This window comes from Iodobacter fluviatilis (assembly GCF_004194535.1).
GTDB classification, from domain to species: Bacteria; Pseudomonadota; Gammaproteobacteria; order Burkholderiales; family Chitinibacteraceae; genus Iodobacter; species Iodobacter fluviatilis_A.
This window is the reverse complement of the sequence record NZ_CP025781.1, coordinates 2764187-2879529: the sequence shown is the minus strand read 5'-3', so window position 1 is coordinate 2879529 and position 115343 is coordinate 2764187. Positions and strand designations below refer to the sequence as shown.

The window sequence follows — 115343 nt, the reverse complement described above, 5'->3', positions numbered from 1 at the left end:
AATGCCGATGCAGGCACACTTTATATTGTAAAAGACGGCGCACTTTATTTTCAGATTGTAATCACCGAATCGCTTGGCATTGCCCTTGGTGGCACCACCGGCCACCCCACTAACTTACCACCAGTCATGCTGCGCCATACCGATGGCTCGCCCAATTTAAATAATGTAGTGGCTTGCGCCGTTAATAAAGATATCACCATTAATATTGAAGACGCCTATACCGCCAAAGGCTATGATTTTTCAGGCACCAAAAACTTTGATTCCAGCACCGGCTACCGCTCTAAATCGTTTTTAACGGTGCCCATGAAAAACCATGAAAGAGAAATCATCGGCGTATTGCAATTAATTAATGCCAAAGATCAGAATGGGGAATTAAGCTATTTTGATGAAGATAGCCAAAGTATGGCCGAATCGCTTGCCTCCCAAGCTGCCATTGCCCTCACTAATCGCCGCTTAATTCATCAACTAGAAGAACTGTTTGAATCTTTTATTAACTTAATCAACTTAGCCATCGATGATAAATCACCCTATACCGGTGGCCATTGCCAGCGTGTCCCTGCTCTCACCATTATGTTAGCCGAGGCAGTAAATCAAGCCAATTACGGCGCTTTAGCTGATTTTAAAATGGATAATAGGGATCGCTACGAATTAAAAATTGCAGGGCTATTACACGACTGCGGAAAAATAACCACCCCCGTACACGTTGTGGATAAAGCCACAAAATTACAAACTATTTTTGATCGCATTCATTTAATAGATACGCGTTTTGAAGTACTAAAACGGGATGCAGAAATTGATTATCTACGCGGAAAATCCACAGAAATAGAATGGAAACAGCGGGTAGAACAAATCGAATCAGATCGATCTTTTTTGCAGCATGCCAATACCGGCGGGGAGTTTATGCCCGATGCTGCTTGCGAGCGGGTAAAAACCATTGGGCAGCAAATTTGGCTAAATCCTGAAGGGGAAACCAGTAATTTTCTTTCCAGCGAAGAAATAGAAAATCTATCCATTGCCCGAGGCACACTCACCGGCGCAGAGCGGCAAATTATTAATCACCATATTGAAGTCACCATCGAAATGCTTGAATCCCTGCCATGGCCCAAGCATTTAAAAAACGTCGCCGAATTTGCCGGAGGCCACCACGAAAGAATGGACGGCAAAGGCTATCCACGCGGGCTGACCAAAAATCAAATGAGTATTCAAGCCCGCATCATGGGCATTGCTGATGTATTTGAAGCGCTTACGGCTCGGGATAGGCCATATAAAGACGGCATGAAAATATCCCAATCCCTCACCATCTTGGCGCGTATGGCGAAGGAGCAGCATATTGATACAGATTTATTTGAGATTTTTGTAAAAGAGAAAGTATGGAAAGGCTACGCCGAGCTATTTTTAGGCCCATCGCAAATTGATAGCGTTGACGAAGAAAAACTATTACGCATTGCAATGGGCTTAGATTAAAAAATCGGCGTCTTACATAATTAAAGAATCAACTCAGTAAAATAAACACGTTCAAAATCACTACCCCGCTCTAGCAAGGTTAGTAGCTTGATTTTAACCATGCTTGTGCCATTCCAAAGCTCGCACTGCCGGCCCATTCTGAACCAGCCGATAGGCAATAATAGAGAAATTGGCGCTTTTAAGGCCAACATTGCCGGTAACAGCACCACATCGGTATACGTTGCATCGCTGCGGGTAGTTTCTGAAGGACGAATCGCAGCAGATTTTGGTAAACCAGGCAGTAACACCATTCCCACATGCAACTGCCCATCACTTTCTTCCAACCAACGAACGGCCCCAGCTAAGTAACGGGACGATGACTTAACCACCATCAATTGATTTAAGCTGATCCTCTCTCCCTGCTGCGCCTTGCGGCTTACTCGTAAACCTTGTGCCGTTTCATTGATTACTTCCCATGACTCAATGGGGGCAAAGCCTGCACCGAGGCAGCTTGCCGCGTAGAAGCCACATCACCAAACAAGTGTATATCCAGCAAATCACGGCTGCCAAAACCCGCCTCCTGAGGTGGCGTCTGATACAGGCTATCCATCACATAACGATGTTGCGCATGTAAACCTAAGATAACCGGCACAGTACGAGCGGTAGCCTCCCTTGGCGCGCGCTCTGTACTGTGATCGCACCAAAATCGGTACAGATCTAGCAAGATATCCGTCGTTACTTGCGGGCTAAAGTCTTTACCAAGGCCAAGCTCTTCTGGCATTTTACCTTGGCGAAGCAGTTTAATGCGCTTAGATAACACTTGCGCCAGCGCCAAGGTATCAATTTCGCGCACGCTAGTTCCGTGCAAAGGTACGCCAATTCGCTGCGGCGGCGCTGGGTGATTCAAATCAATTTGCAAAGCTGTTTTTCCCGGCGCAGCCGGTGCGGCAAGGGCAATACTGCTGCGTAATGCAAGCAACTCCAATCTTAGATCTATCCAGAGCAAGCGTTTTAGCGTGTACTGCCCTGGGTTAGCTGCAGACAATAATAGGCCATGGATAAACACCGCTTGAACAGTCGTCGTTTCACCAACATAAAGGAGGCTATCTTTTACTTTTTGCTCACAAATATTTTGTTTTTCAGCCAAACAATAACAAGCAAAAGTTTTCTCCCAAATTGTGTCAGGTACTTTTTGCCCTACGGTGTAAAACCCACGAATCACAAAGCCTAGGCAACGCAAAGTACGTTGCGCCAATAAAGCTAAAAACTCGTGTACCACAGAGTCTTTAGCAACAGCGGCCTCCCAACAACGTGCATAGGCATCCGCCATGGATCCCCACAAATCGCAAGCGGCGAGCCACTGCGCCTGCTCATGCGTGTTTAAAGGTAAAGGCTTAGCTGCGTATTCTGTGAGTAAAGCAAATTGCACATCGTGTACAGATTCGCGCAATATCTCTAAAGCTTTCAGCGATTCTAATACCGCTAAATCACTACTGGCTAAAGCGCGCATGGCGTGTCTTAGCTCGGCATGCGCCACCGGCGTGTTAATCAATGGAAGTAAAATCAACCAGTCTTTGGCGCTGCGGGCATCGGTAAAGGGCAAGGAGTTCATGCTTGTAGGGCCTGTAAGGCAATTTTAAGGGCTAATAGCTGCTTGCTTGTAATTTGGCTCTCTGCATCTGGGCGAGCAGCCTCGGCCCAAATAGGGGCAGGGAAATGGCGATCTTGTTTAAACCGAGGAATCACATGCCAATGCAAATGTGGCACCATATTACCTAAGCAGGCTAAATTGACTTTATCTGGCTGCAAGGTGCTGCGTACTGCCGATTCAACAGCAAATACCAATTGCATTAAGCGGTTTCGATCAGTCAGGCTTAAATCACTAAACTCTGCCACATGCTGTTTTAATATCACGCGGCAAAATCCTGCATAGCCCGCTTCATCAACTAAAACCACGCGGCAAAAATCATCTTGCCAAAGTGTTTCACCACCACTTTCTTGGCAAAGTACGCATTCAGAACTCATTCACTGACCTCACTGATTTACGCCATTATAGACTGAGCATTCATCCAAATAGCAGCACGCTATTTTACTACTCATAGGCTGTGCCATCCATCGCCAAACTTTACATACAAAAGGTAACAAAGCGCAGAGCGATTCAAACCCAGCTTATCTCTATTCTCAGTACAATGTTTATTTAAGTTAATAAGGTGTCAACAATATGCCGCTGTATCTATACGACAACTGGGAACGCCACTTAAGGCCATTTCAAGCCATCCGCAATGATTGGGTTGGCCTGTACTGCTGCGGCCCTACCGTATATGACTACGCGCATATTGGTAATTTACGCACTTACTTGTTTGAAGATATCTTGCGCCGCACACTGGAGTTTAATGGTTATACGGTACGCCATATTGTTAATATCACCGACGTTGGCCATCTGGTTTCCGATGCCGATGAGGGCGAAGATAAAATGGAGCGCGGTAGCCGTAAATCTGGCAAATCGGCATGGGAGATTGCCGATTATTACAGCGCAGTATTTAAAAATGATTTAACCACGCTCAATATGCTGGAGCCTACACTCTGGTGCAAAGCCACCGAGCATATTGCCGAGCAAATCGCCTTTATCCAGGTTTTAGAAGAAAAAGGCTATACCTACGCCAATAGCGACGGCATATATTTTGATACCAATAAACAAGACGATTACGGCTATTTAGCCCGCTTAAACCGTGAAGGCCTGAACGCCGGTAGCCGCGTAGCGCTGGGCGAAAAGAAATCAATTACTGACTTTGCCCTGTGGAAATTTAGCCCAGCAGATAGCGCTCGGCAAATGGAATGGGAAAGCCCTTGGGGCAGTGGCTTTCCAGGCTGGCATATTGAATGCTCGGCCATGTCGGCTAAATATCTGGAGCCGTGGTTTGATATCCATTGCGGGGGCGAAGACCATATCGCCATCCACCACAGCAATGAAATCGCCCAAAATCAAGCCTGCCACGGCACACGGCTGGCTAATTTCTGGCTGCACGGCTATTTCTTGCAGCTAGACGCCAGCAAAATGAGTAAATCCAGCGGTGATTTCCTGCGCCTGCAAACCCTGATTGATAGGGGAATCGATCCGCTGGCCTATCGTTATCTTTGCCTGACTGCGCACTACCGCAGCCAGCTGCAATTTAGCTGGGATGCACTGAGCGCCGCACAAACTGCGTTAGGCCGCCTGCGCGAAAGCTACTTAGCCCTGCCCAATGGCGGCGAATGTGACGGCACCTACCTAGAGCGGTTTACTCATGAAATTAACCAAGATTTAAACCTTCCGCGTGCGATTGCCCTGATGTGGGAGCTATTAAAATCAGAGCTGAGCGCTCCGAATAAAAAAGCCACACTCAAACGCTTTGACAGCGTATTTGGCTTAGATTTAGCCCGCTGGCAACCCGCAGCTGCAGCTGAGGTTCCCGCAGATATTCAAGCTCTCGCCGCAGAGCGCCAACAATATCGCCAAGATAAAAGCTGGGCGGCGGCCGATGAGGTGCGTAGCCAATTAAAAGCACGCGGCTATGAGGTGGAAGACACCGCTAACGGCTGGCTGATAAAAACGATTTAAGCCTTTTGCAATTAACAGGAGGATGAAATCCCATGCATTTTTGAGGAAAATAGCAAGCTATTTAACGAGAAAATGCATGGAATATAGCCAAATCCGGCATTGTTTGCAGTAGGCTAGCTCTAAGTCCAACAGGCTACTAAGACTAGGGCGGAGAAAAACCGGATAATAGCAACCAACTCAATTTGACTGCTATTTTGGAATTCTCCCATGGAAATTAAGGTTAACTTTCTCGATAAGCTTCGTCTGGAAGCCAAATTCGATGATTTCACGGTGGTAGCCGATCAGCCGATCCGCTATAAGGGCGATGGCTCGGCACCAGGACCATTTGATTATTTCCTCGCTTCATCGGCTTTGTGTGCAGCTTACTTTGTAAAGTTGTACTGCGAAACGCGCAATATTTCAACCGAGCATATTCGCTTATCACAAAACAATATTGTTGACCCAGAAAACCGCTATCAGCAGATATTCAAGATTCAGGTCGAATTACCAGCTGATATTTCGGCCAAAGATCGTCAAGGTATTTTGCGCTCGATTGAGCGCTGCACCGTCAAAAAAGTGGTGCAAACCGGCCCCGAGTTTGTGATTGAAGAAGTTGAAAACATAGAAGCCGACGCGCAGTCTCTATTGATACTTAACCCAGCGTCCGATGCAAACACCTATATCGTTGGCAAGGATTTGCCGCTTGAGCAAACCATCGCCAATATGTCTAGCCTACTGGCGGATTTGGGCATCAAAATCGAAATTGCCTCGTGGCGCAATATTGTGCCAAATGTGTGGTCGCTTCATATTCGCGATGCACACTCGCCGATGTGCTTTACCAATGGCAAGGGCTCAAGTAAAGAAAGCGCATTGGCATCGGCCTTAGGCGAGTATATCGAGCGTATCAATTGCAACCATTTCTACGCGGGGCAGTTTTGGGGGGACGACATTGCCAACGCCGAATTTGTTCACTCACCGGACGAGCGCTGGTTTAAGCCCGGCCCAAATGACGCGCTGCCGACGGAAATTCTGGACAACTACTGTCTAGCCATTTTCAACCCCGATGATGAATTACGTGGCTCGCACCTGTATGACACCAACTCTGGCAATACCGAGCGAGGTATCTGCTCGCTGCCGTTTGTGCGCCAATCCGATGGCGAGACGGTGTATTTCCCTAGCAATCTGATCGAAAACTTGTTTGTAAGCAACGGCATGAGTGCCGGTAACACGGTTGCCGAAGCGCAAGTACAATGTTTATCAGAAATCTTTGAGCGGGCGGTTAAACGCGAAATTCTAGAAGGTGAAATCACGCTACCCGATGTGCCACAAGCCGTGCTGGAAAAATACCCAAGCATTTTAGCGGGCATTGCAGCCTTAGAAGAGCAAGGTTTTCCGGTATTGGTGAAAGATGCGTCGCTGGGAGGGGTTTACCCCGTGATGTGCGTCACCTTGATGAACCCGCGTACTGGCGGCGTGTTTGCCTCGTTCGGCGCACATCCGAATATAGAAGTCGCCATTGAGCGCAGCCTAACCGAATTACTGCAAGGCCGTAGTTTTGAAGGCCTGAACGATTTACCTCGCCCCACATTTGTTAGCCAAGCCTTAACAGAGCCGAATAATTTTATTGAGCATTTCATCGATTCCAGCGGTATTGTTTCTTGGCGTTTTTTCAGTGCCCAATCCAAGTTTACTTTTGTGGAGTGGGATTTCTCGCGCCAAGGTGATAACGCCAATACTGAGGAAGCTGCGGTGCTGTTCGGCATTTTGGCGAACATCGGCAAAGAAGCCTATATGGCGGTGTATGAGGATTTGGGTGCCAAAGCCTGCCGCATTTTGGTGCCAGGCTATTCAGAAATTTATCCGATAGAAGATTTGGTCTGGGATAACACCAATAAAGCGCTATTGTTCCGCGCTGATATTTTAAACCTGCATCGCTTGGACAACACCACTTTAGCAGCCCTGCTTGAGCGTTTAGAAGACAACGAGCTGGGTGATTATTCCGACGTTTCGGACCTCATCGGCATCAAATTTGAAGAAAACACGGCTTGGGGTCAACTCACCATTCTGGAGCTCAAACTACTGATTCATCTGGCATTGCGGCAATTTGATGATGCGCACGACTTGGTCGGTGCTTTTCTGCAATACAACGATAACACCGCCGAACGCGGCCTGTTTTATCAAGCATTAAATGTGGTGCTCGAAATCGAGTTGAACGATGAGCTGGAACTCGCTGATTACGAGCTTAATTTCCGCCGTATGTTTGGCGATGCACGAATAGACGCGGTACTCGGCTCTGTCCACGGCGACATACGCTTCTTCGGCTTAGCGCCAACCAGCATGAAGCTGGAGGGCCTAGATCGACACCATCGCCTACTTGATAGCTACAAAAAACTGCACTCGGCACGCGCAAAAGCCTGCAGAGCTGTTGATTAAAAGCACGCAGCTATCTTAAAGAGGTGGCCTCTGGGATAGGGTGTAAAGACCACCTCATATGTCACCTCCCCTACTTAAGATGTTTTTTGCTGCAAGTGTGGAGCTTGCCGCAAGCTTTCTACGGCGGTGCGTAATATACGTTCGCAATCAGGCAGTGCCGCTTGCGGACGATCAGGGTACAAGTCTTGCAGCATGTCGTAAGTGCCATCAAAGACGGTATGCAGGTAGTGATTACTAAGGCGTAAATCAAGGCTGGCGGGTAATTCCTGATTCTGCACGGCCCGGCGCAAGAGGCGCAGGCTGTAATGCATGGCGAGCTTAGTGATTAAATCTCGGTGCCTAATGAGTGGGGCATTTTCTGCACTACGCTCACACTTAAAATACAAGATGGCAATCACCGTTTGAATCGAACTAGGCTGGCAAAACAGCCTCAGGTAGTACAAGCCCGTTTGCACCAATGCTTCCATTGCACTGTGATGGCTAGAACAATAGTGCATAGACTGACAAGCCAACATACGCTCGCTCATTGCTTTGCACACATCAATTTTATTTGGGTAATGCCCATAAACCGCACCACGGGAAACGCCAGCAGCATCGGCAATATCAGCCATCGTAGATTGGGCCACCCCCTTAGCCAAAAATACCTGTTCTGCACCATCTAAAATGGCATCGCGGGTTTTTTGTGCATCTTCTTTCGTCTTTCTTGCCATGACTGCTCTCTGATAGTTCCTGGGATTATTCCACAAATTTAATTAATCGCTCATGACCGATTAAATGTTAGCATCTTCAAATTATTCCATGACCTGATTCAAATAATCGCAAACGAGCCTTATGAACCGCAAAAATCTGCACGATCTAAACACCTTACCAGTTAAAACCCTATTCTGGCGCTATGTGACTCCATCCATCGCCGGTATGTTGGTGGTCGGCTTATATATTGTTGTGGATGGCATATTTGTTGGCCGCTATGTAGGATCACATGCGCTGGCGGCCATCAATCTGATTTATCCGGTAATTTTATTGCAAATTGGCCTTGGGTCAATGATCAGCATGGGCGCGGCTACGCGTATCTCAATGCTGCAAGGTGCAGGCAAAATCAAACAAGCACGGCAAGCACTGTCCAATACCATTTTAATTATTACGGCGCTCGGCATCGCCCTGCCTGTGATTGGCATTAGCCAGCAGGAAAGCATATTAAGGCTGCTTAATGCAGATCATGATCCAGCGGTGCTGCTAGAAGCCCGCTCCTATTTATCGCTGATGCTTTGGGGCGGCATGGTAACCATTGGGCAAATGGCGGTGATTTACTTACTGCGCAATGATGGCCGCCCTAAACTTGTCACCGCTTTGGTCACCGCTGGTGCATTAAGCAATATCGCGCTCAATTACTTGTTTGTGGTGCAGCTTGGTTGGGGTTTGGCTGGGACAGCAAGCGCCACCTTACTCATTGAAGGCTTAATTACATTGTCTGGCTTAGTTTATTTCTTTAGCCGCTACGCGAACTTACGCATGAGTCTGGCCGATCTGCGCCCGCACTGGCAAAGTATGCCATCAATGCTGGGGCTGGGTTTTTCTAGCTTACTGATGGAGCTCAACCTCGCCTTCCTCTTGTTAGCCCATAACTATCAATTATTAAAATATGGCAAGGGTGCTGATATAGCCGCTTACGCCGTGGCGGGTTATACCGAGGCCGTTTTTATATTACTGGTACACGGCTTAGCACTTGGCATGCAGCCCATATTAAGCCATGCCACCGGCGCTGGGCAGCAGCAAAGGCTGGCGCAAACGCTAAGCTATGGGTTAAAAGTCAGCTTATTACTTAGCTTTGTACTGCTGGCATTGGTGCAGTTTTTCCCGCAAGCGATCGCCACCCTGTACGCAGGACAAGATCAGACGTTGATTAGCTCTGCAAGCCAAGCCTTACAGCTACACCTCTTCGCCCTGCCTTTTGATGGGGTAATTATTGTAGGGGTAATTGGTTTACAAGCCATGGCGCTCACACGTTTATCGTTATTTGGCACCCTAGGTAAAACCTTGGTATTGATTCCAGCGCTATGGCTAATGCCACAATGGTGGGGAGTGAACGGCGTGTACACCGCGCTACCCGTGGTAAATGTTGCCATCGGCATCATGATTAGCTGGGTATTATGGCGTGAGCTAAGGCGGTTAAAAATTATATGTGCCTAGCAGCCTGTCGGACTTAAGCGATCGTAGCGAGGGAAAGACCGGTTTGAGACAGATTTCGCGGGTTTTTGAGGCGAATAGCTGGCTATTCAACGAGAAAATGCGTGAAATATGGCCAAATCCGGCTTTTCCGTAATAGATCAGTCTTAAGCCCGACAGGCTGCTAGCGTCTGTTGACGTTTCATTCGCCATTGCGCTGAGCAGGGAAACGGCCAGGCACAAGGCATGCGACGAAGGTAATAACACGTTATGTCCGAGAAGCATAACGCAGTGAATGGCCGTTTCCCGAATCAGCCCTTCGGGTTGGCTGCCTTTTTGGGGCAGTACGGCGTTAAAAGACCCTCGCAATTAAACCCACCCGCTTAGCACATCGTTAACGCAAATTTTAACCCTAGTAGCCTGTCGGACTTAGACGGTCGAAGCGAAAAATCGCATGATCGAAACCAGATTTTGCCGGATTTGCAGCACCAATAACGAGTTATTGGTCAAAAATCTGGTGAAATATAGGCCGATCAGGTGATTTTGCAGCTGACTGATGCTAAGCCCGACAGGCTGCTAGTACTGATTTATGACGGTAAATGGTACTTGTCGCTATTCTCTCTATAAATCAACGATTAACCCGCATCAAGGCAAACGCAAGAGGTAGAATATCCCCTCTTGCGTTTGCCTTGAGCGATGATGATGACCATTCGAGCCGTTGTCTTTGATTTTGGTGGTGTATTATTTGATTGGAATCCCGATTATCTTTATCGCAAGCTAATCAATAATGAAAAAGAGCGAAAATTCTTCTTCAGTCACGTTTGCAATAGCGAATGGAATATTGAGCAAGACCGTGGCCGCACATGGGCTGATGCAATCGCCATCAAACAGGCCGAGTTTCCCGAGTACAGTGATTTGATCGCGGCATTTTATAGCCGCTGGAATGAAATGCTACGAGGCACTTTACCTGATGGCGTAGCACTGATGGAGCGATTAGAATCAGCTAATATTCCACTCTACGGCCTAACTAATTGGTCAGATGAAACCTTTCCCTATGCTTGGGAGCACTTTCCGCTACTGCACCGCTTTAAAGATATTGTGGTATCTGGGCGCTTAGGCTTAATCAAACCTGATCCGGCCATTTATCAAGCGATGTTTGAGCGCATCCATTTAACAGGCTTGCAGCCTAATGAGCTGGTGTTTATTGACGATGTCGCCAAAAATGCCCACGCAGCAAGCCAACTGGGTTGGCATGGTATTCACCATACCAACGCCAATGAAACCGCAAAGCAACTCCAGCAACTAGGTTTAAAATTTTAATGACGCCAATCACTAAACCCCGAATCAGTATTTTATATTGCACCCGATGCAATTGGTTACTACGCTCAGCGTGGCTTGCTCAAGAGTTGCTATCAAGCTTCGCGGATGAGGTCGGAGAAGTGGCCCTGCAACCAGGCACTGGAGGCCTATTTGTTGTGCAGTGTATGGATATCATTATTTGGGATAGAAGAATCGAGGGGCGTTTTCCGGAGTCTAAAGAATTAAAACAGCGCATCCGAGATTTAATAGCCCCAGAAAAACCCTTGGGCCATAGTGATGCTAGGCGCAATTAGCCTAGCAGCCTGTTGGCGTTTCATTCGCCATTGCGCTGAGCCGGAAAACGGCTAGGCACAAGGCATGTGACGAAGGCAATAACGGGTTATTGTCGAGGAGCATCACGCAGTGAATGGCCCTTTCCCGGCTCAGCCCTTCGGGTTTAGCCCATTTTAGGGGCGGAACAAAAGTTAAAAATCGCTCATGGTACTCGTATCATGTCGCCATTTTCTCCTTGTTCAGCCCCAAAACTGGGCCAAACGCAGCCGTGAATGAAACGTCAACAGACCCTAGCAATCATAATGCATTGTATTTATTCTTAAATTAGATCGTACCTCAACCCAGTTTTGTTATGCACTAGCCAGCCAATGCTAAGCGACTTACTAAACTACTTTAAACCTGTCTGTGTTAAGTTATGCCCATGCTTAAGTACCTACTCATTATCCTTGCCTGCTTTGCCCCACTGGCTCACGCCGATATCTACAAGTATGTGGACGAACACGGCAATGTCACGTTTTCTAATATCCCCATGCGCAATGCACAACGCATCTTGGTCGAGCCAGGAGCCTTGATTCCTGCCCCTCGCTCGCATGGCAACGCAGGCCCTAAGGAGCGCCGCCCACAAACGGCAACTCCAGGTAACTTTCCACGCGTGGATGCTGCCACGCAAAAAAGCCGTGATAGTAACCGCCAGCTTATTCTTAATGAAGAGCTAGCGAGTGAGCAAAAAAGACTCACCGATGCGCGCCGCCAACTCTCAGAAGCTGAAAGCACTAGATCTGCCGAAGAAAAAGCCAGCCCGCAAAAGTATGTAGAAAAAATGGGCCGCATCCGCAATAACATGGTTCTGCATGAGAAAAATATCAGCGCCTTACAATCCGAAATTAGCCGCTTGCGCTAAACCTTACACAAATCTACGCACCATCCACAGCAGCAATGCACCACACTGGTGCATTGCTGCTGTATGCTTATAGGTCTTAGCACCAGTAAAGGGGCCCATACTAGCGAACTCGTATCATCACCTTGCTGGCCCGCAAATTGCTAGAGTCCCATAGATAATCTTCTGCAGAGACAAGCCACCATGTGCCATACCGCCTTCTCTGGTCTTGAGTTTCTGGATGATGCTGTCATTGCCGTTGCTACAGACAGCACGCTGGTTTACGTCAACCCTGCTGCCACTGATCTGTTAGGCCTACGCCAAGATGATATAGGCATGACATTATCAGCATGCTTAGAGCCGCACAGCCCCATTGTCAGTGCGGTGATTACTGCCTGCACAGAAAACATCAGCATCACCGAGCACGAGCTTTTGCTAGCCACCACGCACGGCGATGTGTATGTCACGCTCACCGCCAGCCCTATCGAAAACAGTGCAGCGGCGGCGTTGGTTGAAATTCGGCAAATGGATCAACAGCGAAAAATTGTGAATGAAGCACGCTTGCAAGCGCAACAACAAGCCAATCGCGAGCTGATTCGCAATCTTGCCCATGAAATAAAAAACCCCTTAGGTGGTATTCGTGGAGCTGCGCAATTGCTCTCTGTAGAGCTAACTAGCCCTGCCCTAAAAGAATACACCCAAGTGATTATCGAAGAGTCTCAGCGCTTACAAAGGCTACTGGATCGCTTACTTACTCCACATCGTCTGCCTAAGCTCACCGAGCTAAATATTCATGAGGTATTAGAACGTGTTCGCAGCTTAGTCCTTGCCGAAACGCCCAATGGCCTATCGGTAAAGCGCGATTACGATACCAGCCTACCTAGCCTGATCGCCGATCAAGAGCAACTGATTCAAGCGGTGCTTAATATTGTCCGCAATGCCGTACAAGCGATGGCGGGTGTAGGCGAGATTTTTTTGCGTACGCGGATTGCACGCCAGGTCACGCTCAATCGCCGCCGCTTTCCGCTAGCCTTACAAATTCAAATTATTGATAACGGACCGGGAATTCCTAATTCCCTAAAAGAAACGCTGTTTTATCCATTGGTCTCTGGCCGACCAGGCGGCACCGGTATCGGCCTGCACCTCGCGCACACCTTTGTTATCCAGCACCACGGCACCATTGAATTTGAAAGCCGTCCTGGCCTAACCTGCTTTAGCCTGCTGCTGCCGCTTAATGGCTGGCAAGAAGCGCATTAACTGATGTTACACAGCAATAAATAACAAGCAACAAAAGGAAACCCCATGAGTGCTGTTTGGATTATTGATGATGACCGATCGATTCGTTGGGTATTTGAAAAGGCCTTAGCACGCGAAAATATCTCGCATGCTAGCTTTGCCTCAGCCACCGAAGCGCTAGCAAAACTCACCCAAGAACAGCCACAAGCCATCGTTTGTGATATCCGCATGCCTGGCGAATCTGGATTACAGTTTTTAGATATTGTGAAGCAAGATTGGCCCGATTTACCCGTCATTATCATGACGGCACATTCAGATTTAGATAGCGCCGTATCGGCCTTTCAAGGGGGGGCATTTGAATATATGCCCAAGCCTTTCGATGTAGATCAAGCCATCGACTTAATACGACGTGCCATCCAAGAAAGCGAAAGATTTACCAATCAAGTAGGCAGCCCCACAGAAGCCGCATCACCCGCGCCAGAAATCCTAGGGCAAGCCCCTGCTATGCAAGATGTATTTAGGGCCATTGGCCGCCTCAGCCAATCTGCCGCCACCGTGTTGATTACCGGTGAATCAGGTAGTGGTAAAGAATTAGTAGCGCGCGCCCTACACCGCCATAGTCCACGCTCTGCCAAGCCCTTTGTGGCGATCAATACTGCGGCGATCCCTAAAGACTTACTAGAATCCGAGTTATTTGGCCACGAGCGCGGCGCATTTACTGGTGCAGACGCTCGCCGTCAAGGCCGCTTTGAGCAAGCTGAAAATGGCACCTTATTCTTAGACGAAATCGGCGATATGCCCTCCGAGCTGCAAACCCGCTTACTGCGGGTACTATCCGATGGCTTTTATTACCGCGTAGGCGGGCATCAGCCGATTAAAGCCAATGTGCGGGTGATTGCTGCTACGCATCAACATTTAGAAGAGCGGGTTAAACAAGGGCAGTTTCGAGAAGATTTATTCCACCGTTTAAATGTTATCCGGCTGCGCTTACCTGCACTTCGGGAAAGAAGCCAAGATATCCCTCTGCTAGCGCGTTATTTTTTGAGTAAATCGGCCACAGAGCTAGGGATTGAAGCCAAGCGTCTAACGGATGACGCCATGAATAAACTGGCCGCATTTAGTTTTCCGGGCAATGTGCGCCAGCTAGAAAACCTCTGCCATTGGATTACCGTAATGGCACCGGGTGCTTTAGTGCAAGCGGGTGATCTCCCTCCAGAATTAAGTACTGAAGCCAGTGAAGTCCAATTGCGCAACGGAGATTGGTTAAGTCATTTGGGCGCAGAAATGAGCATGCGTCTCAGCCGGGGTGATAGCCGCATTCTCGATGAGATCACCCCAGCCTTTGAGCGCGTAGTGATTGAACGCGCCTTAGCTCATACCGGCGGAAAACGCATCGAAGCGGCCGAGTTACTCGGCTGGGGGCGCAATACCCTAACACGTAAAATTCAAGAACTAGGCATGGAACACAGCTAATTTAGAGGTGCAGTTTGCTGCTTAAAATATAAAAAAGGGCGCAGCAAGCCGCGCCCTTTTGATCAAATAAAATCTGTTAATTACCTGTAGGCACAATAGTATCGCCGCTTAAGCGCACACGATCGCCTTGGCTAAATTGTGGGCGTTCCTGAAAGCTATAAGTGCGCTGGCTATCATCGTCAAATGACACGCGAACTTCGTATACCGTTACGCTGCGGTATTGTTTTTCAGCCTGATGGCCAGCCACAGCACCACCAATTGCACCCAATACTTCTGCAACGGTACGGCCATTACCCCCACCAATCTGGTGGCCCACTACCCCACCTAGCACACCACCAACCACCGCACCGCCACCCGAACCTTCCCCTTTTTTCTCAATAGTGCGCACTGAAGTCACGCGGCCACAACTTTTACATACTTCTTTGGCTGGCCAAACGATAGGAGCAGGCTTGTCTTCTTCTGTGCTTTTTGCCACCGGCGCAGGGTGCGGCGTTGCTTTAGGACGGGGCTTAACTGCAGGCGTATGTACAACAGGCCTAGGCGCAGCCGTTGGGATTGGTGTTGGAGCAGGTGTTACGATAGGTGCGGCAGTCGGCACAGGAGTGGCCACTAAGGCTAATACAGGCGCGCTGGCTACACTGGGCACCGAGGCCACGACAATGGGCTCTACAGCAGGCTTGCCAACAAAACCTAGCCAATTAGCAACACCTACACCAGAAGCTAAAATCACAGAAACGGCCGCAGCCAGAAACAGTGGATGGGTTTTAGGGGCTGACATCGTACATCTCCAAAATGATAAGTAGATAGGCTTGTGCCCTGCATCAAACAGCAAGGCTTACTACCTTATGCCGCTATCCTGCCGTTTTTTGATAAAAAAAGCAGTGAAAATAAACACTAACACAGAGGTATTTTTCACCTGATCAATACTGTAAGACATTGTTACTGAATGTGCTTTTACTACTGGTAACATACGGTAAAAAAGGCCATGTAATCCATGGCCTTTAAGGATAAATCAGAGCGATTATTACAATCTAAATTGTTTAATCAATACTTCTAGGGTCTGTCGGACTTAGACGGTCGAAGCGAAAAATCGCATGGTCGAGACCAGATATTGCCGGATTTGCAGCGCCAATAACGAGTTATCGGTCAAAAATCTGGTGAAATATAGGCCGATCAGGTGATTTTGCAGCGGACTGATGCTAAGTCCGAAAGGCTGCTAGCTTATGCTAAACGTTGATGTAACGCAGCTTGCTTAGGTTTACTAAGATGATCTGCTGCTAAATCAATCGTAGCCTGTCCCATACTTTGATAACAGCGCAATATCGTTGCATCTTTTATTACAGATAAATGCTTTTCTATTGTAGCCTCATCACCACGAACAATTGGACCAGTTAATGCAGCGGCAGGCCCTAATACTCTAATATTACTTAATGTTTGCTGCATTAAATTCAAAATAAGACTTTGGGCAATATCACTCTCTATTCCGGCCATTTTTGCTGTTTTTAATGATAAATCTGCTAAGGTAACGAGATAATTAGCTGCCATAGTCAAAGCGGCATGATAAGCCGCCTTTCCGCCTTTAACTAACGTAAATGGCTTGCCACCCAGAGCCAATACAAAATCTTGCAAAATATCATAGGCCAATGGATCCCCTTCTAAAGCGCAAGGAATTGCATTAAAAGAGGCTACCGCCAACGCCGGATCAGCAAAAGAAAAAGCGGGATGCACGCTGGCTAAATAAGCACCAGAATCTTGCAAGGGAGCAAGTAACGCGGCCTCTGATACCCCACTGCTATGAAACACCACATTCCCCGCCTTTACGATATGACAAGCCGCCAGCTCAATCGCCACATTTTCAATTGCACCATCTGGCACTGCTAATAGATATAAATCAGCCACCGGTAATTGATCTAGAGCAGAGCAAAACTCACCCGCCCCAATAAAGGTAATCGCGTCTGTAATATGCTCAGCAGATCTGGCGTATACCCCGCCTATTTGGAAACGCCCTGATTGCTGAGCTAAACGCGCTAATGATTTTCCAAGCCGACCTGGCCCGATAATATTTAGAATTTTCATCGATCAAGCCATTTGAGGTTAGCAGGGATAACGGAGGTTGAAATAGCAACAGCGTGTAGGATAAATAAATGTAGAGTGGGCAAAGCCGATTGACCTAGCAGCCTGTCGGACTTAGACAGTCGAAGCGAAAAATCGCATGATCGAGACCAGATTTTGCCGGATTTGCAGCGCCAATAACGAGTTATTGGTCAAAAATCTGGTGAAATATAGGCCGATCAGGTGATTTTGCAGCTGACTGATACTAAGTCCGACAGGCTGCTAGCCCCTCTCTATCAATGCTTAGTTATGACTAAGCAGCGACCATTTAGCCACGCAAACGAAGCGTCAAACCTTTTAAAAAATTTCTGAGTAATTGATCGCCACAGCTGCGATAGTGCTTATGATCTTTTTTACGGAATAAGGCGCTTAATTCTGGTTTGGATACATCAAAGCCTGCTGCATCCAGAATACTATGCATATCTTCTTCTTTTAATTCAAAAGCCACGCGCAGTTTTTTAAGTGCCATATTATTGCTCATAGGCAATTCAATCGGCTGTGCCGGGCGGCTTTCATCTTTACCGCGCTTATGAAATACTAGGCCATCTAAAAAATAAGCCATCGCTTCATCACTGAATTCCAAATAACCTTCTTCATCTTCTTTTTTCAAAAAGGCCGCAACATCTTCTTTCGCCAAATCAAAATCAGCCAATTTAGCAATCGCCACAATATGTGCATCACTTAAATCCAGCATATAGCGAACGCTACGTAAAATATCGTTATTAATCATTTTATTTCCTTAAACCTTACGAATGAACACAACGTCCACTATCTCTTAAATAAAAACAGGCTGCACAAGGCAGCCTGTGAGTTAATGCTATTGCAATTTAGCCAATTGGCTTTGCAATTGCGCCAATTTCTCAGCAAATTCGACCATCAGGCCCTGATCTTTTTCTACCAAATGAGCAGGCGCTTTATTTAGATAACCCGGCTTTTCAAACTTCGCTTTGATTCTTTCCAGATTCTCAGAGAGCTTGCCGATTTCTTTAGTTAAACGCGCCGATTCTGCTGCTTTATCAATTTCTACTTTCAGCATTAAACGCGTGCTGCCTGCCACCGCCACCGGCGCATCATCTTCAGGCAATTGCGCCACGATGGTGACGCTAGCAAGCTTGGCTAATGGCACTAAGTAAGCCGCGTACTGCTGCAGCTCGTCTCCGCCTTCCAGCAGCAGCGGTGTTTTTTGCGATGGTGGCAAACCCATTTCACCGCGCAAATTACGCACAGCAAAGGCCAGCGCTTTTAAGCTTTCAACTTGTGCATTAGCCGCCTCATTCACCTTGCTTAAATCCGCCACCGGCCAGTCGGCCACCATGATGGATTCGGTCTTTTTAGCGTTCGCCAGTGGTGCAACAACCTGCCACAGCTCTTCGGTAATAAACGGAATAATCGGGTGAGCCATACGCAATGTGGTTTCTAATACGCGAACCAAGGTGCGGCGGGTGGCACGTTGCTGCGCTTCGTTGCCTAATTGCAATTGCACCTTAGCCAGCTCGATATACCAGTCGCAGTAATCGTTCCAAACAAATTCGTAAATACCCTGAGCCGCCAGATCGAAGCGGAAGGTATCCAGCGCGGTAGTGACATCGTGCTCTGCCTGCTGCAAGCGCCCTATCATCCACTGATCAGCAAAGCTGTATTCCAGCGGCAAGGATTCATCCTGCCCTACATCTTTGCCTTCCACATTCATCAATACATAGCGGGTGGCATTCCACAGCTTATTGCAGAAGTTGCGATAGCCTTCGCAGCGATGCTGATCAAAATTAATACTGCGGCCCAAAGTTGCTAGCGATGCAAAGGTGAAGCGCAGTGCATCGGTACCAAAAGCTGGAATGCCTTCTGGGAATTCTTTCTTGGTTTTAGCCGCCACCTTAGGCGCGGTTTCTGGGCGACGCAGGCCGGAAGTGCGTTTTTCCAGCAGTGATTCCAGATCAATCCCGTCGATCAGATCAACCGGATCAAGCACATTGCCCTCCGATTTAGACATCTTCTGGCCTTCGCCATCCCGCACCAAGCCGTGGATATACACATGCTTAAACGGCACTTTGCCGGTGAAGTGCTTGGTCATCATAATCATCCGGGCTACCCAGAAGAAAATAATGTCAAAGCCTGTGACCAGTACCGATGAAGGCAAAAATGCTTCCAGCTCAGGGGTGCTCTGGCCCGGCTTCCAACCCAAGGTAGAGAACGGCACCAGTGCCGAGCTAAACCAAGTATCGAGCACGTCCACATCACGGCGCAGTGTTTTACCCGGCGCTTGTGATTCTGCTTCGGCCTGATTGCGTGCTACATAAACTTTGCCGTCTTCATCGTACCAAGCCGGAATCTGATGGCCCCACCATAGCTGACGGCTGATACACCAGTCTTGAATATTATTCAGCCACTGGTTGTAAGTGTTCACCCAGTTTTCAGGCACAAATTTAACTTCACCATCTGCCACGGCTTGCAGGGCTTTCTCGGTAATGCTTTGGCCGGTTTCATCGGCCTTACTCATGGCCATAAACCACTGATCGGTCAGCAAAGGCTCAATCACCGAGCCAGTACGATCGCCACGTGGCACCATCAATTTATGTTTCTTCGTTTCGAGCAATAAGCCCTGCGCATCTAGATCGGCCAGCATCGCTTTACGCGCGGCCAGAGCCGTTAAACCAGCGTAAGCAGCTGGTAAATCAATACTGCCCAGTGCATCGCCATCAAAGCTAAATACCTGTGCCTTAGCCAGAATCGTGGCTTCCAAGCTCATCACATTGATCAGCTGGGTGTTATGGCGCTTACCTACTTGGTAATCGTTAAAATCATGAGCTGGCGTGATTTTCACCAAGCCAGTACCGAAAGCCGCATCCACGTAATCGTCGGCGATCACGGGAATTTCACGGTTAGTCAGTGGCAGTGAAAGTGTTTTACCAAGCAAATGCGTAAAACGCTCGTCTTCTGGATTGACCGCTACGGCTACGTCGCCCAGCAAGGTTTCAGGGCGGGTCGTGGCCACCACGATAAATTCATCGCTGCCCACTACCGGATATTTGATATGCCACATATGGCCGTCTTCTTCCTCGGAAACCACTTCGAGGTCGGAGATCGCGGTGCCCAGCTTTGGGTCCCAGTTAGACAGACGCTTGCCACGGTAAATCAGGCCTTGTTCAAACAGGCTGACAAAGACTTCGCTAACCGTGGCCGAGCATTGCTCGTCCATAGTGAAGTATTCGCGCTTCCAATCTACCGATGCACCCATGCGGCGCATTTGCTCGGTAATGGTTGCACCCGATTCTTTTTTCCATTCCCAGATTTTTTCTACGAACTTCTCGCGGCCCAATTCATGGCGGCTGATGCCTTGCGCATCCAGCTGGCGCTCAACTACGATTTGCGTGGCAATACCGGCGTGATCGGTGCCGGGCTGCCAAAGCGTGTTTTCACCTTTCATACGATGGTAGCGAGTGAGGCCATCCATAATCGTTTGATTAAAGGCATGACCCATATGCAAGGTACCCGTCACATTCGGTGGCGGCAGCTGAATGCAGAATGATTCAGTGCTTTGCATATTTGGCTGAAAGTAACCGGCTTTCTCCCACTCTGGGTAGTAGCGGCTTTCGATCTCTGCGGGTTCAAAACTTTTTGCGAGTTCTTTAGGCGTGGTGCTCATGGGAAAAGGGCTCAGTCGTTCATAGATTAACCTGTGATTATAGCCTTAAGCGCCAGATTTCATGAAGCATTAGGCAGCGGGAATAAAACAAAGCTTGGGCAATTGCTCAGCTAAAACATTCTCAAGCCAATTCTCAAAGGCCTGCACCCGCTGCAAGCTCATGGGGCGGGTAAGGATACAACACAGCCTAAACCAGCGCTAAGGCTTGATATTGCAGCAAAATTTCGACCAACTCACCCGTGGTAAGACTTACCTCTAAAAAGCTCACAGCTAACCGCCTACACCGCCTATTACTCTACTTATACGGGCACCAAGGACGCTGTTGAGCACTTTCCCCGCACTGCAACCAAAGGATTTGGTGCTCTTAGTATTTCCGTCACCGCCATCGGCCATAGCAGCCTGTCGGACTTAAGCGATCGTAGCGAGGAAAAGACCGGTTTGAGACTGATTTCGCGGGTTTTTGAGGCGAATAGCTGGCTATTCAACGAGAAAATGCGTGAAATATGGCCAAATCCGGCTTTTCCGTAGTAGATCAGCCTTAAGTCCGACAGGCTGCTAGCGCCGCACCAAAAAAGCTCGCACTATGCTTTTTAGTCACCACAATGGTGCATAAGTTGTTTACTTAAAGCTTGCTAGTCCGTGCGTCTGGGTTTATGGCACAATGGAGTTAAGCACACCTTATGTTGGCATGGTTATTGCTGAATCAATTTCATAATTCCGCAGAGCCGGATGCTTTATCCTTTCACCCTCATGCAACTAAATTTGGAGAATTCAAGATGGCGGTAGCCGACGTTCTCAACCTTATCCAAGAAAACGGCCTTAAGTTCGTTGACTTGCGTTTCACCGACACTATGGGCAAAGAGCAGCACGTTACAGTGCCTTCGCACGTGGTAGACGAAGATTGGTTCACAACGGGCCATGCTTTCGACGGCTCTTCTATTGCTGGCTGGAAAGGCATTCAAGCATCTGACATGCTGTTGATGCCAGATGCATCGACTGCCAACATCGATCCTTTCTACGACGAACCAACACTGTTTATGACATGTGACGTTGTAGAGCCTGATACAGGCAAGGGCTACGATCGTGATCCACGCTCGGTTGCTAAGCGCGCTGAGCAATACCTAAAAGCAACCGGCTTGGGTGACACGGCTTACTTTGGCCCAGAACCAGAATTCTTTATTTTTGACGGCATCCGTTTTGGCTCCGATTTATCCGGCTGCTTCTACAAAATTGAATCCGACGAAGGCGCTTGGGCGACAGCCAATAAAGTAGAAGGTGGTAATAAAGGCCACCGTCCACGTCTCAAAGGCGGCTACTTTCCAGTGCCCCCAGTCGATAGCCACCAAGATATCCGTGCCACCATGGTACTAATTCTGGAAGAGCTAGGCGTACCGGTTGAAGTGTTCCACCACGAAGTGGCGAACGCAGGCCAGAACGAAATTGGTACTAAATTCAGCACACTGGTACAACGCGCAGACTGGACTCAAATCCTGAAATACGTGGTGCACAACGTAGCAGACCAATACGGCAAGACCGCAACCTTTATGCCTAAGCCTATCGTTGGCGATAACGGCAGCGGTATGCACGTTCACCAATCGGTTTGGAAAGACGGCAAAAACCTGTTTGCAGGTAATGCCTACGCAGGTTTGAGCGAATTCGCCCTGTTCTACATCGGCGGGATCATCAAGCACGCTAAAGCTTTGAATGCGATTACTAATCCGGGCACCAACAGCTACAAACGTTTGGTTCCGCATTATGAAGCGCCGGTTAAATTGGCGTATTCAGCACGCAACCGCTCTGCTTCGATCCGTATTCCACACGTATCGTCAGATAAAGGCCGTCGTATTGAAGCGCGTTTCCCAGATCCATTGGCTAACCCATACCTTTGCTTCTCTGCACTGTTGATGGCGGGCCTCGATGGCGTGCAAAACAAGATTCACCCAGGCGATCCTGCAGACAAAAATCTGTATGACTTGCCACCAGAAGAAGACAAGTTGATCCCAACAGTTTGCTCATCTTTGGATGAAGCATTGGATGCGCTGGATAAAGACCGTGAGTTCCTGACTCGTGGCGGCGTATTTAGCAATGACTGGATCGACAGCTATATCGAATTGAAGATGCAAGAAGTAAACCGCATCCGTATGAGCACTCACCCAGTTGAGTTCGATATGTACTACAGCTTGTAATAAAGGTACTCGTTCCGCACCGTTCGGAACAGTTCACAAACCCGCATTTCCATTGGGATTGCGGGTTTTTTTATTCCGCCACGGTTCGTCATAGAACCAGCAAAACCGCGAATAAGTCCCCCTGTTTACGATAGAAAACAGGGGGAGAAAATGCCGCTAACTAATTTACAGTACCGCAATGCCAAGGTGGCTGGAAAGGATTACACCAAAGCCGATGGTGACGGCCTGTTCTTAATTATCAGAAGCAAAGGGGCAAAATCTTGGGCCTGTGACTTCATCCGCAAGGGTGAGCGGATCAAGTACAACTATGGCCAATACCCTAATCTTTCACTCGCAGTGGCAAGGCTCCTCCACTGGGTAGAAAGCAGCTGGCAGAACAATGCCGCAAGCCTGGTCTATTCAATTATTTAAAAAATGGGTTTATGAACAAGCGAGACTTGACAGTTATTGATTCGTACTAATTAACTAGACTGGAACTTAATAAATGGAATTTTGCCATTTGAATCTGGCAAGATATCTTCAACCTTTTCGATGAAGAAATTAACCGTCTGATCAACCCCATTGCTTCGTAGTAATTTTTCCATATTAATTTCACACTTAGCAATGCATTCATTCGTCCCCACAATCAATGCCTTTATTGAATTTTCTCCGATAAGCATTTGTGATTTATATATTCCGGAAGAAAATAAAAACAACGAGTACAGAGCAATATAAAATAGCTCTACCTGCTCGCCTTTATTTCCTTTGAAAAAGATAGGTTTATTATTTCTTCCAGAAACACCATCAAACGTCATTTCTCCATGCTTATTCATTGTACTGACAGCAAAATCGCCAATATCATATCGGATAATAGGCTGGCTATAATTAACAAAATTAGTAATAACAATCCGCCCTAACTCGCCCTCTTTGGCAGGTTTGTTATCCTTATCCAAAATTTCAACATTACAAATATTATGATATAAACGATAGGGATTTTTATTTTTTTTCACGCCCATAATTAAACATTCAGAAGCACCATAAGAATTACTAATTTCACAATTAAATGCTTTGTTAATTCTTTCAGCATTTTCCTCGGTTAATATCTCACCCGACAACACTATTTTTTTAGGAGAAATAGTAAGCGCACCTGATTCTTTATATGGAATCAAGGAACAAAACACACCAGGATATGAAACAAGTTGTTCAGGACTAAATTCATTTAATTCATTGATTATTTTATCTATTGGTAATAAAAGAGAAATCTCTTTAGTTTCAAAAATTGATTTAGGCAGATTTTTAATAAATGCAATACCTGCACTACGCCCTTCCACCGCCCCCAGCATTGCTACTTTTGTCTTTTTCCCTAAAAGTATTTTAAATGGTTTAGAATTATATAAAAAAGTATTAAATACAAACGTCTTAAAATCATTAATAGCCAGTAAAACAGGCATTTTTAAACCCAATGTTCCTGATGTTGTAAAGCAAATATATTTATTCTGGTACGCTTTTTCTGTACTGCCATTATAAATATAATCAAACACATCATCTTTATTCAGTGTCTTGTCCGTAAAAACATCCTGAATATTTTCTACAATATCACTTTTTTTAACCACAGGAAGTTGCTCAAAGGTCAAACTTCGAAGATCTTTTTCTAAAATACCATGAGCAAAGAATGATTCTCTATAAAATAACGAGTTGTGAAAAGCATGAGCACATATTGCTCTCATTTTTCTTATTTTTATTTTGTTTATTAGATATATTTTTAATTTATTATTAAAAAAACCAAGTAAATATATGGATTCAATAAGCATAAACTCAAATACATGTTTAATGATATTCATTACTTTTTCCTTTGCTAAAGTTAAATCGCCTCCGATAAAGCCGGATGTTTATTGCTGGGACGCCTCGAAAGCAATTATATTTACTTAAAAAAAATACAAAAACATCATGTTTTTCATAAACGCAGCTTGAGCCGCACAGATTTTACAACTGGCTCTTTAGCGGCAGCTGCTCCCACGATGTAGATACGTACATAAATAGAATCATCTGAAACCCGACTATCGAGTTACATCGGTTAATCAAGGCATGAGCAGAGAGCAAGGAAGCATGCATTTCAGTACGAACACGTGGGGTTGTGCGGGCTTGAGAGTGAGTCTTGCTCATGGGGATGCCAAGGTAAACATGACAAAATCCGATCATGCATGATGTCTCTTGCAAGAACAAAGCGCACGCCACAAACAGGGACACATGACCCAAAACCCGTCAAATGACGAATTTTACAGCCCCATATCGCTGCATCAACAGCACAATAATACCATCAAAAACTTACAAAAATCTTTCTAAAAAAGAAAGAGATAAATTAACATTAAGCACAACTGAAATCAATAAATTATTGATTCAACGATTTATTTCCAACACTTTTGTATATTTATATCGATCCAAATTAAGCTACCAAAAATATATTTACCCGACGGTTACCCTATTTTGGACAAGCGTTTGCCACGATTGAATTCAATTTGGCGTTAATTGCCACCTTTTTCAGCGCTTAGGCCCAAGTGAGCTGCTCATTGCTCATCTTTCTGCAACAGCATCGATCCTAGCAGCCTGTCTGACTTAGACGGTCGAAGCGAAAAATCGCATGGTCGAGACCAGATTTTGCTGGATTTGCAGCGCCAAAACTTGAAATGCCATCAGATAGCCTATTCAGCGAAAGAAGCTTGCAGGCAAACTCATATTAATAACTTGATTAAGAATTATTTTTGTGGGCGGGGTACAGATATTTAAATGAAGCGGATGCAGAGGATTTGTGAGCTCAGGCAGGTCAAGTTTTTACAATAAAAAAGGCGGTTTGCTGCTGTTTAAATGCTTACGTAAATATTGGCTGAAATATAGCTGTATCGAAATGTATTGCTTACGTAAGATTAAACAAGAGATGGGTCAGTGCAAATCACGCTATCCGCATCGGGGCCGTGTTTTGTTCTCCATATGCAATTGAGCTTAGGAACGCCAGAATGTCACAGAAAAAACCATCGCCAGCAGGCGGCTGGGGCGCGCTTAAAGCGACGCTTGCCACCATCGAGCCAAGTCATGTAGGTAAATCCGTGATTGCCTTAGCCAACGCCAATCAGCCCGATGGCTTTGATTGCCCTGGCTGTGCCTGGCCGGACAAGCCCAATACCCGTGTGCAATTTTGTGAGAACGGTGCCAAAGCCATTGGCCATGAGATTACATCTAAGCGGGTTGAGGCTGATTTTTTTGCAGAGCATAGCGTTAGCGATTTGCAGCTATGGGATGATTATTCGCTGGAGCAGCAGGGCAGGCTGACCGCACCAATGCGCTTTGATGCGGCCAGCGATCACTATTTGCCGATTAGCTGGGATGATGCGTTTCAACTGATTGCAAGACATTTGAAAGAGATCAAGCCGGACGAAGCGCATTTTTATACCTCGGGGCGTACCGGTAATGAAACGGCATTTTTATATCAGTTATTTGTGCGTCTTTATGGCACGAATAATATGCCCGATTGCTCAAATATGTGCCACGAGCCCAGCGGCTTTGCGCTGAACGCCAGTATTGGCGTGGGCAAGGGCACGGTGACGCTGGAAGACTTTGATCATGCCGAGGCGATTTTTATTTTTGGACAAAACCCAGGCACCAATCACCCACGCATGTTGGGCACTTTACAAGAAGCGGCGCAGCGGGGCTGCCAGATTGTGGTGATTAATCCACTGAAAGAGCGTGGTTTAGTCTCGTTTCAAGACCCACAAAATCCGCTGCAAATGTTGAGTAATTCGGCTTCGCCTATTGCTTCGCTGTATGTGCAGCCGCAGCTGGGGGGCGATCTGGCGATTGCTAAGGCGCTGCTTAAATCGGTGCTGGAGGCAGGCGCTGCAGATCAGGCTTTTATAGCTGAGCATACCGAAGGCTTTGCCGAGCTGGCGGCCGATATTGCCGCTACTTCTTGGGAAGATCTGGTCAGCCATAGCGGCTTAACGCTGGCCGAATTAAAGCAACTTGGTGATGTGTATATCCAGAGCAAAGCCACAATTATTACTTGGGGCATGGGCATTACCCAGCATCAGCATGCGGTGGCCACCATCCAAATGCTTTGCAATGTGCTGCTGGTGAAAGGCAATATCGGCAAAACAGGTGCAGGTGTTTGCCCGGTGCGCGGGCATTCCAATGTGCAGGGTGATCGCACCATGGGGATTAATGAGCGTCCCAGTGCGGCCTTTTTGCAGCAGCTGGGCAAGGCCTGTGGCTTTTCGCCGCCATCCCAGCAAGGGCGAAACGTGGTGGAAAGTATTGCCGCGATGGAGTCAGGTGCTGGCAAAGTGTTTATCGCCATGGGCGGCAACTTTGCGGCCGCTACACCAGACACCGAACGCACCCACGCCGCTTTGCGTAAGCAAAACCTAACCGTGCATATCACCACTACGCTTAATCGTTCGCACCTTGTACCAGGGCTGGATGCGCTGATTTTGCCCTGCCTTGGCCGCACCGAAATCGATCTAAAAAATGATCAGTCACAAAGCATTACGGTTGAAGATTCGATGAGTATGGTGCATCTAACTCACGGTATTAAAACGCCAGCATCACCGCATTTATTGTCCGAGCCAGAAATAGTGGCGCGTATGGCAGCAGCCACACTGAGCGATAGCCCGATTGATTTTATGGCCTTGATTCAGGATTACGATTTGATCCGCGATTTAATCGCCATTGCGATTCCAGACTTTGCCGATTTTAATCAGCGCGTGCGCGTGCCTGGCGGTTTTTATCTTGGCAATACGGCAAGGGAGCGGCGTTGGGTGGTGGGCAAGGCGCGTTTTAAAGTTCACGCTTTGCAAGCGGCTATTCGTGATCAGCTACAAGGCTTGACCACGCATCCGCTGCTGACCCTTTCAACTATCCGCAGCCATGATCAGTACAACACCACGGTTTACCGCAGAAATGATCGCTATCGTGGTATTCAAAATGAGCGAAAAGTATTGTTTATCAATGCGGAGGATATGGCCGAGCTGGGTTTGCAAGCCGATCAATATGTGAACATCGTTTCAGTATGGTTTGATCGTGAGCGGCAGGTGAATGATTTCCGCCTACAGCCTTTTGATACGCCGCGTGGCTGCCTAGCTGCATATTTCCCGGAAACCAATCCGCTGGTGCCCTTGGATTACTACGCTGTTGACGCAATGACACCCGCCAGCAAAGCTTTAGTGGTGTATCTGCAAGCATGAACGATGGCATTCAAACCGTAACAGCACATTTTTATGTCGATGATGGCTTACAAGCGCTGGAGCAGCAGGTGGCAGAAGAAGTGCCGCTGCTTCTGGTCTACAACGGCGTGGCCTATTTGGTGATGCTGTGCAGCCCGCTGCATCTGGAACAACTGGCGATTGGCTTTAGCCTGAGCGAGGGCATCGTAGATGCCTATTACCAAATACTGGCCGTAGAAATCAGAGCTAGCCACGATGGCTATGAAGCGCATTTACAAATCCCCAATGAATTTGCCGCCAAGCTACGTAGCCGTCGCCGCAATCTGCAAAGCCGCACCGCATGTGGCTTGTGCGGCAGTGAGCAGCTGGCCGAGGTAATGCGTGCGCCACCCGCGCTTGATTCTGATTTTAAAATTGAGCCGCAAGCTATTTGGGCCGGTATGCAAGCCTTAAGTCAGCTGCAAACCATGAATCAGCAAACGGGCGGTGTGCATGCCGCTGGCTGGTGGGCAGCAGGGCAGTTAACCGTGTTTGAAGACTTAGGCCGCCACAATGCCTTAGATAAATTGATTGGCCATTTAGCCAGCCAGCGGCAAAGGACGGATGGTGTATTGCTGATGACTTCGCGCCTCTCTTACGATCTGATCCAAAAAGCCGCCCGCGCCCAAATGCCCGTCATCGCCGCGATATCGGCCCCCAGCCATCTGGCTATTGAACAGGCTAGGCTGGCTAATATCACCTTGCTCGGCTTTGTTCGAGAGCCGCGCCTTACTATTTATACGCATCCGGAAAGGGTGTTAACTTGAGCTCTGCAAGTTAATTCAGCCAGGTATTTGCTCTATTTTTTACGGCGAAGCCCCATGACGATGTTGCCAGCCCTAAGCCCATCAGAAAAGCAATGAGTAGCTGATCAAATCGTGCATGCGATTTTCTCGCACACGGCTTTCCCTCGCTACGATTGCTTAAGTCCGACAGGCTGCTAGGCATGCGCTATTTTCCAGCCCGCTTTTATCGGTATTTTATATAGCACATAGCGTCCACACTCAGGAATCGGCCTTCGCCAATGCCTCTGTCTTTCACTTTGTGCCGCTTTATCAAGCGAGTGCGCACACGTTGCTCCACGTGAGATTTGACCTTCTACAACGCCTGATTTAAGTTCCGATAGTGGAAGTAATTCGCCCAGCCAGAGAGACTGCGGTTCACACTCCCAACTATTTTACCTAAAGAAATGAGAGTCATCTTGTCCTAATACGAATCTTAAATTAAACACAGATTTACAACACAGCAAATTACTTATTAATATCAATCATATGGCATTAAATAAACAATAAAAAATTTCATATTAAATCCTTAGAGTTTAACGTCAGACGCCATACAGCTTGGATAAAATTCAATATATCTCAACCAATTCCAATGATAATTAGATGATCCGGCTTCTTCATGCGGAAAATAATTAGGTGATGTATTTATATCAGAGAATTTTTCATTGATCTCAACATTATAAAAAACATCACTTTTAATCGTTTGCGTCATATAACTTGTTGCAGAATGGATATTTACCGATGTAATATATTTATATGCAAAAAATTCATCTGATTTATTAATAGAATTAAACTCAGTAGAATCAATTGGTACTTCTTTGTTTTTTTACAAATTTTTGAGTGAACTTTCAGTATTGAAAATATTATCGTCCGCCCTTACTTCATAAATATATATTTTCTTTAGTGGATTTAGCGCTGCCATTCTTTTTACTACCGATTCGATCCAGTCCTTTTTTGCTGATAGCGCAATAAATGCAGTGTCTTTGGTCCCCACTTTAATTTCTGACGTCTCACTGCTTTGAAAACAGCTTAATCCGGAAATAAAATCTCTGATACTATTGTTATTACCTAGGCTTCTGAGACCAGAAGCAAATATTTCCTAGGGTGCCTCAACATCAATATGCCACAAAGAATAAGCCCCGCCCCGATACATAATTCTTGCCCCTGCAATATCAGAAGTGGATGGCCTTATATCATCGATCGTAATCCCCCTCCCCAATACTCCGGCTTGCACGCCAAAATAAGACTGCCCTTGAGTCGCGCCATCGAGCATAATAGTCGGGGATTTTTGCGTTATGCTGGCAGGGACAATAGTTCGGCAGTAATTATTATTACTATCAAATTGTCCATTAAGTAATGGGTGAGTTAATCCCAGCCCATGTCCTACTTCATGCAAAATAGTATTAAAAAAAAGCATTTCAATATAACTTCTGAGCGATATACCAGCATCTATTGAATGATTATACAGAGCCATACGATAGGCACTTTCTCCATGCTGTTCAATAAAAGAGCGGTTTACTCTTATTCTGGTTTGACCGGTTGTTCCCATATTATTAAATATTGTCCATGCCAAACTTTCGTCGGTAGGGATATCAACCAGCTCAATTAATATCCCTCGCCGCCCTCTTTCCGGATATCCTGCTATAGAATTAAATGTAAACTCGGCTGGGGTCCACATCGCCAGTGCTCTTTGCACCAATTCTTGTGTGTTTATTTGAATGGATGTGGGCGCAGCATCAGGAGTGACAATATTAAAGGTAGTCGCGGTACTTCCCAAGTTGGATATGTAATGATTAATCACATTAAGTTCCGCACCGTACACCTCCCTTACTCCAATCGGGTTTCTGCTGGTTTCAGAATCAAAGATTCCAACCACTCTTGTTTGTGAATCATCCAGTGCAAATGCCCCGCCCGGATAAAGACAGACAATTAACAAAAGAAAAAAGCATTTAATTGGCATATTTATTCTCTCGTAGGAATACACACCGGATCAGCCCGTCACTAAAATAGATTTTATATAACCGGAAATTAATTTAATTAAACAATAGTGACGTACAAAATAAACAGGCGATATTCAGCAGCTTAAAAATAGTTTAAGCATATTCAATAAGTGCATAAGGAAAGTTGGATTTTAAACATGATTACAGAAAAATACATTACTCACGCAAAATATGAAAAAAAAACAACACCTATGAATTCAGCCTATTGTTGTACACAACCATCCAAGCAATGTCAGTACAGATGAGCATACGACTACAATATAATGAGGATGGGCCGGTGTAAATTTCGCCACAAGAAACATTGCATACAATGCACCTCCGGACAAAATCAGACTGCCAACAGGAATCAAATGATAAGACCATGTCATTCCCCTCGAAAATGGAATGAGCAACAATACCGTATTTATTATTGCAACAGCTAAAGCTCCGCCTGCAATTGCCCGCATCAATGCCAAAATAAGAATTTTCAGATCATGCGATAAATCATTCCAATTCATCCCTAATGCTTCACTATGATACGGCATAAACTGTCTTTTTAACAAATAGGTCAGACCAAAACAAAAAACAACAGCCACACAAACAAAATGACAAACAAATGAAAAATATATAATTGATGACATAAAAATATCTTGTATTTTTTGAAAAATATTTCAATTTATACAAAAATTAACCCGTCTATAATCAATAGAATACATCCAGACGAACCGCTACATTTAAACTGCAAATTAAACAATTAATCATTGATGGCAATTATTCAATATCTCTTTTATCTCATCCTGCTGGCCGACACTAAAAATACTACCCACTGCAGCCAGAGGAATTTCAATCTCTTTACCCGGCGCCACTAATATTGTTTTTCCCATCTTATCGCCACAATTCAAATCTTCCATAAACAATAAAGAGCCATTACCACTATTCAGTAGTTTATTCCCATGCATTGAAAAATTCAGAACAGAAAAAACCGGCCGAACTAATACTACCGATCTGACTTCCTTATCGTATCCATCCACACTTTTATTAATTATATTTTTTTCCGTAACCACCACTTCAAAATAACGCTCTGTTTTAGTCTCACCTTTTTTTATATTGATCAGTATTTTACGCTGTGATTTTGCTGGCAATCTGACCATGCCCACATCAGGAGTTACAATAGCACTTCCCCCTCTAATGACCTTTTTATCTTCATCAGGAAACGTGGTTTCATCAATACGCAGAAGATAATCATGGGCAACAGCATCCTCATTCTGAATAATAAATTCAGCCGGGCCGGTCTTATCGCTTAATTCAATAAATAAAGGCACAGAAAAACCAAATGAAAACGCAGGCAAGCAGGCTAAAAATAAAATACGCAAGATCAACATGGCAAATCCCTCACAGAGACTTTATATAACCCAACAGGGATATCAAAACATGGCTGCCGGCATCACGGGGCAGCGATGGCTGCCGCCCCTTTTTTTGCCGTCAATTCACTATAAAAACTAAAGTGTCAGGGCCCGGTGTTCAAAGACAAAACCAACTTCCCTTTGCTTCTGGCAATCCCATACCAATAACCACCGGTACTGGTTTTTTGGGACACCGGATCCCCCATCGTAAATTTCATCCCGACACGGGCAATATACGTGGTGGCATCCTGAGCACTCCAGTCCCCTGTCACGCCTGGGTAACCTAAACTAATGCCATTCGCCCCATTACAATCAAGGGGTGTATCTGCTGCGTTGTAAATCATGCTGACGGGCAAAGGAATTAACTTATTCCCCCGATCACTGGTAAATGTACAATACTGAGCCCCACCGACATTGGCCGTTCCCATGCTGTCCAGCTTGATACTCGCAGCGAAGGCACGCTGTATACGCTGTTTCAGATACGCCGCCACTTTCGATGCAGGTATATCTTTATTCTTGCGAATGATTACAACATTTCTGATTTTTACCCCGTAGCTCATGTCAACGGCTGGGGCTCCTACTTTAAACACCCCTGCTTGCTCCGTTGCAACAGACGAAAACTCAATCGTAGGTGAAACAGGGGCAGGCTCAATCGTGACGCTATCTTTAGCCTGCGTCAATCCAACTTCTGATGTGCCAATATTGGCCCGAATTTCAAACTGCTCATCAAACAGCTCTGCGTCAGCCTTAGTTTGCACGTCAAATGTAAATACCTTCCCGCCGGTTGGTACTGCAACCGCCGCCCCAACACTCAAATCACTCACCGGCCCCGAGGCCCCCTGCAGATTAAGCATGCTCGGAGTAACAAGATCATCTATCCCAGCTGGGGATCCGCCCACCCCGGCAAACCGCACAAACACGGCCTGATTAGCACGGCTTCTGGCAATGGGCTTATTAAGCGTAACGGTAAATCTGACTTTCCCACCCGCCAACACTGTTTTGGGGCTGGCAACCACACTTTCCACCTTGAGAGCTTCAACCTTGGGAGTGATCTCAATGATCACCTTCGGTGCAGTACTTACATCTGTATTGCCTTCCTTCCCCCGCACCTCAAAACTCTGCGTCCCTTCATCGGCATCGTTGGCTGTACTGATATCAAAAGTGAATTCGGTAGCGCCTGTAGTCACCGTCACCGCACCACCCGTGTCAAGATTCGACACAGCACCCGTTGCACCGACTAAATTCAGCATGCCCTGATTTGCTAAATCAGTGATATCTGCAGTGCCAGCCGCGAACTTGACGTAGACCTGTTGGCCGGCTAATGCGGCTCTGTCCAACTTCACTTTCACCTTAGTCGTACTTCCCTCAACCACAGGGTTGGGCGTTGCCTCTAAAGTACTGACCACGGCAGGCGTTGCAATGGCCTCGATATCAATTTTTACCTTCGGCGCGGTGGCTACATCAGCTTGGCCTTCCTTCGCCCGCACCTCAAAACTCTGCGTCCCTTCATCGGCATCGTTGGCTGTACTGATATCAAAAGTGAATTCGGTAGCGCCTGTAGTCACCGTCACCGCCCCACCCGTACCAAGATTCGACACAGCACCCGTTGCACCGACTAAATTCAGCATGCCCTGATTTGCTAAATCAGTGATATCTGCAGTGCCTGCCGCAAACTTGACGTAGACCTTTTGGCCGGCTAATGCGGCTTTATCCAGCTTCACAGTCACCTTGGTTGTGCTTCCTTCAACAACAGGATTCGGGGTTGCCGTTAAAGAGGCAACCTTAGCTGGGGTTGGTGGGAATGGATACCCCTGATCACGATCAGGATAAAAACCCGGATGGACATTAGGTTGATTCTCGTTAGGGCCAACAAAGTCAAAAACACCCGCATCAGTAGGATCAACTCTCGGGATAATCGTCGGGTATGTGATCATGGTTTGATCCCCCGAACTGCCAACACGCTCAATCATGATTTGAAACCGCCCCGCAGAAAAATAAAACATCGCGGTTTGCCCATCAGACTGTGCTGTAAAAAAAGGCCTGCTCCCATTGCATGGAATAAAATTCCCAGAAGAATAAAATTTAAATACAAAATCTTTATTTCCAGATGGAATCGTCCCATCGGAATTAGGGGCCAATGGCTTTGATGTGCCACATGTAAAAGGTGATCCTTGAGGTGCCCAGACAGATGGCTGTCCAGATTTCTCAAACCCACTCTTCCAGCCGGTTTCAGGATAGGTTTTCAAATTGAATCGTTGCCCGACAGGAAGTGCCCCTAAACTTAAAGTCTCAGGAGCTGGATATATCCCACCTCCGTTATAATCAATGATGTGAGGTGCATAATCTGTTCTGCCGCCTTTTGGTCTAATTGGCAATTTAGTAGAATTCTTAAATTTTTTTACACTCATTCCAATAACAAAACGATCATGGCTGCGCCCCGGCGCGTAAAACTCCCCATTGATCGTATTGAATGTTGCTTTGTTATCACCCGCCTCTGTATCCGGAATAAACAACTCAATCGCTTTCGATTGCCCGAATTCAGTCAGCCCCACCGGCTCACCCAGCTTATGCCAAACATGACTGACCCTGTATCGTGACTGCGCCTGCTCCGCTGCACGCAAATGCGCACTAACGCGAAAACGCACCTCGCCTGCCGTATTGGCTTTGCTCTCTCCGCCCACCCGGCGCAAGACACACACTTGGCCCGCTACACCCTCCACCGCTTCTGCACGGCAGGTGCCGTCTGCACTCAGTATTAACTGCGCGGCCTTCGACAGATTCAATTGAAAGCGCGATTTATCACCCCCACTGCGTTGCCCGTCAAAGCTCAATAGCTGCTGTTTACCTACCGGCATCCCCACAAAATCAGCAAAAGCTTGTTCATTAAACGCAGGATTAACATACCCAGGCAATGCACCCATCCGGCCCACAGAAATCTGCCCCTGCTCATTGGCCACCCCGGCAAAATACTGTGGGGGTTGCAAATTAACGATACTGAGCAAAGGAAATAAAGATTTAAACCGGCTGTTTTCGGCATACCAGATCACTGGCCGTGTGCCGCCCTGAGCGCGGCGCTCACCAAAGACCGCCTGACTGGCCGTGCCCGACAAAGTAGTAATATATTGGCGGCCTGATGGCTGATCGTCGATCAGCAACAAACCCAGCCGCGACATCACGCTGTGTGTCCCGTCCGTTATCGGGCGGTTACTAATTTGCAGATTAAAACGATCCCCCCGGGATAATCGGGAAGAAGAATAAAACCCCGCCTCAACAACGCGGTCCAGATTAAGCAGCGGCATGGCTACCGCACCTTCAACGGGTGCAGGAGGGACAAAAAACACCTCAATTTGCTTGCTGTTGGCAAATTCAGCCAAAGGCACACTTTCACCAAGACGATGCCAATTTGCACCCACGCGGAACCGTGCATTGGGTGTTGCGATGCGCGAGCGGATGGTGAACTTAATATCTCCGCCGGTTGTGGCCTGATGTTGCCCCTGAATGGTGCGCAGCACACATAATTTACCCGCTACCCCATCGAGCACTTCATTGCGGCATGATTGCGCTGGAGCAGCCCCCAGCGTTAACTGCCCGCGCTTATAGACGGTATTAATCCGTTCACGCTCACGGCCATCGGCCAGGATTTCAGTCAGAGAAAGCTGACGGGAAGCACCGGCAGACATTTTGGCTAAGCCATCAAAGGCCGCTGGGCTTAAAACAGGGTTTAGCTGACGACCGTTTTGCACCTCAAAGCGATCACTGCTCAGCGCAACGGCATTGCCATATTCATCGGCCATGCCTTGAAATGCCTCACGCGGCTTTAAAAGATGGATTTGCTTCACTTGCGGATCAGTTTTATGCGTATACCAAACCGCTGGCTTTTTCGCACCTTGCCGAGGAATACGCGCACCAAAAATAGCCGCAGCAGGGGAACCCAGCTCCATACTTCCACGGCTGTCCAGCGTGGTGATGTATTGTGTATTGGCCACCTGATCTTCTATCAGCAGCACACCTTGCTCCATACGGAACACCTGCTTGATAGGCAAAGGCCGGGTGTGGGGTTTATTTGGCTGCAATGGCACCGCCAAATCCGGCAAGGCAGGGCGCAGCGGGTGGCTTAAATCAGGTACGGCTGGGCGGGTTTGCATCAACGGCCCAGCAAAGGCGGGTTCCATAAATAAAACAGCCGCAATCATCGTGATTGCGGAGGTTAAATATAAACAAATATTTTTCTTATTCTTATTCATTAATTTCACCTGTACAGGAATTCAATAGATTCGGCATATCAATATTAAAGCGGAGGCGAAACATTATAATTTTTCACCTCTTTACCACGCCAAACCACTTCCCCTAGCCAAACCACGGATTTATCTGCATTCAATTTCATTTTTACATCAAACAAACCCGTTTCCTCAGATTCCGCTTTTACTTCCGGATATTTAATATCAACGTCAATAGCAAAATTTCCGGTTTCATTTGTCACTGTTTCACCAATGTGATTTTTGATACTGACACCACGCAATGGTTTACCGTTTTCAGTGGTTAAACGCCCAAAAACGGTGACCATTTGTTTAACGCCGGGGGTAATTTCAACAATATTACCTGGGTAAAGATTGTAATTCAGTGACTCGCCCTGAATCTGATAGGAGCTATTTGCATCATCAGTACTATTAACTTGAATTGAATAATCATCATAGGCCGGCAGAGTGATTAAATTTTTTCCGGATGACAATGGATAACGCTGACCATTGATATTAGCTTCCAGATCATCTGCGCCAATTTCAGGCATATTCACTACCACCGCGGCCGAACCCGCTCCGGTATCCCCACGGCCTGCCACAATCCCGCCATCACCCATAACAAAACTGCCATTATTGGTAAGAGAGATACTTTGCGTATCATCGCTGCCGGAAAATGACACAGAGCCCTCGGCATAACGCCCGCGGTAATTGGCATAGGCACCATAATTAGTTTGTGAGTTTTCGCCGCCCAAGCTGGTGCTGATATCCGCACCAACGCGATTAATCACACCATCTAGGGATGCTGCAGCACTCAGATCCAGTGTTTTGTCATTACCCTGTGTAGAAACCCCAATTCTAAAATCAGAATCCATTGGAAATGACAGATTTACATTGGCAAAATATTGAGTGTCCCGCTCATTAAAATGATCACTATTATTAATATAATGATTAACGCCCACTTGCATAGAAGCAGTGGCATATTTCATATTAATATTGTGGCTGTAATCCGCTCGGATATATTTTTGCTGCTCATCCAAATCACTTTCAAAGCTTAATGAAACGGACCCCAGTGATTGGTGCAGATTTGCCAGCGCTAAAGAGGCACCAAATGTATTACGATTAGCGATATACATTGGCAAGGTTTTTCCTTCATGCCCCCGCTCTGTACCCGCCCACAAACTGCCCCACCCACCCGGAATATTTAGATTCAAATTGGCCATATTTCTTAATAAACCATCACTGCCATACAATGTCTGTAAATCAAGGCGGATATCTTCATTGATTTGCAGCGTCGGGCTTGCCTCAACCACCAATGTATTTTGATTATGATATACCGACCCACTCCAACTCAGCATGCCCTCTTGTGCAGCGAGTGAAATACCATAAAGCGGCTCAAAATCATTATCCCGTTCTGCATTGTTGCTATAGTCGTAGTTCTGATTCTTCTTAGCTGCCCCGCCCCATACCTGCCAAGCAAGCTCATTTCCATTGGCATTGGTGTTATAAGATTTATTAATTTGCTGACGGCGGCTGGAAACCACTTTCCCCCCCACCACCACCTCAAGCTCAACATCATAAATACCACCAGGCAAGCGGGAAGCATCCAGCTCATGGCTACCCAAAGGAAAGCGCTGGCTGCTTAATAATTTACCATCCCGCAAGACACGCACCTCGCCTGAAGAAGGTAGGTAAACCGTAATCGGTGTTAAAGACTGCGATGAATCGTGCTTAGCCGATTTAGCAACATTGCCGTATGAAAATCCATACATCTGCTCGCCAGATAAAGTAGAAACATTCCCCAGAGATTGCAATGACCAGCCGCTCAGCATCCCTAATGCCAGCCTTCTTCCGGCAAAATCTCGCTCATACACTAATTCATCCAGATTAAATGCACTGTCATCACTATTACTGGTCAGATCGCCATTAATAAACAGATGCTGCTCACCAAGGGACGTAACATTATTAAAATTCAAATAGGCAGAATGACTGCTTATGTCATTACTATTGCTGGCATAAGCATTTAATCCATAATTAAAAATATTACCGAGGGCTTTAACAGACGAATCGCCCAGATAAGTGGTGCGCGTAATATCTTTGAGCCCGAAATTTTGTTGCGAAACTTCTAAAAATGCCTTCATCGTTTCGATATCAATCTGCATCCGCATACCAGAACCAAAATTAAACCCTCCATTTTGATCTAGTGATTTACCTATAGCGCCCATTAATTGAGTACGCGAAGCTGCAGTTAATCGTACTTTACGCTCTGGCTTTAATGATATATTTTTAATCAAAAACAACTGATCCTGATAAACAAGAGACAGCGATGCAAAAGGCACTAATTCTTCAGTTTCATCATCAATATTTTTCAGATACAAATCCAGCGTCACGCCATCGCTGAGAAATTCACGTATTTCTTCCGGAATTAATAACTGATTTAATGCAGAAGGAGTAACAGGAATAACACCAGCAACAGCAAGATCCCTCGCTGGCCCAGCATCAGAGATAATATTTTCTATTAATACAAAATAAGAATTTCCTTGAGAAACATTCTCTGAAAGCGTTTCAGGTAATTCAATATTCAGGCCAGCATCTGAGCTTTCTTCAATATCATCCAATAACTCAAGGTCAGCCATTGCTGGGGTATACAACGACAATGTCATCATAAAAAAGAATAGATATTGCGATAAGCTCACTTTAAGCACCTGATAACAATGTACAACTGAATCCCTGATTAACCGCCTTGGTTAACCTTGTGAGTTGCCACATCAGTTAAACAAGCCATACGCTTACCGCCATAAAAAAATTAAAATACAACACTGTTTTATTTATTATTCTTTAACTTCATCACTGCGTACAGCATCAATCACTCTGCTTCCACGCCAAATACCAACAACAGGCGGCTGAACAAAGTCATACTTGTCAAATGAATAGCTTCTGCCTGGCAATAATGGCCCGGCATCAGAGCAAGGCACAACGGCACCTTCTTTATTGCATTTCCCATCAAAGAAAAATTTAAACATACTATTGCCGGTGTTTTTCATTGCTTTTTTATCCAGCAAATAAGCAAATTTTTCATTACGTGGAAGTACAATCAATGCTGTAGCCAGTGTGACACGCTGAGCTGCACTGGCCGCTTTTTCAGTATCCGCTTTATTGGTGCGATCAATCCGTAGATCGGTCCATTTAATGGCGAAATATCTTTCTTTATCGTCTTTTGGCCCGTTATAAACAAATTTTATTTTAACGGCACCATTAGCTGGAACAATCGTTTTTTCTGGAGTAAATAACACATCGCTGGCACTCAGATCATCCGCAACTATTTTATCCATTTTATAGGGTGATTCCACCGGATAAACTTCTACTTTAAACAAATGTGCAGCAGTAGGATCCGGATTTTTTACTTCAATAGAAATACTGCTTTTGTCTGATGGCAAATAGGAATAAAAATTATCCAGTGAAACTGCAAATGAATTTTCATACCCGGCGAAACACATAAGTATAAATATAAATTTTTTCATAGATCCTCGTAAAAAAAACTGGCCTGAAAAACAGGCCAGCTTGAATTAGATTAAGCGCCCCAAGTCCATTCGGCCTTAAGATCAACCAGAATATTACCCTGATAAATACCATCCGCTAATTTCGACATATCTGTAAGCGTTGCACCTGTAGCCGTTGAAACTTTAGTAATTTCTGCGCCCATCTTAACGACAGAATTACCACTGACACCATCAAAGCTTTCAAGACCAGCAATATCCACACTCATCAAATCAACCTCTGTGGATCCAAGCTGATAACCTCCGATAATAGGCTGAATAGTGAAATTGCTGGTGCCTTTGCTAATTACCCCGTCTTTAGACTTTGCCAACAGTTTAAACGACCTAGTAGTCTCAGCATCAAAACCTGCAGGTGCTGCAACTTTAATATCTAATGGAATAGTGCCTTGAGCATTGGTAATTTCAAATACTTTAGTCGTTGCATTATATGCATAGTTAAGTGTGTCACGTGGTGTCACACTAATACTGTAATCCGAGCCATCTTTCTGACCACGCACCAAGACACTGGCCTCAAGGGTGCTGGTAGCCTTCTCTTCAGCAAATGCTACTGGGGAAACAGAAGCTGCTACGATAAATGCAGAAATAATTTTAGTACGCATTGGTAATCCTTTTAAAGAAATAAAAATAAAATATACAACTAGAGAATAACTATCAATAAATTAAATTTAGAGATAGTCTTTACAAAACACCTTCTTGTTTTTCTGAAACAATCAACCATTTATTATTATAAAATTCAAATAAAATAGTTTTCTTCACTACATCACTCAAATAATCCGATGTGTATTTTTGTATAAAACTGACTTTTGCAGTTTTATTATTCAGTATACTTACAACTGGTGAGTCAATATTTACAGCAATATTGCCGCCAGTTCTCAACCTATTTGTTCTTTGTTTTTTCCATACAGATAAACTAAGACCATTTTCAGGCTTCATATTTTGACTATACGCAGACAAGTAAAGATCAATATTTTTATCTGACCAGGCTTTACGCCATTTTTCCAGATCACCCAACAGAACAGCCTTTGCAAGAGATTCATTTTCCAGCAAAACTTTTTTATCCGGATGCCGATTAATTTTTTCCGCTGTGTTTTCGTTATTAATCCAAGCCAGCTTTTCTTTATTGCCGCCCAATTTAATCGCGTTGCTATATTCTTTTTTTGCCATCGCCAAGTACAGTTCAGCCAAGTTTTCATGCGCAGCCAATACTTTTGGATTCAGCGTATTTGCCTTTTCCAGAGCATCACGAGCCAATTCATCAGCACCCTGGCCGGCTAACAAAACGCCCAAATTAATATACGGCTCGGCCTGATTAGGAAAATTTTCTGTCATAACCTTAAAATGATCAATTGCCTGGGAATTGCGCTTTAATTTAGCCAGCGCAACACCTCTGATAAACATAACCCGCAAAGTATTTTTTTGTGGATAATCATCTTGGTCGGTGAGTTTCAGTATTTTCTCGTACTCTTGTTTTCCCGCCAAAGCATGTAAATCTTCCACTTCTCCGGCAAAAGAGCAAAAAGCAATAAACATTAATGCGGCAGCAAATAAGCGATAGTTACTCACACTTGAAACACCCTCATTATTAATTCACAAATTTGCAAAAGCATATAACTGCTGTCGAGAACTGCATCATAAGCGTTATAAAAAAATGCAACTACGGGAACGTTCTTGAAGAAGCAGGGGAAATTTCTCCACTGCGACTTAACCCTAGATTAATAGAAAGACCCAGGCGCTGCGCCGACCTCTGAATCATCCTAATGGGTACTTACCTGAGATATAAATCTAAAACATCATGAATTCAAATAGTAAGTGCTACGCTGGGTAGATTCGTCAATTCAGAGACTTACCTGTCGGGTTTCGGATAATCTTGCACCATCCGCGCTATGGTAGCGTAGTCAGTAAGTACCTATTACACCGGCTAAAATCAGAGTAAATGATTAAAATCACAAGAATATTATTGAAAAATCACATCCTGAATTTCCAGATATTTTTTCAATGAACTGATACTTCTTGGCTTAGAAAAGTAATATCCCTGCCCCTCCGTCACGCCCAAGCATTTAACAATATTACATTCTGCTTCCGTTTCTATGCCCTCAGCCACTATTTTTAAAGCTAATTTTTCAGACAAATCAACCACAGATTCTAATACTTTTAGCTTTTGCTTATTTTTGTGCACACCCTGAATGAGGCTTTTATCTATTTTCAATTGATTAACGGGCAAGCTGCTGATGACTTCCATATTAGAATATCCACTTCCAAAGTCATCCAAAGCCAGTTTAAATCCATACAGTCTCAATCTGATCATTGTATCCAGTGCAATAGTCATGTCGGTCGATTCTTCAGATTCAGTAATTTCAATTATCACCCTTTCAGGGTTTATTTTATAAGTGCCCACCTGGCTAATTAAATAATCAGCAATATCATTTTTTTTAAACATACTCCATGCTAAATTTATTGCAAGGCTTATTTTTTCCCCATTCAAATCTGCCAAATCTTCAAAAGATTTAACAATAAGGCGTTTAGTTAAAATAGAACAACATTCATCATCAATAAAAATATCAGAGAAAACATCAGGAGTCAGAACGCCATACACCGGATGTGCCCATCTAGCGAGCATTTCCACACCAATACACTCACCAGAAACCAGATTGATTTTTGGCTGATAAAAGGGAATAAATTGATTTAATTTTAATCCGGCTCGAATTTGTTGCAAGCTGAATTTATTTAATGACACCTTAGATGTATTTTCTGCAATGAGCGGTCTTTTCTGCTCAAGCAGTGCTTTCAACTGCGGCAATAAAATAGGCTTTTGAATAGAACCCAAAACTGGAATTTTATAGGCCAACGCAATTCTTTCAGCCGCTTGCAGCACTTTTTGATCAAATGAGCTCATAAAGATTAATGCTGGAGCCGCCTCACTACATTTTCCAAGCGCCCTGACAAACTCCACCCCATCCATATAGGGCATCTGTAAATCACAAATCACAATGTCAAAAGGCAGGGATTTGCTAGACTGATGAATGTCCGACAATGCAATTGTTGCACTATTTACAGACACGACATCCTTAAGCCCCATTTCCTTTAGCATATTACAGACAATAAATCTCTGTCCATCATGGTCATCTACCACCAGGACTTTATACATTTAGCCACCTCACTAGTTATGCTGAAATTCTAACCAATGCCCGCCTTGTGCCGTAACGAGATATTTCTTGCATTACTGGTGAAATTTCTTATTATTTACATATATTCTGCTCGTTTATGAGACTTACAACACACCCAAGAGCTTACCCAGCAAGATTAATTACTAGGCTCTTGCTCATGCCCTTTAAATGATAAACAATGCCTCTTTTGAGTATAAAAAATTTGACTCCGCTCGTGAGGTTAAAGAGAAAAAAATTAAAGAAAAATATAAAAAGTATGTTATTAATCACACCATAAAAAAATAAATTATATAAGGCATCCATTCCTAATTTAATTATTTAAAATTTTTTATCATTAATAGCAGGGTTAGTAGGAATACTTTAATGAGATCTATTGTAATTATTGACGATCACCCAGCCATTTGCCTAGCTATTCGTTCAGCACTGGAAGAATCAGGCGAGTTTAAAGTTGTTTTAGAGTCAGGCAATGGCATTGATGCGCTGGAGTATTTAAGAAAAAATGATGCTGATCTGGTTATTTTAGATCTTGAACTGCCCCGGCTTGATGGTTTTGAAATCATGAAGCGAATTCGAAGCGCTGAGCTAAGTACTAAAGTTCTTTTTCTTTCTGCTAAAAATGAAAATATTTACGCCATTAGGGCGCTTAATGCTGGCGCACAAGGATTTATCAGTAAAGGTAAAAATATAAATGATATTTTTCAGGCCGTAAAAATGGTGATTGCTGGTTATTCATTTTTCCCTGAATCAATCATACAGGGATTAACAAATGGAAAAAGAACAGAAATTGCAAGAGAATCCAAATCTTTATCTAATCGGGAATTAATGATTGCTCGCTTACTTGCGGAGGGACAATCCAATTTAGAAATCGGGGTCGCTCTTTCTATCAGTAATAAAACTGTCAGTAATTATAAAGTTCGTATTTTACAGAAATTAAATATCAACTCTGTGGTTGAGCTCGCTAGTTATGTTAATGAAAATGACCTCAATTAAAATAAAAACTCTGTTTATTTTGTGCAGTATTATAAGCTTGTTCTTTGCAAACCCCACTATAGCCGTTGAGCCAGAGGTTCAGACATCTGCAATTCATCGCACTAATACTTCCGATTATTCCAAGCTAAAAGTGGGCATGGTATTGAATGAGTGCATTCCATTTCATATAAAAAATGGAAACACTACCAGACAAGGAATTACAACAGATTATTTATTATTCTTAGAGAAAGCTTTAAATAAAAAATTTATGATTATCAACTTCAGTAGCAAAGAAAGTGCTTTTCTTGCTTTAAAAAAAGAAGAAATTGATTTTGTAGCTGGAAAATCAAGCGACAAAAATAACGACACCGTAAGCTCTGACCCTTATATTCAAAATAACTTTGTAGAAGTTAGACGCAAAGGAGATTCGAGCAAATACCTGCCAGTCATTGCAACCAGCAACCATTCGCCCCTTAAAAAAAAAATTAGCCTGCAGTATAAAAACAAAGAAATAATATCATTTGAAAACTCTTTATTAGCGCTTCAGTCTGTTTCATTTAAAAAATCAGATATTTATATTGGAAATGCGACCGAAACAAATTATTTACTAAATCAGTTGTCGCTCAATAATTTGGAAATATCCAATTTATCCCCCATTACTGACGACCCGTTTGTTTTTCTAGTAAGAAAAAAAAATACAGATTTACTTAAAAGACTGAACACAGCGATTGATGATATTCCTATCAACAGCCAGCTTGAAATCCAGCATCGGTGGCAAGGTGGACCAGATCATTCTAATATAATAAAAAAAATAAGACTTACAGCTGAAGAAGAAAACTGGCTAAAAACAAATCCAAAGGTTAGATACGCCGCCCCTTCTAACTTTTATCCATTCCTGTTTAAAATTACTCCGTCATCCAAGCCCACTGGCATTGCGATTGATATTTTAGAAAAAATAGAGCAACGGACTGGCCTTCAATTTATTGAAGTCAATCAAAGCGGCGTCCATGAGCTATTAAGTTTTTCTGATGATACAACAGATATAATTCCTATTCTTTCAATATCTGAAAGCAGAAAAAAAACCATGTTTTTTTCGCCGCCTTATATGCAGTCCCTCTGGGGGCTTATTACCCGTACCGATAATACAGAAATACACTCCACTAATGATCTGGCGGGTAAAAAGGTTGGTGTGATCAGAAATTCCATCGCTAAAGAAACCATACTTGACCCTGAACTATTTAAGAAAATTACCTTTATTGACGCACCAGATCTGCTGTCTACTTTTCAGTTACTGGAGCAAGGTAAAGTAGATGCCATCATTAATAATTTGCGCTCTTCAACAGCGATTATTTCTACTGAGAAAACCGAAAAATTTCAGATTATTGGCGTAACTGACCCAACACCGTCAAATATCGCTATTGCCACCACCCTTAAAAAACCGATACTGGCTGAAATAATTAACAAAGCTGTTTTGAGCATTTCGCAAGAAGAATTGAATGGGATCAGCACCAACTGGCTGAATAATAAATCAACCACCGTGCACAAGGGTTTGAGCCTAAATCAGCAATCTAATTACCGGGCAATATTTTTATTGCTTATGTTTATAACTTTTATTCTGCTTGTTTATATATTTATTCGCAACTATAAATCGCGCAAATATAGTAAAATGCTTAAAGAGCAGCTTAATACACTATCCAGACTGATCGACCAGCTCCCTTTTGCATTATTTATTAATCTTCCAAGCCAAGAAATTCATATTTCTAATCAGAGATATAATAATCTGATTAATAATGCAATTGAAAAAGAAGCACTGCACGCACGTTTAACACAGCTCATGGTAAGCGCATCAACAAGCAACGATACAATTTATGAAGAAATGGACGTTCAAACTAACGGCAATAAGCATGATCTGATGCTTTGGTCTAAACCCTTTGTTTCGATCACCCTTGATCAAAATGCCGTGCTGGGTGGCTGGTTTGACATTTCACAACAAAAAGAAAATGGGCGTCAGCTGCTTAAGGCTAAAAACGAAGCAGAAACAGCGAACCGGGCTAAATCCACATTTCTGGCTATTATCAGCCATGAAATTCGTACCCCAATGAATGCGATTTTAGGTTTAATTGAGCTGGAACTGAAAAAATCAAGCAATCGTAATCTTTCTGCTATTTTTCAATCGGCAAACAGCCTGTTGAATTTATTAGATGGGATATTAGATCAGGCCAAAATAGAAGCTGGAAAACTGAGTATCTCACCTCACCCCTGCGCTTTGTATCACCTGTTTGATGGCATTGATGCTGTTTATCGCCCGATTATTAAAGAAAACGGGCTGCAATTTAAGATTCATCTTGATCCTGATCTGCCAAAATTAGTATTACTCGATGAAAAACGACTGGCTCAGGTTATAGGTAACCTAATTGGCAATTCTATTAAATTCACACATAGCGGCTCTGTTAGCATTAAAGTCAACTGGCTGGTCAGACAAAATGAGCCGCCCCTTTTAGCGATTGAAGTCACCGATACGGGCAGCGGGATTTCTGAGGAATCACAGGCACAAATATTTGAGGCCTATGCACAGGGCGAGCTTTCGAGCAAAACAGGCACTGGGCTGGGATTATGGATCTGCGCTAATTTAGTCAAACAAATGCAAGGGGAAATATCTCTGCGCAGCGCACCTGATGCCGGCACAACGGTGCTGCTAAAGATACCCAGCCAAATCGTTGACAGCGCCGGCGCGGATCAGGAACTAAGCACCCAGCCACACACAGACCCTGCACTGAAGCTGCTGGTGGTCGATGACCACCCTGCCAACCGCTTACTGCTCGAACAGCAGCTGCATTTTCTGGGCCTGAGCAAGGTGTGTTGTCTTAGCACCGCTTATGAGGCTTTAGAGCTGCTGAAACACAGTCATTTTGATGCCATTATCAGTGATTGCTTTATGCCTGAAATTGATGGCTTTACCTTTGCTAAACATGTGCGCGAACAATTAGGTGATAGTATTTTTATTATCGGCTATACCGCCGATGCCAGAGAAAGCACAGCGATTCGGGCGCAAGAAGCAGGAATGAATCGCTGCCTGATCAAACCAGTGAATATCAATCAGCTGGCTGAGGTTTTATCTAATGTGCGTGTCCAAGAGACAAATAATCAATTTGATATTGCACGCTTTAACACGATTAATGACACGATCCGGCAATTTTCTTTTGATAATAAAGAGGTGCTAAGGGAGTTTATTAGCATCATGCAAGCCACCAATATCAACGATCTGGCGGCATTAAAACAAGCTATTCATTCGCAAAACTATCACTTAATAAACGAATTAACACATAAGCTAAAAGGAGCAGCACGCATTGTGCAAGATGAGGAAACGCTATTTATTTGTGAATTACTTGAAGATGGCGTGCATTCTTCTGAAATATTGTATTGTCAGCAGGTATTTATTGATTTAGAGCAATCAATTCTAGAGTGCAATGGCATATTTGATCAAATTATCCTAGCGTCGTAATATGAATACATTATCTACTATCATTAGTAGCATAAGTGTCAAGTCTCGACATATTATAAATCTCGTTTTCTAAATCATTCAGATTTGTTTTCTTGCCATTTTTTCATTGGTTGAATAGGGGGTTCGTGATCAAGTGCTTTTTGTGGAATGTGGTAACTGTAGGTCTTTAAATAATTCTCCATAGTCACTTTTAGCTCAGCCAATAAGGCAAAGCGCGTTTACTCAATGACCTCGCTAATTCGCTCATTGAAACGCTCCACCATTCCGTTTGTTTGCGGGGGGCGTGAGGGAATAAGGCAGTGCTCAATTTTCAGTACGGCACCTCACGATCAAACACATGCTGCCCGCTCGGCGCCTTCGCTTTACGGGTAAAATGGTCGGTTTGTGAGTGCCATTGTCGGTCAAAATAGTCTTGATTTTTACGGGACAAATACGATGCACCGCACGTAAAAAAACGGCGCTACTTACCTCAGTTTGATCGGGGTAGATGGCTATATCCAAATGCAATGTAAATGATCTGGCAATAAAACTCATGCATCAATGATAAATGGGCGAGAGGCTCGCACCTCTTCAATTGCAACGTACACTAGACGCATAAAGGCATCACATATAGCTCGGCGCTGATAGGTAACTACCGTAAAAAAATAGCCGCCTCCCATCACTACTGCACGCCGATGGCGAGGCATGTTTAAGCCCCTATCTCAGGTTTGCGAAAACGCGTGGGACGGGTGGCCACCCTATATCACCCACCACACTTTAATATGATGGCGATCCCCATACCCACGCTTTATCAACCTTACAACAGCACCCGCTCAATCCCACCATTGCGTGCTTTTGCTACGTATTCCGGCATCCAGTTTTCACCGAGTATCGTTTTAGCAATTTCAACCACGATGTAGTCAGCGGTGGTGCCTGCATCGTCGTTATAGCGGCTTAAGCCTTGCAGGCAGGATGGGCATGATGTGAGGATTTTTACTGGCGCGGGCTTGCCAGCTTTATCCACCAGTACGCCAGATTCGGCGCGTAATTTATCTGCGCCTTTTTTCATTTCCTCTTCTTTTCTGAAGCGTACTTGCGTGGCGATTTGCGGTTTGGATACGCCAAAAGTACCTGATTCACCACAGCAGCGATCGTTCAGCTCCACTTTTTCGCCCATCAGCTGGTTGGCCACATCGATGCCTTTATAAGTTTTCATCGGGGTGTGACATGGCTCGTGGTACATATAACGCTCACCGCTTACGCCCTGCAATTTCACGCCTTTTTCCAGCAGATATTCGTGAATATCTAAAAGACGGCAGCCGGGGAAGATCAGCTCAAACTGATACCTTTGCAGCTGATCCATACAGGTGCCGCAAGACACAATCACCGTTTTGATATCAAGGTAATTGAGCGTGGTGGCAAGGCGGTGAAATAACACGCGATTATCCATAGTGATCTTATCGCCCTTGTCTTTCTCACCACCCGATGTTTGTGGATAGCCGCAGCATAGATAGCCCGGTGGCAGTACGGTAGTGGTGCCCACATGCCAAAGCATGGCTTGCGTGGCGAGCCCCACCTGGCTAAATAAGCGCTCCGAGCCACATCCAGGAAAATAAAACACGGATTCCTGCTCTTCATTCATCCTTTGCGGATCACGAATCACCGGCACGGTCGTTGCGTCTTCTACATCCAAGAGGGCACGGGCGGTTTTCTTAGGCAGGCCACCTGGCATTGGCTTATTAATAAAATGAATCACCTGCGTTTTGATCGAAGCCTTGCCCAGCGTGGCAGGCGGCGCTTTCAAGGCAGGCTTCAGTAAGCCCATACGTTTGGCGATGGCATGCGCCAGCCGCTGCCCTTTATAGCCCCACTCAATAGTCACTTTGCGGATCAACTTGATGGTGGCGGGGTCTTTAATAGTTAAGAAACCCATACCCAGTGCGGTGATCGGGTTAAATTTCTTTTTGCCCTCTTTGCGCAAGAAATTACGCATGGCCACCGAAACATCACCAAAATCGATATTCACTGGGCAAGGATTTAAGCAGCGATGGCATACCGTGCAATGGTCAGCCACGTCCCCTAGCTCATCAAAATGCTTGAGTGACACGCCACGGCGCGTTTGCTCTTCGTATAAAAACGCTTCGGTGAGTAAGCCCGTTGCCAGAATTTTATTACGCGGGCTGTACAGCAAATTAGCCCGAGGCACGTGCGTGCTACACACCGGCTTACATTTGCCGCAGCGCAGGCAGTCTTTTACGCTATTGCTGATCTCGCCGATGTCGGACGCTTCTAAGATCAGCGATTCGGCCCCGAGCAGGCTAAATGATGGCGTGTAGGCATTCGCCAGATCCGCCCCTGGCATCAGCTTGCCCTTATTAAAGTGGCCGTTTGGGTCTACCCGCTGCTTATAGGCTTCAAACGGCAGCAACTCTTCGCGGCTTAAAAATTCGTACTTGGTAATGCCAATACCGTGTTCACCAGAGATCACCCCGTTCAGGTTTCTAGCCACGCCCATAATCCGCGCCACGGCTTTGTGCGCGCGTTGCAGCATTTCATAGTCATCAGAGTTCACGGGGATATTGGTATGCACATTGCCGTCGCCAGCGTGCATATGCAGCGCAACCCAAGTGCGGCCTTTCAGCACTTTCTGCTGAATGGCAAACACCAGCTCCATAATGGATTTATCGGTACGGCCAGAGAACAATGTTTCCAGCTCGCCCATCAACTCGCGCTTCCAGCTTACCCGCAGCACAAAATCACGCAGCGCAAGGAACACACTTTGCGGAATATCATCGCCAATCAGCTCTTTTTCTAAAGGCATGGTTGGGAAGGCGGCGCGGTATAGCTCGAAGGAATCATCGAGGTGATCAAAAATCCACTGCCAGTGAAAGCGTGATTTCTCAATCAGCGCCAACGCGCTTTCACGCCGATCGCCAATAAATTCTTCTGCGCTAACCGGCGCGTCCCCAGCATCCACCGGCAGGCGGCCATGAGCAAAGAAATCTTGCAGCTTATCCAGCAGATCCAGCTTGCTGTTTAAAGACAGCTCGATATTAATCCGCTCAATGGCGTCGGAATACTCACCCAAGCGGGGCAGCGGAATGACCACGTCTTCATTTACTTTAAATGCATTGGTGTGGCGCGCAATCGCTGCAGTGCGGGCGCGATCAAGCCAGAATTTCTTTCTTGCCTCTGGTGTTACCGCTACAAAGCCTTCACCGCCACGTACATTAGCCAACTTCACCACGTGGCTGGCTGCCTCACCAACCGCATTTTCATCGTCCGAGACTAAATCAGCCACCAGCACCATTTTAGGCCGGCCATGGCCCTTGGCCTTGGTGGCGTAGCCTACGGCACGCACATAGCGCCAATCTAAATGCTCCAGCCCAGCTAGCTGCACACTGGAATGCGCATCCAGATAATCTTTGATTTCTACAATCGATGGCACAGCGCGGCTCACTTCACCAAAAAACTCTAGGCAAACGGTGCGCACATGCGCGGGCATGCGGTGCAGCACAAAGCGGGCGCTGGTAATCAGCCCGTCGGTGCCTTCTTTCTGAATACCCGGCAGGCCGGAAAGGAATTTATCAGTTACGTCTTTACCTAGGCCTTCCTTGCGAAATTTATTGCCAGGGATCACCAAGTTTTCATCGCTGATCAGTGTTTTGCCATCGGGCTTAAATTTGCGAATACGGAATGTGGCTTGTTTGGCATCATGGATCTTGCCCATATTGTGATCCATGCGCTCGATAAACATCCAGTTGCCGTCTGGATCAACCATCTTCCAGCTCACCAGATTATCCAGTGCAGTGCCCCATAGCACCGCCTTTTTACCACCCGCATTCATCGCCACATTGCCGCCAATACAGGAGGCATCTGCCGAGGTTGGATCAACCGCAAAAGCCAGCCCCGCAGCTTCGGCGGTTTCCATCACGCGGCGTGTTACTACCCCTGCGCCGCACTGAATCGTTGCTACTTTGCCCTCAACGCCAGGCAGCTCACGATATTCAACCCCATTATGTTGGTCGAGTTTTTCTGTGTTAATCACGGCAGAGAGCGCCGTCAGCGGCACGGCACCACCGGTGTAACCCGTACCACCGCCACGCGGGATAATGGTTAAACCCAACTCAATACAGGCGGCCACCAAGGGGGCCATTTCTTCTTCGGTATCGGGGCCAGCACCACAAAGGGGTATTCAACACGCCAGTCGGTGGCGTCCGTTACATGGCTGACCCGCGCCAAGCCATCAAAACAAATATTGTCATTGCGAGTAATGCGGCCCATTTTTTTGAGCACTTTACGGCGCAGCAGAGCCACATCGATAAACTCACGCTCAAAGCGCTCTACCGCCTCGCGGGTGCGATCAATCAGCAACGCAACCTGGGTGTTTTCTTGACGACGTTTTTCGATCTCATGCACACGGTGATGCATAGCTTCAGCCAGCATATTCAGGCGCTTAGGATTATCGAGTAAATCATCTTGCAGATAGGGATTACGCTTCACAACCCAGATATCGCCCAGCACTTCAAACAACATCCGCGCAGACCGGCCGGTTTTACGTTGCTGGCGCAGATCATCCAGCACTTGCCAGGCATCATCCCCAAGCAAGCGAATCACAATCTCACGATCGGAAAACGAGGTGTAATTGTAAGGAATTTCGCGCAGGCGATCATGCGCAGCATGCTGCTGAAGTGGAATGGGAGTATTAATAGGCTCGGCCATGGAGGGACTCTTAGGGCTTGCGGGTCATGGGAGCCTCGATTTTATCGGAAAACCCCCATTGTTATAGCCCCATTTTTTGTGGGGGCATCACCACCCTAGCTTTAAACGCCCATTTTTAATGGCTTAAGCACAATATAGGCTAATGAAAAAAATAGCCGTAATGCAACAAAACGAACTATTTCTATAGCCATTATCTATATAAGACCTAGATTTCTATAGCCATTATCTATATAAGACCTAGATTTAAGAATCTTGAGGAAAAACGAAGCGTAGATAAACGGCTTAAAACCAGCCCCAAAACAGCTAGAACAATGCTTAAACCACCACCCGATTGCGCCCCTGCTGCTTAGCTTGATACAGGCACTGATCAGAGCGACTAAGCAAGGCTTCTAATGAAGTATCATCCACAATACTTGCAATGCCTACGCTGATGGTGATGCTTAGTTCTGGATGGATTCTTGACCAAATCCAAGCATCGACTAGGCTACGCAGCCGCTCCCCTACTTCTGTTGCTGCCACGCCTTCATGGTTTGGCAAAAGCACCACAAACTCCTCACCCCCATAGCGCCCGACTAAATCATCTTGACGACAACCCGATTTAAGTAACGCAGCAATCTGCCGCAATACTTTATCGCCCACTGGATGGCCACAACGATCATTCACCCGCTTAAAATGATCCACATCAATCATTAACACTGACAACGATTTCTGGCTTTGGCATTGGCGTAAAAACAGCTCACACCCCTGCTCCTCTAAGCCACGACGATTTAAAATGCCGGTTAACCCATCGTAACTAGCCAGCCGCTCTACCCGCTGAATTTCCCTATGCTGGCTTGCCCGCTGACGGCGTAAATCATCGTTTTCTAAGCGCGCGTTTTCCATTTCTAATTGCATTTTCATTGCATGCAATTTATGAGGGGAAAGTTGGTTATTAAATGTTTGTAGACCTAAGCTAAAACGCTTTAAATGTTCAAATGCCAATTTATAATCGCCACGCCGCTCAGCCAATTCTGCCAATAACTGCTCAAATTGCAATACTAAATTTACAGAACTTCTTTGCATCGCATTAGACAAACCTAGGGTTAAATATTTCAAGGATAATTTATCATCTCCTTTTTCTAAACTCATTCTACCTAAAGCTAATAAATTGACTGCAATACCCCATTGATTATTTAATTTTTTATTAAGCTTAAGTGCTTGTTGCAGATTTTTATGTGCAGAATTTTTTATCCCCAATGCCCATTCAACTTGGCCAATCAAGCATAAAGACTCAGAAATACATTCATGATTATTTATTTTTTTAGCCTGAAGCAAGCCATCTTTCAAAGCCAACAAAGCTTTATCGTATTGCATTAGAGACAAATAAACAGCACCTAAATTAATTAACAAAGAAGCCGTTAATTTATCATTATTAATTCTTGGTAAATACTCAGCAGCCTGTTGATAGTGTTCTAATGCGCTAGGGAAATCATCATGAGCAAAATAAATTTGGCCTATGCCAATGTGCGCTTGAATATAAGCTTCATTATTAGTAATATTTAAAGAAAGATCCAAGCAATAAGACCAATACTGTAAGGATAAATCATATTGGCATTGTGCGTAATAAGCACCGGCAATTTCTTGCAAGCAATCTACTACATGCTCACGTAAAGAATGCTCTTCGCCTAGCAACAAGCTATGCCGCATTAAAGCCATGCTTTCATCAAAGGTGGGACTTTGCGCCAAGGCTAAGGCTTGATTGAGTAGCCCCTGGGCATAGCCCAAATTATATTTAGACTGGGTGGCAAGCTGACACGCAGATTCTGCAAGCTGAAACGCCTCAGGCTTATTTACCAAGCTGATCTGGCGGGCACGGATATTTATTTCATCAATGGAATCATGAATAGACATACTGGCGCTTTCGCTCGTAACATTAATCTACCATCAAATTAGGACATACTAATCCATTAGATCAAGGTAAATCGTATTAAATAAAACCACGGCTATCATTTTTATTGAATGCCTTCTTGCTGTTTCTAAGAAATGGGCGCTTTTGCATCTAATGCTTAGCTAGGCACTAACAATGCCAGCTCCATTGAGCGCAGCTGTGCAGATGCAGATTGCTCTAGTAGTAATATACGTAGTTTTTTATGCGCTAACTCATGTTGCTCTTTTTTTTCTGGCAAATTCATTTTTTGATACACATGCGAAAATATTTCATGAATATCCGCTAATAATTTCTGTGATTCCATCACATCTGCTACGGCAAATGCACGATGCAATTCATCCAGCGCTGCTTCATACTCACCCCCAGCTAAAGAACAACGCCCTAAGGCCAGCAAATTAGCTGCTTCATTCCAAGTATTAATATGTAGACGATTAATTTTTAAAGCCACCAGAAAATTCATCCTAGCGCGTTCTACATCCCCACGCTCTAACCGAATTAAACCGAAAACGCTATACACCTCCGCCTCTAGCTCGTAATTGCCTTCGGCGCGTACCAAAGGGAGCGCTTGCCTTGCAATTGACATTGCGTCATCTAGACGATTTAAACGATAAAGATCAATGGCGATATTAATAAGGCAGATACTTTGGTAATTGGCATTATGTTCTTTTTTTGCTAAATCTTGCGCCATTTTATGATGAATAAGCGCTACTTCAAATTGCTCATGAGCATAATAAAGTTGCCCTAAGCCAATATGGGCACATAAACGCTGTGTGGTTTCTATGGCCTGTGCTGAGAGCTCTAAGCAGCAGAACCAATATTTCTCAGCGCTTTCATACTCACCCAATATGTAAGTATTAACCCCCATAAGCTGTAAGGCTTCCCCTCGCCACACACCCAGCTCATCGGTTTCTGCGATATCTAAGACCTTATCTAAGATCTTGATTGCCTCACGATGCTGGCCAAGTAGCTGTAAGACGCTGGAATAAACCGTTAAAGCTGCTGCCTCACTTAAACGGCAGCCAAGCTGCACAGCCAAGTCACACGCCTGCGTCGCAAACCCCAGCGAATCAACGCTGCGGGAAGAAATTAATTGCTTAGCTCGCTGCAGGAGCTGATCGACAGGGGACGCAAGCATTATGACACCAAATTGACATTTAGTTTACGCTTCCAATCTTAACACTTGTAGTTATGACAATCTATGCGCAGTGCAGCATTTCCACAGAATCCTTTTTAAAAGTCAGTAACTTACCTATTTTTTGTAAGCAATCGCCTTGGCTGGATATCTCGCATCGCACACAAGCGGCTTGATAGTTTCCATAGGCACTTTCTGCATTTTCCTTATCCCCAGCGCGCTGGTATGCCATCGAAAGAAAGTGATAAGCCTTGAGTATGTACTTACTCGCTCCCATCTCATTGGCGTTTTTCAGGCCCTGTTTAAAATAACAAATAGCCTCATCCAAGCGACCAGTGGCAAGAAAAATACGCCCATGTAGTAACTGCTGCTGCATTTCTCCCCAAACCCAAACCTTACAACAGCGCTTAGCCTGCGCTAACTTTTTCCTTGCGACATCTAAGTTATTCGTTTCTAAGGCAATCTGTGCCATGCAGAGATAAATCTCAGCAACAAATTCTTGATGATCCGCCCCTTGGGCAAAGGGGTAGGCCATCAACAAAGCATGTTGACTTTCATGCCATTGCTTTAATTGAAAATAACTGGATGCCAGATTAATCCAAGCCCGTGCATGGCTTATGGCTGGCATTTGATGATTGAGCAAGGAAACTGCCATTTTATGCTGAGCTAAAGCCTGCTCAATCTGGCCGTAGGCAAAATAAATCATGCCAATACCTATATGCCCATTAAGCTTTGCTGCTGCAGAAAAATCTGCACTATTAATGCAATCCGCCCAATACTCTGCGGCCTCTTCGTATTGCCCCATGCTGTAATAGCTTACGGCTAGCTCTTGGAGTAAATCTTCTTGCACCGCGCGCTGATTCTCCACCTCTGTCTGCGTCAGTGCTTTAAGCAGGCAAGCAAGGGACTCCTCAATTCGGCCAAATGCCATCAGTGAGCGTGAGTAAGCCAGCGTGACGCGCACAAGCATCGGGATGTCGCAGCCCGCCAACAAGGCGTAAGCCTCTTCTGCATATTTCAAGCTTAGATTGGGATCAAGATAAACAAGGCGATCACATTCAGCAATTAAGCGATTAATTTCAGCATGTTGTGCCATTAGGATAAGGCCGTTAGGGAGAATTACTGCAGAATATTCTGTTTAATTCACTTACTCAAGATATTTGACTGTGAACTGACTAACAATTGCATATATACGTCAGCTAAACACACTGCAAAATAATAACAAAACAAATATACGTAAGTAAAATATCAGATCTATTTTATTTCTTATAAAAAACAGCCTTCAACGCAAAGTAAATTTCCTAATATTCAATTTACAAAAAGCGAATAAACCGCTATCGGTCCTTGATTTACAGCGGCAAATCAAGAACAGGTAAAAATTAAGGAATATCTGCATAAGGCATGCGGCGTAAAACAATACTACTTTTACGCAGCAGCTTGCGATCACTGCGGTTTTTATCGTAATAGCGTGGATTAGTCACCATCGAAGCTAATTTAGCGCTTTGGCTTGCGCCTAAACGGGCCGCACTGGTTTTGTAGTAGTAACGCGCCGCGGCCTCCGCGCCAAAAACACCATTGCCCCACTCGATCACATTTAAATAGATTTCAAAAATGCGCCGCTTATCTAAGATGGCTTCCAGCATCACGGTGATAATAGCTTCCTCTACTTTGCGCAGCGGATTGCGGGCGCTCGATAAAAATAGGTTTTTTGCGAGCTGTTGGCTAATGGTCGAGCCTCCCGCCACAATACGGCCCTTCTTTAGGTTTTTCTCCCAAGCCACCTGAATCCCCTCCCAATCAAAACCCTCATGATCTAGAAACTTTGCGTCTTCACTCGCCACTAGGGCGCGTTTTAGATTTGGGGAGATCTGCGCATACGGTACCCATGTATGCCGTAGCTCGGCGTCTGGATTATTTTGCTGCAATTGCCCCAGTTGCTCGCTCATAAAAGAAGTGGCGGACGGATTAATCCATTTCCACATCAACACATGCCCAACAATCCATAGATTCCAGAGCAAAAATAGCGCCAGCACACCCAAGAATATACGGCCTAACCAGCCGGCGACTGATCGCTTTGCCATTACAAAGCTGCCCGCATTGCCGCTAATACGGGTTGCACATCCGCACGCAAACCGGTCCATACATAAAAAGCCTCAGCCGCCTGCCCTAGCAACATACCTAAACCATCGCTGCATTGTGAGGCACCCGCTAAGCGGGCTTGCTTCATAAACGGCGTTTCACCCTTGCCATACATCATGTCGTAAGCCAAACAATCACGAGCAAAAATAGTAGTGGCTAAGGGCAGCGTATCCCCCGCCAAGCTCGCTGAAGTGGCATTGATAATCACATCAAACTCACCAGCTAAAGTATCAAAAGCCTGCGCCGTAATTTTTATATTGCCGCTAAATTTTTCGGCTAGACTAATCGCCCGCGCTACAGAGCGATTGGCAATGGTTAAACTCAGCGGTTTTTCTGCCAATAAAGGCAGCAGCACGCCACAAGCCGCCCCCCCAGCCCCTAGTAGCAAAATGCGCTTGCCTGCTAAGCCGGTATGCCGTAATAGATCTGCTACCAAGCCTGCGCCATCGGTATTGTCGCCAAGCAGCACGCCATCTGCACACTTAATGGTATTCACAGCCCCTGCAGCAGCGGCACGCTCGGTTAGCGCTGTACACAACCGAAAGGCTTCTTCTTTAAATGGTACTGTGACATTTACCCCACCACCACCTGCCTCTGCAAACTCCGCCAGCAGCGCAGCAAAGCCATCTAAAGGAGCCAAGCAGCGCTCGTAGGTAAAATCCAGCAAATTAAATTGTTCAGCAAAAGCCTGATGAATTTGGGGAGATTTGCTATGCGCAATGGGATGACCAATGACCAGATATTTCATTTACTGATAAGTCCGAAAAAGAGTGCTTAGATACAAAAATAAAATGGGTTGCAGATCAAAAAGGAGGTCAAAAACCCGCCACTTTTATGCTAAGGCAAAAAATGACGGGCGTGCCCTTACTCACATCACTTACTTACCATACATGGGCGAGTAATTCACTGGTAGCCAGCTATAGCCCTTGTCTACCTTACGTAAATGCCCAAGCCCAGGGAAGGATAAATGAGCGGAGCCAATCAAATAGCCTTGTTTTGCAGCTTCGGCATAAGCTTGCTGACGCTGCTTGGCAGCGGATTTACTATCAGTATCAAACTGAATCGTCACCTCAGGCGTAGCAAATTGCACCGCGGCAACGTGCATTAAATCACCCCAAAGCGCCAGCTTTTGCCCACGGCTTTCTACCATATAAATGCTATGCCCTGGGGTATGCCCATAGGTAGAAACCGACTTCACACCAGGGATTAAATCCGTATTGCCATCAAAAGTCTTTAACTTCCCTGCCTTAACCCAAGGGCCAATTGAAGCCACTGCGCCTTTAAAAAAGCCTTTCATCGCTTCTGGGGCCGCGTCCATATTGGCTTGGCTTAGCCAGAAATCAATATCACGCTGATCCACTCGCAGCACGGCATTAGGAAACGCCAGCTGCTCGCCCACCATTAACCCACCCATATGATCGCCGTGCAAATGGGTGATATAAACTTCATCGATCTGCTCTGGCTGATAGCCTGCGGCTTTTAAGTTTTCCATAAAATGCCCCAAGGTCGGGCCAAATAAACCTGCTGCGCCGGTATCCACCAGTACCAGCTTATCGCCAGTATTAATCAGATAGGCATTCACCGATGTTTCTAGCGGGCTGCTTAAATAAGACTTTGCCAACGCCTTATCGATCTTCCCCTTGCTGATATTGGTGAGCAGCGTATTCACCGGCAAGGCCACCGTACCATCTGAAAGCGCAGTGATTTCAAAATCTCCCAGCATTACCCTATAAAACCCCGGAGCCGAAGTTTTAACCATGGGTGCAGCAGCTTCTGCCTGCAAAGTGCCCAAAACACAGATACCGAGCAGCATTTTTTGCAACTGATTCATTGTATTCTCCCGTGAGCTAAAGCCACCGCCCATGCAAGTGGCGCCGCTCTATACTACAGGCTGTCTAATAAATTACGCCAGATAGCGCGATAGGCTGAGTGCAAAAGCGACATGCTTGACTTTAAGCATTAAAAACCACATCACCGCTTCAGCCTTGTTGAGACCAAAGCCCCCTGTCAGCGCAAGAGGCAACATATAGCTTCAAGACCACCGCTCAAAAATATATATGATGCCGAGCGCACATTTACAAAATCATCAACCGCGCCGCCAGCCCAACAAACACAAGCGATAACAAATACTGCGGCCATGCATTCGGACGATCAGATTGCAACGTGCTTAATTTACCCGCAGCAAAAATCACCACACCATTTACTAGTAATCCAATCAGGTTTAATACTGTCGCCAGCAGCATGATCTGCATCGCCACGGCCCCTGCTTCAGGCCTTACAAACTGCGGAAACAGAGCCAGCACAAACAACATCATTTTTAGGTTAAACAGATTGGTCAACAGCCCACGCAAAAAAGCCTGCCTAGCCGATATTTTTGGCATAGAGACATTTGGGCAGAAAACAGCGGCCTTAGAACGAAAGGTTTTCCATGCTAAATAAAATAGATAAGCCACACCGGCAAAGCGCAACAGATTAAAAGCAAAGGGAAGGCGTAATAAGAGTTGTGATAAGCCCAAAGCAGCCGCAAGGGCATGGCAATACGTGCCCGCTATAATGCCTGACAGCGTGGCAAAGCCCGCTCTTTTGCCTTGGCTCACGCTAGAGGAAGCGATTAGCAACATATCTGGACCAGGTGTAACGGTTAACGCCAGAGCAGCAGCTGAAAAAATAAGCATTGTAGAAAAACTAAGCATGCAGCCCCTTTTGCCATATAAATAGCGAAAGGAATAGCAGAGTAAGCACCAGTAATATGGCTGTCAACTCCTGCATTGTTTCTACATCAAAACCATAGCTGAGCTGATTACGCATAAAGCCAGTCAAGTTCCGCTAGCAGCCTGTCGGATTTAGACGGTCGAAGCGAAAAATCGCATGGTCGAAACCAGATTTTGCCGGATTTGCAGCGCCAATAACGAGTTATTGGTCAAAAATCTGGTGAAATATAGGCCGATCAGGTGATTTTGCAGCTGACTGATGCTAAGTCCGACAGGCTGCTAGATTATTGAATTAGCTAAACAGCGGCTCCAACAAAAAACTCTCTATTCAATGATGCCGATTTTTTGCCTGCCAGAGCGCTTTACCATTGCCCAACTCAAATCGGTGACCGAAGCGATTATTGAAAAGCCAGTGCAGCGCAAAAGCCTGATGCACCGGATCGAGGTATCCAGCATCTTTAATATCAGCGATGAAAAAATTTCCTCGGGCGGCAGGCTGGCACAGCTTTATTCATTAAAACCTGGCGCAGATTTGATGAACTTCGAACGAAACTTAAGCTCGTAATTTAGCCAAAACATGCCAAATGAATTACAAAAAAACAGATGGTTACACATCGCAACCAAAGCCTTATCGAACTCTGAATCCGGAGAGTAGATACTGAATTTGTCCGCTCCACCACCGACCTAAAATTAGGAAGCCAAGCCATGAACAAACTACTCATCACTATCGCTGCTACAGTATTTGTTGCAACTACCGCTTTCGGTGTAGCAGCAGAATCTGCATCCACTCCGATTAAAATTGAATCACACGCAACTAAAGTAGCACCAGCAAAACACTCAAAACACCACGCATCTGCAGCATCCACAGTGCAAAAAGCCCAAGCTAAAAAACACGCAGCATCTGCGGCGTCCACAGTGCAAAAAGCCCAAGCTAAAAAACACGCAGCATCTGCGGCGTCCACAGTGCAGAAAGCCCAAGCTAAAAAACACGCAGCATCTGCGGCGTCCACAGTGCAGAAAGCCCAAGCTAAAAAACACGCAGCATCTGCCGCGTCCACTGTGCAAAAAGCCCAAGCTAAAAAACACGCAGCATCTGCGGCGTCCACTGTGCAAAAAGCCCAAGCTAAAAAACACGCAGCATCTGCAGCGTCAACAGTGCAAAAAGCCCAAGCTAAAAAACACGCAGCATCTGCGGCCTCAGCCGTTCACAAAAAACCAGGTAACGCTTCTGCCTCATCGGTAATCTAAAACAGCCCTGCTCATCACACCGTTGATGATAAAGCCCCTGCTTGGCAATCAAGCAGGGGCTTTTGTTTTAAGGCGGGCGATATCGCATATTTTAGAGGCTACTTTTCTGCGTTATTAATTTGCCGTTTGCTGTGCCCATTACTATTTTACTCAGCGCATTGAACCATTACTTGATCAGCCATCACGACACAATCTGTATTGCAAAAAACCAGTGCCGTTTTATTACTCATTGTGGCTCTGATGCTCATTGTCAGTACTATTGCATAAAAACCAATACGGTGACTCCTCTTCTACAACTTGATTAAGGTATTCTGCATAACTAATATTTAAAGTGGATATAAGTCATAGTTTGGTGATGAGCATGCAAAGCCCAATATTTTTTATAGTCTTGTTGAGCTACGTTTTAATCAGCACCAGACTATATTTATTCATCTTTAATACCTTTTACATAAATTCAAATACTCCCAAACTACATGCCATATTTTCACTAATCTTAGCCAGTGCTCCGCATTTTTCTAAACGAGTAATTGCAGTATTTAAAGCCTGAATATATTCTGAGGTAACACTATTTTTGCTTAGCATAAAACTCACTTGATCATTACTAATATCCATAGCAAGGGCTGAATTCAATATTCATTTTCTTAGCCTCATCAATTAAAGCCGCCGTACCCTCTAAAACCAACTCTGCACGATGAGAAGCAAGCATTTTGACGGCTTGAGTAAATATTTCTTCCAATGGAGAGACTAAATACGCTTCATGCAGCCGCAAAGAATGCGCCTTAAAACTCTCACCATACCAACCCACATTGGGCGCTAATAGGCTGACTGATTCTTTTCTATAGGGGTAGTAACTGATGTTACGCACCCATTATGAAAAATCAATGGGTTAGGATTTTCTCAATCAGCTGCAGAGCGCATTCCACCTAAAGACCTGCGTAACATCAGATAGTAAGCCAACTAAAGCTTCGCTGCTCTGGCGTATCAGATCTAGATGGCCATTCATAAACATATTTAAGCGGCGCTTTCAAGGTAGTTCCGCCAAAATAATCAATGGGCAGCCCGCTTCTTTAAATATGGCTTGAGCTAATTCAATATCTAGCCCAGCTAGCTTGACCTTTAGCATCCACAAACATATAAGGCGGCCATTTCTCAAGGGCCATTCTCATCACTTTGCTACATGCCTCAATCGGTGTGCTGAGTATAATGGCTAACCGCACACTTCCTATGAAGCAAAATTTAAACATCCTACTTACCAATATTTCACAATAAAAATAAGCTATATTTTATTTAAACTACCAATACAAGCTTACAAGACATCAAGCCTTCACCACCATATAGCTTCCAAAGTAATTATAGCGCTACCATCTCTTGATAATGCCTTGTGCTAGTGCAGTAAAGAATGAATCTTACTGCTTCTATACCGCCTATTCCAAGGACAGCTTGAATTCAAGCGATCACTTTTCTAATTCATCTTAATATTAACTGCATCTTGCAGGCTTTTTTGAAAACGCCAATACACGATACCCAACAAACGCCTAATTAAAAAAGGATATGAATTGTGCAAACGCAGCAGTGGTATTGGACCCCCACACTAGGGTGGGGTGAAATTGGGCAAAACCTTAGCGATGCAGATCTAGTGTTTATTGCTGCAGACACGCCTTACTTTTATGGTGCCGATTGTTATTCTGAACTACGCCAGCGCTTCCCCAAGGCATGTATTTTAGGCTGCTCCTCTGCGGGTAATGTGCTGGGGGCTAGATTAAGCGATCAGGACATGGCCATCACCGCAGTGAAGTTCACGCATAGCCGAGTACGTTTAGTGGCTATGGATACGGAGCAAAGCAGTGATTTGCTTGCCTTAAGCAAAAACTTGCTCGCCACGCTACAAGAACAAGGTCTACGCCATATTTTTATTTTGTCTGATGGTCAAAAAGTAAATGGCAGCGATCTAGCCAAGGGCTTTTGGGAACAAGAAATTGCCGTAAGTGGCGGTTTGGCTGGTGATGGCACTCGTTTTGGTGCCACATGGGTGATGGCCAACGCCCCTGCCCGCAATGGCTGTATTGCGGCTTTAGGGATCTACGGCGACATTCAAGTACGCAGTACTTGTTTTGCAGGTTGGCATGAGTTTGGTACCGAGCGCATCGTAACCCGCTCCACAGGCAATATTGTTATGGAAATTGATGGCCAACCGGCGCTAACTCTGTACAAAAAGTACCTAGGGAATATGGCAATTGATTTACCCGGCAGCGGCTTACGCTTTCCCTTAAGTGTGAAGCTCCCCAACGATGACAGCAAACTGGTTCGCACCTTGCTAGGTATAGACGAAGCCACCCAAAGTTTGCGATTTGCCGGTGATGTACCTGAGGGAGCGATTTGTCGCCTTATGCGCACACAGCTTGACGATTTAGTGGATAGCGCAGCGGATGCCGCAAAAGCCAGTTTAGATGGCTCAGATAATCCTGGCCTATGCCTCTTAGTAAGCTGCGTAGGAAGACGCTTGGTTTTAGGCCAAATGGCCGAGGAAGAATTAGAAGCCGTGCAAACTATATTAGGACCTAATATGAGTATTACGGGATTTTACTCATATGGTGAATTAGCGCCACATGGCGCCTTGATGAACTGCCAATTACACAATCAAACCATGACCATTACTACATTAAGGGAATAAGGCCTCATGCACCGGTTACTGAATCGTCAACTACAACGACATATCGTGCCCGAGCTACGCGATGATGCACGGTTAGGCATTTTTCTAAACGCAATTGACCACTATTACGACCAAGTTGAAGAAGAGCGCTTCTTACTCGAGAACGCTTTACGGCTTAGCTCTCAAGAGCTATCCCAAGTTGCAGCAACCGCTAAGCGCGACCAAATGCTGCTGCGGGGTGTAATGGATTCGATTCCTGACATGATTTTTTTTAAATCTTCAGATGGCTGCTATTTGGGCTGCAACCGTGCATTTGAGCGTATACATTCTTTGAGTGAAACCCAAGTCGTAGGCAAAACCGATTTCGATCTTATGCCTGTAGAGCTCGCCACAGATCTCTATGCCTGTGATCAACAAGTGCTCACTAGTGGGCGCGAATACTTATCCGAGCGCTGGATTACCAATCAAGAACACCAACATCAATCTTGTGTAGAAGTGTTGCGCACGCCATTTTTTGGCGCAGATGGCCAGGTCAAAGGGCTAATTGGTATTGGCCGCGACATCACCGAGCGCAAACACTCTGAAGAAGCCATTTTGCACCAAGCCAATTACGATTCGCTTACGGAGCTAGCTAACCGCCGCTTCTTTCATGAACGATTACTGCATGAAATAAAACTGAGCAAACGCAGTAAATTACCAATCTACTTGGTAATGATCGACCTAGATAAATTTAAACAAATCAATGATGAGTTAGGGCACGACTCGGGCGATGCCTTACTGATAGAAGTAGCGCGACGCATCAAATGCTGCGTACGAGAAACGGATATCGTCGCGCGACTTGGTGGCGACGAATTTATCGTTGCCATAGCCAATATTATCGACCCAAAAGATGTAAAAATCATCGCGCAAAAGCTAGTGGACGCCTTGGTAGACCCTTTTTTACTGGGAATAGACACAGCGCTTATCTCTGGCAGCCTTGGTATTGCATGTTATCCAAACGATGCTCAAGACATCGAAACTTTAGTTAAACATGCCGATCAAGCGATGTACTACGCAAAAAAATCAGGACGAAACCGCTATTGTTTTTTTACTCCTACACAAGCAGAGGCTGCCATTAAACAACGCCAACTCATGTAAAAAACCCAAGCTGATAACGACAAAACCCTGAATTAACAGGGCTTGGCGTGTGTAACTCAAGTAGTAAACGATGGCTTAAAACTTTACTCAATATTTTGAATTTGTTCGCGCATTTGCTCTATAAGCACTTTTAATTCAATAGATGCACGGCTGGTTTCGGCACTCACTGATTTTGAGCCAAGTGTATTGGCTTCACGATTCAATTCTTGCATAAGGAAATCGAGGCGTTTGCCCACCGAACCGCCTTTTTCTAAGATGCGGCGAATTTCGCTAAAATGGGCATTAAGACGTGATAGTTCTTCATCAATATCAATTTTTTGCGCAAAAATAACGATTTCTTGGCGCACGCGCTCATCTTCATTAGAGCTCAGAGCATCCAAAAAACGCGCCTTCATTCGCGATTCATATGCCGCTGCCAATTGTGGAATCAATGGAGTAACATCATCAACGATGATTTGCATGCCAGCAATGCGTTCTAATAAATGCGCTTTAAGCTTATCGCCTTCGCGGCTACGGCTGGCGCTAAAATCAAGAAGGGCTTCATCCAGCACTTCTAAGCAGGCTGTGCCTAACGATTCTGGCGCAGCAACTTGGGCAGATAACACGCCTGGCCAGCGTAGCAGTTCGCCCAGTTGTAATTCTGACACCTGTGGTGCAATTTTTTTAGCCACGGCAGCAGCGGCTAAAAGCTGTTGTAATAACTCAGTATTAAGTTGTAACGCGGCTTCAGCACCGACACGGGCATTCCAATTAACACGGCACTCAACTTTGCCACGTGCTAATTTAGAAGCAACGCGCTCTCGCATTCCTCCCTCTAAGGGGCGAAGCTCCTCTGGGGTGCGAAGGGTGAGGTCCAGAAAACGGTGGTTTACTGAGCGCAGCTCGATGCTGAGCGTGCCACCTGGCAATTCACGCTGAATGGAGGCAAAACCAGTCATACTTAAAATCATTAGGGTTCCTTTTAAAGGGAATAGCTTTACATTCCCTCAAGCTGAAATCAAAATTAACAGATATACATCAGTATAACGAAAAGAGTCGGATGGCAACTCCAAGCAATCAACCGCTCGCACGCGGTTATCAACTCCAGAACTACACCATCGCCAAGTTATTGTCGGCGGGTGGCTTTAGTATTGTGTATCTGGCCCATGATGAGAATGATTATCCGGTTGCGATCAAGGAATACTTACCTAATTCTTTAGCGCTCAGAACCGCAGGTGATGTGGTACAAGCACGCAGCGAAGATAGCATTGCTTTATTTCGCCACGGCTTAAAGTGTTTTTTTGAAGAAGGTAAAACCTTAGCTCATATTCAACACCCTAATATTATACGAGTGCGCAATTTTTTCCGTGCTAATGATACGGTTTATATGGTGATGGAATACGAGCGTGGCCGCACATTACAAAAAGAAATTCAGCTTAAACACGGCAGAGAAGGAGTAGATGAAGGCCTAATTCGCCATGTTTTTTATCATTTACTCAATGGCTTACGCGAAGTACATCTAAATAAACTCTTACATTTGGATATTAAACCGGCCAATATTTATATTCGCAAAGATGGCTCGCCAGTATTACTGGATTTTGGCTCTGCACGGCAAACCTTAGCCCTAGAGCAAAGTAAGCTCACCCCAATGTATACGCCTGGTTTTGCTGCGCCTGAGCAATACAATAAAAAAGACCCACACGGCCCTTGGACTGATATTTATGGCATTGGGGCTAGCTTATTTGCCTGCATCGCCGGCACCGCACCACAACCGGCTGATTTACGCTTGAAAGAAGACAAGGTGATTAAACTGCACGATCGCTATGGGGATCGCTACTCACCCGAACTGATCGAGCTTATTTCGCAGTGTTTAAGTTTAGATCCTAGCCTGCGCCCACAAAGTGTGCCACAACTACAAAAACAACTATTGGAACGCGGCTCCGCACCGCTTAAACGCAGCGGCATTGTGAGTACTTTAAGACGTAAATGGGTCAAGTTTTCGAACAAAGGTCAGCTGGAAACAGAATGAAATTCACTGTATATCAAAATAGCCGCCAAGGCGGGCGTCGATATAACCAAGACCGTTTGGGCTACTCTTACAGCCGCGACGCGCTGTTATTAGTGGTAGCTGACGGCATGGGTGGCCATTTGCATGGTGAAATTGCTGCGCAAATAGCTGTTGAACTACTGACGGATCAATTCCAGAAAAAAGCACAGCCCTACCTTCGAAAACCTACGCAATTTCTACATGATGCCTTGCTGCAATGTCATAGTGCGATTGCTAATTATGCAAGCAATCATCAGCTACTTGAAATCCCACGCACCACCGTGGTCTGCTGCATAGTGCAAGACGGTGTTTTACATTGGGCTCACGTTGGGGATTCACGCCTATACGTTCTGCGTAAAGGAGAAATTTTACTGCAAACCCAAGATCACTCTAAAGTGCAGCAATTGGTGAATGATGGAAAAATCACCGCCGAAGAAGCCTTAATTCATCCAGAAAGAAATAAAATTTATAACTGCCTAGGTGGAACGCTCAAACCTGATATTGAACTAGGCAGCAAAATTCTCTTAATTGACAGCGATACCCTACTGCTATGCACCGATGGGCTTTGGGGCTCGGTGGATGAAAGCGATTTAATTCATTTTTTATCCTCATTTCCTGTTTTATTCTCTATCCCCCAGCTAATGGATAGAGCCGAATTACGTGCGGGTAAGTTTTCCGATAATATCAGCGCTTTGGGCATTAATTGGCATGATACGGATGAAGGCGTTTTCTCCGAAAACACCTTTGTTTCTACCCAAAAACTAGACCCAAACACCATTACCACACATATGGACCCACTAAGCAGCAGCGCTAATATCACCGATGATGATATCGAAGCCGCTATTGCTGAAATTCAAGCTGCCATCCAAAAATACTCCCAATAATGTCATTAGCACTCAGGCCGCGTAAGCCCCTTCCCGATCTACTGCGAGGCATTGCTGTTGCCTTAATGGTGTTTTTTCATTTTTCATTTGATCTAGCCTATTTTGGCCTTTGGTCAGTACAAACCAATATTGATCCGGAATGGGTGGCACTACGCACCTTGATCGTCAGCCTATTTGCTGCGGTAGCGGGGCTTTGCACAGGTGGGTGGCCAAGCTGGCAACGCCAGCTAAAATTACTGGCCTGTGCGGGGGCCGCCACGCTAGGCAGTTGGTTTATTTTCCCCAATGCCATTATCTGGTTTGGCGTACTGCACTTCTTTTTTGTGGCAGGCTTAATCGCCCCGCTATTTTTAAATAAACCCCATCTTTGCCTAGTACTGGGATTTGCGCTGATTTTGCTAGGAGTGCAGCTACAAGCCGCGTTATTTAATCAGCCCGCACTGGCTTGGTTGGGCATGATGACTTACAAGCCTAGAACCGAAGATTACGTGCCGATGCTGCCTTGGTTTGGAGTGGTACTGCTTGGCATGGCCGCCCAAGCCATGCTCCCAGCACAGTGGCTAGCCCAAGGTGGCCAACGCCAACTTGCCCCACTACGCTGGCTAGGCAAGCACAGCCTAATCATTTATCTACTACACCAACCCATCTTATTTGGCATGCTGGGGCTGCTGTTAAAAAAATAAGTGCCCTACCATGACACGATTAAAGTTAATGCTATGTGGCACAGCACTAGCTGCCATGCTGGCCCTTAGTAGCTTTTTTATGGCAAACCACCGCCCCAACACCGCTTGGGATCAACAAGCCTATATCTGGCAAAGAGTCTGGACAAAAGAGCACGCCGATGCCTTGCTGCAAAGTCGCAATCTATTCTCGGCTTTGCGTGTGCTGGCCTTGCAGCACCATTCACAAACTGGCTGGGCCAACTTAAGTATTGACTATGACGAACTCAAAAAAGATGGCCGCCCGCTCTGGCTGGTTGTGCGTTTAGACGAGCAATTAAATCCCGCTGACCGCCCCGCTATTTATCAGCATATCTTTGCCCTTACCCAAAGCTGGCAAGCTCGCGGCTTAAATCTGCTCGGGGTAGAGATCGACCACGATGCGGCAAGCGCTCGCCTGCCGGAGTACTTGCAGTTTTTGCAAGGGCTTAAACAAGGGCTACCGCCAGCCCTGCAACTGAGCATTACCGCTCTGCCTACTTGGAGTAGCTCGCCTATTTTTCCCAAAATATTGCAGCTAACTGACCAATCCGTATTACAAGTACATGCCGTGCTTTCACCAGAGCAGGGGCTATTTGATGCCAAGCTGGCACTTGGCTGGATCAAGCGCTATAGCCAATTAAGCGACCGGCCATTTCGCGCCGCCCTACCCGCTTACGGCATGGGATTAACGCGCGTGGGGAGTAAAGACTGGCAGGTCGAAAGTGAATCCCCACTGCGCATGGCAAATAACAAGCAAGAACTCACTGTTGCCCCTCAGCAACTGGCCCAATTTATTGAACAGTTACAAACGCAACGATTGCCAAGTTTGCAAGGCTTAATCTGGTTTCGGCTGCCTTTGGCGAGTGATCAACGCGCATGGTCGCTAAGCACGCTCAGCGCCGTTATTTTGCAGCAGCCACTCACCCCAAACTGGCAGGTCAAAATCCACAGCCTGCCCGCTAAACTAAACGAAACCAAGCAACTACATGATATTGTTTTGCACAATGCCGGCCCAGCTGATGCCCCCTTGCCTAGGCAAATCAGCATAGTCGCCAGCGACTGCCTAGCCGCAGACGCCATCGGCAATTACCAGCTGGCAAGCGATCGCTATCAACAACACTTTAAGCTGATTAAACCTGATCAGCTGCGTAGCGGGCAATCTCGGCCCATAGGCTGGCTGCGCTGCACATCTCTGCAAGAGGATAAAACACTTGTCAGTCCTTAAAGCCCTTCGCCAGCGCAATCCGCATCCGCTGATTATTCTGTCACTTAGTACTCTGCTGTTTTCACTGGCGGTCGATGCATGCGGGCCAGATTTTCCCAACCGCTTACTGATGAATAGAACCGCCACCCTCTTAGCCCTGCCCAAGGGTAACTATGCATGGGAGGCCTCGCGCCTGACGCCGAAAGATCCGCAATTGCCAACTTGGAAAGCCGCAGCACCAGCCAGTTTGCCGCCAGCAGCACAAATACAAGCCATGCGTGCCGCACCCAATATCGATGCCGCATGGAAAGCAGGAGCTGGCCTGCCCATGGCTGCCCGCCTTTACACCAAGGCTGCACTCGCCTTTTCACTGCATGACTCTCAAGCTGCAGATTACTTCAGACAAGTACTGGCCCTGCCAAAGAGTGATCAAGCCGAATGGCATTTAAAAGCACTGTATTCCTTAGGTAGAACATTAATTGGTGATGGTGTAAAAGATCCCAATAATCGTGAAACCACGCCGCCCATACCGCTTTCTAAAGCAGAGAGCGAGCAGGCGATTGAGGTTTTTCAACAGCTGATCGATGCCGTTAAAAATGGCGCAGCAGACCCTGACTTGCTATCTCTAAGCAGCCTTGGGCAACAAGCGCGTATTTATTTTAGGCAAAAAAACATCCCACTCGCGGCGCAGCACTACGCCCGCCAAGCGGCTCAAGGTGACCCAGAAGGCATCGCTTCCCTGACGTTTATCTCTGGCTATCTGGCTAAAAACAATGAGTCGTTGCGTAGCAGCATCCAAGACCCGCTAGTCCAGCAATTAATCACCATTGAGTTACTCAGCCACAGCGGTAACAAACAATTTATAGATCCAATTTTAACCCTGCTCAGCCAGGCCAATAAGCAACAGGACAACGACAAGCTGGCGGCGCTGGCCTATCGCTCCGGCAAATACACCATGGCCGAAGCCCTAATAAAAAACAGCAGAGATAGTGGGCTCGCTTGGTGGCTACGGGCAAAAATAGCACTGCGCCAAGGCGATATTCCTGCAGCCACCGCAGCCTACGCCAAAGCCGCTGCGCAGTTTCCCAGTGAAAGTAGCTCCAGCTATACAGACGCCCCCACCACCCGCATCGCCGCCGAACAAGCGCTGCTGGCGTTGCACCGTGATGACTATTTGCAAGCGATGGATTTACTCTATCGCTCTGGCCAATACTGGATGGACGTGGCAGATGTGGCTGAGCGCGTGCTCACCGCTGACGAATTAAAAAACTTTGTAGATCAGCATACCCAGGCTGCTGCCCCGCTACTCAGGCCCGTAATCGAAGGCAACGATAGCTATCTGCAACGCCATACACCATCAGTCAAGCTAAGAGAGCTACTCGCACGCCGACTAATGCGGCTTGGCCGCTACTCAGAAGCACAAAGCTACTTTGAGGCGCCTAATTATCGCGAATGGGCCCAACAATTTGCTCAACAGCGCCAGATTGCTGATGATCCCAAGGTAGATAAGCCTAAGCGTGCCCAAGCCTATTTTCGGGCCGCTACTCTGCTGCGCGCGCAAGGAATGGAATTTAGCAGCTATGAAATGACGCCAGATTACAGTGGCACCAGTCTACTGGAGGATGCCTTTAAGCCCATGGAGCAAAACGCCCGCTGGATTAGTAAGTTGGAAGCCAGCCGAGCTCAACAATCACTGCCCGAATCTGACCAACATTTTCTGCATTACCGCTGGAAAGCTAGCGCGCTTGCAGTATTAGCCGCCGATCTGTTGCCCCCAAAAGCCAAGCCTATGCTGCCGTACTCTGCAAGGGAGCCAGCTGGGTTATTCAAAAGGATAGTAAAGCGGGCAGCCAGCTTTATCTACGCTATATAAAAACTGGCAAGCAGTTTGACTGGACGCCAAAATTTGGCTATCAGTGTCCTGACCCAGACTTTACTGCCCTTAAATCATAAATAGCACGAGCAATCATGGCTCTGGCTTACACCCAATTACAAGGAAGCTCTGCCAGCCACCCACAACCGGATCAGAGCGCTGCAACATATCCGTCATATAGCGCCTGTACTGTGTAAATGTGACTTATTGCAGGGCGTAAAATTGCTAAGCGATGGCGAGGCACAACATCGGTATAATCCACCCAACTAAAATATAAAGAGACCGAACCCATGCGCCCTTCCTCACGCCGTAACGATCAACTTCGCCAAGTACGCATTACTCGCCAATACACGCGTCATGCCGAAGGCTCGGTGCTGATTGAATTTGGCGATACCAAAGTGCTGTGCACTGCTTCGGTAGAAGAAAATGTACCACCATTTTTAAAAGGCAAGGGCAAGGGCTGGGTGACTGCTGAATACGGCATGTTGCCACGCTCCACCAATACCCGTATGCGCCGTGAAGCGGCACAAGGCAAGCAAAGTGGCCGCACCCAAGAAATCCAACGCTTGATTGGCCGATCATTACGCGCCGTAGTCGATATGGCGGCTTTGGGCGAGCGCCAAATTGTGATTGATTGCGATGTCATTCAAGCCGATGGCGGCACGCGTACTGCGAGTATCACCGGTGCTTTTGTCGCCATGACCGATGCCATCAATGGCTTAATTGCCGCTGGTAAACTAGAAAAATCACCGATTCGCGAACATGTTGCAGCCATTTCAGTAGGAATTTATCAAGGCAAAGCGGTATTAGATTTGGATTATCCTGAAGATTCAGACTGTGAAACAGATATGAATGTGGTGATGACCAGTAGTGGAAAATTCGTAGAAGTCCAAGGAACTGCCGAAGGCGTAGCATTTACTCGTCAAGAAATGAATGCATTATTAGACTTAGCCGAACAAGGCATAAAAGATTTGATCAGCATGCAACAAAGCGCGCTAGCCAGTTGATTTAGATCATAAATTACTGCATTTAATGAGAAATAGTATTTTAAAAATCGCCACTGATTGGGGATTCAAAACGCAAAAAAAGCGTTCGCGCAACAATTACCTCTATTCAAATGCTCATTTTAATTTGAATTTACCCGCAAAATTCCCACCCTCGCGGTGTTAATGCGATAAAAATATGCGGTGCCTAGGCTCTGCTCAAGCCGAACTTCAGTAATATGAAATCTGCTTGAGCAGCACTAGAAGGTTTAGCCCCTTTTTGATTACTTGGTTAAAGTACAAACGATGAAACGTGTAGATGATTTCCGCCTTCGCTTCGGCAAAAAAGAATTAGTGCCGATCATGATTGGTGGCATGGGTGTTGATATTTCCACCGCTGATTTGGCGCTTGAAGCGGCTCGTTTAGGTGGTGTAGGCCATATTTCAGACGCAATGATCAATACAGTGACGGATCGTCGCTACAAAACCAAGCAAGTTAAAGAAAAGCTCCAACAATACAAACACAATGTAGCTAACTCGGATAAATCCGAAGTTCAGTTTGATTTAGGCCGCCTAGAAGAAGCCACCAAGCTGCATGTAAGTAAAACCATGGAAGCAAAACGTGGCGACGGCATGGTTTTTATCAACTGCATGGAAAAACTCACCATGAACGCCCCGAAAGAAACACTTCGGGTCCGTTTAAATGCAGCTTTAGATGCCGGCATTGATGGTATTACCCTAGCAGCTGGCTTACACCTTGGATCTATGGGGCTGATCGAAGATCACCCGCGCTTTCGTGATGCCAAGCTAGGCATTATTGTTTCTTCCGTACGTGCCTTACAGTTATTTCTGCGTAAAAACGCCAAGCTGAACCGCCTACCCGATTATGTGGTGGTAGAAGGCCCACTAGCCGGCGGTCACCTAGGCTTTGGTATGGACTGGGCGCAATATGATTTGGCCACCATCGTGGCCGAAATTCATCAGTTTATGCTGGACGAGCATTTAGATATCCCCGTTATCCCTGCTGGCGGCATTTTTACTGGCTCTGACGCTGTTACCTACCTAGAAGCGGGTGCTGCAGCAGTGCAGGTGGCTACGCGCTTTACTGTATCGGAAGAATGTGGCCTGCCTGCTGACGTGCAGCAAGAATATTTCAAGGCCAGCGAAGACAATATCGAAGTCAACCAGATCTCCCCAACGGGCTACCCGATGCGCATGTTAAAAAACAGCCCATCGATTGGCGCGGGTATTCGCCCTAACTGCGAAGCTTATGGCTACCTGCTCGATGCCAAAGGCAACTGCAGCTATATCGAAGCCTATAACCGGGTAATCGCCATCCAGCCAGACGCGAAGCGCATTAAAGTCATGGATAAAACTTGCCTATGCACGCATATGCGCAACTTTGATTGCTGGACCTGTGGGCACTATACCTATCGGCTAAAAGACACCAGCCATAAGCTGGACAACGGTAATTATCAAATTTTAAGTGCTGAACATATTTTTAATGACTACCAATACAGTACAGAAAACAAAATCGCCCTACCGGTTAAACTAGAGCTTGAATTAGCAAAATAGCGCTATGGCATACCGCACCAAGCGTGGCTAAAAAAACGGCACAGAGCAATCTATGCCGTTTTTTTCAGTTATGTAAGCGGCAACAATCAAAGTTATTTTTTAAATTGAGATCAATCGGTGGCACCGCCCCCTTCTTAAACTCAGTCAATAAAAAAGGCCATGTAGAATAATTCTATATGGCCTTTTTTCGCAAAATACTTATTTAGTCTGCGCCAATCAATCTACCCCGCGTGCCCTATCCGTGTGAAACTCAGCCACGTGCTCAGTAAAGCGATCTTCTTCAATTGCAGCACGCATTTCTGCCATCACCACCTGATAGTAATGTAAGTTGTGGATGGTATTAAGCTGCGCGGCCAAAATCTCGCCCGTGCGAAATAAATGATGCAAATAGCCTCGGCTAAAATTTTTGCAGGTGTAGCACGTACAAGTTGCATCTAAAGGGCGGGTATCGAGCTTGTGTTTGGCATTTTTTATTTTTACATCGCCAAAGCGTGTAAATAACATGCCATTCCTTGCGTTGCGAGTGGGCATCACGCAATCGAACATATCAATACCCTGACTTACCCCATACACGAGGTCTTCAGGCGTGCCTACACCCATTAGATAGCGTGGTTTGTTCACTGGCAGTTTTGGGGCGGTATGCGCCAAAATCCGCGCCATATCTTCTTTAGGCTCGCCCACCGACAAACCACCAATGGCCATGCCGTCAAAGCCGATATCGACCAGACCGGCAATTGATTCATCACGCAAGTCTTCATACATGCCGCCCTGCACAATGCCGAACAGCGCATTGGGATTTTGCTGCGCATCAAATTCAGCACGGGAGCGCTTAGCCCAGCGGTAAGACATGCGCATCGAATCCCCAGCTTCTTGGCGGGTAGCAGGGTAAGGTGTGCATTCATCAAAAATCATTACGATGTCAGAATTAAGCACCGTTTGGATTTTCATGGACTCTTCGGGCGTTAAAAATAATTTATCGCCATTAACAGGACTTTGGAAAGTCACGCCTTCTTCGGTGATTTTGCGCATCGCGCCCAAACTAAACACTTGGAAACCACCCGAGTCAGTCAGGATCGGCTTATCCCAGCCCATAAATTCATGTAAGCCGCCAAATTGCTCGACCACTTCTAAACCTGGGCGCAGCCACAGATGAAAGGTGTTACCAAGACAAATTTGCGCACCAATTTCTTTTAAATCGCGCGGGGTCATGGCTTTAACCGTGCCATAAGTCCCTACCGGCATAAACACCGGTGTTTCCACCACACCGTGGTTTAAGGTCATCGTGCCGCGGCGAGCGCCGCTACTGGTCGCTTTTAATTCAAATTTCAGCATTTTTTTTCCTAAACGCCGCCAGAAACACAGTCCAGCGCGGGACGCAAGATTACCGCCAAGCCAGCTGCAAAGCAATCAAACTAGGGGGATAAATCGGCGGCAATTTTATCGAAGCAGCATTTGCTGGCCGGTATCGACCAGATCTTCAAACTCATCAAGATCAAAGCCTAGATGCTGGCGCAAGAGTAGCTCTATCTTTGGCCATTCGGCGTGCTCAGGCTGATTATGGCTCAATTTGACAATGTGCTCAGCCAAGCAAGCCAAGGCAATTAATGTGCAAATAGACTGCCAGTCGCCGACTGCAGATTGTTTGAAAACCTCAAAATTATGGACATGTAAAATGGCTAAGCTCGTTGAACTAGGCAGATACCATGTTCTTGCCAATAAATAGCCCACCACATTATGGCTTACACCATATTGCTGATCTTCATTGCTGATTAACTGTGATTTGGATAGTGCTTCTTCACCACAAATAGCGGCCACATAATTTGGAAAACGAGCAGCCATAAGTGGCTTACCGCAGTTCAGAAATAAACCCAACGTATAAGCGTCATCCGCCGATACACCATGTACCGACTCCGATAAAAACGCCGCAACCATAGCGATTGAGTTTGATGATGCCCAAAAAATAGATAAATCATCTTGGGTAGAAGGCGACAGCACTTGGCGCAACACCACGCCTTGCACAATATTAGAAAGGTTTTTCAAACCTAATAATTGCAAGGCCTGTTGCACCGAGGCAACCCGCGTCGCAAGGCTAAAAAACGGAGAATTCACCGTTTTAATCACCGCCGCCGAAAGTGCAACATCAGCGCTAATAAGCCGCGCTATTTTAGCGAAATCCGGTGAGCTAGAATGCTGCTCGTCTTCCAAATCCAGTAGAATATCAGGCCGAGGTGGTATCACCATGCCACGCATTAATGCTTTAGCGTCTTCTGCACTCATTTCACTCAGCACGACAACCCCTTCTCAGCGTGACCACTTACTTTAGATTAGCAGGCTCTAATAACATCGCATCGCCATAGCTAAAAAATCGATATTCCTGCTCTACCGCGTACTGATACGCCGCCTGCATCGTTTCAAAACCAACAAATGCCGCCACTAACATTAAGAGCGTTGATTTTGGCAGGTGAAAATTGGTAATTAAACGATCCACCACTTTGAATTGATAGCCTGGCGTAATGAATATATTGGTGTCACCCATAGGCTCGGCCAAAAATCCGTTTTGTGACGCTGCCTCCAGTGCACGCAAGCTTGTCGTACCAACCGCAATCACTCGCCCCCCTCAGCCTTCGCCTTTTCAATGAGAGCAACGGTGGCCTCAGGAATTGAATACCGCTCAAAATGCATAATGTGTTCACTTACGTCATCTGCCCGTATAGGCTGAAATGTTCCTGCGCCAACATGCAAAGTCAGAAATCCCGTTTTCACCCCCATCGTGTGTAACTCGGCAAGCAGCTCCGGCGTAAAGTGCAAACCAGCGGTGGGAGCGGCTACCGCGCCAGGATCTTTAGCGTAGATGGTTTGATAACGCTGGGCGTCTTCTTCATCAGGCGTATGCGTAATATAAGGAGGCAGCGGCAGCTGGCCTGCTTGCTCCAAGATATCTAAAACGCTTTGATCACCATCAAAGCGTAATTTAAATAAGTCATCTTTGCGCTCGATCATGGTGGCGAGCCAACGATCTGCAAAAATCAACTTTGCACCAGGTTTAGGGGCCTTGGATGAGCGGATATGTGCCAGTGCTGTATGCTCATCTAAAACACGTTCAATTAAGGCTTCAATCGCACCTCCTGTGTCTTTTTTACCAAAGACCCGCGCCTTGATGACCTTAGTATCATTAAAAATGAGCACATCACCAGCGCGTAAAAACTGCGGTAGCTGGCGAAAGTATGAATCTTGCCGTGCCAAGCCTTCAATATGTAAGAGACGGCTTGCTCCACGGACTTCTGGTGGGAACTGGGCAATCAAAGATTCAGGCAAATGGTAATCAAAGTCAGCAACTTGCATGCAAAACAGCCTTTTTATTAATGTAACAAAACTACAAAGCATGTATCGCCTTGTATGATAAAACCCGCACTCAGCTTGGCTTAACACACTTTCAAACAATCGTTTTAGAACGTGTTTTCACCGAAATTACCCACTTTTTCTGGACAAATTCGCACATACTGCGGCAAACTTCGCCCAATGATAGGCAACAACAGTGAACAGCGGATGCAAAACACACGCAGTATCCTCGTACTACATGGCCCAAATTTGAACCTGTTGGGCTCAAGAGAGCCACAGCATTATGGGGCGGATACACTCGCCACCATCAATACTAAGCTAGTTGAACTAGGACAGCAGCGTGCGGCACGCGTCGACGCGTTTCAATCGAACCGCGAATACGAGCTGATTGATCGCATTCATGCCGCCCGTTTGGACGGCACAGATTTTATCATTATTAACCCCGCCGCGTTTACGCATACCAGCGTTGCCATCCGTGACGCGCTGGCTGGGGTGAAAATTCCTTTTGTTGAAGTCCACCTATCCAATGTTCATGCTCGTGAATCGTTCCGACATCACTCCTATTTTTCCGACCTTGCGGTTGGCGTTATCTGCGGTCTAGGCGCGTATGGTTATGAATGCGCACTGGAATTCGCACTCCGTTTTACTCCCCAAGCCAGCTGATTTAAATCAACGCTGATAAATTCTCAATATAGAGAGGAGCCCCCTATGGATTTGCGCAAACTTAAGAAACTGATTGATCTAGTCGAAGAATCTGGCATTGCCGAGCTCGAAGTGACCGAAGGCGAAGAACGCGTTCGAATCACCCGTGTTAATCAGAACATCCCTGCCTATGCGCAAGCAATGCAGTATCAGTTGCCCCCAGCCGCGCCAGCAGCACCTGTTGCAGTAGCCGTAGCCGTAGCCGCCGAAGTTGAAGCACAACCCGAAGGCTTTGTGGCTAAATCACCGATGGTGGGTACTTTCTACCGCGCCTCATCGCCAGAAGCGAGAAACTTTGTAGAAATTGGCCAGCAAGTTAATGAAGGTGACACGCTGTGCATTATTGAAGCCATGAAACTGCTCAATGAGATCGAAGCCGATAAGTCTGGCGTGATTAAGGCCATCTTGGTCGAAAACGGCCGCCCTGTTGAATATGGCGAGCCACTATTTATTATTGGCTGATAATTCATTGCCGGTGAGCACTAAGCGGTGAGGCCTTGCCCCGCTTAACTCCTCACTCCTCACGGAGTAAACCATGTTTGAAAAAATTCTGATTGCTAATCGCGGTGAGATTGCGCTGCGCATTTTGCGCGCCTGCCGTGAAATGGGCATAAAGACCGTGGTCGTTCATTCCGAAGCCGACCGCGAAGCAAAATACGTTAAATTAGCCGATGAATCTGTCTGCATCGGCCCAGCTTCATCAACGCTCAGTTATCTGAACGTGCCGGCACTGATCGCCGCAGCCGAAGTCACAGAAGCGCAAGCCATTCACCCTGGCTACGGCTTTTTAAGTGAAAACGCTGACTTTGCCCAGCGCGTTGAAGAATCAGGCTTTGCCTTTATCGGCCCACGCCCAGAATCTATCCGCCTAATGGGCGATAAAGTCTCTGCCAAAGACGCCATGAAAGAAGCTGGAGTGCCTTGCGTACCTGGCTCAGACGGTGCATTGCCAGACGATCCTGTTGAATTAATGAAAATTGGTAAAGCCGTTGGCTATCCAGTGATTATTAAAGCCGCAGGCGGTGGCGGTGGCCGCGGTATGCGCGTGGTAAATAACGAAGATGAGTTGATTGCCGCCGTTGAGCTGACAAAATCAGAAGCGGAGAAATTCTTTGGCAATGCCATGGTTTACATGGAAAAATACCTGCAAAACCCGCGCCATATTGAAATCCAGATTCTAGCCGACCAACACGGTAATGCTATTTATCTGGGCGAGCGTGATTGCTCTATGCAGCGCCGCCACCAAAAAGTGATTGAAGAAGCGCCAGCACCAGGCATTACCGATACACAGCGTAAAAAAATTGGCGAAACCTGCACTGCAGCGTGCCGCAAAATTAATTACCGTGGTGCAGGCACATTCGAGTTCTTATTTGAAAATGGCGAATTCTATTTCATTGAAATGAATACCCGTGTTCAAGTTGAGCATCCGGTGACCGAAATGATTACCGGCATTGATATTGTACAAGAGCAGATTCGTGTGGCGGCTAATTTACCGCTGCGCTATACACAAAAAGACGTGAAACTCAAAGGCCATGCCATTGAGTGCCGGATTAATGCGGAAGACCCACTGAAGTTTATCCCTAGCCCAGGAAAAATCACCACTTACCATACCCCTGGCGGCCCAGGCGTGCGCGTAGATTCACACGTTTACCAAGGTTATACCGTGCCATCGTTTTACGATTCGATGATAGGCAAAATCATTACCTACGGTGATGACCGCGCTCAAGCCATGGCGAGGATGCGTATTGCGCTATCAGAAATGGTGGTACAAGGAATTAACACCAATATTCCATTGCACCAACAATTGCTTTTAGATGAAGCCTTTATTAAAGGCAGCACCAGCATTCATTATCTAGAACACAGAATGCCAGAAATCAGAAAGCAACTCGAAGGGAAAATCTAACTTTCCACAAAAAAAGCACCGTACAAAATACGGTGCTTTTTTATATCTAAGCCTCATTCGTCATTAGCAATAATACATTAATGCAAAGTGATATTTTCTACCTTACTCACTGCAGCGCAAAAGCTTTGCATCGCATGATCTAATTGATTAAGCACCAACAATAACTCATCTCCTAGCTCGCCTCGCTTAAGTAAAGCCTCCGCTAAAGTAGCAAATTGAGTGGCATCATTGACGGATAAATTAGCGACCGCTCCTTTCAGTGAATGCGCAGTTCTATAGGCTGTTTCTATATCATTTTTTGCTAAAGCAGCACGAATTCGCTCTACATTATCATTCTCAGTGCTGGCTAATTGCTGAATAATCAACCAATAAATCTCGACATTTTGGCCTAGTCTCACCAAGCCATCTTCAATATCTAAACCTGCTACTCCAGCGAGTGATTGTAGTTTTTCTAAATCACTGCTAAAGAGTTTACTTATTGGCTTGCTTTGAATTAAAGCATCAAACTCCTCCTCATTATCCTGCCCTTTCAAAGCGATATTGGCCACGCCAACATATACGCGAGTATTGCCATCTGCGCTTAAACGGTGCTGATACCAATATTGTAAACGCTCGAATAATAATGCGGGATCAATTGGCTTGGTAATATGCTCATTCATCCCTTCTGCTAAGCAGCGCGCCCTTTCTTCATTAATAGCATGGGCTGTCATAGCTATAATTGGCAAACAATCAAAAGTATTATCACTGCGAATCAAGGCGGTAGCTTCATGGCCATCCATTTGGGGCATTTGTAAATCCATTAATACACATTGATAATGTTTAGGGCCATATTCAAATATTTTTTCAACCGCCTCATCCCCATTATTTGCCAAGTCGACGCTAACTCCCGCAGAGCGCATTAACTCAAGGGCTATCTGCTGATTCACTAGATTATCTTCAACCAATAAAACTCGCATACCTTTTAAATCAGGCACAACATCAGTACGGGTAAATGAAGCCACATCACGTAATAACTCAGGCGCAAAAACAGTGAGCAAGGTGTCCACTACCATAGACTGATTTATTGGCTTAAATAAAAAACCATCCACTACAGTTGATTCAGCTTCAACTCGGATATCTTCACGGGTGTAAGCCGTTACCAAAACCACAGAAGGTATTTTATTTAATCGTTTATCCGCATTGATACGGCGAGCGAGCTCTAAACCATTCATTTCTGGCATTTTCCAATCGGTAAATACCACGCTATACGCCTGCTCGATTGCATCAGCTCGATGTAAATTAACCAAAGCATCTTCACCAGAAGGCACTGTATCCACCGTAAAGGTTAAGCTTTGTAAGGATTGCTTTAAAATCTCCCGCGCCACAGCATTATCATCCACCACCAAAATCCGCATACCCCGCAAATGACTAGGTAAGCGAGTAGAAGGATGGGCTTGTACGGCTTCTCGCTCAAAAGTACAGCTAAAAGTAAATACAGAACCACGATTAGGCACGCTTTCTACACCGATACTACCGCCCATCAACTCCACCAAGCGCTTAGATATCGATAAGCCTAAACCTGTTCCTCCAAATTTTCTTGTGGTACTACTATCAGCTTGACTAAAGGGTAGAAAAAGCTTTTCACATTGCTCAACCGTCATCCCCACGCCCGTATCCCGCACCGAAAATCTAAGAGTTACCGTTTTAAGATCAGAGCTCATCAAAGCACAAGTAACATGGACTTCGCCTTCTTGGGTAAATTTAATGGCATTGCTAACCATATTAATCAATACCTGCCCGAGCCTAAGGGGATCGCCTACCAAATAGCGCGGCACATCAGGGTGTACTTGAAACAGATATTCAAGGTGCTTATCTTCTGCTTTACCTGAAGTCAACGTCGCAATATTGGCTAATACCTGATCAAGATTAAAATCAATTCTTTCAATCGAGAGTTTACCCTCCTCAATTTTGGAAAAATCTAAAATATCATTAATAATTCCTAACAAAGATTGCCCTGCATAATGAATCTTTTGTAGATAATCGCGCTGCCTATCACTTAAATCAGTTTTAAGTGCTAAATGCGCCATTCCAATGACAGCATTCATTGGCGTTCTAATTTCATGGCTCATATTGGCTAAAAAAGCACTTTTGGCTTGCGTTGCTGCTTCTGCGGTTTGCTGAGCAATTTTTAATTCAGTGATATCAATTGAAATTCCACCTAAGGCGTATACGCTGCCATCACTATCACGAATCGGAAATTTATGTGTGAGAAATGTATGCAACCCATCACTCAGTTGCACTTCTTCTTCCACTCGCACAGGGCGGTTTTCTTCAATCACTAAGCGATCTTGCACCAAAAAGCGCTTAGCAACCTCCGCCCCACTAATCTCTTCATCATTCATTCCCACTAAGGATTGTCCTGAACGATTATAGAGCTCAGCTAAGCGTAAATTGTGGCGCAAATATCGCCCACTTAAATCCTTTAAAAACACCAAGGCTGGAGAGTATTCTAAAATCGATTCCAGCATATTCCGATTGCGTTCCAGCTCATCGGTGCGTTTAGCCACCAAAGATTCCAAACTTTGATAGGTTTGGGCATTTTCAATCGAAATAGTGGCCTGAGCCGAGAGCCATTCCAATACTTGTCTACGTTGCATAGAAAAGGTATTACTAATCGTACTGTGCTCAAGATAAAGCACACGCCGCACCGTACTACTCCGACCCAAAGCACGGCAGAGAATAGAAGCTGGGCGGTGCTGAGAAAAATAAGTATCACCGCGAAATTCTGAAAATTGCGTCAGCTCATCTAATAGCGTTATTTGCCCAGTATTAAAAACAAAGCGTAATAAGCTTTCTGGCAAAGCAACCTGATCAAAGTTTAAAATAGCCTCAATATGAAGTTGATCACCCTCTCTAACTACAATTGCACCACGCTCTGCTCCTGCCGCTTCAATAATAATTTTTAATAAGCGCCCTAATAATGGCTGCAAACCCACTTCGCTAGAAATAGCCTGCACCGCACGCAAAATAGCCAAGGTGTCTAAGCTATCTAACGCGTGTAATGCATCAATATCACTTTGGCTTCCATACAATTCATGCATTGGTAAAACTTTTAAGTGCAACTCCACTCGTCCCATTAAGGCCAAAGCATGGCATTGCCGGTAGCAGTTTACTGCTTGGCTTAATATCTGTTGAATAGATTCAAAAGAGTAATTTCTTTCTTCCAGCCATAATCCCAATATTTCATGAAAATAGCCTTCATCTAATAAAAAGCCTCTTTGTTGAGCTAGCCGTATTGCATGCCGATATAAAAGCTCTGCATCTTCAAAATGATTATCCAGCCGTGCTTGCTCTGCGCGCAAAAAAGCCAGTTTATGCTCAATATTGTCTGGAGTGCCATCACGGGAAATTTGTTCAAAATAATGAACGATCTTGCCCAAGGTCTGCAATAGCGTTTGGCGTTTACTACCAATACTTTGTCTTGCTAGCGCAGCAACTGCTAAACCATAAGAAAATTGCCAAGTTAAATTTAAAACATAGGTAGAAGGATAATTCGTACCAATTTTCTCAGCCAATTGCAATGCTACTGCAAATTCTTGCGAATAAACCAATAAAGTGAGCTGCGCAATATTTAACCCAGCCATCACAATTGGCACAGCCCCCCACACCTCACAAAACTCATCGACATTAAAGTGTTCACTATTTAAATCACTTAATGAGATTGTTTCACCATGTAAAGCCCTTGCCGCGGCCTCAAAAGGAAGGGATAAACTCACAGGAAAAACCACATCATGAGTTAAACAATATTGGGCAAGTTGCTGATGGCTGGCAATTACATCCAGCATACTGCGCCCAAGCAAAAAATGATTCCAAGGCTTAGCCACTAGCACATAAGCCCCATATACCAAATCATGTGCTTTTAATGCTAAATTAAAATTTTCATCGAGTAAGGGCAGTGTCGTTTCAGCATGCAAAGTCCAATGATTAATGTTCCACGTATAATAAGTAAATGCACGGTTATATCCCCACAAATCAAATAATTTTTCCCTACTTAATTTCAAGCCTATGTCAGAAATTTCTCGCGCATCACTGTAATCTTTAAAATTAGAAATCAATGTAATTCCCAACAATGTATAACAAAGAGGGGAAAGTAATGCATTACCAAAAGCAATAGATCGATTAACACCCAACACCGAAATTAATGAGAAAAAATGGTAATTAACAAAGACAGCGGATTCAGAAACAGATGCAATAAGTTTTAAAATAGCATCTGTTTCTGCATCTAGCGCAAGTGGCAAATCGTATAAGCTTGAATATTTTTTACTTAAAAAATAATTTCTGAATATCACCATTTCTTTTTGAAACAAAAAATCCATAGTGGCACTATCATTGGCGGCAGGAATAGCTAAACCAAATAAAATTAGCCCTTCTCGGCCAACTTCAATATTTTCAATCATTCGCCCTTTTCGACTATAAAATATACTTTGCCGAATGCGTGCCTGTGCCTTGTCTAAAACACTTGAGCCATGCTGCAATAATATCTCTATTAAATTTTCAAAGCGCTCATCTAAATTACATAAATCACAGGACTCTGCTGCATTTAAGTGAATATCGAAAGTAAGCTGATAATTTGTTTGCCAAGCATCATCTGGCAGCAGGGAGAGTGCCGTTTCTAAATAGAAAATAGCAGCTTGATAAGCCATTGCGGATCTAGCCTTTATGCCTACCTTTAAATTAAGCTGTGCATATACAATACGCTCTTGTGGCAGTTTAACTTTCTCTAAGCCATAATTGAGTTGATCTACAATTTCAAACAAAGGGGTTTCAGTTGCCTCTACTGAAGTTTTCAGTAATAGGCGGCGACCAATTTCTAAGTGTAATGAATTTAAATTTCTATTTTTATCAGTACAATATGCTGCTTGCTGAACTCTATCATGTGAGAATTGAAATACTTTTTGTAGCCCAACATCACTCACTGCCAATAATAAACCATCGTGTAATGCAGGCGCCAGTCTAAGTAATGCATCTGCTTCAGAGCATTTTTCTACGATAGCTAATAAATTTAAATCAAACTGTTTACCAATACAGGCTGCAGTTTGCAGTACATATTGTGTTTCTTGAGAAAAATTATTTAAATGCTGAGTCATTAAATCAACCACATTATCAGCAGCATCTTGTAAACGCGCTTGATCTAGTTTCCAGTGCCACGCATTATCAGCATAATTAAAATAAAGCTGCCCTTTTACTTGCATATTTTTTAGAAATTGTCGTGAGTAAAAAGGATTTCCTTCTGTTTTGCTCATTAATAATTGGCTTAGCTCAGCAGCTTGCGAAATATTGCGACACGTATCTTTAATCATTTCATGTAGATGTTCAGCGCGTAAAGGCATCAGAGTAATTTTTTCAATACATGCCTTCGTTTTATTTAGCTCATTAAGCATATTCATTAATGGGTGATTAATGTTTACTTCATTCTCACGATATGCTGCAATTATTAATAAATGAGAGCCAACGCTATCTCTAAAAAAAGACTGTATTAAGGCTAATGAAGAAAAATCTGCCCACTGTAAATCATCTAAAAACATAACTAATGGGTGCTCTTTACTTGCAAATAAGCCAAATAATTGAGAAAACAAATCATTAAACCGCCGCTGAGCAGCATCACCATTTAATGGTAGTGCAAGTGGCTGGCTACCCATAATTCGCTCTAAATCTGGTAAAACATCGATCACTATTTGAGCATTTTCGCCCAAAGCGGCGACTAATTTATCCCTCCACAGAGTTATTTCATCCTGTTTACTTGATAAAACCTGCCTTAGTATTTGCTTCAATGCTTCAATTATCGCTGAATAGGGCATATCTCTATGGTATTGGTCGTATTTTCCAACGATTAGCTGCGCATCATGGCTCTCGATATATCCCCTTAATGAATGCACTAATGCAGACTTTCCCACCCCAGAATAGCCACCTAGCATGCATAAGATAGTTTCATCATTAGCTGCACGCTGTACCATCTCTTTTAGATGACGTGATTCTTGCTCACGCCCATAAAGGTGATCTGGAATCATAAACTGTGAGCCAATATCCGCCTCACCCAGTGCAAATAAATGGATTTCACCTTTGGTTTCTAATTGCTTAATACAAAGTGAAATATCAGCAACTAAACCTTTAGCCGTAGCATATCTAGCCTCTGGTGATTTCGCTAATAATTTAAGAATGAGGTTCGAGACCTGCTGGGGCAATAGCGGATTAAGCAAAATAGGGGCTTGCGGTGAAGAAGACATTTGCTGATGCGCTAAATCGAGTAAATCATCCGCAAAAAATGGCACCTCGCCAAGTAGCCATTCATAAAAAATAATGCCTAACGAATACAAATCACTACGTTTATCTAGCTGAGCGAGTCGCCCTGCTTGCTCTGGCGAGGTATAACGTAAGCAATGCAAACTCAAAGCCGTTTCGTCAGCATGCGGCGGCTTAATAATGAGCCCTAAATCCGTAAAATTTAAAAACTCAGGCCGCAATGTACCATGCACGCCTTTTTTATCGTGCCAGAGTGCTAGCTGCTCTGCTAATTGCAAAGCTTTATTCAAACAAGCCAGTAAGTCTAAACTGGAGTCATTTATTTTCACCAACTCTTCCACCTTAAAATAAAACCTGATTATGTCTCTTGCTCAGCCACGCCTTCACACGCGCATGAGGCCTGAGTAAGGTAAGTGTGGAATAAGGGCGCTCCACGTCAAAACCAATTAAATCGTCTGAAATTAGCACTGCCGTACAGGTCACTCAATCAAGGGTTCCGGTGCAAGAGACATAATCAAGAAATAGAACATGCCATCACTCAATGAGATGTTACAGATGCTGTTGTTAAAATCCTCAAAGAACTGCTTTTATTTTATAAAACATTAGCGTAATTTGCCCAAATGCTTAAGGTGAAACGAGCTAATACTGGATTAGCCATTCTATAACTGACAAATAGTTATCCTAAAAAAATAGCTCACTTTTAAAATAGAGCCGCCGCCATTCTTTTTATATAAAAGGCTTTCTCATGGTGGGTACGGCTAAACTTAAATCACTTTAAACTAGGCTCTGTTGACGTTTCCCGGCTCAGCGCAATTGCGAATGAAACGTCAACAGACCCTAGTATGTACAACTAATTTTACTGCTGCAGCCTATTTTCTTGGCTACACAAAAAACCATATCAGCCTAAGTATAAAGCGCTTAGAAGTAGAACTTACCACCGCGCTAGTGCTACGCACTACTCACCGTGTATCGCTACCGAAGCGGGCATCCGCCTCGCCGTGCATGCCTCAGCGCTGCGCGAGATGTTGCAATATCTAAGTTAGACATTGAGGACTTGCAAGCCAAAGTAGAAGGCCCATTGCGCATTAATGCAACTCAGTCTTTTGGGCAGTCCATACTTAGCCCCATCTTGGTTGAATTTAGCTTGAAGTATCCAGATTTACGCATCGAGCTAGCAGCCTGTCGGACTTAGACGGTCGAAGCGAAAAATCGCATGATCGAGACCAGATTTTGCCGGATTTGCAGCGCCAATAACGAGTTATTGGTCAAAAATCTGGTGAAATATAGGCCGACCAGGTGATTTTGCAGCTGACTGATGCTAAATCCGACAGGCTGCTAGACACCGATCACCGTCTGAAAAACCCGATCAGCGATAGCATTGATTTTTGTATTCGCTCACGAGCACCCCTGTGATTTAGCTTCACATCAAATTTTATCTGAGCTACATCATGAGCAAGGAGGCGACTGGCGCTTAGAGCGCGAAAGAAAAATAGAGCAAATTGAGCTGCGTAGTCAATTTGTTACAGATAGCTATATGGCAGTGCCCTTTATCCAATTTGTAGTTCCAAGGATTCAGGCGCAGCTTCAACGCACTTTGGATGGAGGCTAAAATAAAGCGAGAAATTTCAGACGTAAAAAAACCACTCAACCGATAAGGTAAGTGGTTATTTACAAGACTAATACTGGCGATCCCACGGGGAATCGAACCCCGGCCGCCGCCGTGAAAGGGCAGTGTTCTAACCGCTAAACTATGGGATCGTACTTTTAATGCTATGCAAATATTTGGTACGGCTGAAGAGATTCGAACTCCTGACCCTCTGGTTCGTAGCCAGATACTCTATCCAACTGAGCTACAGCCGCAACGCTATTACTATATAATAACTGGCGATCCCACGGGGAATCGAACCCCGGCCGCCGCCGTGAAAGGGCAGTGTTCTAACCGCTAAACTATGGGATCGTACTTTTAAATATTTTCATAATTACTGATAAGTAAAAGCAAATCAGAAAAACTAAAATGGTGCGGCTGAAGAGATTCGAACTCCTGACCCTCTGGTTCGTAGCCAGATACTCTATCCAACTGAGCTACAGCCGCAAATGCTTGGCGGAGAGCAAGGGATTCGAACCCTCGATACAGGTTTTGCCCGTATGCTCCCTTAGCAGGGGAGTGCCTTCGACCACTCGGCCAACTCTCCGTCAAGGACCCGAATACTACGCAAACACCGCAAAGCCGTCAACCGCCAATCTGCAATTAATTTAAGTTTATAAGCCTTTTTCTTACACCCTAGTATTAGTCTCAAGCTAGTGGTTTGTTTTGTAAGGGTAAATAACAAGAGGCACAGAATAAAACATTCTGTGCCTCTTTGTTTAAATCTTCATCACTGCAAAAAACACGACCAAACTTTGTTTTAGCACAGAGAAAAAGCGATCAACTTTGCTAATTTTATGAAATCGACTCTAAACCAAATACCTTGTGCAGCACACGAACGGCTAACTCAAGGTACTTTTCATCGACCACTACCGAGATTTTAATCTCAGAAGTTGAAATCATTTGAATATTGATGCCTTCTTCAGCCAAGGTGCGGAACATCGTTGAAGCCACACCCACATGCGAGCGCATGCCTACGCCAACAATGGATACTTTACAAATTTTATCGTCACCATTGATCTGGCGAGCACTGATCTGGCTTTGTGCGCCTTCTAATACTTTGATCGCGCGGCCTAGATCATTTTTAGGCACAGTAAAAGAAAAATCAGTGGTGCCATCTTGGCCTACGTTTTGGATAATCATATCAACATCGATATTTGCATCCGCAACAGGGCCCAAGATTTGGTAGGCAATGCCCGGCTTGTCCGGTACACCAATCACATTGATACGTGCTTCATCGCGATTAAAGGCAATGCCGGAGATAACGGGTTTTTCCATCTTGCTGTCTTCCTCGAAGGTAATCAGCGTGCCCTCACCCTCTTCTTGGAAGGAAGACAAGACACGTAATTTCACATTGTATTTACCGGCAAATTCAACCGAACGGGTCTGCAACACCTTTGAGCCTAAGCTGGCCATTTCCAGCATCTCTTCAAAGGTGATGGTAGAAAGCTTACGTGCTTCAGGCACGACACGCGGGTCAGTGGTGTAAACGCCATCAACATCGGTATAGATCTGGCATTCGTCGGCCTTTAAAGCTGCTGCCAGAGCAACGCCTGTGGTATCCGAGCCGCCACGGCCCAAGGTGGTGATATTGCCTTGTGCATCCACGCCCTGAAAGCCTGCCACAATCACCACACGACCAGCGGCCAGATCGGCACGCATGGGTGCATCGTCAATATGTTGGATACGCGCTTTGGTGTGCGCGCTGTCGGTCAGGATTTTGACCTGAGCACCGGTGTAGCTCACCGCGTCAACACCGATTTCTTTCAGCGCCATAGCCAGTAGGCCAATGGTGACTTGCTCACCGGTTGAGACAATAACATCCAATTCACGAGGATCTGGGTTGGCCTGAATTTCTTTGGCCAGTGCAATCAGCTTATTTGTTTCGCCGGACATTGCTGAAACGGCCACCACAATATCGTGCCCTTCTGCTTTGAATTTAGCCACGCGGCGCGCCACGTTTTTAATCCGCTCGGTAGTGCCTACCGAGGTGCCACCGTATTTCTGAACAATCAATGCCATGGATCAAACCTGCTGCTTGGGTAGGTTTTAAAAGGAAGGATCATTGTAATGAAACCCGACCATCTTTTCGAGCAAGAAAACAGTTTAAGTCATTATTTATGCATGAATTGTTATGCTTGTTTGCTATAACCATCGCGGGCAAAGAATATATGTTTTAAACAAGCTCGTTAAGCCGTTTATTTGCCAGGCTTGTTAAATGTGCAAAAGCCACCCCCTATGCCGTCCATTATTGATTAATACTCAACAAAAACAGGAACACGAGCAGCTACAGCGCACATTAGCTCATAACCTATCGTTCCGGCCGCTTTTGCCACGTCATCAATCGAGAGATTTTTTCCCCACAACTCAACTTGGCTGCCTACTCCAGCTTTGGGCAACTCGCTTAGGTCTACGGCCAGCATATCCATAGAAATACGGCCAATTAAGCGGCTAGCCATCCCATCTACCAGCACCGGCGTACCCGTTGGGGCATGACGCGGGTAACCATCTGCATAACCACATGCCACCGTGCCAATCCGCATCGCACGATCAGCAATAAAGCTAGCGCCATATCCCACAGCATCACCGGCTTGCAAATTTTGCACACTGATCACTTCTGCAGTCAGTGTCATCGCGGCCTGCAGGCCTAGCTCTGTAGCGCTTTGAGTACTAAATGGGGAAGAGCCATATAAAGAAATGCCAGGGCGTACCCATTGATGATGGGTTTCAGGATAGGCCAAGAGCGCGGCAGAATTAGCTAAGGTTTTGGCCAAATCCAAGCCAGCACATGCCGTTTCAAAACGGGCATACTGCGCCGCCACACCCTGCTCAGGATCATCAGCACTGGCAAAGTGGGCCATCAGCGTAACACTGGCAACATTGCTACACTGATTCATACGTGCCAAAAGTGCTGGCGCTTGCTCAGCAGGAAAACCTAGGCGATTCATGCCGGTGTTTAATTTCAAGAAAACATGTACAGGACAAACCAGAGCCGTGGTTTCTAACCAAGCCAAGCCGCGTTCATCGTGCACCGCTAGCCAAAAGCGCTGCTCTGCACAAAGCTGTAGCTCTGCAACAGAAAAAACACCTTCTAATAATAGAATCGGCTGGGTCACCCCAAGCGCTCTTAAGGAGCGTGCTGATGGCATTTCTAGTGTGGCAAAAGCATCGGCATTGGGTAAGGCTGCAACCATATTGGCAATACCGTGTCCATATGCATTGGCCTTTACAACGGCAAATACTTTACTAGCTGGCGCACAGGCTTTGGCATGGGCATAGTTGGCAGCAAGCGCTGCAGTATGAATCACGGCGCGAATTGGGCGAGTCATGACAAAACCATCGCAAGGAAAAACCTAGAGTATAAACCTTGTTAATCAGGCGTAAGGCGCAAAAGCGACAATGCCGGCTTATACTCTTTTATGATATAAACCCCCTACTATAAAAACGGATATTGCTCCAAGATGGATCGCGGATTTTTCATTATTCTTGGCGCGCAATTTTTATCGGCGCTAGCAGACAACGCCCTTTTCTTTGCCGCGCTGGCACTCCTGAAGGAACAAAGCTCTCCTGAGTGGCATTTATCTATGCTGCTGTGGTGCTTTACTGTTTCTTATGTAGCACTTGCCCCCTTTGCTGGTTCTTTTGCAGATTCCATGCATAAAGGCAAAGCAATGATGATTTGTAATGGCATCAAGCTTGCAGGTTGCTTAGGGATGCTAGTGGGCATCCCCCCGATTATGGCCTACGCCTTAGTTGGTTTTGGCGCCGCAGCCTATTCCCCAGCCAAATACGGCATCATTACCGAATATCTTCCGCATGAAAAACTGGTTGCAGCCAATGGCTGGTTAGAAGGCGCTACGGTCAGTGCTATTATTTTTGGCACCATTTTAGGCGGTTTACTGGCCGGAGCTCATATTGCACCTTGGCTAAAAACCACCCATCTAGCTCCATACTTTAGCCCAGCTAGCTTTGCTATTGCCGCAATTATCCTGCTTTATCTCGCTGCATCTTGGCTTAACTGCTACATCCCCAAATTGAATGTAGAGCTCAAACCTCTACAACTTCAGCCTATTGCTTTAATCAAAGAATTTTGGTGCTGCGTTGTAAAACTTTGGAAAGACCCTCAGGGGCAATTATCTCTAGGTGTAACCACCTTGTTTTGGGGAGCAGGCGCCACGATGCGCTTGGTAGTATTGAACTGGGCGGTGATTTGGCTGAACTTTTCTATGGAACAAGCCACTCAGTTAGTAGCCGTTGTTGCATTTGGCATTGCAGCGGGTGCCATACTGGCTGGGCATTGCGTCCCTCTTAAAAAGGCATTTAATGTGCTGCCAGCAGGAATTGCCATGGGCATTTTGGTGATCGGCATGCTGTTTGTTCACAATACTTGGCTGGCTGCATTTTTAATGTTTATTGTGGGATGTTTATCTGGCTTCTTTGTAGTGCCTTTAAACGCCATGTTGCAACATAGAGGACATACCCTGATGGGTGCAGGGCACTCGATTGCCGTGCAAAACTTTAATGAGAATATTGGCATTCTTGTGATGGTTGGCATTCATGCCATGATGGTGAAATATTTCAGCCAGCCCATCACTGCCAACGCCAGCGCAGCCGTTGTTAATCAATTCCAAAACAGCGGAATTCCTCCTATGTACGCCATTATTACCGGCTTTGGTCTGATGGTGGCTTTAACAATGATTGCGATCACCGTACGATTCCGGCGCGGTGTTCGTGCTGGAATAATGAATGACTAAATTAAGCCTGACCCTAATTGTTTTGCTGCTTGCTGGCTGTAGCAAAGAAGCTGCGAAAGAAAAAACCGTGCGCCCACCGCAGCAAGTCATTGCCACCACGACGAAAAGTGCAGATATTGCACTTAACCTGAGTGCACAAGGCCATGTAACGCCACTTGATCAGGTAGAAATCAGGCCACAAAAAAGCGGTTTGATCCGTCAGGTACATTTTAAAGAAGGCGACCAGATCCGCGCTGGGCAGCTGTTATTTAGCCTAGATGCGCGAGAAGATGAAGCCAATGTGCGCCAAGCAGTGGCAAAACTTGCCCAAAGTCAGGCCCAACTAGCCGCTGCAGAGCGAGATTATTCGCGCTCAAAAGAGTTGGCAGCGCAAAGCTTTATCTCTAAAACAGCGCTCGATAACGCACAAAGCAAACTAGAAACGCTACAAGCCACACTCAACGCAGAACGCGCAGCGGTGGATGCCGCCAAGATCACGCTATCTTACTCACAGATCAAAGCACCACTGAGCGGACGTGCAGGTTTGGTTGAAGTGCATACCGGCAGCTATGTGCAGCCTAGCATCGCCACCCCATTGGTAAGCATCAGCCAGCTCAACCCCATTACCGTTGCCTTCAGCCTGCCTGAGCGGAACTTAAGCACCCTGCAAAACGCACCCCGCCCTATCGTCGTCAACGCACAGCTAAGCAATGGTAGCAAGCTACAAGGCAAGCTGAGCTTTATCGATAACACGGTAAATCCCAGCTCAGGCACGATTACTTTAAAAGCCGAATTTGCTAATCCTAAAAACCAGCTATGGCCAGGTGCATTTGTGCCGGTACAGGTTGCTGCGGGCACATTAAAAAATGCCGTCGTTCTGCCCGTACAAGCGGTACAAACCGGCCCAGACCAGCGCTTTGTGTTTGCCATTCAGCCAGACAAAACCGTTAAAGCGATTCCGGTTGAGTTGGTACAGGTAGAAAACGAGCGCGCCGTAGTCAGTGGCATCGGCAGCAATCAGCGAGTGGTTAAAGAAGGCGGGCAAAATCTGCGTGATGGCAGCAAGGTCAGAGAAGCCAGCGCAGCCAAGGCACAGAAACCAGCCAGTGCCGCAAAATGAATATTTCCTTACTTAGTATTAACAAACCGATCGCCACCACCCTACTCTGGCTGGCGGTGGTCGTCGCTGGGGTAGTGGCTTGGTTTAATCTGCCGATCTCTGCCCTGCCGTCTTTTAATATGCCCACCATCGAAGTGTCTGGCAGCTTGCCAGGTGCTAGCCCAGAAACCATGGCGACATCGGTGGCCACCCCGCTAGAAAAGCAATTCTCGACCATCCCCGGTTTGGCGGTTATTACCTCGAGCAGCACTCAGGGCAAGGTATCGATCACACTAGAGTTTGACGCCAATCGCAATATCGACGATGCCGCCGTCGACGTGCAAGCCGCGCTCTATCGCGCATCGCGTGGTCTGCCTAAAGATATGACCAACCCGCCCAGCTACCGCAAAGTGAACCCTGCGGATGCGCCGGTGCTGATGGTAGGGATTAACTCACCATCGATGAGCTTGGCCGAGTTGAATGATTACGGCGACAACCTGATTTCCCCCACGCTTTCCACCCTCAATGGTGTGGCGCAGGTCACAGTTTATGGGCAAAAACGCTTTGCCGTGCGGGTGCAAGTCAACCCAGAGCAATTAGCAGCAAGAGATATGACGCTGGCCGAGTTATCCGCCGCGCTTAAATCTGCCAATGCCAACAGCCCCGTTGGCCAGCTTGATGGCAAACGGCAAGTGCTGGCGCTGCAAGCCAATGAGCAGCTTAAAAATGCCGCCGACTTTGCCAATTTAATCGTTGCGCAAAAAAATAAACAACCGGTGCGCCTCGCCGATGTCGCCACGGTAGAAGACAGCGTGCAAGACGTGAAAAGCGGCAGCTGGATTAACGGCGAGCGCTCTATCGTACTGGCCGTGATGCGCCAATCAGACGCCAATACCGTGGCCGTGGTTGACGCCATTAAAGCCGCCCTGCCGCAGCTTAAAGCGCAAATGCCTGAATCGGTAAATATGCAGGTTTTAAATGACAGATCGCAATCGGTGCGCGAAGCGATTCACGATGTAAACCTCACCATGTTGCTGACTATGCTGCTGGTGGTAGGCGTGATTCTGCTGTTTTTACGCCGTGCTGCGGCCACGCTGATTCCGGCTTTGTCATTGCCCATCTCACTGATTGCCACCTTTGCACTGATGCACTGGCTGGGGTATAGCCTCGACAATATCTCGCTGATGGGGCTGACCATTGCCATTGGTTTGGTGGTGGATGATGCGATTGTGGTGCTTGAAAACATCATGCGCCACGTTGAAAACGGCATGAAGCCCATGGAAGCGGCCATTCAGGGCGCGCAGGAAGTCGGCTTTACCGTGGTCTCGATTTCGGTATCGCTGATTGCCGTGTTTATCCCGATTTTCTTTATGCCGGGCACCATTGGCCTGCTGTTCCATGAATTTGCCGCCGTCGTCACCTTAGCCATTATGGTGTCCGCCGTAGTAGCGCTCACGCTAATCCCAATGCTGGCCGCCCGTTATATTAAGCACGAAGCACCAGACGCTCATGTACCTGCGTGGAGCCGCTTTTTTGAGCGTGGTTTTAATGGCCTGCTTAGCGCGTATCAACGCACGCTAGATTGGAGCTTAAAGAGGCGCAAGCTGATGCTGGCTGTGGCGCTGGCCACCTTTGTGCTCACTGGCTGGCTGTATCAATCCATGCCCAAGGGCTTTTTCCCTGAAGAAGATCTCGGCCAAATTCAGGCCAGCTCTGAGGGCCCGCAGGATATTGCCTACCCTGCCATGCTTAAACTGCATACCGAAATCGCCGAGCGGATTCAAAAAAATCCCAATGTAAACGTGGTGGTTTCCAGTCTCTCCAGCGGCAACCGTGGCCGGATGTTTATTACCTTAAAGCCTCGCAATCAGCGGCTTTCTATGGAAAAAACCGTAGCCAGCCTGCGTAAAGACACCAGTGGTATTACCGGCATATCAGTGTTTTTTAACCCGACCCAAAACTTGAAAATTGGCGCACGTAGCTCAAAAAGCCGCTACCAATACACCCTGCAAGCCGTGCAATCGGATGAGCTAAGCGATTGGTCAGACAAGCTGATGCGCGCCATGCGCCAATCGCCGATCTTTACCGAAGTCACCTCGGACACCGAAAAGCGCGGCCTGCAAGCCCGCTTAAATATCGACCGCGATAAGGCCCAAACCTTGGGCATCGATATGCAAAACCTGCGCGAAACGCTGTACGGCGCATTTGGCGAGCGCGAAATCAGCACCATTTATCTGCCGCAAGACAGCTACTCGGTATTGATGCAGCTTGGTGACGATTATCGCCGTGATGAATCGGCGCTAAATAAGCTCTACGCCCGCAGCAATAGCGGCGTCTTAGTACCCATCTCGGCGTTTTCCAGCGTCGAGCGCATCATGACCAATAACGCCATCAACCACCAAGGCCAGCTGCCTGCGGTAACGCTGTCGTTTAATATGGCCGAAGGGAAAACACTCTCGGAAGCCGCAGCCAAGATCGAAGCGCTGAAGCAGGAAATCCAGCTGCCATCCAAAGTATTTGGCGCTTTTGCAGGGGATGCCGCCGTATTTCAGCAATCGCAAAACACCCAGCTATGGCTGATTCTAGTGGCCGTAGCAGTGATTTATGTGATCTTGGGCGTACTGTATGAAAGCTGGATACACCCGCTCACCATTTTGGCAGGTATTCCATCGGCAGCCGTTGGGGCGCTGATTGCGCTGGATATCATGAGCCTGCCGCTCACCTTTATCGCCATGGTCGGGATTTTGCTCTTGATTGGTATCGTCAAGAAAAACGCCATTATGATGATCGACTTCGCGCTAGAGGCTGAGCGCAAAGAAGGCAAAGCGCCCGTAGATGCGATTCGGGAAGCCTGCTTACTGCGATTCCGCCCCATTATGATGACTACGCTGGCCGCCATTATGGGTGCCATGCCGATTGCCATCGGCATAGGCGCAGGTGCTGAGCTACGCCAGCCCATGGGCGTGGCAGTAGTGGGCGGCTTGGTGCTGTCGCAACTCATCACCCTCTACATCACCCCTGCGCTCTACTTAAGCTTTGACGGCTTGCAAAAGCGCTGGCAGAAAGCCAGATAAGAACAAGGCCAGCGTATCTGCTGGCCTTTTTTAATATTCACTGAAACCCCAGAAAACCAGACTGCTCAAAATTTAATCAGCAAAAAAAATCATCATCAGAACAAAGACTTACCCAACTTACCCACAGAGCACTCACAGCCTTGTGCCTGTGGAACGGGGATAAACGGTAAGGCTCATTCAAATCGTCACTCCCGAGTGCTTCTATTGGGAATCAAGTGGCTCTGCTGGATCCCCGACCAATGCATTCGGGGATGACGACATATCAACGTGGGCAATGAATATGCAGCAAGCCACTCGTTTATAGGTTGTAAACCAAGATCAAAGCAATCAATGCCGGTGCAACGATGCGGCACATCCACTTCATTCCCCAGTTTAAAACAGGGCTGAGCTCTAGCTCAGCTTCGATCACGGGCCAGATTTTCCAGCCTGCAAACAGCACCGTGCCGATACCGCCCAAGGGCAGCAGGATGTTGGATGCGCTGTAATCCATGAGCTCAAACACATTGCGGCCAAACCATTTGTATTCGCCTAGCACGCCAAACGAGAGCGAGGCAGGAATACCGGCCAAAAACACCAAGAGGGTAATCACGCCGGTGGTGGCTTTACGGGGCAGATTCCATTCATCAATCGGATACACCGCAATCAGCTCCAGTAAAGAAACCGAGGATGTCAGGGCCGCTACTAGCAGCAGCGCAAAGAACGCCACCGCAAAAAATTGACCAAAAGGTAAATGGTTAAACACCACGGGCATGGTCATATAAGTAAGGCCTGGGCCTGCTGCTGCGTCTAAACCAAAAGCAGTAATGGCAGGAAAAATCATCAGGCCTGCCAAAATAGAGGTCAAAGTGGTTAAGCCCGTTACCCACATCGCCGCATTGGTCAGCTTTACATCACGCCCAAGGTAGGAACCATAAGCCAGCATGCAGCCCGCCCCTACTGATAATGAAAAGAACGCTAGGCCCAGCGCATCGACCAGCATTTTTGAATTCACTTTAGAGAAATCTGGTGCTAAAAACGCCAACACGCCCGCCCCTGCGCCAGGCAAGGTTAAGGAGCGAGCAATCAGCGCCAGCATCAACAAAAATAACGCTGGCATTAAAATTTTACCCGCACGCTCAATGCCCTTTTGAATGCCAGACATCACTACGATAAGAGTAAGAAGCGCAAACAGAGCGTGGGTGACAATGGGTTCAACAGGGCTAGAAACATACTGGCCAAACAAAGCGCCCAAGGCCTTGGGATCATTACTCATGACACGGCCATCAAGGGCACGCAGCAGATAACCGATGGTCCAGCCGCCAACCACGCTATAAAAAGAAAATACAACCAGCCCACACAACACGCCGATATAGCCAACGGCCGACCAGCCTTTGCCACCCAACTTTTTAAACGCCCCTACAGCACCACAAGCCGCAGCACGGCCAATGGCTATTTCAGCCAGTATTAGCGAAATGCCAAGGGTAAAAGTAATGAGCACAAAAATCAGCAAAAACGCACCGCCGCCGTTCATTGCGGTAACGTAAGGAAACTTCCAGATTGAGCCCAAACCGACTGTTGCCCCAGCGGAGGCAAGAATAAAGCCGAGCTTAGAGCTCCATTGCGAACGAGACATGCGCTATTCCTAGTAGCAGCAAATGGGCCTGTGCCATTTGCTAAATTATTCTGCCACCGAATACGCGAGCTAAAATAAAGGCCGCCCTTTCGGCGGCCCCATAGATCAACGGTGCCGCTTTAATTAAAAACGCCATCAGCCAGTGAAGGAATTGATCTTATATATATATTCATGCTTTAAAGAATGCCCTGTAAGGGATGAGCAGGTCAAGCAGTAATTTTGCGTTGCAACAAGCTTCTAGATATTTTTTACTAGCACAGTGGTAATCAGCACCGGCGCAAGATATCGACAGGTAATCAGCCAAGCTTGTCTTTTCCAGCCTTGCAAGCCCACTTCATCCACCAGCGAATCGCCTTTCCACCCCGCCAGTAATGCCAAGCCAATGCCACCAACAGGCATAGCTAAATTGGATACAAAGTAATCCATCGCATCAAAAATGCTTTTGCCAAAGATGCGCACATCAGACCAGATACCAAACGACCACGATGCCGGTATACCGCATAAGAATACCGCCAAGGCAATACCAATCAACACCCAGCGACGCGGTAGTTTTAGATCGTCAACAAACCAGATGGCAATCAGCTCCAGCATCGCCACCGATGACGACAAAGCAGCCATAGCCAGCAAAGCAAAAAAGGCAATTGCAAAACCCTGCCCAAAGGGTAGATGCATAAACACCACGGGCATGGTCATAAAGGTCAGCCCCGGCCCAGCAGCGGGGTTTAAACCAAAGGCCGCCACAGCAGGGAAAATCATCAGCCCAGCTAACAGCGCAATCATTACCGCCAAAAACACCACCCACAGCGATGCAGAAAGAATCTCTTCGCTGGAATGCATATAAGAGCCATACGCCACCATCGCCCCCACGCCTAAAGACAGCGAGAAAAACGCCAACCCCAAGGCTTCCACTACCATCGAAGGATTTACGCGGCTCCAATCTGGCGCTAAAAACTGCACCACACCCGCCCATGCACCCGGCAGCGTTAATGAGCGCAGCATCAAAATCAGCATAATCATAAACAGCGCAGGCATCAGTACTTTGCCAGCCCGCTCGATGCCTTTCTCAATCCCGCCCAGCACAATGCCTAAAGTTGCTAGCGTAAACAGCGCGTGGGTAAGCAAGGGCTTGATTGGATCAGATACAAAGCTGCCAAACATCGCTTCTAATGCCTTAGGGTCGGCACTCAGGATGCTGCCATCGATGGCCTTACCCAGATAAGCAAAAGTCCAGCCGCCCACCACGCTATAAAATGAAAACAGTACAAAACCTGCAATCACTCCGAGCAGGCCCAAAAGCGCCCAAGGCTTGCCACCCATCTTTTTAAACGCGCCCACCGCACCATTGGCCGCGGAGCGCCCCAAGGCAATCTCGGCCATCATCAGTGCCAAGCCTAAGGTAAAGCTAAAGATCAGGAATAACAGTAGGAAAGCCCCACCACCATTCATTGCGGTGACATAAGGGAACTTCCAGATCGCCCCCAGCCCAATGGCCGAGCCAGCCGCCGCCAGAATAAAGCCCAAACGCGAGCCCCAAGCATTACGTGTAGTCATAAAACATCCTGCGTGTTTTTAATAAATGAGCCCGTGGGGCACGATGCAAATCTAAAACAAGGCTTTATTAGTTTAGTGCCTTCGGCACGGTGATTTTGGAGCGGTAGCCACCGCGGGGGCCTTCCTTTCTTGCGCGGCCAAGAAACGAAGCCAAAGAAGGCCGCCCCACGAAACACGAAGACCCCTTCGCTGCGGACAATCGAGTCGGCGGCGGGCGGGATTGGCTCGCTGCCTCGCTCCCAAGCGATCCCCCGCCCCGCTTGCTCCTCGCTACGGCGTGTTTCAAGGGGACTCTTAAGCTCCCTGCAATGAGCCGGAATGTCCCCAACTGGGGCTAAGATTGAAAGTACTTAAAAACAAAAAAATGAACTCAACTCAAAAAGGTTTTTCTCCGTGAAACTCCGTGTTCTCTGTGATCTCCGTGGTTCAAGATTTGGGTTTTAGAGTTTGCAAATAAGGCTCAAAGATTCTTCACCAAAATCACCGCAATCGATAAAGGCGCGACTACGCGGCAGCTCCATTTCAGGCCGAAGAGTGCCAAGCCGGATAGGCCAGAATGCTCTTCCAATAGTGGCCATACGCGCCAGCCTGCGAAGAGCGCCACACCGATTCCGCCTAGCGGCATCATCACATTGGAGACGCTGTAATCCATCAGGTCAAAAATGGTTTTGCCGAAGAATTTCACGTCAGCCCAAGGCCCAAAAGACAGCGATGCGGGAATACCGCAGAGGAATACCGCCAATGAGAGCGCCAGAATCACTTTGCGCCGTGGCAGTTTGTATTCATCCAAAAATAACGTAGCGATTAATTCCAGCATCGATACCGATGACGTCAGCGCGGCCACTGAGAGCAGGGCAAAAAAAGCAATCGCAAAGATTTGACCGAAAGGCAGGCTAGCAAACACCACCGGCATGGTCATAAAGGTCAGGCCCGGGCCAGCGCTTGGGTCAAGATTAAAGGCAAACAGCGCGGGGAAAATCATCAGCCCAGCTAAAATCGCCACGGTACACGAAAGCCCCACCACCCAAGCCGCCGAGTGCAATACCGGTGTTTCTTGCTTCACATAAGAGCCGTAAGCGATCATGCCGCCCGTGCCTAAAGACAGCGAGAAAAACGCGAGACCTAGCGCATCAACTGCCATTGCGGGAGTAAGCTTAGAAAAATCTGGCGCAAAGAAAGCCACCACGCCCTGCCATGCGCCAGGCAGCGTTAAGGATCGGGCGATTAGAATCAGCATGATGATAAACAGGCCCGGCATCAGCAATTTGCTGGCGCGCTCAATGCCTTTTTCGATGCCACCAATCACAATACCCAGCGTCACCAGTACAAATACACCGTGGGTCAGAATCGGCCAGTAAGGATTAGATACATAATGCTCGAAAGTATCTTTAAGCACCTTGGTATCGGTAGTCAGCACCGAGCCATCCATGGCCAGCGCAAGATAAGCCAAAGTCCAGCCGCCCACCACGCTGTAAAAGCTGTAGAGCACAAAACCTGCAAAAATCCCCATCATGCCGATCAACGGCCAAGATTTACCCGCCAGCTTACGAAACATCCCTACCGGCCCAGTTTGCGCACTACGGCCCAGCGTAAACTCCACCACCATTTGGGCCAAGCCCAGCGTAAAACTAAAAAACAGAAAAAGCAGCAAAAACACGCCACCGCCATTCATAGCGGTAACGTAAGGGAATTTCCAAATGGCCCCAAGGCCAATGGCCGAGCCTGCCGCAGCAAGCACAAATCCCAGCTTTGAGCCCCAATTAGAGCGAGTAGTCATGGTGTGGTCCTTTTTTTTGTAAACACAAGAACCAACAAAGTAGGCTGGCCAGAATGCAACAAGGCCGCCTAATTTGGCGGCCTTAGATGGTTCAATCTGTGTGCTTTAGATGAACGCTACCCATCGGGCTGCCAGTGAGCAAGCCAGATAATTATAAGAATAAGCGCGGTTCAGTATCATCATAGTGGGCGCATAGTCAGCTTTGCAGCGCACTGTTGTCAAGCACCCTAGGGCGAGTGGGGGCACAACTACCACGCCTGCTAGCTGCGATTAAATGCTTAATCGCCAAGGCAAAAAATGGGCAATAAATCTAATATTTACAATTACTTATCTTTTTAACTGGCGATTTAAAATCATTTTTTTGCGATTAACTGATCTGCCATCACCGGCTATTTATGGTAATAAAACCCAGTACAAATACGGCAGTGCAGCAGGATAACACCCCTGCTGCACCGATCTAGCTAGCAGCCTGTCGGACTTAGCATCAGTCAGCTGCAAAATCACCTGATCGGCCTATATTTCACCAAATTTTTGACCAATAACTCGTTATTGGCGCTGCAAATCCGGCAAAATCTGGTCTCGACCATGCGATTTTTCGCTTCGACCGTCTAAGTCCGACAGGACTGCTAGTTTATGCGGCAGCCCAGCAAGCTTCTTCACTTTGATTCACGGGTTTTGCATCCAGCACCACACGGATATCTTTAAATTGCGTACCGCGCTGCAGGCGAACGGTAATGCTGTCTGCGAGCCCTGGCACATCGGCATCGCGGCGGTAGGTGAAACTGCCATATTCAGCAAAATTAATCCGCCCCAGCTTGGCTGAATTCACCAGCACAAAACGATCTACCGGCTGATTCGCCTCCAGCGTGACACGCAAGCAGCGGCCAGTATTGCTATAGCGGGTTTTTAATAAGGCCAGTGTTGATGGCGGCTGGGTAGGCAAAGGACTTGGCCGTGCAGTAGGCACCGTAGTTGGGCGCACTGTTGGGGTAGGAGCCGATGTCGGCACAGCCGTTGGGCGAGCAGTGGGCTGTGGTGTTGGCACAGCCGTTGGCTTGACTGGTGGCGGCGTGACCGGGATGCCAGTTGGCGCTGGCGTGACGGTGTTATCGACTGCCAGCGGGCCTTCACAACGTAAGGCCGCACGATGCGTATCCAGCTGATAATCGCTGGCAAAGCAATTCAGCGCAATAAAGTTATTGGCTTTACCTTGCAAATTAATGAGTGCTTTATTTAGCAGGGTATCGCTTTCTTGATGAGCGGCCGTCAATGTGGAGGCACGAATGGCTGTAAAGCCTGTGCATTCAAAACGGCGCAGCTCGCTATCTGAACCACTTGCCCAGTTACGACAACTTAGTGGCAGCTCTCTAGCAATATAGTTCTGAATCAGCGCAGGGTTTGCAAGCTGCCACTCAGATTGAGGCAGCCAATCTTTACCTTTCAACGTTGAAGTGTCACCCAATTGTCCAGCACGCTGTAATGTAACCTGCTGGTCTACAAAGGTTTTAAAGCGAGCGCCTAAAGCCATATCAGCGCCAAGACGTTTCACCAGTGCATCAAAGCCTTTAACATCATCATTACGTAATTGCTGTAACACCTCAGCCAAAATACCCGGCTCATTGCGGTGTAAAAAGTAAAACCATAAGGCCGAATGACTATAAAAATCCCAGCCATCGCTATAGCTAGAACGCATAATTTGCGCTGGTGTTTGATAGCTGGCAGGCCAATTGTTAGCCACCACATCCACCACATGGCCACGTACTTTAATGCCCTCGCGCGAGGTACTCCACGCCATAAACTCAGCAAAGCCTTCGTCATACCAAGGCATACGGCGGCTATCACGGGAAAATTCACCTGTGCCCCACATGCCCGGCTGAATAAAGCGGCCGGATAAATAATGCACATATTCGTGGCGAACCAACTCTTCTAAAGACAACGTGCTTTCTTGGCTGGTGCGCTGGTAGGTGTAAAAGGTTGCTCCGTTTTCAATATAAATGCCGCCGTTATCGGTGGATAAGCCATTGAGCAAGCCCTGAAATTTACCGTAATCTGCCTTTGTGCCATACACCACCATCCGTAAACGTGGGTTCGGATCATTTTTAACTGGCTCGCTTACTCCGCTTACGCGTTTTAACTGCGCCTCGACCTGCTTCATGGCGTAGTAAAGCGGCTCAACCTCATCACGGGTCAGTGGTGTTTCAAACACCAAATTGCCATTATCAAACTGCCAGCGGTTAGGAAACAGCTTGGTTTTTAGCTCGGCTTCAGCATTACAAAGGTTGTAGCGATCACAGGGCACCTTGGCGATAGTTTTAAGCACGTATGCCGCCTCAGCCCACGCCGCCGAGAATCGTTCCGCATTTAGGTATAAGGCCACAGCAGGCTCGGCCAGCAACTTGGTTTTGGGGTAAAGCATAAAGCGCCCAGTTTCACGCAACGTATTTAAAAACATCTGCTCGTCTTTAAATGCACCACGGCCTTGGCGTAATAAAGCAACAAGGCTTTTCACTAGGCTATCGAGCTGGCCTGCCGCAACTTGATCCGCAAATCCACTCTGCCCATGCAGATTAAACAAGGTGGTTTGCATAGGATGCAAAGCGTATTGAGCATAGCTTTGTTTAAACTGCCCCTGATAGCGGCTAAAAAAAGTACTTATTAATGGCAATGCATATTCAGGCTGACGCACCGAATCGGCCAGAATCATAGTTTCGCTAACACTTTGCCGCGCATCATTCTGCCGTTCCCATGCCCCACTGGATTGAGATTCAGCAGGGTTTAACCAGATCGCTGGGTTCTCAGCCAGCGCGCTCACCACCTGCATAACGGGCTGATCAACAGTACGCCCATATTCGCCCACTTCTCTGGCGTGGCTGTACTGGGTGAAATAGCCTGCTTTTAAGAAAGTAGCCAGAGGCCAAAGCCCATTGGGCTTGGCCGGATTCCACTGGCGTGCGCGCAAACGCGCTTCTTTTGCCACAGCCTGCATATTTGCGGCCGAAATAACTGGGTAAGTTGCCGCATCGGCCTCAAAAAGCTTGTTAATACAACGCCCTTCTACCGTCGCCACATAGCTGGCCAGTGCCGCGCCCGATAAAGAAAATAATCGCTGATCACATTGTGCATAAAGCGGCGCTACCGCCGCGCCTTTTTGCAGGGCAGACACCTGCGGATGATCAGGTAATCCTTTTGCCCCAGCCTGTGGCGGCAGGCCAAATGGCTGGCTGGGCTGCTCACCCAGAACAGGGGCATGCTCTGATTTCCCCTGCTGGCTTGCCGCGGGTGGCGGGGCAGATTCTGCCGTGTTTTCGCCTCCCGTTGTCACACATGCAGCCATGATGCTGGCAAGAGCAATCGCCAATACACCAGCCTGCGTACTTCGCTTATTTATTACTTTTTCAATGCGCATAAGTCAGCTCCATTTAATAAAACTTACAAAATTAGAACATCATTATGTACTTATGAATTATTAAAATAAACAAATTTAAATATTCAAGAAAGAGAATTGGAATTAAATAGAAAGTAAATACATTAATTATTGTAAGCAAAATTACTTATCTAATTATTTATTTCAGCGGGTAATCAAATTTATTTAAATCAGTAAAAAAGAGACATACTTCCCCATAAGGCACCAAAAGCCATTCACCCACATCGTCGACGCTTAAAAACAAACTATCCATCGCTTTTAAAACAAACTGCTGCCCCCCTTCTGGCATAAAACAGACTCACCTTCGGCCAAAAATAACAAGCCACTTTCACCCGCAAAAACCCATGTTTGCGGCTCACTAAATAGCTGCTGCTGCAATGTGTGCGTATAGCTACTGCGCCGTGTCATGACATTAAAATCGATCACTTTACCTTGCAACAAGCTTGCATAAACTTGGGTCTCGCCAGCAAAACGCAGCGGCTTTTCTTTCGGCATTAACCGCTGCGGCTCTGCCTTGCCAAATTGCAAGTTCACGCCCTTACCCGCCACTAGCGCCAAGCTGCGATCAATACCTGCAAACTCTGAAAACCCACCATCAACACCTATCGTCGCCATGCTGATACGCCAGTCAAAATCGGCTAAGTCTGCACCCTCAGGGCAAATCGCAATTTCTGAAGTGAGCCCCCCGCCGTTTTTCCACGCTTCTACGGGCAAATCTGAGTGACGCAATACGCTAGCCATACAAAATCCTTATTTAAACCTACATAAAATATCAAAACCTGCCATATTACTGACGCAATGAAAAAGCACAATACAAGAAAACCATCCTAACGCTACTTCGGCGGACTATCTAGCGATGAGTAATGATTGCCAAAGCTGCGGCGCATGCTGCGCTCACTTTCGGGTTTCGTTTTATTGGGGAGAAACTGATTCCGCTCTCGGCGGCACGGTGCCTACCCTGCTTACCATCCCCATCCATTCTATATATGTTGCCATGCGCGGCACCGACCAGCACCCCAGCCACTGCGTTGCATTAATAGGAAAAGTGGGCGAGCAGGTGAGTTGCGGCATCTATGAGCAGCGCTCAAGCACGTGTAAAGAAGTCATTGCTGGGGATGAGCAATGCAATAAAGCGAGGCGAGCTTACAATCTGGGCCCGATTATTAATCCGCCGCAGGAAGAAGCCGAAATACTTTGCTAATGTGTAAAACAAAACCCAAATCTTGAGCTACGGTGGCCATAGAGGACACAGCGCTTCGCAAAAAAAGCCTTAGATAGGCAACGAAAGTTGTACGCCTACACAAACGTCCTTTCTACCACCCAACGCTTAGTACCTATTGACGTTTCATTCACACTTTGCCAAATCACGGAGGCAGCCCATTACGCGAGTTTTCAGTAAATATCAGGGCTTGATTTCCTCAGAAAATCTATTTAAAAACAGCATCTCATAAGCTACGCACCTCAGAGTAGCAGCCATCCGCGGCTATGACACTACATGCTTACCTTGCGGATGTTTACTGCGCCGCAGTCGGTAAGCATCCCATGCTTTTTCATGAAAAAAATAGGCAACGGTATTGACCATAGGCTCAATTAAGGCCAGAAAACCAGCCATGCCGATACTGCCTGTGATCAGATAGGCCACACTAAAAGCGACGCTAAAGTGCACCATCGCAAAAGTAATTGTTTTAGTCATGATTCAATCCTATTCGGTCAATTGATTTTATTATCAAATGATATTTGCTCTCATTTAAAAATGCCATTTGAATCTCAGTAAGGCATCTATAGCAAAAAACTATCGAATCTCGCCGCCGGTGGTTTTTACTTATTTGAATAAGAACAAGACGGCCATCCCGCCTGCCTGCATAATCCCCTTATACTGACTCCATTCTTTCCTACTTCATGAAAATTTTACATACATCTGACTGGCATCTTGGCCAGCATTTTATGGGCAAGACGCGCCAAGCTGAGCATCAGGCTTTTTTAGACTGGCTGCTGGCTAGCGCGATCACCCACAATGCCGATGCTATTTTGGTGGCTGGAGATATTTTTGATACCGGCTCGCCGCCCAGCTATGCCCGTGTGCTTTACAACCACTTTATTGTGGCCCTCAGCAAAACAGGCACGAGGCTGATTATTCTGGGTGGGAATCATGACTCGGTAGCCACTTTAGGCGAAAGCAAATCACTCTTGGCCGAGCTCAATACTTGCGTGATCCCTGGCGTGGCGGTGGATGCTAGCGAGCAGGTTTTATTGCTCAAGCAAAAAGACGGCAGCGCTGGAGCAATGTTATGTGCGATTCCCTTTATCCGTGCGCGCGATGTGCAGCAAAGCGTGGCGGGACAAAGTAGCGATGAAAAGCAGCTTAGCTTGCAAGACGGTATTTTTCAGCACTACCAAGCACTCTACCAGCGGGCATTGGAGATGCGAAATGAGCTTGGGTTGCCAATGTTGCCCATCATCGCAACCGGCCATCTCACCACGGTTGGCGCAAGCGCCAGTGAATCGGTGCGTGAGATTTATGTTGGCGCGCTGGAAGCCTTCCCCACCAGTGCTTTTCCACCTGCTGACTATATTGCGCTGGGGCATATTCATCGCCCGCAAAAAGTCGGTGGCTTTGAGCATATCCGCTACTGCGGCTCGCCGATTCCTCTGAGCTTTGATGAAGCAAAACAGGCCAAAGAAGTGCTGCTGGTCAGCTTCAATCATGAGGGCCTGCAAGCGGTTGAGCCACTCGCCATCCCTCGTTCTCAGCAGCTCATCTCCTTACGCGGTAATCTGACTGAGCTGGAATCCGCCATCAGCGCACTCGCAAAAGGCGAATCCATCTGGCTAGAAGTGCTGGTCAGCAGCGATGATTACCTTAGCGACTTACAAAGCCGTATAAAAGAGCTGACTAAAGACACGCAGATAGAAGTGCTGCGCATCCGCAGAGAACGCGGCAATGTGGCCAGCACTTGGCAAGCGGACAGCAAGGAAACGCTAGCTGAGCTAAGTCCCGCCGATGTATTTGCCCAGCGCATCGCCAGCGAAAAAATCGAAGCGCCACTCTTGATCGAGCTGGAAAAACGCTATGCACAAACCGTCACCTTATTGCAGGAGGGCAAGGCATGAAGCTGCTTAGCCTGCGTTTAAAAAATCTGAATTCTTTAAAAGGCGAGTGGAAAATCGACTTCACCGCCGCGCCCTTTAAAGATAACGGCCTATTTGCCATTACCGGCCCCACCGGCGCGGGTAAAACCACCTTGCTGGATGCCATCTGCCTAGCGCTTTATCACCAAACCCCGCGCATGAGCAGTATTTCGGCCAGCAGCAATGAGCTGATGACCCGCCACACCAGCGATTGCCTTGCAGAAGTAGAGTTTGAAGTGAAAGGCAGCCGCTACCGCGCTTTCTGGAGCCAACGCCGTGCGCGTAATCTGGCAAGCGGCGCATTGCAAGCACCAAGAGTGGAGCTGGCGGATGCCACTGGCCTGATCTTGAGCGATAAGATTAATGAAAAGCTCAAACTCACCGAGGTTCTGACCGGCCTTGATTTTGGCCGCTTTACCAAATCCATGTTGCTAGCTCAGGGTGGTTTTGCGGCCTTTTTAAATGCTGCAGCCAACGAGCGTGCCGAGCTTTTAGAAGAGCTAACCGGCACCGATATTTACGGGCAGATTTCGCAATCGGTATTCGAGCAAACCCGCAGCAGCAAGCAAGCGCTCGACCAGCTGCGCGCCAAGGCTTCCGGTGTCGAGCTACTTAGCGAAGAGCAGCGCAGTGACTTACATACGCAAACGATTGACTTAGCCCAGACCGAACAAACGCTGCAAAGCCAATTAAGCCAGGTGCAAATTAATCGCCAATGGCGTGAAGCACTGAGTAAAGCCAATAGCCAACACGCTGACGCTCAATCTCGCCAGCAAGCAGCCCTTGCCGCACTTGCCAGCGCCCAGCCGCAGCTGGATCAGCTAGCCCGAAGCGAGCCAGCGGCAAAACTGCAAGTGCCTTACAGCGCGTTAAGCCTAGCCACAGAGGCACTCACCCGCACAGAGCAAGAGCAGCAGCAGCTAACAGCACAGCAAGGCCGCGCACTTGAGATACACCGAGCCAAGCTCTGGCAAGCGCAGCAACTGGCTACGCAACTCAGCCAGCAGAGCCGCACCCAGCTTGGCCAAACCCAGGCAGCGCAGAGTAAATTAATCAGCACCCAGCGCCCTGAGCACGCAAAACTGGGCGAGCAACTGGTAGGCTGGCGAGCACAGTTTAAAGACCTAAATACGCAAGCAAGCGAAATCAGCAGGCTAACAACAGAGATTAAACAGCAAGATATTCAGTCGCTGATTGAGCAGCAAGCAGCACTTAGGCTAAGCGTCGATAGCAATCAAGCAACAAATCAGACGGCCCTGCAGGCAGAAAACACCGCGCAAGCGGCATGGCAGGCCCTTCTGGCTGGCAAAGACGAGGCTGCTTTTTGGGAGCAAAAACAAAGCTTACTTGCGCGAAGCGTAGATATCGCTAAGCTGGCCGAGTTGGAAATCGGCAGACAAAAAACACAGCAACAGTCAGGCGATCTGGCGGTGGCAATCAACGAAAAACAAGCATTATTAGGTCAAAAAGAACTGGCACTGGCAACGCTCAGGCTGACGTTTAGCGATTTAAAACAGCAGGTCAGCGATAAGAAAAAACTACTAGAGCAAGAACAACGCATTCAAGGCTTGGAAGAATATCGCAAGCAATTGCAAGCCCATGAAGCCTGCCCGCTCTGCGGGTCTCTTAAGCATCCGGCCATTCATGATTACCAAGCACTGAATGTTTCTGCCACTGCCGCCGCACTAGATGCCAAACAGGCGGAGCTGGAAAAGCTTACCGAAGAGGGACAGGCGCTCAAGCTTGATCTCACCAAGTTAGAAGCAGAAATCAGCACGCTGGAATCTCAGCAGCAAAGACATTTAGCCCTAGTCGCAGAGCAGCTTGAGCAGTGGAATCTGCTCTGCAACAAGCTATCGACTGCGGCCCCTGATTTAGCCGCATTGAGCCAGCAGCACAGCGCCGCCTTGCAAGCTGCAGAAGCCGCCTTAAACCAGCTAGCGCAGAATAAGGCGCAGCTTGAGCAAGCACAAAAAGTAAGGCTCGCCACGGATAAAGCACTGAGCGATAGCCAGCAAGCTTTGCAATTGCTGACGCAAAAGCTGGAAAACGCCCAAGCCCATCTAAAAGATTTAAGCCAAAGACTGGGCAAGCTGGCTGAGCATTTTGCCACCCAAAGCGAGCTGCTGCGGCTCTCATTGCCCGATCAAGAACTTCCCACTGACAGCCACGCTTGGCTAGGAACGCAAGAATCCCTATGGCAAAGCTGGCAGGCCGCGCAGCAACAATTGCAACAACTGGCACAAGATTTAATCATTCAGCAGCAAGCCGTCAATGCCGCTAAACAGGTAGAAAACACCAGGCAACAATGCTGGCAGGAAACGGGTGCAGCCTCGCAAGCGGCACTGGCTGACTCCCACCAGCCCGAAGCCGATTTAGCCGCATGCACCGCACAGATCAGCAGCCTGCAAGAGCAAATAAGCCAGCAAAAGGGGCGAGAAATCACCCTACAAAAACGCAGGCAAGAGCATGAGGAGCAGCAGCAAAGCGCCAGCAGTGCATGGCAGAGCACGCTGGCTGCCAGCCCTTTTGCAGATGAAGCCGCATATATAGCCGCACGCTTGGAAGACGATCAGCGCAATGCCTTAAGCGCGCTCAAACAGCAGCTCGATAATTCGCTGATCAGCGCCAACACCCTGCTCAGCAGCGCGGAACAAATTTTAGCGCCGCTGCAGGCAGAGGCCAAAACAGCACTTGAAATCCCTGAGCTGAATGAGCAACTGGCCAGCCTCAGCGCAGAAATCACCCAGCTGGCCCAGCGCCAAGGGGAAATTCGTGGGGCATTGCAGGGTGACGATGCAAGGCGCAGTGGCCAGTCGGCGCTGTTTGATGAAATTGCGGCCAAGAGTGTGGATTACGACTACTGGCAGCATCTCAACAGCCTGATTGGCTCAGCCGATGGTGCAAAATATCGCAAGTTTGCACAAGGCTTAACGCTGGATCATCTGATTCATCTGGCAAACCGTCAGTTGGAGCGCCTACATGGCCGCTACCAGCTGATGCGAAAAAGCACAGGTGAGCTGGAACTGGGAATTATCGATACCTGGCAAGGCGATGTGGCGCGAGACACCAAAACATTATCTGGCGGCGAAAGTTTTCTAGTCAGCCTAGCGCTGGCCTTAGCGCTGTCTGACTTGGTCAGCCACAAGACATCGATTGACTCGCTATTTTTAGATGAAGGATTTGGCACGCTAGACGGCGAAACCCTAGAAATCGCCCTCGACGCGCTCGATCAGCTTAATGCCAGCGGCAAAATGATAGGCATCATCAGCCATGTAGAAGCCCTAAAAGAGCGTATTCCCGTGCAATTAAAAATCTATAAATCATCAGGATTAGGCATAAGCACATTAGATAAGCAATATGCCTGTGCTGGTGAAACGTTGAAATAATCTAGGATGGGCATGGGAATGTCATTTAAACCACTAAACGCGGCAGTAATTTAGCCTAAAAAGGCGGCTAGCTAATTCACCCCAATCAGTGAAATTTTATTCTTTGATACAATACTTAAATAATATAAGTCAGGCATGCTAATAAAAGAATTCATTAATATTTTTACTTATTTTTGATTATTAAATGCCAGGATAGGCGCAACTTAATGTCTATATGTATTTGTTCATTAACCGCCCTTCCAAACCCAATTTACTTACAATAAATAGTATTTATGGACGTGTTATAATTTATGCACAGTAAACTTAGGAAGCTTAATAAATGAAATCTCGCTTATTCTGTATTGCCTTAGGCATTGCAAGCTTGAATGGCTTCGCACACGCAGCCCCAGCAGCGGCGCTTGCTACTGCCCCAAGCAAACTTGAGCAAATCGATGTAAAAGTAGGTAACGGCAAAGAAGCTGTTGCGGGTAGCACGGTTACAGTGCATTACAGCGGCTGGCTTTTTGACGCTAAGGCAGAGAAACAACACGGCACAATGTTTGATAGCTCGGTTGGCAAAAGCCCCTTTAGCTTTCCACTGGGTGCAAAACGCGTTATCAAAGGCTGGGATGCAGGTGTAGCAGGAATGAAAATTGGCGGTAAGCGAACGCTGATCATCCCTGCTGATCTGGCTTATGGTACACGCGGTGCTGGTGATGTCATTCCGCCAAATACCCCGCTGGTGTTTGATGTTGAATTGCTTGATGTGAAATAAAGAGCTTAGCTCATTTTATTTTCACACCACGAAATACACCCAAACGCTTTTGTTTGTGTGTATTTCGTGATTAACATAAATCAATCATTTATGATTTATTTGGGAAACGTTTAGCAAAGCGCTCTTCCTGCGGATAAGGAAAAAAATCTTCAATAAAGCCCTGCTTGATCCGATCTTTTGCATGCTGCCAAAAGCGCACCGTAAGTAGGTCTGCGTGATGCTTCATAAATGCTTTTTTGACATCATCCCTGCCTAATAGAAAAATGCCAAATTCTTCGGGATACACTTCATTGGGATTACCGCTAAACCAAGTATCGCTGCTCATTTCAAACTCTGGAGCAGGTGGTGGTGGAATACGGCGGAAATCACAATCGGTCATATATTCAATTTCATCGTAATCATAAAATACCACTCGCCCTTCTCGAGTTACCCCAAAATTTTTAAAGAGCATATCGCCAGGAAAAATATTAGCAATGGCCAATTCACGCAAGGCATTACCATAATCTTCAATTACTGCATTGATTTCATCATCACGGCGTTTTTCGATAAAGATATTCAGTGGGATCATGCGCCTTTCAATATATAAATGTCGCAAAATTACTTTATCATCCGTTTCTTCTAAAATAGACGGGGCCAGCTTTCTAATTTCTACCAATAATTCTTCATTAAAGCGCTCTTTAGGCAGCGCCACATCAGAGAACTCTAGCGAATCGGCCATACGCCCAACCCGATCATGCTGTTTAACTAATAAATATTTGGCTTTAACAATACTGCGATCCACTTCTTTTGGCGGGGCAATAATATCTTTAATAATTTTAAAAACAAAGGGAAACGATGGCAGAGTAAATACAATCATCACCATGCCTTTGGTACCCGGTGCAAACACAAATGAATCGGTGGAGTGGCGCAAATGATGAACCAACTCACGGTAAAACATGGTTTTACCTTGCTTACCTAAGCCCAGCATGGTGTAAAGCTCGGCCCGTGATTTATCTGGCATCAGTTTTTGTAAATAACGCACATAGGCAGATGGCACTTCCATATCCACTAAGAAATAAGCTCGGGATAAGGAAAACAAATGGCTGATTTGCCAAGGCTCAAATAAAGCTGCATCTAAAAATAATTGCCCTTCTGCATCACGGCAAAGCGGTAAAGCAAAAGGGATTTCTAAATCTTCATGTATCGCTTTACCAATAATATAAACCGCCTTATTACGATAAAATGGCGAAGCTAAAACTTGAATTTGAGTATTTAAAGCAAATTCTGGCCAACGACCTAAGAATTTATGCAAAGAAGAGAGTAAACGATGTACATCTCTGGTTAAATTAACAAAAGGCAACTCTAAATTAAAATCCGTAAACATTTTTGCCAAAGTTGCATTTAGCCCCGTTTGGATTGGATAATAACTGCGATAAATAGGCGGCTCTGATTCGATATATTCAGTTGATACTGCGGGACGATAAAATATAAAATCATTATGAAAATAAGTGCGATGTAAAATACGGCAACATACTGAATTAAAAAAAGTTTCTGCCAGCTCTGGCTGCTGATGATTAATCAACAAGCCAATAAAATAAAGTTTAACTTTTGACCAAATAGCATCAGGCAAGCTATCGGCATTAAAATCCAACTTAAGACGCTCTGCGGTTTCAATCACCCGTAAATCATAAAATGCGATCCGATCACGCACTTCTGCACGCTGTGCGTGAAAATCGCCATTTTTAAAATGTGTTCTAGCCTTGCGGCTTGATTCTCTAAATAAGCGATAGTGCCAATCAAAGCCTTCTTGCAAAGCCAAGGCAATTGCGGCAACTTCCCAGTGATCTGGATTTGGGAAATCCAAGCTAGACTCTAATTTAACACTGGTCATCATTTTTTCCTTTAAAAACAAACAGAAACAAGACATTAACGCTTGTCATCAGCTGCTTATTTATAGACAAAATACGGCCCTACTTTGCAAATTAGAATAAATTAAATTTGTTTAATACTAAACGCTTAAGCAAGATACAGCGCCCTGCTGATTGCCCCTATGGGAAATTATAAAAATCCTCGGCAAAAAAAAGCCCTCGATCTGAGGGCTTTGCTTAAGGATTTAATTGCCGAGCATTAACGCTCTACGGCTAAAGCCACCCCCATACCGCCACCAATACATAGTGTAGCTAAACCTTTTTTAGAATCACGACGTTGCATTTCATGCAATAGCGTTACCAAAATACGGCAGCCTGAGGCACCAATTGGATGGCCCAAAGCAATTGCACCACCATTAACGTTTACTTTATTAGTATCCCACTTTAATTCACGCGCTACGCCTAAAGCCTGCGCCGCAAAAGCTTCATTGGCTTCAATTAAATCGAAATCATCAATGCTCCAGCCCAAACGTGCTAATACGCGCTGAGTGGCTGGCACTGGGCCCATACCCATAATGGTTGGGTCTACACCCGCGGAAGCGGCAGCACGAATCGTTGCCAGTGGCGTAAGGCCTAGCTC

81 protein-coding genes, 5 tRNA genes and 2 pseudogenes (2 of these 88 running past the window's edge) are annotated in these 115343 nt (G+C 46.4%); 39 read left to right on the top strand and 49 right to left on the bottom strand.

Annotation, left to right across the window (positions count from 1 at the left end; genetic code table 11):
• Positions 1–1464, top strand: the 3' portion of a protein-coding gene (locus tag C1H71_RS12755) for an HD family phosphohydrolase (protein ID WP_130106878.1). 126 nt of this gene lie to the left of the window's left edge; the window shows 1464 of its 1590 coding nt (coding positions 127–1590); the start codon falls outside the window, past its left edge; it ends in the stop codon at positions 1462–1464.
• 20 nt (positions 1465–1484) lie between these two features.
• On the opposite strand, the gene C1H71_RS12750 is transcribed toward C1H71_RS12755, so the two are convergent.
• The 3 genes from C1H71_RS12750 to C1H71_RS12740 form a co-directional block, all read right to left on the bottom strand.
• Positions 1485–1835 (bottom strand): hypothetical protein, encoded by a 351-nt coding sequence (locus C1H71_RS12750; protein WP_130106877.1) that lies wholly within the window; start codon positions 1833–1835, stop codon positions 1485–1487.
• A 74-nt stretch (positions 1836–1909) separates the two neighbouring features.
• The gene (locus C1H71_RS12745) at positions 1910–3055 is read right to left on the bottom strand and encodes a hypothetical protein (protein ID WP_130106876.1); all 1146 of its coding nucleotides are present in this window, start codon (positions 3053–3055) and stop codon (positions 1910–1912) included.
• The gene (locus C1H71_RS12740; RefSeq protein ID WP_130106875.1) at positions 3052–3468 is read right to left on the bottom strand and encodes an HIT family protein; all 417 of its coding nucleotides are present in this window, start codon (positions 3466–3468) and stop codon (positions 3052–3054) included. The genes C1H71_RS12745 and C1H71_RS12740 overlap by 4 nt, the downstream gene beginning before the upstream one ends.
• A gap of 196 nt (positions 3469–3664) precedes the next feature.
• On the opposite strand from C1H71_RS12740, the gene cysS reads away from it, so the two are divergent.
• Both cysS and C1H71_RS12730 read left to right on the top strand, forming a co-directional pair.
• Entirely contained in the window at positions 3665–5041 is a 1377-nt protein-coding gene (cysS, locus tag C1H71_RS12735; RefSeq protein ID WP_130106874.1) for a cysteine--tRNA ligase, read from the top strand.
• Between the two features lie 207 nt (positions 5042–5248).
• On the top strand, positions 5249–7453 hold the full coding sequence (locus C1H71_RS12730) for an OsmC domain/YcaO domain-containing protein (protein WP_130106873.1): 2205 nt from the start codon (positions 5249–5251) through the stop codon (positions 7451–7453).
• Positions 7454–7527: 74 nt separating this feature from the next.
• Here C1H71_RS12730 and C1H71_RS12725 read toward each other — a convergent pair whose 3' ends face one another.
• On the bottom strand, positions 7528–8163 hold the full coding sequence (locus tag C1H71_RS12725) for a TetR family transcriptional regulator (RefSeq protein ID WP_130106872.1): 636 nt from the start codon (positions 8161–8163) through the stop codon (positions 7528–7530).
• A 121-nt stretch (positions 8164–8284) separates the two neighbouring features.
• Here C1H71_RS12725 and C1H71_RS12720 point away from each other — a divergent pair, with 121 nt between their 5' ends.
• The 6 genes from C1H71_RS12720 (at position 8285) to ntrC (ending at position 14795) form a co-directional block, all read left to right on the top strand.
• Positions 8285–9640, top strand: coding sequence for an MATE family efflux transporter (locus tag C1H71_RS12720; protein WP_130106871.1), 1356 nt, complete (start codon positions 8285–8287; stop codon positions 9638–9640).
• Between the two features lie 675 nt (positions 9641–10315).
• Positions 10316–10936, top strand: a complete 621-nt coding sequence (locus C1H71_RS12715; RefSeq protein WP_262488287.1) for an HAD family hydrolase — start codon at positions 10316–10318, stop codon at positions 10934–10936.
• The gene (locus tag C1H71_RS12710) at positions 10936–11229 is read left to right on the top strand and encodes a SelT/SelW/SelH family protein (RefSeq protein ID WP_130106870.1); all 294 of its coding nucleotides are present in this window, start codon (positions 10936–10938) and stop codon (positions 11227–11229) included. Before C1H71_RS12715 ends, C1H71_RS12710 begins: the two co-directional genes overlap by 1 nt.
• 401 nt (positions 11230–11630) lie before the next feature.
• Positions 11631–12110 carry a DUF4124 domain-containing protein gene (locus C1H71_RS12705; protein WP_188053251.1) on the top strand — a complete coding sequence of 160 codons (480 nt, stop codon included), beginning with the start codon at positions 11631–11633 and terminating at the stop codon, positions 12108–12110.
• Between the two features lie 180 nt (positions 12111–12290).
• Positions 12291–13343 (top strand): nitrogen regulation protein NR(II), encoded by a 1053-nt coding sequence (gene glnL / locus C1H71_RS12700; protein ID WP_130106868.1) that lies wholly within the window; start codon positions 12291–12293, stop codon positions 13341–13343.
• A gap of 45 nt (positions 13344–13388) precedes the next feature.
• Positions 13389–14795, top strand: a complete 1407-nt coding sequence (gene ntrC / locus C1H71_RS12695) for a nitrogen regulation protein NR(I) (protein WP_130106867.1) — start codon at positions 13389–13391, stop codon at positions 14793–14795.
• Positions 14796–14871: 76 nt separating this feature from the next.
• Here the strand turns inward: ntrC and C1H71_RS12690 are convergent, their stop codons facing one another.
• The 4 genes from C1H71_RS12690 to C1H71_RS12675 all read right to left on the bottom strand — a co-directional run bounded on the left by C1H71_RS12690 (position 14872) and on the right by C1H71_RS12675 (position 20547).
• A complete protein-coding gene (locus C1H71_RS12690) occupies positions 14872–15573 on the bottom strand; it encodes an outer membrane lipoprotein (protein ID WP_130106866.1) in 702 nt (233 codons plus the stop codon).
• A 443-nt stretch (positions 15574–16016) separates the two neighbouring features.
• Positions 16017–16871: a Rossmann-like and DUF2520 domain-containing protein gene (locus tag C1H71_RS12685; protein WP_130106865.1), complete on the bottom strand. Its 855-nt coding sequence runs from the start codon at positions 16869–16871 to the stop codon at positions 16017–16019.
• A gap of 304 nt (positions 16872–17175) precedes the next feature.
• Positions 17176–17637 (bottom strand): YehS family protein, encoded by a 462-nt coding sequence (locus tag C1H71_RS12680; protein WP_130106864.1) that lies wholly within the window; start codon positions 17635–17637, stop codon positions 17176–17178.
• Between the two features lie 87 nt (positions 17638–17724).
• Positions 17725–20547, bottom strand: coding sequence for a valine--tRNA ligase (locus tag C1H71_RS12675; RefSeq protein WP_130106863.1), 2823 nt, complete (start codon positions 20545–20547; stop codon positions 17725–17727).
• Between the two features lie 776 nt (positions 20548–21323).
• Here C1H71_RS12675 and glnA point away from each other — a divergent pair.
• Together glnA and C1H71_RS12665 are read left to right on the top strand one after the other, a co-directional pair.
• Positions 21324–22733, top strand: a complete 1410-nt coding sequence (gene glnA, locus C1H71_RS12670; protein ID WP_130108224.1) for a type I glutamate--ammonia ligase — start codon at positions 21324–21326, stop codon at positions 22731–22733.
• Between the two features lie 150 nt (positions 22734–22883).
• Complete coding sequence (locus C1H71_RS12665; RefSeq protein WP_130106862.1) at positions 22884–23144, top strand: Arm DNA-binding domain-containing protein; 261 nt, start codon at positions 22884–22886, stop codon at positions 23142–23144.
• Between the two features lie 50 nt (positions 23145–23194).
• Here the strand turns inward: C1H71_RS12665 and C1H71_RS12660 are convergent, their stop codons facing one another.
• On the bottom strand, positions 23195–24553 hold the full coding sequence (locus C1H71_RS12660; protein WP_130106861.1) for a phenylacetate--CoA ligase family protein: 1359 nt from the start codon (positions 24551–24553) through the stop codon (positions 23195–23197).
• Between the two features lie 1170 nt (positions 24554–25723).
• On the opposite strand from C1H71_RS12660, the gene C1H71_RS12655 reads away from it, so the two are divergent.
• Together C1H71_RS12655 and fdhD are read left to right on the top strand one after the other, a co-directional pair.
• The gene (locus C1H71_RS12655; RefSeq protein WP_130106860.1) at positions 25724–27946 is read left to right on the top strand and encodes an FdhF/YdeP family oxidoreductase; all 2223 of its coding nucleotides are present in this window, start codon (positions 25724–25726) and stop codon (positions 27944–27946) included.
• Positions 27943–28731 carry a formate dehydrogenase accessory sulfurtransferase FdhD gene (gene fdhD, locus C1H71_RS12650; protein WP_130106859.1) on the top strand — a complete coding sequence of 263 codons (789 nt, stop codon included), beginning with the start codon at positions 27943–27945 and terminating at the stop codon, positions 28729–28731. Before C1H71_RS12655 ends, fdhD begins: the two co-directional genes overlap by 4 nt.
• Positions 28732–29845: 1114 nt before the next feature.
• On the opposite strand, the gene C1H71_RS12635 is transcribed toward fdhD, so the two are convergent.
• The 9 genes from C1H71_RS12635 to C1H71_RS12595 form a co-directional block, all read right to left on the bottom strand.
• Positions 29846–30706 (bottom strand): hypothetical protein, encoded by an 861-nt coding sequence (locus tag C1H71_RS12635; RefSeq protein ID WP_130106857.1) that lies wholly within the window; start codon positions 30704–30706, stop codon positions 29846–29848.
• A gap of 237 nt (positions 30707–30943) precedes the next feature.
• Positions 30944–31366: a hypothetical protein gene (locus C1H71_RS12630; RefSeq protein WP_130106856.1), complete on the bottom strand. Its 423-nt coding sequence runs from the start codon at positions 31364–31366 to the stop codon at positions 30944–30946.
• Between the two features lie 117 nt (positions 31367–31483).
• Positions 31484–32107, bottom strand: coding sequence for a hypothetical protein (locus C1H71_RS12625; RefSeq protein ID WP_130106855.1), 624 nt, complete (start codon positions 32105–32107; stop codon positions 31484–31486).
• A gap of 125 nt (positions 32108–32232) precedes the next feature.
• Positions 32233–36372, bottom strand: a complete 4140-nt coding sequence (locus tag C1H71_RS12620) for a hypothetical protein (protein ID WP_130106854.1) — start codon at positions 36370–36372, stop codon at positions 32233–32235.
• 44 nt (positions 36373–36416) lie between these two features.
• Positions 36417–39059 (bottom strand): TcfC E-set like domain-containing protein, encoded by a 2643-nt coding sequence (locus C1H71_RS12615; protein ID WP_130106853.1) that lies wholly within the window; start codon positions 39057–39059, stop codon positions 36417–36419.
• Between the two features lie 135 nt (positions 39060–39194).
• Complete coding sequence (locus C1H71_RS12610; protein ID WP_130106852.1) at positions 39195–39884, bottom strand: EcpB family pilus assembly chaperone; 690 nt, start codon at positions 39882–39884, stop codon at positions 39195–39197.
• Positions 39885–39934: 50 nt separating this feature from the next.
• Positions 39935–40519, bottom strand: a complete 585-nt coding sequence (locus C1H71_RS12605) for a hypothetical protein (RefSeq protein ID WP_130106851.1) — start codon at positions 40517–40519, stop codon at positions 39935–39937.
• A 79-nt stretch (positions 40520–40598) separates the two neighbouring features.
• Complete coding sequence (locus tag C1H71_RS12600) at positions 40599–41483, bottom strand: L,D-transpeptidase Cds6 family protein (RefSeq protein ID WP_130106850.1); 885 nt, start codon at positions 41481–41483, stop codon at positions 40599–40601.
• Positions 41484–41874: 391 nt separating this feature from the next.
• Positions 41875–43065 carry an EAL domain-containing protein gene (locus C1H71_RS12595; protein WP_130106849.1) on the bottom strand — a complete coding sequence of 397 codons (1191 nt, stop codon included), beginning with the start codon at positions 43063–43065 and terminating at the stop codon, positions 41875–41877.
• Positions 43066–43447: 382 nt separating this feature from the next.
• On the opposite strand from C1H71_RS12595, the gene C1H71_RS12590 reads away from it, so the two are divergent.
• Both C1H71_RS12590 and C1H71_RS12585 read left to right on the top strand, forming a co-directional pair.
• Positions 43448–44074: a response regulator transcription factor gene (locus tag C1H71_RS12590; protein ID WP_130106848.1), complete on the top strand. Its 627-nt coding sequence runs from the start codon at positions 43448–43450 to the stop codon at positions 44072–44074.
• The gene (locus C1H71_RS12585; RefSeq protein WP_188053250.1) at positions 44055–47555 is read left to right on the top strand and encodes an ATP-binding protein; all 3501 of its coding nucleotides are present in this window, start codon (positions 44055–44057) and stop codon (positions 47553–47555) included. The genes C1H71_RS12590 and C1H71_RS12585 overlap by 20 nt, the downstream gene beginning before the upstream one ends.
• Positions 47556–48351: 796 nt before the next feature.
• Here the strand turns inward: C1H71_RS12585 and C1H71_RS12580 are convergent.
• From C1H71_RS12580 to C1H71_RS12545, 9 genes and pseudogenes are all read right to left on the bottom strand, one after another.
• Positions 48352–52256, bottom strand: a pseudogene (locus C1H71_RS12580) (DUF3683 domain-containing protein).
• Between the two features lie 315 nt (positions 52257–52571).
• Positions 52572–54146, bottom strand: a complete 1575-nt coding sequence (locus C1H71_RS12575) for a tetratricopeptide repeat-containing diguanylate cyclase (protein ID WP_130106846.1) — start codon at positions 54144–54146, stop codon at positions 52572–52574.
• Positions 54147–54301: 155 nt separating this feature from the next.
• On the bottom strand, positions 54302–55318 hold the full coding sequence (locus tag C1H71_RS12570) for a tetratricopeptide repeat protein (protein WP_130106845.1): 1017 nt from the start codon (positions 55316–55318) through the stop codon (positions 54302–54304).
• A 61-nt stretch (positions 55319–55379) separates the two neighbouring features.
• Entirely contained in the window at positions 55380–56411 is a 1032-nt protein-coding gene (locus C1H71_RS12565) for a tetratricopeptide repeat protein (RefSeq protein WP_130106844.1), read from the bottom strand.
• Between the two features lie 283 nt (positions 56412–56694).
• Positions 56695–57396, bottom strand: coding sequence for a monofunctional biosynthetic peptidoglycan transglycosylase (mtgA, locus tag C1H71_RS12560; protein ID WP_130106843.1), 702 nt, complete (start codon positions 57394–57396; stop codon positions 56695–56697).
• A complete protein-coding gene (gene aroE / locus C1H71_RS12555; RefSeq protein ID WP_130106842.1) occupies positions 57396–58202 on the bottom strand; it encodes a shikimate dehydrogenase in 807 nt (268 codons plus the stop codon). The genes mtgA and aroE overlap by 1 nt, the downstream gene beginning before the upstream one ends.
• A 129-nt stretch (positions 58203–58331) precedes the next feature.
• Positions 58332–59285, bottom strand: a complete 954-nt coding sequence (locus C1H71_RS12550) for an MBL fold metallo-hydrolase (protein ID WP_188053248.1) — start codon at positions 59283–59285, stop codon at positions 58332–58334.
• Between the two features lie 72 nt (positions 59286–59357).
• Complete coding sequence (locus C1H71_RS21490; protein WP_262488286.1) at positions 59358–59480, bottom strand: hypothetical protein; 123 nt, start codon at positions 59478–59480, stop codon at positions 59358–59360.
• Positions 59481–59529: 49 nt separating this feature from the next.
• Entirely contained in the window at positions 59530–60147 is a 618-nt protein-coding gene (locus C1H71_RS12545) for a LysE family translocator (RefSeq protein WP_130106840.1), read from the bottom strand.
• Between the two features lie 349 nt (positions 60148–60496).
• Between C1H71_RS12545 and C1H71_RS12540 the strand changes: the two genes are divergently transcribed.
• Both C1H71_RS12540 and C1H71_RS12535 read left to right on the top strand, forming a co-directional pair.
• Positions 60497–60730, top strand: coding sequence for an NrtR DNA-binding winged helix domain-containing protein (locus C1H71_RS12540; RefSeq protein WP_130106839.1), 234 nt, complete (start codon positions 60497–60499; stop codon positions 60728–60730).
• 140 nt (positions 60731–60870) lie between these two features.
• On the top strand, positions 60871–61413 hold the full coding sequence (locus tag C1H71_RS12535) for a hypothetical protein (RefSeq protein WP_130106838.1): 543 nt from the start codon (positions 60871–60873) through the stop codon (positions 61411–61413).
• Positions 61414–61857: 444 nt separating this feature from the next.
• Here the strand turns inward: C1H71_RS12535 and C1H71_RS20680 are convergent, their stop codons facing one another.
• Both C1H71_RS20680 and C1H71_RS12530 read right to left on the bottom strand, forming a co-directional pair.
• Positions 61858–62025 carry a hypothetical protein gene (locus C1H71_RS20680; protein WP_188053246.1) on the bottom strand — a complete coding sequence of 56 codons (168 nt, stop codon included), beginning with the start codon at positions 62023–62025 and terminating at the stop codon, positions 61858–61860.
• Positions 62015–62278, bottom strand: coding sequence for a hypothetical protein (locus C1H71_RS12530; protein WP_130106837.1), 264 nt, complete (start codon positions 62276–62278; stop codon positions 62015–62017). Before C1H71_RS12530 ends, C1H71_RS20680 begins: the two co-directional genes overlap by 11 nt.
• Positions 62279–62971: 693 nt before the next feature.
• Between C1H71_RS12530 and C1H71_RS12525 the strand changes: the two genes are divergently transcribed.
• Together C1H71_RS12525 and C1H71_RS12520 are read left to right on the top strand one after the other, a co-directional pair.
• The gene (locus tag C1H71_RS12525; RefSeq protein ID WP_130106836.1) at positions 62972–64084 is read left to right on the top strand and encodes an FIST signal transduction protein; all 1113 of its coding nucleotides are present in this window, start codon (positions 62972–62974) and stop codon (positions 64082–64084) included.
• A gap of 6 nt (positions 64085–64090) precedes the next feature.
• Positions 64091–65200 (top strand): GGDEF domain-containing protein, encoded by a 1110-nt coding sequence (locus C1H71_RS12520; protein WP_130106835.1) that lies wholly within the window; start codon positions 64091–64093, stop codon positions 65198–65200.
• Positions 65201–65283: 83 nt separating this feature from the next.
• Here C1H71_RS12520 and C1H71_RS12515 read toward each other — a convergent pair whose 3' ends face one another.
• The gene (locus C1H71_RS12515) at positions 65284–66150 is read right to left on the bottom strand and encodes a YicC/YloC family endoribonuclease (RefSeq protein ID WP_130106834.1); all 867 of its coding nucleotides are present in this window, start codon (positions 66148–66150) and stop codon (positions 65284–65286) included.
• A gap of 89 nt (positions 66151–66239) precedes the next feature.
• On the opposite strand from C1H71_RS12515, the gene C1H71_RS12510 reads away from it, so the two are divergent.
• From C1H71_RS12510 to C1H71_RS12480, 7 genes are all read left to right on the top strand, one after another.
• Positions 66240–67208, top strand: coding sequence for a serine/threonine protein kinase (locus C1H71_RS12510; protein WP_130106833.1), 969 nt, complete (start codon positions 66240–66242; stop codon positions 67206–67208).
• Entirely contained in the window at positions 67205–68110 is a 906-nt protein-coding gene (locus tag C1H71_RS12505; protein WP_130106832.1) for a PP2C family protein-serine/threonine phosphatase, read from the top strand. Before C1H71_RS12510 ends, C1H71_RS12505 begins: the two co-directional genes overlap by 4 nt.
• Positions 68110–68793, top strand: coding sequence for a heparan-alpha-glucosaminide N-acetyltransferase (locus C1H71_RS12500; protein ID WP_130106831.1), 684 nt, complete (start codon positions 68110–68112; stop codon positions 68791–68793). The genes C1H71_RS12505 and C1H71_RS12500 overlap by 1 nt, the downstream gene beginning before the upstream one ends.
• Before the next feature lie 10 nt (positions 68794–68803).
• A complete protein-coding gene (locus tag C1H71_RS12495) occupies positions 68804–70036 on the top strand; it encodes a DUF3142 domain-containing protein (RefSeq protein WP_223145862.1) in 1233 nt (410 codons plus the stop codon).
• The gene (locus C1H71_RS12490) at positions 70023–71888 is read left to right on the top strand and encodes a hypothetical protein (protein ID WP_223145861.1); all 1866 of its coding nucleotides are present in this window, start codon (positions 70023–70025) and stop codon (positions 71886–71888) included. The genes C1H71_RS12495 and C1H71_RS12490 overlap by 14 nt, the downstream gene beginning before the upstream one ends.
• A 290-nt stretch (positions 71889–72178) precedes the next feature.
• Positions 72179–72895, top strand: a complete 717-nt coding sequence (gene rph / locus C1H71_RS12485) for a ribonuclease PH (protein ID WP_130106830.1) — start codon at positions 72179–72181, stop codon at positions 72893–72895.
• Positions 72896–73177: 282 nt separating this feature from the next.
• Positions 73178–74446, top strand: a complete 1269-nt coding sequence (locus tag C1H71_RS12480) for a nitronate monooxygenase (protein WP_130106829.1) — start codon at positions 73178–73180, stop codon at positions 74444–74446.
• Positions 74447–74662: 216 nt separating this feature from the next.
• Here the strand turns inward: C1H71_RS12480 and tgt are convergent, their stop codons facing one another.
• From tgt to queA, 3 genes and pseudogenes are all read right to left on the bottom strand, one after another.
• Entirely contained in the window at positions 74663–75778 is a 1116-nt protein-coding gene (gene tgt, locus C1H71_RS12475; protein WP_188053244.1) for a tRNA guanosine(34) transglycosylase Tgt, read from the bottom strand.
• Between the two features lie 105 nt (positions 75779–75883).
• On the bottom strand, positions 75884–76735 hold the full coding sequence (locus C1H71_RS12470; RefSeq protein WP_130106828.1) for an HDOD domain-containing protein: 852 nt from the start codon (positions 76733–76735) through the stop codon (positions 75884–75886).
• A 25-nt stretch (positions 76736–76760) separates the two neighbouring features.
• Positions 76761–77788 (bottom strand): annotated as a pseudogene (gene queA / locus C1H71_RS12465) (tRNA preQ1(34) S-adenosylmethionine ribosyltransferase-isomerase QueA).
• 204 nt (positions 77789–77992) lie between these two features.
• Here queA and aroQ point away from each other — a divergent pair.
• The 3 genes from aroQ (at position 77993) to accC (ending at position 80390) form a co-directional block, all read left to right on the top strand.
• The gene (gene aroQ, locus C1H71_RS12460) at positions 77993–78448 is read left to right on the top strand and encodes a type II 3-dehydroquinate dehydratase (RefSeq protein WP_188053242.1); all 456 of its coding nucleotides are present in this window, start codon (positions 77993–77995) and stop codon (positions 78446–78448) included.
• Between the two features lie 45 nt (positions 78449–78493).
• Positions 78494–78949 (top strand): acetyl-CoA carboxylase biotin carboxyl carrier protein, encoded by a 456-nt coding sequence (gene accB / locus C1H71_RS12455; RefSeq protein WP_130106826.1) that lies wholly within the window; start codon positions 78494–78496, stop codon positions 78947–78949.
• 73 nt (positions 78950–79022) lie between these two features.
• Complete coding sequence (gene accC / locus C1H71_RS12450) at positions 79023–80390, top strand: acetyl-CoA carboxylase biotin carboxylase subunit (protein WP_130106825.1); 1368 nt, start codon at positions 79023–79025, stop codon at positions 80388–80390.
• Positions 80391–80467: 77 nt separating this feature from the next.
• Here the strand turns inward: accC and C1H71_RS12445 are convergent, their stop codons facing one another.
• Positions 80468–86998 (bottom strand): response regulator, encoded by a 6531-nt coding sequence (locus C1H71_RS12445; RefSeq protein WP_130106824.1) that lies wholly within the window; start codon positions 86996–86998, stop codon positions 80468–80470.
• A 490-nt stretch (positions 86999–87488) separates the two neighbouring features.
• Between C1H71_RS12445 and C1H71_RS21970 the strand changes: the two genes are divergently transcribed.
• From C1H71_RS21970 to C1H71_RS12430, 3 genes are all read left to right on the top strand, one after another.
• Positions 87489–87707 carry a helix-turn-helix domain-containing protein gene (locus tag C1H71_RS21970; RefSeq protein ID WP_188053240.1) on the top strand — a complete coding sequence of 73 codons (219 nt, stop codon included), beginning with the start codon at positions 87489–87491 and terminating at the stop codon, positions 87705–87707.
• A complete protein-coding gene (locus C1H71_RS21055; RefSeq protein ID WP_130106822.1) occupies positions 87634–87861 on the top strand; it encodes a LysR substrate-binding domain-containing protein in 228 nt (75 codons plus the stop codon). Before C1H71_RS21970 ends, C1H71_RS21055 begins: the two co-directional genes overlap by 74 nt.
• Before the next feature lie 186 nt (positions 87862–88047).
• The gene (locus C1H71_RS12430) at positions 88048–88278 is read left to right on the top strand and encodes a hypothetical protein (RefSeq protein WP_130106821.1); all 231 of its coding nucleotides are present in this window, start codon (positions 88048–88050) and stop codon (positions 88276–88278) included.
• Positions 88279–88352: 74 nt separating this feature from the next.
• Here the strand turns inward: C1H71_RS12430 and C1H71_RS12425 are convergent.
• The 7 genes from C1H71_RS12425 to alr all read right to left on the bottom strand — a co-directional run bounded on the left by C1H71_RS12425 (position 88353) and on the right by alr (position 91643).
• Positions 88353–88427: transfer RNA gene (locus tag C1H71_RS12425), tRNA-Glu, on the bottom strand.
• Positions 88428–88452: 25 nt separating this feature from the next.
• Positions 88453–88529: transfer RNA gene (locus C1H71_RS12420), tRNA-Arg, on the bottom strand.
• 22 nt (positions 88530–88551) lie between these two features.
• Positions 88552–88626 (bottom strand) — tRNA-Glu (locus tag C1H71_RS12415).
• Between the two features lie 58 nt (positions 88627–88684).
• Positions 88685–88761, bottom strand: a tRNA-Arg gene (locus C1H71_RS12410).
• 7 nt (positions 88762–88768) lie between these two features.
• Positions 88769–88861, bottom strand: a tRNA-Ser gene (locus C1H71_RS12405).
• A 248-nt stretch (positions 88862–89109) separates the two neighbouring features.
• Positions 89110–90336, bottom strand: coding sequence for an aspartate kinase (locus C1H71_RS12400; protein ID WP_130106820.1), 1227 nt, complete (start codon positions 90334–90336; stop codon positions 89110–89112).
• Between the two features lie 233 nt (positions 90337–90569).
• Entirely contained in the window at positions 90570–91643 is a 1074-nt protein-coding gene (gene alr / locus C1H71_RS12395) for an alanine racemase (RefSeq protein ID WP_130106819.1), read from the bottom strand.
• Positions 91644–91775: 132 nt separating this feature from the next.
• On the opposite strand from alr, the gene lplT reads away from it, so the two are divergent.
• From lplT to C1H71_RS12380, 3 genes are read left to right on the top strand one after another with little or no spacing between them, the layout of a single operon-like run.
• Complete coding sequence (lplT, locus tag C1H71_RS12390) at positions 91776–93068, top strand: lysophospholipid transporter LplT (RefSeq protein ID WP_130106818.1); 1293 nt, start codon at positions 91776–91778, stop codon at positions 93066–93068.
• Positions 93061–94167 (top strand): efflux RND transporter periplasmic adaptor subunit, encoded by a 1107-nt coding sequence (locus tag C1H71_RS12385; protein ID WP_130106817.1) that lies wholly within the window; start codon positions 93061–93063, stop codon positions 94165–94167. The genes lplT and C1H71_RS12385 overlap by 8 nt, the downstream gene beginning before the upstream one ends.
• Positions 94164–97220 (top strand): efflux RND transporter permease subunit, encoded by a 3057-nt coding sequence (locus C1H71_RS12380; RefSeq protein WP_130106816.1) that lies wholly within the window; start codon positions 94164–94166, stop codon positions 97218–97220. The genes C1H71_RS12385 and C1H71_RS12380 overlap by 4 nt, the downstream gene beginning before the upstream one ends.
• Positions 97221–97518: 298 nt before the next feature.
• Here the strand turns inward: C1H71_RS12380 and C1H71_RS12375 are convergent, their stop codons facing one another.
• The 5 genes from C1H71_RS12375 to C1H71_RS12355 all read right to left on the bottom strand — a co-directional run bounded on the left by C1H71_RS12375 (position 97519) and on the right by C1H71_RS12355 (position 106325).
• The gene (locus tag C1H71_RS12375) at positions 97519–98832 is read right to left on the bottom strand and encodes a sodium-dependent transporter (RefSeq protein WP_130106815.1); all 1314 of its coding nucleotides are present in this window, start codon (positions 98830–98832) and stop codon (positions 97519–97521) included.
• 237 nt (positions 98833–99069) lie between these two features.
• On the bottom strand, positions 99070–100383 hold the full coding sequence (locus C1H71_RS12370) for a sodium-dependent transporter (RefSeq protein ID WP_130106814.1): 1314 nt from the start codon (positions 100381–100383) through the stop codon (positions 99070–99072).
• A 460-nt stretch (positions 100384–100843) separates the two neighbouring features.
• Positions 100844–102160: a sodium-dependent transporter gene (locus C1H71_RS12365; RefSeq protein ID WP_130106813.1), complete on the bottom strand. Its 1317-nt coding sequence runs from the start codon at positions 102158–102160 to the stop codon at positions 100844–100846.
• A gap of 631 nt (positions 102161–102791) precedes the next feature.
• Positions 102792–105566: a collagenase gene (locus tag C1H71_RS12360; RefSeq protein ID WP_130106812.1), complete on the bottom strand. Its 2775-nt coding sequence runs from the start codon at positions 105564–105566 to the stop codon at positions 102792–102794.
• Between the two features lie 276 nt (positions 105567–105842).
• On the bottom strand, positions 105843–106325 hold the full coding sequence (locus tag C1H71_RS12355) for a HutD/Ves family protein (protein WP_130106811.1): 483 nt from the start codon (positions 106323–106325) through the stop codon (positions 105843–105845).
• A gap of 115 nt (positions 106326–106440) precedes the next feature.
• Between C1H71_RS12355 and C1H71_RS12350 the strand changes: the two genes are divergently transcribed.
• Positions 106441–106785: a YkgJ family cysteine cluster protein gene (locus C1H71_RS12350; protein WP_130106810.1), complete on the top strand. Its 345-nt coding sequence runs from the start codon at positions 106441–106443 to the stop codon at positions 106783–106785.
• Positions 106786–107067: 282 nt separating this feature from the next.
• Here the strand turns inward: C1H71_RS12350 and C1H71_RS12345 are convergent, their stop codons facing one another.
• The gene (locus tag C1H71_RS12345) at positions 107068–107277 is read right to left on the bottom strand and encodes a DUF2061 domain-containing protein (RefSeq protein WP_130106809.1); all 210 of its coding nucleotides are present in this window, start codon (positions 107275–107277) and stop codon (positions 107068–107070) included.
• A 206-nt stretch (positions 107278–107483) separates the two neighbouring features.
• Here C1H71_RS12345 and sbcD point away from each other — a divergent pair, with 206 nt between their 5' ends.
• The 3 genes from sbcD (at position 107484) to C1H71_RS12330 (ending at position 112856) form a co-directional block, all read left to right on the top strand.
• Complete coding sequence (gene sbcD / locus C1H71_RS12340; protein WP_130106808.1) at positions 107484–108695, top strand: exonuclease subunit SbcD; 1212 nt, start codon at positions 107484–107486, stop codon at positions 108693–108695.
• Positions 108692–112102 (top strand): exonuclease subunit SbcC, encoded by a 3411-nt coding sequence (sbcC, locus tag C1H71_RS12335; protein WP_130106807.1) that lies wholly within the window; start codon positions 108692–108694, stop codon positions 112100–112102. The genes sbcD and sbcC overlap by 4 nt, the downstream gene beginning before the upstream one ends.
• A gap of 427 nt (positions 112103–112529) precedes the next feature.
• Entirely contained in the window at positions 112530–112856 is a 327-nt protein-coding gene (locus tag C1H71_RS12330) for an FKBP-type peptidyl-prolyl cis-trans isomerase (protein ID WP_262488455.1), read from the top strand.
• Between the two features lie 88 nt (positions 112857–112944).
• Here the strand turns inward: C1H71_RS12330 and aceK are convergent, their stop codons facing one another.
• Both aceK and C1H71_RS12320 read right to left on the bottom strand, forming a co-directional pair.
• Complete coding sequence (gene aceK / locus C1H71_RS12325) at positions 112945–114729, bottom strand: bifunctional isocitrate dehydrogenase kinase/phosphatase (protein ID WP_262488285.1); 1785 nt, start codon at positions 114727–114729, stop codon at positions 112945–112947.
• Between the two features lie 233 nt (positions 114730–114962).
• Positions 114963–115343, bottom strand: partial view of an acetyl-CoA C-acetyltransferase gene (locus tag C1H71_RS12320; protein ID WP_130106805.1) — the end only. Its footprint extends 798 nt past the window's final position; the window shows 381 of its 1179 coding nt (coding positions 799–1179); its start codon lies off the right edge, out of view — the gene reads right to left on this strand; it ends in the stop codon at positions 114963–114965.

Coding starts and splice junctions, on each gene's coding strand:
- C1H71_RS12610 (WP_130106852.1), bottom strand. CDS start 39,884: ATGAAAAAATTTATATTTATACTTATGTGTTTCGCCGGGTATGAAAAT.
- C1H71_RS21490 (WP_262488286.1), bottom strand. CDS start 59,480: ATGTTGCCTCTTGCGCTGACAGGGGGCTTTGGTCTCAACAAGGCTGAA.
- C1H71_RS12585 (WP_188053250.1), top strand. CDS start 44,055: ATGAAAATGACCTCAATTAAAATAAAAACTCTGTTTATTTTGTGCAGT.
- C1H71_RS12660 (WP_130106861.1), bottom strand. CDS start 24,553: ATGAATATCATTAAACATGTATTTGAGTTTATGCTTATTGAATCCATA.
- C1H71_RS12535 (WP_130106838.1), top strand. CDS start 60,871: ATGAACAAACTACTCATCACTATCGCTGCTACAGTATTTGTTGCAACT.
- C1H71_RS12685 (WP_130106865.1), bottom strand. CDS start 16,871: ATGAAAATTCTAAATATTATCGGGCCAGGTCGGCTTGGAAAATCATTA.
- C1H71_RS12680 (WP_130106864.1), bottom strand. CDS start 17,637: ATGATTAATAACGATATTTTACGTAGCGTTCGCTATATGCTGGATTTA.
- C1H71_RS12350 (WP_130106810.1), top strand. CDS start 106,441: ATGAGTAATGATTGCCAAAGCTGCGGCGCATGCTGCGCTCACTTTCGG.
- C1H71_RS12630 (WP_130106856.1), bottom strand. CDS start 31,366: ATGTCATCAATTATATATTTTTCATTTGTTTGTCATTTTGTTTGTGTG.
- C1H71_RS20680 (WP_188053246.1), bottom strand. CDS start 62,025: ATGGATATTAGTAATGATCAAGTGAGTTTTATGCTAAGCAAAAATAGT.
- C1H71_RS12590 (WP_130106848.1), top strand. CDS start 43,448: ATGAGATCTATTGTAATTATTGACGATCACCCAGCCATTTGCCTAGCT.
- C1H71_RS12550 (WP_188053248.1), bottom strand. CDS start 59,285: ATGAATCAGTTGCAAAAAATGCTGCTCGGTATCTGTGTTTTGGGCACT.
- C1H71_RS12575 (WP_130106846.1), bottom strand. CDS start 54,146: ATGTCTATTCATGATTCCATTGATGAAATAAATATCCGTGCCCGCCAG.
- accC (WP_130106825.1), top strand. CDS start 79,023: ATGTTTGAAAAAATTCTGATTGCTAATCGCGGTGAGATTGCGCTGCGC.
- cysS (WP_130106874.1), top strand. CDS start 3,665: ATGCCGCTGTATCTATACGACAACTGGGAACGCCACTTAAGGCCATTT.
- glnA (WP_130108224.1), top strand. CDS start 21,324: ATGGCGGTAGCCGACGTTCTCAACCTTATCCAAGAAAACGGCCTTAAG.
- C1H71_RS12730 (WP_130106873.1), top strand. CDS start 5,249: ATGGAAATTAAGGTTAACTTTCTCGATAAGCTTCGTCTGGAAGCCAAA.
- C1H71_RS12510 (WP_130106833.1), top strand. CDS start 66,240: ATGGCAACTCCAAGCAATCAACCGCTCGCACGCGGTTATCAACTCCAG.
- C1H71_RS12480 (WP_130106829.1), top strand. CDS start 73,178: ATGAAACGTGTAGATGATTTCCGCCTTCGCTTCGGCAAAAAAGAATTA.
- lplT (WP_130106818.1), top strand. CDS start 91,776: ATGGATCGCGGATTTTTCATTATTCTTGGCGCGCAATTTTTATCGGCG.
- C1H71_RS12515 (WP_130106834.1), bottom strand. CDS start 66,150: ATGATTTTAAGTATGACTGGTTTTGCCTCCATTCAGCGTGAATTGCCA.
- C1H71_RS12355 (WP_130106811.1), bottom strand. CDS start 106,325: ATGGCTAGCGTATTGCGTCACTCAGATTTGCCCGTAGAAGCGTGGAAA.
- C1H71_RS12620 (WP_130106854.1), bottom strand. CDS start 36,372: ATGAATAAGAATAAGAAAAATATTTGTTTATATTTAACCTCCGCAATC.
- C1H71_RS12625 (WP_130106855.1), bottom strand. CDS start 32,107: ATGTTGATCTTGCGTATTTTATTTTTAGCCTGCTTGCCTGCGTTTTCA.
- C1H71_RS12665 (WP_130106862.1), top strand. CDS start 22,884: ATGCCGCTAACTAATTTACAGTACCGCAATGCCAAGGTGGCTGGAAAG.
- fdhD (WP_130106859.1), top strand. CDS start 27,943: ATGAACGATGGCATTCAAACCGTAACAGCACATTTTTATGTCGATGAT.
- C1H71_RS12345 (WP_130106809.1), bottom strand. CDS start 107,277: ATGACTAAAACAATTACTTTTGCGATGGTGCACTTTAGCGTCGCTTTT.
- C1H71_RS12725 (WP_130106872.1), bottom strand. CDS start 8,163: ATGGCAAGAAAGACGAAAGAAGATGCACAAAAAACCCGCGATGCCATT.
- C1H71_RS21970 (WP_188053240.1), top strand. CDS start 87,489: ATGAAACGTCAACAGACCCTAGTATGTACAACTAATTTTACTGCTGCA.
- C1H71_RS12370 (WP_130106814.1), bottom strand. CDS start 100,383: ATGACTACACGTAATGCTTGGGGCTCGCGTTTGGGCTTTATTCTGGCG.
- aceK (WP_262488285.1), bottom strand. CDS start 114,729: ATGATGACCAGTGTTAAATTAGAGTCTAGCTTGGATTTCCCAAATCCA.
- C1H71_RS12540 (WP_130106839.1), top strand. CDS start 60,497: ATGATGCCGATTTTTTGCCTGCCAGAGCGCTTTACCATTGCCCAACTC.
- C1H71_RS12635 (WP_130106857.1), bottom strand. CDS start 30,706: ATGCCAATTAAATGCTTTTTTCTTTTGTTAATTGTCTGTCTTTATCCG.
- C1H71_RS12385 (WP_130106817.1), top strand. CDS start 93,061: ATGACTAAATTAAGCCTGACCCTAATTGTTTTGCTGCTTGCTGGCTGT.
- C1H71_RS12360 (WP_130106812.1), bottom strand. CDS start 105,566: ATGCGCATTGAAAAAGTAATAAATAAGCGAAGTACGCAGGCTGGTGTA.
- C1H71_RS12720 (WP_130106871.1), top strand. CDS start 8,285: ATGAACCGCAAAAATCTGCACGATCTAAACACCTTACCAGTTAAAACC.
- C1H71_RS12380 (WP_130106816.1), top strand. CDS start 94,164: ATGAATATTTCCTTACTTAGTATTAACAAACCGATCGCCACCACCCTA.
- C1H71_RS12605 (WP_130106851.1), bottom strand. CDS start 40,519: ATGCGTACTAAAATTATTTCTGCATTTATCGTAGCAGCTTCTGTTTCC.
- C1H71_RS12740 (WP_130106875.1), bottom strand. CDS start 3,468: ATGAGTTCTGAATGCGTACTTTGCCAAGAAAGTGGTGGTGAAACACTT.
- C1H71_RS12400 (WP_130106820.1), bottom strand. CDS start 90,336: ATGGCATTGATTGTTCAGAAATACGGTGGCACCTCGGTAGGCACTACC.
- tgt (WP_188053244.1), bottom strand. CDS start 75,778: ATGCTGAAATTTGAATTAAAAGCGACCAGTAGCGGCGCTCGCCGCGGC.
- sbcD (WP_130106808.1), top strand. CDS start 107,484: ATGAAAATTTTACATACATCTGACTGGCATCTTGGCCAGCATTTTATG.
- C1H71_RS12520 (WP_130106835.1), top strand. CDS start 64,091: ATGCACCGGTTACTGAATCGTCAACTACAACGACATATCGTGCCCGAG.
- accB (WP_130106826.1), top strand. CDS start 78,494: ATGGATTTGCGCAAACTTAAGAAACTGATTGATCTAGTCGAAGAATCT.
- rph (WP_130106830.1), top strand. CDS start 72,179: ATGCGCCCTTCCTCACGCCGTAACGATCAACTTCGCCAAGTACGCATT.
- C1H71_RS12375 (WP_130106815.1), bottom strand. CDS start 98,832: ATGTCTCGTTCGCAATGGAGCTCTAAGCTCGGCTTTATTCTTGCCTCC.
- C1H71_RS12710 (WP_130106870.1), top strand. CDS start 10,936: ATGACGCCAATCACTAAACCCCGAATCAGTATTTTATATTGCACCCGA.
- C1H71_RS12365 (WP_130106813.1), bottom strand. CDS start 102,160: ATGACTACTCGCTCTAATTGGGGCTCAAAGCTGGGATTTGTGCTTGCT.
- C1H71_RS12570 (WP_130106845.1), bottom strand. CDS start 55,318: ATGCTTGCGTCCCCTGTCGATCAGCTCCTGCAGCGAGCTAAGCAATTA.
- C1H71_RS12715 (WP_262488287.1), top strand. CDS start 10,316: ATGATGACCATTCGAGCCGTTGTCTTTGATTTTGGTGGTGTATTATTT.
- C1H71_RS12545 (WP_130106840.1), bottom strand. CDS start 60,147: ATGCTTAGTTTTTCTACAATGCTTATTTTTTCAGCTGCTGCTCTGGCG.
- aroQ (WP_188053242.1), top strand. CDS start 77,993: ATGCAAAACACACGCAGTATCCTCGTACTACATGGCCCAAATTTGAAC.
- glnL (WP_130106868.1), top strand. CDS start 12,291: ATGTGCCATACCGCCTTCTCTGGTCTTGAGTTTCTGGATGATGCTGTC.
- C1H71_RS12655 (WP_130106860.1), top strand. CDS start 25,724: ATGTCACAGAAAAAACCATCGCCAGCAGGCGGCTGGGGCGCGCTTAAA.
- C1H71_RS12595 (WP_130106849.1), bottom strand. CDS start 43,065: ATGTATAAAGTCCTGGTGGTAGATGACCATGATGGACAGAGATTTATT.
- C1H71_RS12750 (WP_130106877.1), bottom strand. CDS start 1,835: ATGGTGGTTAAGTCATCGTCCCGTTACTTAGCTGGGGCCGTTCGTTGG.
- sbcC (WP_130106807.1), top strand. CDS start 108,692: ATGAAGCTGCTTAGCCTGCGTTTAAAAAATCTGAATTCTTTAAAAGGC.
- ntrC (WP_130106867.1), top strand. CDS start 13,389: ATGAGTGCTGTTTGGATTATTGATGATGACCGATCGATTCGTTGGGTA.
- aroE (WP_130106842.1), bottom strand. CDS start 58,202: ATGAAATATCTGGTCATTGGTCATCCCATTGCGCATAGCAAATCTCCC.
- C1H71_RS12500 (WP_130106831.1), top strand. CDS start 68,110: ATGTCATTAGCACTCAGGCCGCGTAAGCCCCTTCCCGATCTACTGCGA.
- C1H71_RS12745 (WP_130106876.1), bottom strand. CDS start 3,055: ATGAACTCCTTGCCCTTTACCGATGCCCGCAGCGCCAAAGACTGGTTG.
- C1H71_RS12690 (WP_130106866.1), bottom strand. CDS start 15,573: ATGTCAGCCCCTAAAACCCATCCACTGTTTCTGGCTGCGGCCGTTTCT.
- C1H71_RS12565 (WP_130106844.1), bottom strand. CDS start 56,411: ATGGCACAACATGCTGAAATTAATCGCTTAATTGCTGAATGTGATCGC.
- C1H71_RS12675 (WP_130106863.1), bottom strand. CDS start 20,547: ATGAGCACCACGCCTAAAGAACTCGCAAAAAGTTTTGAACCCGCAGAG.
- C1H71_RS12705 (WP_188053251.1), top strand. CDS start 11,631: ATGCTTAAGTACCTACTCATTATCCTTGCCTGCTTTGCCCCACTGGCT.
- alr (WP_130106819.1), bottom strand. CDS start 91,643: ATGACTCGCCCAATTCGCGCCGTGATTCATACTGCAGCGCTTGCTGCC.
- C1H71_RS12495 (WP_223145862.1), top strand. CDS start 68,804: ATGACACGATTAAAGTTAATGCTATGTGGCACAGCACTAGCTGCCATG.
- mtgA (WP_130106843.1), bottom strand. CDS start 57,396: ATGGCAAAGCGATCAGTCGCCGGCTGGTTAGGCCGTATATTCTTGGGT.
- C1H71_RS12505 (WP_130106832.1), top strand. CDS start 67,205: ATGAAATTCACTGTATATCAAAATAGCCGCCAAGGCGGGCGTCGATAT.